The following is a 115343-nucleotide window of genomic DNA, read 5'->3' on the forward strand; positions in this document are numbered from 1 at the left end:
CACATCGACACTTCGGATCAGCCACTTCCCGGACCCGCGAAACCGACGCTACAACCGAGCCCACCCTCCCGGAAGCCCGCAGCCAAGCAATCCCTCAAACGAGCCGGTTGACAACAGAGGGGAGCCGGAGTGACGCACCACAGACCGCTAGCGCTCGCACCGGCAGCGCGCAGGCTCAGGCCGGAGGCAAGCCACTCCCCGATCTGGCAACGATCGGCCCGATGAACCTGATCACTCGATGCCACGCCCGACCGGCCCTTGCGGCCACACCATGAATCGGCCTTGCGCTTTGACCCCCATCGGTCAAGTGTCGACCTACGGACCTGCCATCAAGTCTCGGTTCCCCGAAGTCTCGGCCGCTGACCTGCAAGGTCGTACCCGATCAATCCTGCGAAAGCCGCAGCGACCGCCGCTGAAGTGTTCAGTTTCTGTCGAGTTGGCGGCTGACAGGACATCGAATCCCGCCGCCATAACCCTCTGACTTGCAGAAATAAGTGGAGCTGAGGGGACTCGAACCCCTGACCCCCTCCATGCCATGGAGGTGCGCTACCAGCTGCGCCACAGCCCCGTGCCGAACGGCTTCGTAAGCTTAGCCGACGGCCGGGTGAACCTCATAATCCGACCCACCCGTGGCGATCGGCCCTCCGAAGCGGCCCGATCGACCTCCGAGAGGGTACCAGGTCACCCCTCTTCGATCACCACCGGGCTGGGCAGCGTGCCGGCGTTGTGCTCGACGAGGATCCAGCCGTCGTCGCCCTCGCGGAGCATGGACCACGAGCAGTTGGACAGCCCGCCGACGTTGGTGAAGCGGTGCAGCGGCATGCCGATGAGCGCCGCGATGCCCAGCCGGGCAGCGCCGCCGTGGGAGGTGAGTACGGCGAGGCCGTTCTCGGGCAGCCCGGCGGCGGCGTCGGTGACGGCGGCGAACATCCGCTCGGCGACCTCCTGGCGGGTCTCGCCGCCGCCGACCCGCAGCAGCGGGTCGCCGCCACGCCAGGCCTTGAACTCGTCGGGCCAGCGGGCAGCGATCTCGGCCGTCGTGCAGCCCTGCCACTCGCCGGCGTAGGTCTCGCGCAGCCGCGGGTCGAGCTGGACGTCCAGGCCGACCAGCGTCGCCAGCGCGGCCGTGGTGTCCTGGGCACGCCGCAGGTCCGACGACACCAGGATGTCCGGCGCGAGGGCGGCCAGCCGGGCGGCGGCCTCCCGCGCCTGCTCGCGGCCAAGGTCGTCGAGGTCGACGTCGGTCTGGCCCTGGAACCGCCCAGCGGCGTTCCACTCCGTCCGGCCGTGCCGCCAGAGCACGACGCGGCGGCTCACTCCCCGTCTCCGGAGCGCGGGCCCCGGCCGGCGTTCACCTCGGCGGGCAGCTCGATGGTCGGGCAGTCCTTCCACAGCCGCTCGAGGGCGTAGAACACCCGCTCCTCGGCATGCTGCACGTGGACGACGATCTCGAGGTAGTCGAGCAGCACCCAGCGCCCCTCCCGCTCGCCCTCGCGGCTGGCGGGGCGGGCGCCGAGGTTGCGCAGTTTCTCCTCGACGGAGTCGACGACGGAGCGCACCTGGCGGTCGTTGGAGGCCGAGCACACCAGGAACACGTCGGTGATCGCCATCCGCTCGGACACGTCGAAGGCGACGATGTCGTCGGCCAGCTTGTCGGACGCGGCCTCCGCGGCGGCGACCGCCAGCTGGATCGCGCGATCGGTTGCGGTCAAGCGGCGTTCCTCTCCTCGTGGGACCGGAGCATGACCGGTCCAGCGTCTCATGCCTCGATGTAGAGGCCGCGTTTGTTGATGTACTGGACGATGCCGTCGGGCACCAGGTACCAGATCGGCTCGCCGCCCACGACCCGGTGGCGGCACTCGCTGGACGAGATGGCAAGTGCGGGCACCTCGACCAGCGTCACCTTGCCCTCGGGCAGTCCGACGGCGGAGAGGTCGTGCCCGGGCCGGGTGCAGCCGACGAAGTGGGCCAGCTCGAACAGCTCATCGTGGTCGCGCCAGGACAGGATCTGCTCCAGCGCGTCAGCGCCGGTGATGAAGAACAGCTCGGTGTCCTCGCCGTAGTGTGCGCGGAGGTCGCGGAGCGTGTCGACGGTGTACGTGGGGCCACCGCGGTCGATGTCGACCCGGCTGACGGAGAACACCGGGTTCGACGCGGTGGCGATGACCGTCATCAGGTAACGGTCCTCGGCCGGCGTGACGTCGCGGTCGCTCTTCTGCCAGGGCTCGCCCGTGGGCACGAAGACCACCTCGTCGAGGTGGAACCAGTGCTGCACCTCGCTGGCGGCCACGAGGTGCCCGTGATGGATGGGGTCGAACGTCCCACCCATGACGCCGAGCCGCTTCGGTTTGCTCACCGACGACACCGTAATGCCTGACGCCAGCTCAGGCGTGCGGACGCCCCTTGCCGAAGCTCAGCACGATCAGCAGTAGCACGACGAGAATGCCGAACGCGGAGAGGCCCCAGCCCCAGGCCGGGAACCCATGGGACGAGGAGTGCGCCTCCTCGGCCAACAGCACGACGGTGTCCATGGTGCGCAAGCCTACCGTCAGCCCCTCACGTGACCGTCACCGGTGACGACGTACGTCGTCGTGGTGAGCTCCGGCAGCCCCATCGGGCCCCTGGCGTGCAGCTTCTGCGTCGAGATGCCGATCTCGGCGCCGAACCCGAGCTGCTCGCCGTCGGTGAACCGGGTGGAGGCGTTGACCATGACGGCGGCGGAGTCGGTGGTGGCCGCGAACCGGCGCGACGCCTCCAGCGACCGGGTGACGATGGCCTCGGTGTGCCCGCTCCCCCACCGCCGGATGTGCGCGACGGCGTCGTCGAGGGTGTCGACGACGGCGACGGCGAGGTCGAGCGAGAGGTACTCGGCGGCCCAGTCGTCGTCGGTGGCCGGCACGACGGCGTCGTCGTAGCCCTGGACCCGCTGGTCGCCGTGGACGGTGACCCCGGCGTCGCGCAGCGCGGCCAGCGCCGACGGCAGGAACTCGGCGGCGACGCCGGCGTGCACGAGCAGCGTCTCGGCGGCGTTGCACACGCTGGGCCGCTGCGTCTTCGCGTTGAGCAGGATCTCCAGCGCCATGGCGAGGTCGGCGTCGGCGTCGACGTACACGTGGCAATTGCCGACGCCGGTCTCGATGACGGGGACGGTGGACTCCTCGACCACGCTGCGGATCAGCCCGGCGCCGCCACGCGGGATGAGCACGTCGACCAGGCCGCGTGCCCGCATGAGCTCCTTCGCCTGGTCGTGCCCGCCCTGGACCAGCTGGACGGCGGCACCCGGCAGCCCGGCGGACTCGACGGCCGCTGCCAGCACGCCGACGATCGCCTCGTTGGACGCCGCGGCGCTCGACGACCCCTTGAGCAGGACGGCGTTGCCGCTCTTCAGCGCCAGTCCGGCGGCGTCGGCGGTGACGTTGGGCCGAGCCTCGTAGATGATGCCGACGACGCCCAGCGGCACCCGGCGCTGGGTGACCTGCAGGCCGTTGGGGAGCGTGTAGCCGCGGACGACCTCGCCGACGGGGTCGGGCAGGCCGGCTACCTGCCGGAGCCCGCTCGCCATGCCGGCGATGCGCGACTCGTCCAGCCGCAGGCGATCGATCATGGCGTCGGCGGTGCCGGCTTCGCGGGCCCGCTCGACGTCGGCGGCGTTGCGCTCGATGATCGCAGCGGCGTTCGCCACCAGCGCGTCGGCCATGGTGTGCAGGGCGGCGTCCTTCTCGGCGCGGGTGCGGACGGCCAGCTCGGCGGCGGCCGTGCGGGCCGCGCGGCCCAGGTCGGCGAGGGTTGTGCTCACCCGGTCAGTCTAATTGCCCGCCGGCGCTCGCAGTCCGTCGAGCAGCCGGTCGCGGACGGCGGCGACGGCTCGCCGTCCGGCGACCGGCGGGCGGTAGGCGAGGAAGAGCATGTTCAGCGGCGTGGTCGCGGCCGTCTGCCACGGCCCGCGGCCGCCCTGGCCGACGCGCTGGTCGAGCGCGGCGTCGCCGAGCAGGACGTGAAGATCGCGTCCTGACCCGGCGGGCGCGGTCAGCGCTCACCGAGCCGGTCCGGCCGCACGGTCATGCGATGAGTGAGCGCTTGGTGTCGCCAGGGCAACACCAGACGCTCACCCATCGAGGTGACGGTCCTTGTAGGGCCGGCCGAGCAGCACGAGGTCGTCGCGGTGGACGACCTCGCGCTCGTATTCCGGCCCGAGCTCGCGGGCGAGGTCCTTGGTCGAGCGGCCGAGCAGCGCCGGCAGCTCCGCGGCGTCGTAGTTGACCACGCCGCGGGCCACCATGCGGCCGGTCTCGTCCAGCAGATCGACCGGGTCGCCGGCGGTGAACGTCCCGGCGACGGCGGTGATGCCGGCCGGCAATAGCGACGCGCCGCGTTCGACGACGGCCCGCACGGCGCCGGCGTCGAGGGTCAGGCTGCCGCGGCCGTCGGTGGCGTGCTCCAGCCAGAGCAGCCGGGTGGCGCGGCGCGCGGCCCGGCGGTGGAACCAGGTGCCGACGGGGTCGCCGGCCAGCATCGCGGACACCTCGGGCGCCGACGCCAGCACGACGTCGATGCCGGAGCCGGTCGCGATGGAGGCCGCCTCGACCTTCGTCACCATGCCGCCGCTGCCCAGTCCGGACCGGCCGGCCGAGCCGATGTCGATGCCGTCGAGGTCGGCCAGGCTGTGCACGTCGCTGAGTCGCGTGGCGCCGGGCTTGTGCGGGTTGCCGTCGTAGAGGCCGTCGACGTCGGAGAGCAGCACCAGCAGGTCGGCATGGACCAGCTGGGCGACCAGCGCGGCCAGCCGGTCGTTGTCGCCGAACCGGATCTCGTGGGTGGCGACGGTGTCGTTCTCGTTGACGACCGGCACGACGCCGAGCTGCAGCAGCTGGTGCAGCGTCCGGTAGGCGTTGCGGTAGTGCGAGCGGCGGGTGACGTCGTCGACCGTCAGCAGCACCTGGCCCACCCGCAGGCCGTGACCTGCGAACGCGGCCGTGTAGGTGGCCATCAGCAGGCCCTGGCCGACGCTGGCGGCCGCCTGCTGGCGGGCGAGGTCGCGCGGCCGGGTGGCCAAGCCCAGCGGCGCCAGCCCGGCCGCGATGGCGCCGGACGACACCAGCACCACCTCGCGCCCCGACGCACGCGCCTTCGCCAGCGCGTCGACCACGGAGGCGACCCGGGCGTCGTCGATGCCGCCGTGCGCCGTGGTCAGCGACGACGACCCGACCTTGACGACCACCCGCTGCGCGGTAGCGACGGCGCCGCGGGTGCTGCCCGTGCCGGTCACGGTGTCCTCCTCGTCAGCTCAGGCGGGAGTCGGTGCCTCGGGGCCCGAGGTGCTCGCCGCCGGCACTGACACTGGGCTCCCAGTCGAACACGACGGCGTCCTCGCCGCCGATGACCACCTCGTCGCCGGCCTGGGCGCCGGCCGCGATGAGCGCCTCCTCGACGCCGAGCCGCGCCAGCCGGTCGGCGAGATAGCCGACCGCCTCGTCGTTGGTGAAGTCGGTCTGCCGGATCCACCGCTCCGGCTTCACGCCGCGGATGCGGTAGCGCTCGCCCTCGTCGGTGACGGTGAAGCCGGAGTCGTCGACGGCGGCCGGGCGCAGCACCAGGCGGGTCGGCTCCGGAGGGGGCGCGGCGGCCCGGGCGGCGGCGACCAGCGATCCCATGGCGTACGTCAGCTCGCGCAGGCCCTCGTGGGTGGCCGCGGAGACCGGGAAGACCTCCCAGCCGCGCGCCTCGATCTCGGGGCGGACCAGGTCGGCCAGCTCGCGTCCCTCGGGCACGTCGATCTTGTTCAGCGCGACCATGCGCGGCCGCTTCTCCAGCCCGCCGTGCTTCTCGAGCTCCGCCTCGATGACGTCGATGTCGCTGAGCGGGTCGCGGCCGGGCTCCATGGTGGCGAGGTCGACGACGTGCACCAGCGCCTTGCAGCGCTCGACGTGGCGCAGGAACGCGTGGCCGAGGCCGCGGCCCTCGCTGGCGCCCTCGATCAGCCCGGGGACGTCGGCGACGGTGTAGCGGACGTCGCCGGCCTCGACAACGCCGAGGTTCGGGGTCAGCGTGGTGAACGGGTAGTCGGCGATCTTCGGCCGCGCCGCGGAGATGGCCGCGATGAGGCTGGACTTGCCGGCGCTCGGGAAACCGACCAGCCCGATGTCGGCGACGCTCTTCAGCTCGAGCACGACGTCCTTGGTCTCGCCCGGCTCACCGAGCAGCGCGAAGCCGGGTGCCCGGCGGCGCTTGCTGGCCAGCGCGGCGTTGCCCAGCCCGCCGTGGCCGCCCTGGGCCGCGACGTAGCGGGTGCCGGCGCCGACGAGGTCGACCAGCACCTCGCCGTCGCGGGTGCTGACGACGGTGCCGTCGGGAACCTTCAGCTCGATGTCCTCGCCGTTGGCGCCGTCGCGGTGGCTGCCCTCGCCCTGGGCGCCGTTCTTCGCCCGGCGGTGCGGCGAGCGGTGGTACTCCAGCAGCGTGGTGGTGTTGGGGTCGACGACGAGCACGATGTCGCCGCCGCGCCCGCCGTTGCCGCCGTCGGGACCGCCCAGCGGCTTGAACTTCTCGCGGTGGACCGACACGCAGCCGTGCCCGCCGTCACCCGCCGCCAGGTGCAGGACGACGCGGTCCACGAACGACGGAATGGCCATGGTATGCAAATTCCTCAGAAAAAGGGCGGGCCGGTCGAGTGACCGGCCCGCCCTGATGAGTCAGGTGTGTTGCTCGTGTGGAGCGGGGGTCACTCCCCCGCCGGCACGACGATGTTGACGACCTTGCGGCCACGCTTGACGCCGAACTCGACGGCGCCGGCGGACGTGGCGAACAGGGTGTCGTCCTTGCCGCGGCCGACGTTGTCGCCCGGGTGGAAGTGGGTGCCGCGCTGGCGGACGATGATCTCGCCGGCGCTGACGACCTGGCCGCCGAAGCGCTTCACGCCGAGCCGCTGAGCGTTGGAGTCGCGCCCGTTCTTGCTGGACGAGGCGCCCTTCTTGTGAGCCATCTCGAGGTACCTGCCTACTTCGTCTCGATGCCGGTGACCTTGACCTGGGTGTACTTCTGGCGGTGCCCCTGGCGCCGCCGGTACCCGGTCTTGTTCTTGTACCGGAGGATGTGGATCTTCGGGCCCTTGGTGGCGCCGACGACCTCGGCCGTGACGGACACGCCCGCCAGCTTGCTGGCGTCGGTGGTCACGGTCTCGCCGTCGACGAGCAGGACCGCCGGCAGCGTGACGGTGGCGCCGACCTCGGCGTTGTCGAGCCGATCGACGTCGATGACGTCTCCGACGGAGACCTTTCTCTGGTTGCCGCCGCTGCGGACGATCGCGTACACCGCGGACTCACTCTCTCACTCGGGCTTCGGGCGCGCATGCCGACGCTCGTGGAGCGGGCACGCGGGTATGGGCGCGAAGAGCGCCGACGCCCTAGGGTACGGAATTGGTCAGGGTCGGGTCAAACTCAGGGGACGGGACTGCCGGCCGGACGCTCGGCCCGGCGCCGGGTGCGGCGTGGACGGACCGGCTCGGTCGTCGGCTCGTCGGCCGGCGGCGGCGTCGCCGCCGGCTGGCCGGTAGCGGCGGCTTCGACCTGCGCCGGGCCGGTCATCAGCGTCTCCGCGGGCGGCGGAGGCGGCGGTGGCGGTGGCGTGGCCGACGACGTGGCGCCGGACTCGCTCGTGCTCGCCGCGTCGGTGTCACCGGTGGCGGCGGCCGGCTCGGCCGCCGTCGTGGCACTGCCCGCGGCGCGCACGGCCCGCCGGCGTCGGCCAGTGGGGGCCGGCTGCTCGGCCGCCGTCGCGGCGGCGCCGCTCTCGGTCGTGGAGGCGTCCGCCTCGGTCGTAGCGTCGGCTTCGGACACCGCGGCGGGCTCGTCCGGCTGCTGGCCGCCGATCCCGTTGCCGTTGGCGCCGACCGGCATGAGGTCGGCCGGCGAGGCCTCGCCGGGGCTGGCCAGCGCCTCGAGCTTCGGCGTCAGCCCCTCGACCGGCTGCGGCGACGGCGCCGGCTCGGCCTTGCGGCGCCGGCCGCGCCGCTCCGAGCGGCTGGACCGGCCCTCGTCTGACCCGGACGAGCCGCCGGAGGAGCCGTTGCCGGACTCGACCGGGTGGGTGTGGAGGAGCAGGCCTCGGCCCTTGCAGTGCGGGCACGGCTCGCTGAACGCCTCGAGCAGGCCGGTGCCGATGCGCTTGCGGGTCATCTGCACCAGGCCCAGCGACGTGACCTCGGCGACCTGGTGCTTCGTGCGGTCGCGGCCGAGGCACTCGACCAGCCGCCGCAGCACGAGGTCGCGGTTGGCCTCGAGCACCATGTCGATGAAGTCGATGACGATGATGCCGCCGATGTCGCGCAGCCGCAGCTGGCGCACGATCTCTTCGGCCGCCTCGAGGTTGTTCTTGGTGACGGTCTCCTCGAGGTTGCCGCCGGAACCGGTGAACTTGCCGGTGTTGACGTCGACGACGGTCATCGCCTCGGTGCGGTCGATGACCAGCGAGCCGCCGCTGGGCAGCCAGACCTTGCGGTCCATGGCCTTGGCGATCTGCTCGTCGATGCGGTACGCCGCGAAGACGTCGTCGGTGCCGGTCCACTTCTCGACGCGGTCGCGCAGCGAGCCGGCCACGCTGGAGACGTACTCCTCGATGGTGTCCCAGGCGCTGTTGCCGGAGACCACCAGCTTGGTGAAGTCCTCGTTGAACAGATCGCGGACCACCTTGATGGCGAGGTCGGGCTCGCCGTGCAGCAGCTGCGGGGCGTTGCCGCTGGACGCCTTCTTCTGCAGGGCCTCCCACTCGTCCTTCAGCCGCGCGACGTCGTTGGTCAGCTCCTCCTCCGAGGCGCCCTCGGCGGCGGTGCGGACGATGACGCCGGCGTCCTCGGGGACGACCTGCTTGAGGATCTTCTTCAGCCGGGTGCGCTCGGTATCGGGCAGCTTGCGGCTGATGCCGTTCATCGACCCGCCGGGGACGTAGACGACGTACCGGCCGGGCAGGCTCACCTGGCTGGTCAGCCGGGCGCCCTTGTGGCCGATCGGGTCCTTCGTGACCTGCACGAGCACCGGCTGGCCGGACTTGAGGACGTCCTCGATGCGCTTCGGGCCGTCGGACTTGCCCAGGCCGCTCCAGTCGACCTCGCCGGCGTAGAGGACGGCGTTGCGGCCGCGGCCGATGTCGACGAACGCCGCCTCCATGGCTGGCAGCACGTTCTGCACCCGGCCGAGGTAGACGTTGCCGATCAGCGACTGCTGCGAGGTGCGGCTGACGTAGTGCTCGACCAGCACATCGTCCTCGAGCACGGCGATCTGGGTGAGGTCGCCGGACTGCCGGACCGCCATGACGCGGTCGACGGCCTCGCGGCGGGCCAGGAACTCGGCCTCGGACAGGATCGGCGGACGGCGCCGTCCGGCCTCGCGGCCCTCGCGGCGGCGCTGCTTCTTCGCCTCGAGACGAGTCGAGCCCTTGACCGAGGTGACCTCGTCGTCGAGCTCGCGGCCGTCGCGGACCCGCACGACGGTGTTCGGCGGGTCGTCCGGACGGGGCTCGTCGCCGTCGTCGTTGCGGCGGCGACGGCGCCGGCGACGACGGCGGGTGCCGCCCTCGTCGGTGTCGGCCTGGTCGTCGTCGGACTCGCCCTGGGCGTCGTCGGCGCCGTCGTCGCCGTGGTCGTCGGACTCGGACCGGCCGTGCTCGTCGTCGGAGTCGTCGTCGCCGGAGTCGGCGCTGTCGTCGGAGCGACGGCGGCGGCCACGGCCACCGCGGCGGCGGCGCCGGCGGCGGGTGCCGTCGCCCTCGCCGTCGCCGTCGTCGTCGGAGTCATCGGCGGCGGCGGTGGTCTCGAGCTCCTCCTCGGTCTCTTCGACCTCGACCTCGGGCTCCGGCTCGGGCTCGGGCTTCGCACGCCGGCGGCCGCGGGCCGGCTGCGCGGCCTCGGGGTCGGGCGCGGCGAACAGCGGTGCGGCGGAGAACGTCGGAGGCTGGAACAGGACGGCGGAGGCGCGCGCCTCGGTGGCCTCGCTCTCGGTGCCGGACGGCGCGAACGCCGGGTGCGGGTCGGCGAGAGCGGCGGCGGAGGTCTCGTCCTCGGCGTCCGCGGTCTGGGCGTCGGCCACGGCCGGCAGCGGCTCAGGGGCGGGCTGGGCAGCCTTGCGCGACCGGGAGCGCTTGCGCGGCGCGGGCGCCTCCTCGATCACGGGCGCCTCCTCGGCGGCCGGCGCGTCGGCGACGGATGCGGCCACGGCGACCTCGGCCTCAGCGACCGCGGCCTCGGCGACCGGGTCCTCGACCGCGAGCAGCCCGGCGCCCGCCTCGGTGGCGGCCGCCTTGCGGGCGGCGGCCTTCTTCGCCGGCGCCTTCTTGGCGGTCTTCTTCGCGGCCGTCTTCTTGGCCGAGGCCTTCTTCGCCGTCTTCTTGGCCGGTGCGGCCGGCGCGTCGTCGCCGGTCACCGGCTCGCCGGCGTCGTGCAGCGTGGGTTCGGCGACCGGCGGGCCCGCGGCCCGGCTGGCGGCACGTCGGCGGCGCGGCTGCGCCGGCTCGGTGCCGGTCGCGTCGGCCGGGGCCGGCGCTGGCGAGGTGGTATCTCCGGGCGAACCGGGTGTCTCTTCCTGCATGTGGTGCACTCCTGTCGGCCCAGTGGATGGGGCGCCGCGCCTCGCTCGGCGCGCTGCTGCCCATCTGCCGGGTCACTGCATCGGGCCACCTGGAGCGCCCTGACACGGCCGCTACAGGTGGAAAGCCTGTGATCGGCGACGTCCACCGGACCTGTGCGTCGTCAGGCCTTGCTCAGCGCCCGCCGCGGCGGCGCACCCTGGTCGGGGCGCCTCGCGGCTGGGCCGCTTGGCGGGCCCAGCGTGCCGAGCGTCTCCGCGGCGACCACGGTCGACCACACGGGACGTCGGCGAGGACATCGTCGGACCGAGCGGCGTGTACCGCCCGACCAGTTCCGAGTATCGCACATGTCCGCCCGGAAACCGTGACCGCGACCGCCCGGGACACCTCGGGTCACCGCCGAAGGCAGCGCATCGCCGCAGCTCAGCGCCGACGCCTTACCATGTGCCGTAGATCACGTCGCACCATGTCACGGGTCGTGCCGTCCGGGCGCGTCGGCGAGCGGATCGGCCAGCACGCCGGCGTCGTCGTCCCACACCCCCTGGGCCAGCCGGACGGCGCGCGGCGGCTGCGGCGGGGTGAACCCGGCGACGATGCGCAGCCCGGCCAGCACCTCGTCGGGCCGCACCGTCGGCGACTGGTGCCGGATCACCGCCCGCAACGTGACTGGGTCGGCGGCGGTGTCGGCGGTCAGCCGCAGCACGGCGGCCCGCGGGTCCAGCTGCCGGACGCCGTTCTTCGTCAGCCGCTCGACCGGCACGGAGGCGGCCGTCAGGAACGCCGTCACGGCCGCCGCGGCCTGCTCGGGGACCGCGCCGGGCAGCTGGATCGCCCAGCTCGACGCCTGCAGCCGGTCGGCCAGCGCGCCGGGACCGGCCTCGACCACCTCGACGATGTCCAGGCCCGGCGGCAGCGCGGAGTCGAGCGCGGCCCGCACTTGCTCGGGATCGCACACCCGGGTGACCGCCAGCTCGAGATACTCGGCCTCACTGGCCGCACCCGTGGGCGCGGCGCCGGCGTAGGACACCCGCGGGTGCGGCGTGAACCCCTGCGACCAGGCCATCGGCACGTCGGCGCGGCGCAGCGCCCGCTCGAACGCGCGCTGGAAGTCGCGGTGGCTGGTGAACCGCAGCCGGCCGCGCTTGGCGAACCGGACGCGGAGCCGCTGGACGGCGGGGAGCTGCTGGTGCGGCGCGGTGCTCAGGGTGTGTCCTCTCGGGCGGTGCGGGCCGGCCGAATCGCCGGTCGATCACCCATTGTCACGCGCGGGCGGCAAGCGTACGTTCGGGCCCAGTCAATCGCTGTGGGGGGCAGAACGATGACCGAACTTCGCGACGACGCGACGTACGACCGGCTCCGCTCGCTGCTGGCCGGTGACCTCTTGGCTCCGGAGTCCCCGGGCTACAACGACGCGCGGACCATCTTCAACGCGATGATCGACCGCCGCCCGGGCCTGATCGTCCAATGCGCCGGCCGGGCTGACGTGGCCCTGGCCGTGGCGTTCGCCCGCGAACGCGGCCTGGAGCTGGCGGTCCGCGGCGGCGGGCACAGCGTGTCCGGACAGGCGCTCACCGACGGCGGGCTCGTGATCGACCTGCGCCGGATGAGCGAGGTGAGCGTCGACCCGGCCGCCCGGACCGCCACCGTCGGCGGCGGCGCCACCATGGCCGACCTCGACCGCGCCTGCCGGTCGCACGGCCTGGCCACCACCGGCGGCCGCGTGTCGACCACCGGCGTCGGCGGGTTCGTGCTCGGCGGCGGGACCGGCTGGCTCGACCGGTTGTTCGGGCTGGCCTGCGACAACCTCGTCGACGCCGAAGTGGTGACGGCCGGCGGCGAGATCGTCCGCGCCGCCGAGGACAGCCATCCGGACCTGTTCTGGGCGCTGCACGGCGGCGGTGGCAACTTCGGCGTCGTCACGTCGATGACGCTGCGGCTGCACCCGCTCGAGGAGTCCACCCTCGGGTTCCTGCTCTGGCCGCCCGCACGCGGGCCCGAGATCGTGCGAATCTTCCGCGACGTGATCCAGGCCGGCCCGGACACCCTCGGCGGCGGCGCGATCTACCTGACCGGCCCCGAGGGCGAGGACTTCGTGCCCGCGGACCTGGTCGGCCGGCTGGCGCTGGCGGTCGTGCTGGTACACGCCGGGAGCGAGCGGTCGCTGCGCGAACTGGCGGCGCCGTTGTTCGACGCCGCGCCCGCGGGCGCCATGGTTGCCGAGCTGCCCTACGACGAGCTGCAGGCCGCCCTGGACGATCCGCCCGGTTACCGCAACTACTGGTCAGCCGAGCACCTGGAGTCGCTGCCCGACGAGGCCGTCGACGCGTTCTGCTCCCAGGCCGAGGCCATGATCGTGCCCTCGGCGTCGCAGCACGTGCTCTTCAGCATGGGCGGCGCCATCGCGCGAGGGCCCCGCGACTACCCGATCCCATGGCGGCACGCCGGCTGGGTTGTACACCCGTTCGGGTTGTGGACCGACCCGGCCGACGACGATCGCGGCATCGCGTGGGCACACGAGGTCTGCGCCGCCGTCCGGCCGTGGAGCACCGGCGCCGTCTACCTCAACTTCATCGGCGACGAAGGACACAGCCGGGTCGTGTCCGGATTCGGCGCCGAGGGTTACGCCCGGCTGGCCGCCGTCAAGGCGCGCTACGACCCCACGAACCTGTTCCGGCGCAACCACAACGTCGCCCCCGCCTGACGCTCAGACGCCGCGCAGTTCGCCCTCGAGAACGGTGCGCGCCCGGCCCGCCAGCTCGATGCGGTCGCCGCGCATCGTCACCGCGACGGTACCGCCACGCGCGGACAGTTGCGCACCGGTCAGCGGGGCGCCGTCGGGCCGGTCCAGCTCCTTCGCCCAGTACGGCCCGAGCACGCAGTGGGCCGACCCCGTCACCGGGTCCTCCGGGATCCCCTGCGACGGCGCGAAGAACCGCGACACGAAGTCGTACGGTGCGCCGCCGTCGGCCCTGGCGGTGACGATGACGCCGCGGGCCTCGACCGCCGCCAGCGCCAGGAGGTCGGGCGTGAGGCCACGCACCGCCGCCTCGGAGTCGACGACGGCGACGACGTCGAACCGGCTCCGGCCGGTCCACACCGGCGTGACGCCGAGCGCCGCGGCCAGGCCGTCCGGCGCCGGAGCGGCCTGCGCCGGGAGCGCCGGGAAGTCCATGCCGACCGCGCCGGACCGGTCCCGGGTGACGGTGAGGACGCCGCTGCGGGTGCTGAACCGGATCGGGCCGGCTTCGCCGCGCTCGAACAGCACGTGCGACGTGGCCAGCGTCGCGTGGCCGCACAGGTCGACCTCGACCTCCGGCGTGAACCAGCGCAGCCGGTAGTCGACCGCCGGGGTGGCCCGGGCCGCCTCGTCGCCCTCGACCGGCTCGACGAACGCGGTCTCGGAGTGCTTCAGCTCGGCCGCGACCGACTGCATCCACTCGTCGGTCACCGGACGGTCCAGCAGGCAGACGCCGGCGGGGTTGCCGCCGAAGGGGCGATCGGTGAACGCGTCGACGACGAGGATCCGCACGGTCCCAGCGTACGAGCCCGCCATCACCGGATCACCACCAATCCCACTGGTCCGGTATGACCGGGTTGAATACTGTGATCCTGGTTTCGCTTCGCCGGTCAGGCGACGGTGAGCGGCAGCAGCTTGCGGCCGGTCGGGCCCGTCTGGATCTCGGTGCCCATGGACGGGCACACGCCGCAGTCGAAGCAGGGCGTCCAGCGGCAGTCGTCCAACTCGACCTCGTCGAGGGCGTCCTGCCAGTCGTCCCACAGCCAGTCGCGGTCCAGGCCGCTGTCGAGGTGGTCCCAGGGCAGCACCTCGTCGCGGTCGCGCTCGCGGGTGGTGTACCAGGCGAGGTCGACGGGCTCATCGGCCAGCGCCCGCTCGGTGCCGGCCACCCAGCGGTCGTAGGAGAAGTACTCGCCCCAGCCGTCGAACCGGCCGCCGTCTTCCCAGACCGCGCGGATGACCCGCCCGACCCGGCGGTCGCCGCGGGACAGCAGCCCTTCCACCATGCTCGGCTTGCCCTCGTGGTAGCGCAGCCCGATCGACTTGCCGTAGGTGCGGTCGGACTTCACCTTCTCGCGCAGCTTGCGCAGCCGGGCGTCGACGACCTCGTGGCCGGCCTGCCCGGCCCACTGGAACGGGGTGTGCGGCTTGGGCACGAACCCGCCGATGGACACCGTGCACCGGATGTCGCCGCGCCCGGACGCCTTCCGGCCGGCCTCGATGACCCGCTTCGCGAGGTCGGCGATGGCCAGCACGTCGTCGTCGGTCTCGGTGGGCAGGCCGCACATGAAGTACAGCTTCACCTGCCGCCAGCCGCTGCTGTAGGCGGTGCTGACGGTGCGGATGAGGTCGTCCTCGCTGACCATCTTGTTGATGACGCGGCGCATCCGCTCGGTGCCGCCCTCGGGCGCGAAGGTCAGCCCGGACCGGCGGCCGTTGCGGGACAGCTCGTCGGCCAGGGTGACGTTGAACGCGTCGACCCGGGTGGACGGCAGCGACAGGGACGTGTTGGTGCCCTCGTACTGGTCGGCCAGCCCTTTCGCGATCTCACCGATCTCGGAGTGATCGGCGCTGGACAGCGACAGCAGTCCCACCTCGGTGAAGCCGGAGTTCTTCACACCCTCGGCGACCATGGCGCCGATGGTCTCGATGGAGCGCTCGCGCACCGGCCGGGTGATCATGCCCGCCTGGCAGAACCGGCAGCCGCGGGTGCAGCCGCGGAAGATCTCGACGCTGTACCGCTCGTGGACGGTCTCGGCCAGCGGCACCAGCGGCTTGCGCGGGTACGGCCACTGGTCGAGGTCCATGACGGTGTGCTTGCGGACGGTCGCGGGCACGCCCGGCCGGTTGGGCACGACCGCCGCGATGGCGCCGTCGGGCCGGTAGCTGACGTCGTAGAACTTCGGAACATAGACTCCGCCGCCGGCCGCGAGCCGCAGCAGCAGCTCGTCGCGGCCGCCGGGACACCCCTCGGCCTTCCACTCGCGCACCACCTCGGTGATGGCCAGCACGATCTCCTCACCGTCGCCCAGCACGGCGGCGTCGAGGAAGTCGGCGACCGGCTCCGGGTTGAACGCCGAGTGCCCGCCGGCGATGACGACGGGATGGTCGTCGCCGCGGTCGGCGGCCAGCAGCGGCAGGCCGGCGAGGTCGAGCGCCGTCAGCAGGTTGGTGTAGCCGAGCTCGGTGGCGAACGAGACGCCGAGCAGGTCGAACGCGGCGACCGGCCGGTGCGCGTCGACGGTGAACTGGCCGATGCCGTGCTCGCGCATGAGCCGCTCGAGGTCCGGCCAGACAGCGTAGGTGCGCTCGGCCAGCACGCCGTCCTGCTCGTTGAGCAGCTCGTAGAGGATCTGGACGCCCTGGTTGGGCAGGCCGACCTCGTAGGCGTCGGGGTACATCAGCGCCCACCGCACCTGGGCGGCGTCCCAGTCCTTCACCGTCGCCCCGAGCTCCCCACCGACGTACTGGATGGGCTTGGCCACCCTCGCCAGCAACGGCTCGAGCTGGTCGAACAGGGAATCGACGGGCATGGACGTCCTACTCACGGGTGGTCTATTTGGCGGTCACGGGTATGGTAACCACCACGAAAGAACCGGGTCTCGGGCACGACCGGACATCCAGGCGTCTGCAATGAAAGGCAGCAGGTATGACCGACTCCGCCCACGTCGTCCCGGATGCCTTCCAGACGCCGTCGTTCGAGACCCGGCCGCTGGAGGTCCAGCCCGACATCATCGCCCGGCCGCCGACCATCCCGCCGCCCGACCCCGGCACCAGCAGCCGCGAGGAGCTCGAGATGGCGCTGCAGCGGGCCCAGCTGGTCGCCGAGGACTGCGAGTCGCTGTTCGCCGCCGCGCAGCGGGCCATGGAGGACGGCGCCTGGGTGAGCCGCCTCGCCGACGAGTTCTCCAACGGCCTCACGGTTCACGCGCGGCTGGCCGGCTCTGTCGCCGGGAGCTGCGTCGAGACCATCCAGACCGCGCTCGACGCCCGCGGCGACGAGCTGCTGGAGGTGCGGCCGCAGTGACGAAGACAGGCGACAGCCTCGCCCCCGAGCCCGGCAAGGTCGGCGGCGCCGACACCGACAAGCTGGCCGGCGGGTCGATCGAAAAGGAGTACGTCGACCACACCGCCATCGACTACTCCTCCTACGACGACGGTGGTGGTGGCGGCTACGGCGGCGGCGGTGGTGGCGGTGGCGGCTCCGAGGACGTCGCGGACGAACCCACCCACGACGCGGCCGAGGACCCGTCCGCCGACGACCCGGCGGCCGAGCCGGAGGCCGAGGCCCCCGACGACCCGCTCTACGCCGACAGCGACGACGACGGCGACGACACCCCCGTCACCGACGACTTCGGCGACACCGAGCACCCCACCAAGCCCGGCGACCCAGAGGTCGACGAGCCGGTGCTCGAGCAGCCCGAGCAGCCGCAGCCGCCGAACACCACGGTCTCCATCGACGTCGAGGCGATGACCCGGCTGGTCGCGGCCATGGAGCGGGCCGGCGAGCAGATCGTGTCGCTGCAGGACGAGATGCGCACCATCCTGTCCGGCGTGCACCTCGACACCTCCGACACGGCGCGATTCGACCAGGTCGCGGACTGGATCCAGGAGGTGCTGCCCGGCCTGCGGCGCCGCCTGGCCATGGCGCAGGACCTGCTCGGCGAGGGCGGCGGCGGCACGCAGCCGACCGAGCACCGCCCGCTGCCGCGCCCGTACGTCGGCGACGAGTCGCAGATCAGCACCAAGCCGGTGCAAGAGTCCTACGACGCCGCCCGCACCACCGCCCACCGCTTCGGCGTCCCCGGCGACCACGAGACGACGCGCGAGCTGGTCGCCGACCTCCGGGCCAACCGGCACGACCCGTACTACGCGCGCGAGCTGGTCCACACCACGGATCCCGAGACGCTGGTGCGGGCCGTCGTCCACGCCGGCGACGACGAACTGGCGCAGCTCACCGCCGCGACGGTGGCCACGGCCGCCCGCGGCACCGGCGAGCTGGCGCCGCCAGCCGGTTACGAGGAGCAGTGGGCGGCGCTGCGCGAGAGCGACGACCCCGCCGTGGCGGCCGCCGCCGAGCAGCTGCGCCCGGCCTGAACACACGTCAGCCGGGTTCCGGGGGTGTCGGACCAGGCGTTCTCCCGCTTCACCAGCCAGATGCATCTGGTGAACCGGGACACGCCTACTTCACCTGATCATTTCCGGCGCTTCTGCTGTTTCCGTGGGTCGGCGGGTCAGGGTTCACCGGGTGTGCGGTTCGCCGGTTTTCGTGGCGTTCGTCCTCCCCCTGCTGCCCCATTCTCTTGCCGCGAACGGCCAGCGATCAGGGGACGGGGCGAGTCTGGGCACACCTCGAGGTGCCGTGGCGTGCACCTGCCGCCTGTGGGCAGCCGTGATCATCAAGGATCGCCTACATCACCAGGATGTCTGCAGCCTCACCACGATCGCAGGCGTAGTGAGGCTCCAGAAAACGTCGTGACGTGCCCCAGATCACGGCGAGATCTCACCACGTGGACGCAGTGGAGAACCGGCGACGCCTCGCCCGTCGCCAACACCCGTCCCGTCCCCTTGTTAGCGCCAAGGGCCGCGGAGGCGCGGGTACGCGGCCAAGACCATCGGGCAGCAGGAGATGGGGCGGTGTGGCGACGGGCCGGGCGCCCCGGTCGGCGACGCGGCGCGAGCGGTGGGGCCGCCGGATTCCATGATCAACGCAACGGTGTGAGGTTGCTGTCGTCGGTTGGGGCCATCACCACGATCACCCCAGCGTCGACACGATTGCAGGCGTAGTACGACACGAAATTCCGTGGTGAACGTGATCATCTAGGCGCCGGACGAGGCCAGGCGCGCACGTCAGCGCGAGGGCGGTGTGCCCTGTAGCGTCCACTCCTCGGGGATCTCCAGGGTCTGGCCGACCTGTTGGGCGATGGCCGCGGCGTCCGCCTCGCCGTCGCGGCTCTCGGCCGGGGCCGCGATGCGCACCTCGACGAGGTAGTCGCCGCGCGACAGCCGCGCCTGAGCGGTGTCGCCGTCGGTGAACGTGTAGCCGAGGCCCCGGTCGTCGGGGAGCTGGTGGTATGTCTCGGCGTCGGCCAGGCCGTCCTCGAATCCGGTGCGCGCGCTGCCCATCATGTAGTCGACCAGCACGCTCAGCGCGACGTCGCTGCCGCCGTCGACGGTGACCCGGCACCCGGCGCTGGTCAGCACGCCCTGGGTGTCGCGCGTGACCTGGCCGCCCTCGGCGCTGACCTCGCCGCCCAGCGCCAGCGCGGCGCTCTCGGCGGGCAGGAAGTCGCACAGCAGCTCGCCGCCGGGCGCCGTCGCCGGGATCGTGCTCGTGTCCACGGGGGTGTCTCCTTCGTCGTCGTCTCCGCAGCCCGCGACCGCCAGCACGGCGGCCACCAGCACGGCGGCGGTCTTCAGCAATCTCACTTGGCCAGCTCCGCGCCGGCGTTCAGGTGCTCGTCGAACGGCGGGTACACGTTGGTGTTGAGGAACGAGTCCATCGGGAAGCGGTCGCGCAGCCACGTGTTGTACGCCTCGCTCTCGAAGTCGAACTCGGGCGGGTTGCTGCCCGGCTTGATGGCCTCTGGCGGCGGCGCGCCGTACCGGTCGCCGCCCTGGTTGGCGGCGTCGATGTACTCCTGGTCGAAGTAGCCGCTGGCCAGCATCTGGTTGAGGATCATGCGTTCGAGGTCCTCTTTCTCGCTGGCCGACAGCTCCGAGAAGTCGCCGCTTGCGGTGCCCTCGACGTTGCCCATGGCGTCCTCGATCTGGCTGGTGACCTGCTCGAACGCGAACTTGCCCCACTCGCTGGCCGGTTCCAGCCCGGGCAGCGACGTGAGCGCGCCGAAGACCTGCGAGCGCATCTCGGCCTGCTTCTGCGCCAGTTCCTCCTCGCTCAGCGCGCCGCGGTAGGCGCCGTTGAGGACCCAGCCGAGCGTCGCGGCCATCTCGTTGGTGGCCGTCGTGAGCTCCGGCACGTTCTGCCCGAGCAGCATCGCCACCGGCGCCGGCGGCGGCGTGCCGTCGTCGAGCGCGTCGTCGAGCGCCTGGGACATGCGCCACTGGGAGGCCGCGCCGACGCCGGCGAGCACGGTGTTGAGGTGCTCGTCCTGGCCGTCCTTGCCGAACGTGCCGAGGATCTGCTGGATCAGCGCCGGGTTCATCGCCGCACCGTACGGCGCGCCGTCGCCGAGCAGCTCGGTCTCGGGACCGACCGTCCAGCCGTTGTTCAGCGCGCCGTCTGCCTGCCCGGTGCGGGCGACCCGCATGAGGTCCGGCGCGTAGGAGGCCAGCATGTCGGCCATCGGGCCGCGCAGGCCGTTCCACATCTGCCAGCCCTCGCTGCCGCCGATGCCCAAGAAGCCGCCGGACGCGTCGTCACCGGTGATGTCGCCGACGAGCGTGAAGGTCTGCGAGGCGATCTGGGCGGAGATCTCGCCGGTGTACTCGCCGTTGCGGAACGTGGTGGTGGCGGCCTCGAGGGCGAGGCCGAGGTTGCCGCCGTTGCTCGCGTCGGTGTCGTAGTTCCAGCTGCGCTCGTGCAGGAAGTACTGCAGCCGGGAGTTGATCTGCATCTTGGTGCCCTCGATGTCGACCTCCTCGGTACCGCCCTCGGAGAAGAAGTCCTGGGCGGCCAGCGGGTTGTTCGAAAGAGCGAGCATGTAGGTGGCCATGACGTCGATGACGGGGTCGCCGTTGGCGTCGAGGACGGGGTCCATGTGGTTGCTCTTGGGACCCCAGACGGCGCCGTCCTCGCCCTCGTTCTCGTAGGCGTAGAGGTCGTCGCCGACCTCGTTGAGGAACGGCCGGGAGTACACACCCTGCGACATGAGCAGCGCCAGGTACTGGGACTGGTTCTCCATCGCCTCGCCGCCCTGCTCGTGCACCGGCGCGGTGATGGCGTCGGACCACTGGTCGGCGTACTCCGCGGGCATCGCGAGGTCGCCGGTGTTGCGCGTCGCGGTGCCGAAGACCGTGCCCAGTCCGGTGATGAGGTCGCGCCGGCTCTCGTTGGTGGCGAAGTTCTGGTCCCCCCGCGCCTCACCCAGCGCGTCGTAGGTGTCGAGCAGCGACGCCACCTGTTCCGGGGACAGGTTCTGCGCCAGCCCGGCGGCGAAGTACGGGTCGTTCGCGTTGGCGAGGATCTCGTCGATGACCTCCTGCGGGATGTCGCCGTGCGAGTCGATGAGCGCCTGCGCGGCGTCCTCTCCGTTCTGCTGTGCTTCCTCGGGCGAGACCGTGGAGATGGAGGTCTCCTCGAGCTCCACGCTGCCCGCCGGCCACTCGGGATTGGAGTTCTCGAGCGACTCGGCCAGCGACAGCCGCCGGCGTACGCCGGGCAGCTCGGTGTCGGCCCAGTCGATGGCGGCCTGCACCTGGGTGCCGAGGTCGTGATCGATGTCGAACCGGTTGAGGGCGTTCGTGAGGCCTTGCTTCGCCTCGGTCAGGCGTTCCTTGCCGTACTCGACGCCGGTGACGAGGTTGCGGAACTCCTCGACGATGATCTGAGCCTTGGCCAATGGTCAAACTCCTGACGCGTGCACGGTTGCGAGGTCATCCGGCCCAGTGGGCGCGGGCATCGTCGGCCGGAACCTTGTCCGGCTCGCTGTCGTACCTGTTCTCCAGCGCCGTGCCCGCGCTACCGCCGGCGTCGCCCGCCGTGCGGTGGTGTTCCCCGAGCGCCGTCGAGAACGCGTCGGCGGTGCTGCTCGTCCACGCCTCGGCCTCGAGGGCGTCCTGCACCTGGTAGAAGGCGAAGCCGCAGATGCTCGCGTGTCCCCGGAGAACCGGCAACTCGTCATAGAGCGCCAGCTTGTATTGGTTGTCGACTTCTTCGCTCACCCTCGTTCGCTCACCTTCGTGCTCAGGTGCCCGCTGGTCGTTCGGGACTGACGTCAGACCTCGCGGTCGGCTGCCATCCCATTCATTGCTTCTCCACCGTCGTCTCCGGCACCTGCACCAGCTGCCACTGCCCCGCCGCGGAGAACAGGCCGCGGCCCGGCGGCATGCCCCCGGTCAGCGACCGCGGCAGCTTGATGCCGAAGTGGTCGCCGTCGGCCGGCGCGCCCGGCGACAGGAGCACACCGGAACGCGACTTCTTCAGCACCGCGGCGGGGCCGCGATAGCTGCTGCCGAGGTCGTCGGTCGTGCCGGCGGCGACGATGACGCTGCCGGTGTCGCGCAGCTTCGGCAGGTGCTTCGTCAGCAGGTCGACCATCCAGCCGTCGACCCCCATCAGCTCCATGTCGTCGACGACGACCGCGCTCGGCCGGCCGCCCTTCTCCGGCACCATGGAGTCGTAAAGCTTGGTGGTCGCGTCCTTGTCAGCCTCGAGGTCGATGACGGCCTCGACCCCGGAGCGGCCGGCCAGGGCGTTCAGCGGACTGCGCCGCGGCGTGATGACCAGCAGCTTCCAGTCGCGCTCCAGCATCGATCGGGCCATCGTGAGCAGCGTGGTGCTGCGTCCGGACCGGCGCGGGCCGAGGACGAGGATGCCAGGGCCGTGGTCGATGGCGTCGAGGACGCGCAGCGTGAGGGTGTCGCCACCGACCGCCACGGGCAGCTCCGTCGGCGCCAGCGGCCGCTCGGCGAGCGCCAGCGCGTCGGTGTAGCTGATGCGCGCCGGCAGCTGGTCGACCCGGAACGGCAGGAACCGGCGCGGCACGTCGGCGTGCCGCTCCTTGGCCTCGCGGGCGATCTGCTGCAGCGCGGACACCTGCGCGGTGCCCTCGACGTCGTCGGTGAGCAGCGCGATCTGGGTCTCACGCAGGCCCTCGGCGCGGAAGCCGCGGCCGGGCGGCATGTGCTCGGGCACCTTCTTCGGGTTCATGCCGATGTTGCCGAAGTCGCCGTTGTCGGTCATGCGCAGCATCATCTTGTCCTCGACCAGTGCCGAGACGCGGCCAACGAGCGCCGTCCGGTCGGCCGTCATGACGACCTTGACGCCGACGCCCGGGCCCTCCTGGAGGATCTGCATCCACTGATCGATGAGCCGGCCGCTGTCGAAGTTCTCGAACGACTGGACGAAGCCCTCCCACCGGTCGAACAGCACCAGCAGGTACGGCAGCCGGGCGTCCGGCGCCGCGGCCGCCCGCTGCTCGCTGAGGTCGGAGAAGCCCTGCTCGGCCAGGATCTGCTGTCGCCGGCCGATCTCGGCGCGGATGCGGGCCGACAGCGCCGAGAGCCGCTCGGGCTGGTCGCGGCTGACGACGGCGCCGGTGTGCGGCAGCCCGACCATCGGCAGCAGCGCGTTGTTGCCGCAGTCGACGCCGTAGAGGTGGACGTCGCGGGGCGACAAGGCGCGGCCGACCAGGCCGGCGACAGCGCGCAGGGCAGTGGACCGCCCGCTGCGCGGCGCGCCGATGATGCCCAGGTGCCCGCCGCCGGAGAGGTCGTAGGACGCCACCGAGCGGCGCTGCTCACGGGGGACGTCGACGACGCCGAAGGGGAGCCGGATCGCGCGGCCGGTCTCGATGACGGCCTCGGCGTCGGTCAGCACCTGGTCGAGCGTGACGACGTCCTCGAGCGGCGGCAGCCACGGCGGTGGCGGCGCGGCGATGCCGGACCGCTGCGACGCCTCGTTGATGGCCGTGACCAGGCTCTCGAGGTCAGTGGGGATGGTCACGTCCTCGTCCTTGTCGCCGTCGTCGGCCTTCTTCGGCGCCCGGCCGAGACTGTCCCACTCGAGCTGGCGCAGGTCGACGGTGACCTGGGCGTCGGGCGCGTGCGGCCGGCCACCGACGCGGGAGGACTGGAACGCGACCAGCGACGCCGCGCCGAGCCTGGCGTAGGCGCGGCCCGGGGTGGACTTGGAGATCTCCGCCGCGTCCTTCGCCTCGATGACGTCCTGGCTGTCGTTGCCGTCGGTGACCCGCAGCGCGATCCGCAGGTTGGTGTTGGATTTGATCTCGGAACTGACGACGCCGGCCGGCCGCTGGGTGGCCAGCAGCAGGTGCACACCGAGCGAGCGGCCGCGGCGGGCGATGTCGACGAGGCCCTTGACGAAGTCGGGCAGCTCGGTGACCAGCGCGGCGAACTCGTCGATGATGATCAACAGCCGCGGCATCGGGTCGTCGCCGGGCCCCTTGGCGGCGAGGTAGTCCTCGATGTCCTTCTTCCCCGCCTTCGCCAGCTGGTGCTCGCGGCGGTGCAGCTCGGCGGCGAGGCTGTCCAGGGCCCGGGTGGTGAGGTGGCCGTCGAGGTCGGTGACCATGCCGACGGTGTGGGCGAGGTTGTTGCAGTCCTTGAACGCCGCCCCGCCCTTGTAGTCGACCAGCACGAACGTCATCTCGTCGGGCCGGTTGGCCACCGACAGCGAGGCGATGAGCGTCTGGAGCAGCTCGGACTTGCCGGAACCGGTGGTGCCGGCCACCAGGCCGTGCGGGCCGTCTGCCTTGATGTCGACCGAGAACGGGCCGTCCATGCCCTCGCCGATGACCGCCCTGGTGGTGCGCCCGATGCTGGCCCACCAGCCCTGGATGGCCTCAGCGGTCGGCGGGTCGAGCTTGAGCACGTCGAGCAACCGGCTCGACGACGGGAGCGACGACGAGAGGTCCTCGGAGCTGACGTCCTTGACCGGCGCCAGGGCACGGCCGAGCCGCTCGCACCACTCCGCGGACACGACGTCGAGCCGGATGCCCTCGACCGTCGGCTGGCCGGTCTGGCGCACCGTGGCGGTGCCGAACTCGCCGATCGACACGACGACGCGGCACTCCTCGGGCAGGAGCCGCTCGTCGGCGTCGAGGCAGAGGAAGGTCAGCCCCAGGCGCGGCCCCTCGCGCAGCAGCGTGATGAGACCGGGTAGCAGCCGGATCCGCCGGGCGCCGTCGAGCAGCACGAGGATCGGCGGGAACGTGATCTCGCGCTTCGCCAGCATGCCGCCGCCGCGGTCGTTGAGGACGGCCTTGCGCCGCTCCATGATCGACATCAGCTCGGCCACCCGGCGGCCGGTGGTCTCCTCGTCTGCGCCGATGCCCGCGATGACGTCGGAGTCCTCGCCGCGGCGCACGTGCGGCAGCCAGCGCATCCAGTTCCAGGCCGCGCCGCCGTCGGAGTCGGAGAGCACCACTATGTCGACGTCGGCGGGGCTGTGCAGCGTCGCGACCTGGGCGGCCATCCAGCCGGCCACACGCCGGCGGATGTCGTCGCGCCCGGCCACGCCGGTGACGCCGGCCTGTTCGAGCGGCACGCCGACCGGGACGTCGGGCGCCGTCCAGTGCAGCACGCGCTCGTGCTCTTCGCGCGCGGGGTCGGTCATGGAGACCTCGCTGGGCACGTCCGCGGTGCCGACCCGCACCTGCATGAAGTCGGGATCGGTGCGCCGCCGCTCCCAGAGCCGGGACCTCGGGCCGGTGGCGAACAGCAACAGCGTGGCGGGGTCGGGGAGGTCGCGCCGGCGGGCCGACCGCTCCGTCACCAGCCCGGTGTAGGCCTGGCTCTCGATGTTGCGGATGCGGTCGACGTAGGTCCTCATCTCGTCGTGGTACCGCGTCTGCTGCTGGGTCTTCGTGCTGCGGTAGCGCGAGATCATCATGATCGGCGTGATGATCATGATCATCAGGCTGAACGGCGAGCGGGTGAAGTAGAACATCGCCCCGCCCATGATCGCCGGCGCCAGCGAGATGGCCCACGGCATGGGCTCCTTGTCGGGCTTGCGCGGCTCGGTGGGCAGCCGGAACTCCGTCTGCCGTGGCGGCGGCAGCAGCCGGGGCGGTCGGTTGTAGTCAAGCGTGACGCCGCCCGGACTGGGCGACAGCGAGGCGTCCGGATCGGCCGGCAGCGCCAGCTCGAGCACGACGTCGCCGACCACCAGCGCGCCGCCCGGCGGCCAGGTGACTGGGCCGTCCACCGGCACGCGGTCGAGGTGCAGGAACGGCCGGTCGGCCTCGGGGTCGACGGTGAGGTTGGGGTGCTTGAGCCGGGCCAGCTCCTCCATGCGCTTCTTGAACCGGCGCCGGCGCCGGCGCCGCCTCTTCTCGGGCGGTGGCTCCTCGTCCTTCGGCACCACGATGGGACCCTCCAGCAGCCGTTCCCGGACCGGCGGCGGGACCAGCACGCCGACCAGCGACGGGTCGGGTGTCAGCGTGACGGTGCCGTCGACGGCGACGTCGAGGCGGGCGGCCACGGGCGGGGTGTCCTCGCCGTACAGGTGGACGGCGGACCCGGCCCGGCTGCCGATCTCGTGGCTGCCGGGCGAGAGGTAATCGACGTGACCGGAGCCCGGACCGGACACGGTGCGCACCTGGACCACGCCGGTGCGCTCGCCGAACACGTCGGGCAGCGGCAAGCCGACGCCCACCAGGGCACCGTTGCGCAGCGACGACTCCGCGACCCGCGTGGCAGGGTCGAGCGGGGTGCCGCCGAGATAGAGGGTGGGCGGCGGGTCGGCCGCCGCCGTGGCGTCGTCGAGGACGCTCTCGCCCACGACGCCCAGGTGGCGGCCGGCGGTGCGGACGACGTGCGGCTCGGGCGCCGGGCGCACCCGGGCAGCGAGCTGCCGGGCGATGTCGGCGATGGTGGCCTCGTCCTCACAGTCGATGGCGAGGTCGACGACATCGCCGTCGCCCGATGCGGTGGCGCTCAGCAACAGCCGCACGTAACCGTCCCGTTTCCGCGTTCAGCGTGATGGCATACTCACGAACTATCGTACTCGTGCGCAAGTGTCGCGCTTTACAGCGCTTCGGACTACCCGGCCGAACCGGGCCGTTGAATGGGTGGCCCAAATCCATTCAATGGAAGTGGGCCACCCATTCAGCCAACGTCGGCCGACTGTCAGATACGGTCCGGCTCGCCGGTGGCTTCAGCGATGTTGTTGTGGTTGACCCGCACGTCGTCCGCAGCGCCGGTCAGCGCGTCGCGCAGCGTGTCCAGGTTGGTGCGGTATTCCTCCCACGCACCGCGGAAGTCGTCGGAGTAGCGGCCGGTCCAGACCGCGTTCGCCACACCGTTGTCAACCTCGGTCTTGATCGTCTGAGCGGACTCGGAGTTCCTGGTGAACGTCCCGTGGAGTTCCCGGAGAGTCCCAAGTTCTGCACCTACACCCATGGTTCTTTACTCCCTCGTGAATGACTAGGCCCCACCACGTCGGGTGTGGCACGACACTGGAAATTCTACCGGCCGTCGCGCATTTTGCAACTGCAGGAGCGGCCTTTTTCCAATTTCTCTCGAGATGATTTCGGTAATGGAACGGAGCTATTGGCCCGAGGGCGTCGGGTAGCCCTCGACGGCAATTATCGTTCCCTTTCAAAGAAACTATCCCGAGACGTTTCCGGGTACCTCCTTCGACAATACAAGGTGCCCACGACTAAGCGAGATCGCGATGTCTCCCTCCGCCGCCCGGCACCAGCTCCTCGAGCAGCGCGGCCGTCTCCGGCGCGAGCTCGATGCCGCCGATGCCGAGGAGGGTCTCGCTCATCTCGCCCTCCACCGCCATGACGCCGCCTCGCCCGTCGACGGCGTGCTGGGCGAGGATCAGGTCGCGCCAGAGCAGCTGCTCCGCCGGCCTGACCCGCAGCCCGGCCCGGGCCGCGGCTGCCGCCGTGGCCGGGTCGCCGCCGTCGCGGGTGATGACGGACAACCGGTGCGCGGCGTCGACCAGCAGGTCAGACGCCACGCGTTCGACGCGGGCCCGGGCGATCCAGGCGTAGCGACCCTGCGGCCGCTCGCTGAGCACCGGGCCGCGGGCCACCCGCAGCGCCCGGCGCAGCAGGTCGGCCTCCTCGGACGGGCGCCGCACCTGCCGCGCCTGGCTGAGCAGCGCGCACACGACGTCCCAGTCCAGGACGACGGCGTCGCTCAGCTTCAGCCGGCCGTCCTCGGTCATGAGCAGGTACGGCGAGCCGGCGCGGTCGACGCCGAGCCACTCGCGCACCCGGGCGAAGGTCGACTCGCGCACCGCCGCGGTGACGCCGCGCGGCCACACGGCCGCCGCCAGCACCGTCGGGTGCACCCCCTCGCGGTGCAGCGCCAGGTGCACGACGATCTCGGTGGCCAGCGCGCGGCGCTCCGCCTCGATCTCGGTGCGGGCCTGCACCACCACCGGGCCCAGGATGTACACCCGGACCGGCGCCGTGGCCAGCTCTGCCTCCGTGACCAGCGTGCGCACCTGCGGCACCTCTGGCCGGATCTCCGGCAGCCAGGCCTCGTTGAAGTTCGGGCCGGCGGGGTCGGGGTCGTGGCTGCGGTCGGGGTCGACCAGCCCGACCAGCGCCTCGATGCTGCGCCATGACAGCTGGTTGGCCCGCACGGACAGCCCCAAGGCCGGCAGCTCCAGGGTGCCGGCGGCGTCGACGTGGATGCGCCAGCGCGCGCCCGGCACGTCGCCGGCGCAGACCACGCCGAGCGGCGACCGGCCGGCGGCGTTCGTCAGCGCGACCAGCTGCTCGGCCAGCTCGCCGGTGGGCGGCGTGCCGAGCACGAGGTACTCCGGCATCCAGGTGCCGGCGCCGCCCGGGCGGACCCGGCCGGTGAGCACATCGGCGCCGAGCCGGTCGGCGCGGCGGGCGGCCAGCTCCGGCAGCAGCGGCTCGACGCCGTCGACCAGCCGCAGCCGGCCAGGATCGAAGACGCTCAGCGCATCGGGCAGGCCATCGGCGGTGACCCGCAGGTGGTCGGACCACTGGTTGGTGGCCAGCTCGACCGCCAGCGCGGTGACCACCTCGAAGGTGGCCTCGGGGTCGCCGTCGATGCAGATGGGGCCGCCGGCCGCCTCGAGGTCGACGAGGACGTCGCGGTCGCCGCTGCGGCCCAACGAGACCAGCCCGGGGAACGGCGCCAGCACCCGGCCCCGCAGCTCCGGGTCGACGGCGACGTCGGAGCGGGCCAGGATCCAGCGGCGGCCTTCGTCGAGCACCGACCACGGCTCCGGCGCGTCGGCCCGGGCGGGCGCCAGCAGCAGCTCGACCGAGGTGCTGTCGACCACCGCGGCGTAGACCGGGGGCAGCGGCCGGCCGGCCTCCTGGCACGCCACGGCCAGGTGCCGCAGCGCGTAGTCGAGCCAGCGGGCGCGGTCGGGGTCGGCGCCGATGCGCAGCGCCACCTCGGCCTCGACCTCGTCGCCGCCCGGCTCCGGCGTGCGCCGCCGCCGGCGGACCAGCTCCAGCGCGGCCAGCACGCCCGCCGCCAGCAGCCCGGCGTCGATGAGCCCGGCGTGCGGGTTGGTGTTGACCGTCTCGGCCTCGCCGGTGGCGACGAAGTCGGCGAACAGGCCGGCCCCGGCCTCGCCGATGCCCTCCTGCTGGCCGCCGCCCTCGTCGGGCGCGACCGGCGGGGTGGCCGGCGGCGCGGGCGGGGTCTCCGGCACCGGCGTCTCCGCCGTGACGACGTCCACGCCGACGGCGTCGGCCGGTACGATGAGCAGCCAGTTCGGGTAGATCAGCCGGGCCAGCGACAGCTCGTGCCCGTCGGGCTGGGTGCGGCCGCGGTTGAGCTCGAAGATCTCCTGGTAGCGCCGGCCGTCGCCCAGCGTGCGCTCGGCGATGTCCCAGAGGTTGTCGTGGTAGCGGCCGTCCGGCGGCTGCACGATGTAGACCTTCTGGCCGACCAGCTCGGCGCCCTCCTCGGGGTCGAGCACCATGTCGCCCAGGCGGTACTCCACCTCCTCGGTTACGGGTGCCGCGGCCGGCGGCGTCTCCTGCTGCACGGTGACCTCGGCCTGGCCGTCGTAGGCCTCTGCGGTGACGCTGGTGCCGACCGGCGGGGCCTCCGGCGCCGCGGCCGGCGAGGCGGCCGCGGCCTGGCCGACGGCCGCGGTGGCCACCAGCACCGACGCGACCAGCGCGCGGGCGAACCGCTGGGTCGGCCCGGACAGCGGCACCCGGCTGGGCAGTCCGACGCCACGCACGGCGCTGCGCAGCTCGATCAGCACGCAGACGGTGAACTGCAGCCAGGCCAGCCACACCACCCACAGCAGCACGCCGACCAGCTGCTCGGCGCCGATGGTGGCGGTGAGGTCGTCGCGGGTCGGCAGCGACGTCGGGATAGGCGGCGGGCCGCCCAGGATCAGCAGCAGCACCGGCAGACCGATGACCAGCAGCGCGAGCGCGAACCCGGCCGCGATGGCCTGCGGCAAGCTGCGCTTGGCCTCCGGCACGCCGCGGCGCTGGAACCGCTGCGGCCCGGTCTCGCGCAGCGACGCGGTCGCCGTCACCGACGCCTCGATCGGCGACACCGGCCGGGCTGTGCGCTCGGTGCGGGTCTGCGGCCGCTGCGCCGCACTGTCATTCTGGCGCGTCTGCGCGGCCCTGCGCGTGCGGCGACCTGTGCCCGGTCCCCTCGTTTCGCTCATGGCAATTCCCCCGTGATGCCGACCGCCGGCCGTGAGGTGGCCTGGCCCTCGATGGCGAAGTCGTCGATGAAGATCAGCTGCAGCAGCGACGTGTTCACGGTGTCCTCGGCGTGCACGAACACCTCGTCGCCGTTCACCTGCACGGTCACCCGGCCGGCGTCGTAGCCGCGTGCGGTCATGTAGTCGACCGCGGCCTGCCGCGCCTCGGACTCCAGCAGGACCACCTGGCCCGTCTCGCGCAGCGCCTCGATGTCGATCTGGTTGGCGGCCGAGCGGGCCGCCTGTTCGGCGTCGTCGAAAAGGCGCTGCCGCGCGTTGATGGCGAACCCTCCGTCGATGACCAGTCCGGCCAGCATGAACAACATGACGATCAGCGTGACGACCATCGCGCTGATGGCGCCCCGCTCGGACCGGGCCGCGCGCCTCACAGCGTCCCCCGCAGCTCGTCGATGGGCGCGAAGCTCTCGCCCGCGAGCGTGGCGCTGCCCGGGAAGCCGGCGAACCCGAGCTCGCCGAAGCTGACCTGGCAGCTGACCCGGACGCTGATCATCTCGCCCGGCGCGAACGTGCCGCCGAGCTGGATCGGCGCGCAGGTGACGCCGTCGGGCCGGGTGCTGTCGACGATGGCCTGCGCGGCCTGCCGCGCCGACGCGACGTCACGCTGCAGCGACGCCGACCGCACGGCGTCGCGCGCCATCGCCTCGACGTCGCCGCGGCGGTCGACGTACCGGCCGAGCCCGACGATCAGCATCATGACCGCGATGAGGACAGGGGCGAGGATCACGACCTCGATGGCCATGGATCCCTCCTCTCTCCTCGCCGCGCGCGCGGCCCGCAGTCTCGTGATCACAGGTCCGGGACGAACTGCTCGATGGGGCCCTCGATGGTCTGCGAGACCTCGGGAGCCAGGTTGTTGATGATCTCCGTGGACCGGCCGCGGACGGTGACGCGGACGTTGTCGCCCACCTGGATCGCCTCGATGCTGGTGATGACCAGGTGGCCGTTCCCGACGGCGTCGGCGTACTCGCGGCCACGGGTCTCCGCCGCCGCCAGCGCCGCCGGCGTGCCGCCGCCGATCCGCGCCGTCCGGGCCGCCTCGCGGGCGGCCGCCGCGGCGATCTGGTTGCCGTGCCAGGTCAGCGAGAACTGCACGATGATGAAGATGATCAAGAACATGATCGGGGTGTACATCGCGAGCTCGATCGCGCTCGCGCCCCGCTCTGGTCTCGACCGCAGCCGTGCGATCCGCGCCTGGACGACGTTCATCGGTCCGTCAGAGCCCCCCGCCGGGAGCGTCCGGGATGTCGATGGACTCGGCCTCGTCGGTGACCAGGCGGTAGATCACCACGCCGACCGCCGCGGCGAGCGCCACGAGGATCGCCGTGATGATGACGAACTCGATGGCCGACGCGCCGCGCTCGGGCGCGCGGCGGGCCCGCTCGGTGTGCACCTGCAGGCTCAACAGCAGCCAGCCCAGCGGGCCGGCTGGCGAGAGGTTCAGCTTCATGGGGGTGTCTCCTGGTCGTGTTTGGTTCGGGCCGTGATTCTGGGGGATCAACTCTGCTCCAGCACCCCCATCAGCGCGGGGTAGACGAGGAAGAGCAGGAAGCCGCAGCACAGCACCAGCTGGGCGACCAGCATGGACTGCGAGCGCTGCCCGGCCTTCCCCTCGATCTCGGCAAGTTCGCGACGGCGCAACGAGCTGGCCCGCGCGGCCAGCGACTCGCGCACCTTGGCGCCGTCCTCGGCCACCAGCGCCAGCGCCGCGGCGAGATCGCGCAGTTCGTCGACGCCGACCTCGTCGCCCAGTTCGCCCAGCGCAGCCCATGGCGTGACGCCGTGCAGCCGGGCGGTCAGGAGGGTATCGCGGATGCGCACCATGGCCCAGCCGTCGCTGAGCGAGGACGCCGCCTGCAACGCCTCGGGGACGCCGCGGCCGCCGGCGAGGTTCATGGCGACGAGGTCGAGGAACGAGCCGACTACGTGGCGGAAGTCGCGGCGGCGGTCGGCCGCGCTGGACCGCGCCGACAGCGTGGGGATGAGGCCGAAGACCAGCGCGAGCACGATCCCGATCACCGTGCCCGCCGGGATGCTCAGGCCGATGTTCGCGACCGAGAGGATCGCGGCCAGCACCACGGGCATCAGGAAGCCCAGCAGCGCGGCCAGCACCGAGGTCGCCAGGTGCCCTTCCACGGACCGGCCGAGCAGCGAGAGGTCGCGGCGCAGCGAGCCCAGGTTGATCCCGACGCCTTCGAGCGTGCCACGCAGCCGGCCGCCGAGCTTGCGCATCGCGGCCGACTCGCCGGCGCCGCTGGTGACCGCGGCGGCGGTGAGGCGGTCGCGCCGGGCCCGGCTGCGCTCGGCGTCGAGGCGGGCCAGCGCCGCGGCCGGGTTGACCCGCGGCACCGAGAGCACGTAGCCGAGCAGCAACGCGCCTGCACCGGCGATGGCGCCCGCGACCAGGATCAGCGTCATGCCCGCACCTCCCCGGGCTCGGCGGTGACCAGGAAGCGGCCCGGCGTCTCGAACTTGGCCAGCCGGCGCATCCACAGGAAGCCGATGGCGAAGATGGCGATGACGACGCCCAGCACGAGCTGCCCGGCCGGCGAGTTGTACGGCTCGACGAAGTCGCGGTTGATGATCGACAGGCCGACCATGAAGAACAGGCTGACCCCGACGACGATCTGCACCGAGCGGCGGGTGCTGGCCCGGCCGGCCATGACCCGCTGGCGCATGTCGAGCTCGGCGCGGGCGGAGTCGGCCAGCGACGAGAGCACCTGCCGCAGGCCGGGGCCGCGCAACCGGGCGTTGAGGATGAGCGCGGACACGACGAGGTCGGCGCTGGCGTCGTCGAGGTCGTCGGCGAACCGCTCCAGCGCCTCGGGCATCGGCATGCGGATGCGCAGCCGGTCGGCCAGCAGCCGCAGCTGCGGCTGGATGGACGGCGAGGCGGCGTACACGGTGGCCGGGATGGCCTGCTCGAGGCCGACGGCGCCGGCGATGGTGTCGCGCAGCGACTCCGTCCACGACGCCAGGCCCTCCAGGCGGGCGATGGACGTCCGCTCCTCCTTCGCCCCGCCGAACAGCGCCGGCCAGAACGCGACCAGCAGGCCGGCGCCGATGGCCGCGACCGGCCACTGGGTGAGCGCCAGCGCCGCGACGCCGGCGATGATGCCATACACCGTCTGCCGCCCCAGCCGCTCGACCACCGAGCGGGACGAGCCCGGCGTCGGCGGCTTCGGCTCGCTGCCGCGGATCGCGAGGATCAGCAGCAGCACCGAGGCGCCGATGGCGGCCCCGAGCAGGGTGATGAGCAGGATGGTCGGGCTCACGCGATCACCTGGCTCGCTGTGGCGTCGTAGCCCACCGCGATGAGGTCGTCGATGCAGGCGATGGGCGCGGCTGGCACGGCGACGCCGTCGGGGCCCGCGGCGAAGATCTCGCTGGACAGCACCCGGCCGTCGACGCCGTTGATCTCGCGGATGCTGGAGACGAACCGGCGCAGCCGGCCGCCCTCGGCGAACTCGTTGCGCTTCTCGACGAACACCACGAAGTCGATGGCGCCGGCGATGAGCATCATCGTCGCCTCGACCGGCAGCCGCTCGACCGATTGGATGGCGTACGTCGAGATGCGGTTGAACACCTCGATAGAGCTGTTGGCGTGAATGGTCGACAGCGAGCCGTCGTTCCCCTGGCTCATCGCGTTGAGCATGGTGACGATCTCGTCGCCGAGCACCTCGCCCACGATGACCCGGCTGGGGTTCATGCGCAGGCTGCGGCGGACCAGCTCGGCCATGGTGATGGCGCCCTGGCCCTCGGAGTTGGGCAGCCGCTCCTCGAACGCGACGACGTTCGGGTGCAGGTCGGCGAACTCGCCCAGGCCCAGCTCGAGCGCCCGTTCGACGGTGATGAGCCGCTCGGACGGCGGGATCTCGTTGGCCAGCGCGCGCAGCATGGTGGTCTTGCCGGCGTTGGTGGCCCCGGCGATCATGATGTTCTTGCGCGCCGCGACGGCGGCGGACAGGAACGCGGCCAGCTCCTCCGTCACCGAGCCGTAGCCGACGAGGTCGTCCAGGTGCACCCGCGACAGCCGGGCGCGCCGGATCGAGATGGCCGGCCGAGCACAGACGCCCATGACGGCCGAGAGGCGGCTGCCGTCGGGCAGCCGCAGGTCCAGCTGCGGGTTCGCGGAGTCGAACGGGCGGCTGGTGAGGCCGGAGTAGGCGCCCAGGATCTGCACCAGCTCGACCAGCTCGTCGTCGCTCTCGGCGACCGGTGCGCCGACCACCTCGCGGCCGTCGGCGTACTGGATGAAGACCTGGTCGCAGCCGTTGATGTCGATGTTCTCGACATCGAGGTCGTCGAGCAGCGGCTGCAGCCGGCCGACGCCGAACAACGCGGCGTGGATGCCGGAGGAGATCTCCTCCTCTTCCTCCGCCGACGGCGGCGTGCGCCCGGCCGCGATCTCGGTCCGGGCGTGCGCGTCGAGGACCCGGCTGATGACCGCGCGGGCGAACTGCCGCTCGTCCTCGCCGGACATCGGCGGGATGCCGTTGGCGGCGTCGTCGCGGCGCTGCCGGGCGAGCGTGTCGGCGACCTCCTCGCGGAGGGTGCGGACGAGGTTCTGGTCCACCGTGGTCAGCTCCTGCTCGGGATGCGCGTGTGCGCCTGGGCCAGCGTGCGCACGGAGTCGCTGAGCTCGCGCGCCGAACGCACGAGCAGCGAGCGGTCGATGCGGCGGCTCCACCGCCCGGCCAGGGCACCGGCGGCCTTGGGGTCGTCGGCGATGCGGCCCAGCACGGTGACCTGGTGGCCGTCGTGCTGGAGCAGCCGGTCGAGGTCGCGCGGGCCCGCGGTGTCGCGGCTGTCGGTGACCAGCACGATGCCGACCGGGATGCTGCCGGCCTTGCCGATCTGCAGCGGCTCGGCCAGCCAGCGCAGCCGCTCGCGCAGGTGCGCGTAGTACTCGATGCCCGGCCGGACCACGAAGACGACGGCGTCGGCGGCGTTCATGACCGGCAGCAGTGGGGTGCCGGGGACGATGCGGCCGCAGTCGACCAGCGCGTCGACCGGCAGGGTCTTGAGCATGGTGGCCATCGCCGGCCACACCGAGCCGATACCGGTGAGCTGCTCGGGCCGGACGACGCCGGCCAGCAGGTCGAGCCCCCCGTCGGCGGTCTGCAGGTGCTCGGCCATGTTGGCCTCGGCGACGCCCCGGCGCGCGGCGGCGGCCAGCGACAGCAGTCCGCGCTCGGGATCGAGCGGCTCGCCCTCGGCGTCGCGGTGGCGCAGAGCGAGGTCGCCACCGGCCGGATCGAAGTCGGCGACCACGACGTCGGACGGCCAGATGGCCCCGAGGGCGTTGACCGTGGTGGTCACGCCCGGGGAGCCCTTGGCGGACGCGAACGCGATGAGCACCGGGTCATTCCTCCCCGGACTCGAACGGGACGCCCCGCTCGACCAGCGTGACGACGAGCTGGCTGGTGGCCGCGAGGCCGCCGACGGTGGCGGCGTCGCCGCGGTCGACCAGCAGCGTGACCAGTGAGCCGGTGCCGCCGGCCTGGTCGGCCCCCTCGGCCGCCGTGGCCGAGGCGACCCGCGCGCCCTCGACGACCGTCTCGCCCTCGCCGGTGACGATCGAGACGAGGTCGACGATGTCGCCGGCCTGCAGGCCGCCGGCCGGCAGGAAGCCCTGGCCGAGGAACGCGCCGACGGCCACCTGTCCCTCGCCCAGCGGCGGCTGGTCGGTCAGCATCTGAGTGTCGAGCAACTGGCCCGGCTGGAGGTTCACACGGGCGTTGAACGTGAGGGCCTGCTCCAGGTCGGACTCCGGGATGAGTTCGGTGCCTTCCGCCGCTACCTGTGTGGTGCTCAGTTTGGCCTCGGTGATCCGCTCCCCCGCGGCGATCGGCTCGGTCACGACCAGGACCGGCGTGCGCTCGTCGACCCGCATGGCCAGCAACGCGGCGACCGCGGCGCCGCCCACGATGAGCAGCACCGCGAGCGCGGCCAGAGCTGGACGGCGCTGGCGCGGCGGCGACGGCAGCCGCGCGCTCTCGACACGGACCCGTTGGTTGCTGCGGATGCCGCGCTGTTCCCGCGCGCGCTGGCGCTCGTTGGCCGCGTCAGTCGTCTGAGTTGTCCCCGCCATGAGGTGCCTCTACCGCTCCTGCCTCGTCGCCCCCGTCGCTGCCCTCCCGAACCGGCCGGGACGGCCGGGCGCAGCCGGGGGGACTCGGATCGGAGCACCGGCCCGAGGCGACCGGTTCGGACGCCGCGTCGCCGGACGCTTCGACGTGCAAACAACCCCGCTGCCCCCTGGACGTTCGGGGGAACCTTACCTTGGATGCCTGACCGTGGTCATGCCCCTTGCCGGATGCGCATCCAGCACCGTGGACGCTACCGGCGGCCGCTTTCACGACGCTTTCATCGTGCCGCCGCGCACCTGAGGATGGCGGTGGCGGTGTCATTGGCTACTGTCGGGGACATTGCCGATCCACACGACCGCACAGGAGCACCCGTGTCCGAGCGCACGCTCGTCCTGATCAAGCCCGACGCCGTCCGCCGCGGCCTGGTCGGGGAGATTCTGGCCCGCTACGAACGCAAGGGCCTGACCATCGTCGCCATGGACCAGCGCACCATCGACCCCACGCTGTCGGACGCGCACTACGCCGAGCACGTCGACAAGCCGTTTTACCCCGCGCTGCGCGAGTTCGTCACCGGCGGCCCGCTGGTCGCGCTGGTGCTCGACGGCGACCAGGCCATCGACGTCGTGCGGGCGATGAACGGCGCCACCGACGGCCGCAAGGCCGCACCGGGTACCATCCGCGGCGACTTCGCGCTGTCCAACTCCGAGAACCTCGTGCACGCCTCTGACTCGCCCGAAGCCGCGAAGCGCGAGCTCGACCTCTGGTTCCCCGGCCTCTGAGCCCGAAATGAACTCGTAGACACGATCCGTGGGTCGGTCACGTCGGGTTCGCCGGGGGTGCGGCGTCGGCCGGCGCTGGGTGTCCACGTAGTGAGATTTCACCGTGATTCGCGAGCCACCACCAGGTTTTCTGGTGCTCCACCACGCCTGCAATCGTGTCGAGGCTCAGGTAATCCTGGTGATGTACGCGATCGTTGATGATCAACGCTGTCCACAGGCACCGACGGCACACCGAACCACGCCGGCGCACATCGAGGTGTGCCCAGACTCGCCCCGTCCCCCTGATAGCTGCCCGTTCTTAGGCACGGCAGCCGTGGGTCAAGTCCAAGCCCCCGACCACAGCGAAGCGCGACCACAGAGGCGCGGACTTGAGGCACGGGTGCGCGGCTAAGAGAATGGGCAGCAGGGGGACGGCGACGGTACGAACCCGACCAACGGCACACCCGGCGAACGCCACTCAGCCGCCGTCCTGCTCCGCTTCGCGGGCCGCCTTCTCGCGCTCGACCTGCGGGCCGATGCGCAGCAGCACGAACCACAGCACCGCGAAGATCCCGCCCAGGATCAGCATCTCCGGCACGACGAAGCCGGCGGCCACCGAGCCCACCTGGGCCGCCGTCCCGAGCACGTACCCCGGCCGCCCGCGACGCACCGTCGCCGCGCCGAGCACGCACAGCAGCGCGATCCCGCCGCCGGCCAGCCAGGCCGCGCCGCGGCCGACGTCGGCGATGTTGATGGCGACCGGGACCGCCAGCAGCACGACGATCATCTGGATCGACAGGATGGTGGCGGCGATCCGGTTCACGAGTCCGCCCCGAACGCCACCCGCGCGTCGCCCGCCGTCACGACGGAGCCGGTGACCACGACGCCGTAACCGCCGAGCGACTCCTCGCGCTCGGCCAGCCGCAGACCGGCGTCGATCGCCTCGGGCAGCGGCACCGCCTGGTGGACGCGGTCCTGGCCGAACACGTCGACGGCGATGTTGGCCAGCTGGTCGACCGGCATGGTGCGCGGCGAGGAGTTCTCCGTGACGACGACGGCCTCGACCACGGGCTCCAGCTCGGTGAGGATGCCCTCGACGTCCTTGTCGGCCATGGCGGCGACGACGGCGACCAGCGCGGTGCCGGCGAACTCCTCGGTGAGTGCCGCCGCGAGCGCCGCGGCGCCCGCCGGGTTGTGCGCGGCGTCGGCCAGGACGACCGGGCCGCGGCGCAGCGCCTCCAGCCGGCCGGGCGAGGTGACGCGCGCGAACGCGGCCCGGACGAGGTCGGCGTCGAGCGGCTCGCGTCCGCCGCCGACGAACGCCTCGACCGCTGCCAGCGCGGCCGCCGCGTTGTGCGCCTGGTACTCGCCGTGCAGCGGCAGGAAGATCTCGTCGTACGGGCCGGTGAGCCCCTGCAGGCCGATGAGCTGACCGCCGACGGCCATCTCGCGGCTGCGCAGGCCGAACTCCAGGCCCTGCCGGGCGACCGTCGCGCCGGTCTCGGCGACGCGCGCCAGCAGGATCTGCGCCGCGGCAGCGGTCTGCGGGCCGAGGATCGCGTACCCGCCGGGCTTGATGATGCCGGCCTTCTCGGTGGCGATCTCCTCGATGGTGTCGCCGAGGTACTCGACGTGGTCGATGGCGATCGGGGTGACGACCGCGACCCGGCCGTCGGCGACGTTGGTGGCGTCCCACGCGCCGCCCATGCCGACCTCGACGACGGCGGCCTCGACCGGGGTGTCGGCGAACACGGCGTAGGCCAGCGCCGTCAGCACCTCGAAGTAGCCCAGCGCGACGTCGTGCTTGGAGTCGACGAGGTCGAGGTAGGGCTTGACCTCGGCGTACGTGGCGGCGAACCGCTGCGGCGCGATCGGCTCGCCGTCGACCACGACGCGCTCGGTGACCGACTGCAGGTGCGGGCTGGTGTACCTGCCGGTGCGCAGGTTCAGTTCTCGCAGCAGGGCGTCGGCCATGCGCGCCGTCGACGTCTTGCCGTTGGTGCCGCCGATATGCAGGACGGGATACGCCCGCTGCGGGTTGCCGAGCAGGTCGACGAGGTCACGGATGCGCTCCAGCGACGGCTCGACCCGCGACTCCGGACGCCGGGCCAGCAGCTCGGCCTCGATGCCGCCCAGGACGTCGTCGCTCACGGCGTGCCCTGCGGCAGGCCGGCCAGCTGGGCCTCGAGCCGGGCGATCTCGGCCTCGGCTGCGCTGCGCCGGCCGCGGACCTTCTCGACCTCGGACTCCGGCGCCTTGGCGAGGAACTGCTCGTTGCCCAGCTTGCGGAGCGCCTGCTCCAGCGCCTTCCGCTCGTTCGCGAGGTCCTTGCTCAGGCGCTTGCGCTCGGCCTCGACGTCGACGGCGCCCGAGAGGTCCAGCTCGACGGTGACGGCGCCGACGACGACCTGCGCGGTGGCGGTGAACTCGTCGGACGGCTCGGTCAGCCGGGTCAACGACCGGAACGCGGCCTGGTGCTGGGCCAACACGAACCTGCCGGACGCCGCCGCGCTGACCCGGGCCGGCACTTTCTGGCCGGGTTTGAGTCCCTGGTCACTGCGGAACCGGCGGACCTCGGTGACCAGCCGCTGCAGCTCGGCGACGGTGGCCTCGGCGGCGGCGTCGCGCCGGGACGCGTCAGGCGCCGGCCACTCGGCGACCACCAGCGACTCCGCGCCGGTGAGCGTCGTCCACAGCGCCTCGGTGACGAACGGCGTCACCGGGTGCAGCACGCGCAGCAGGCGGTCGAGGACGTGGCCGAGCACCAGCTGGGTCCGGTCGGCGACGTCGCCACCCGCGGCCAGCTGCGTCTTGGCCAGCTCGACGTACCAGTCGCAGAACTCGTCCCACGCGAAGTGGTAGAGCGAGTCACTGGCCTTCGCGAACTGGTAGTCCTCGAAGAGCGCGTCGACCTCGGCGAGGACGGCGTTCAGCCGCGACAGGATCCATCGGTCGACGGCGGTCAGCTCCTCCGACGGCGGCAGCTCACCCACGCGGGCGCCGCTGATCAGCGCGAACCGCGTGGCGTTCCACAGCTTGTTGCAGAAGTTGCGCGACGCCTGGACCCAGTCTTCACCGATCGGGACGTCGGCGCCGGGGTTCGCGCCGCGGGCCAGGGTGAAGCGCAGCGCGTCGGAGCCGTAGGCGTCCATCCAGTCCAGCGGGTCGACGGCGTTGCCGAACGACTTGGACATCTTCTTGCCGCGCTCGTCGCGGACCATGCCGTGCAGGGCGATGGTGTGAAAGGGAATCGCCTTCTCGGGCTCGGCGTCGGCGTGCGCGTAGAGCCCGAACATCATCATCCGGGCCACCCAGAAGAACAGGATGTCGTAGCCGGTGACCAGCACCTGGTTCGGGTAGAACTTCTCCAGCGCCGGGGTCTCGTCGGGCCAGCCGAGCGTCGAGAACGGCCACAGCGCCGACGAGAACCAGGTGTCGAGCACGTCCTCGTCCTGCACCCAGCCCTCGCCGGTCGGCTCCGGGTCGTCCGGGCCGACGCAGACGACCTCGCCGTCGGGCCCGTACCAGACCGGGATGCGGTGCCCCCACCACAGCTGCCGCGAGATGCACCAGTCGTGCATGTCGTCGACCCAGCCGAACCAGCGCGACTCCATTGACTTCGGGTGGATGGCCACCCGGCCGTCGCGGACGGCGTCGCCGGCGGCCTTGGCGAGCGGGCCGACGCGGACCCACCACTGCAGCGACAGCCGCGGCTCGACGACGGTCTTGCACCGCGAGCAGTGGCCGACGGCGTGCAGGTACGGCCGCTTCTCGGAGACGATGCGGCCCTCCTCTCGCAGCGCCGCGACGACGGCCGGCCGGGCCTCGAAGCGGTCCAGCCCCTGGAACGGGCCGTGCGCGGTGATGACGCCCTGCTCGTCCATGATGGTGAGCATCGGGAGGTCGTGCCGGCGGCCGATCTCGAAGTCGTTGGGGTCGTGCGCCGGGGTCACCTTGACCATGCCGGTGCCGAACGACGGGTCGACGTGCGCGTCGCCGACGATCGGGATGCGCCGGCCGGTCAGCGGCAGCTCGATCTCGGTGCCGATGAGGTGCCTGTACCGGTCGTCGTCGGGGTGCACGGCCACGGCGGTGTCGCCGAGCATGGTCTCGGCCCGGGTGGTGGCCACGACGACGTCGTCGCTGTAGCGGATCGAGATCAGCTCGCCCTCGTCGTCGCTGTGCTCCACCTCGATGTCGGACAGCGCGGTGTGGCAACGGACGCACCAGTTGATGATCCGCTCGGCGCGGTAGATGAGCTCGTCGTCGTAGAGCCGCTTGAAGATGGTCTGGACGGCGCGCGACAAGCCCTCGTCCATGGTGAACCGCTCGCGGCTCCAGGCGACGCCGTCGCCGAGCCGGCGCATCTGCGCGAGGATCTTGCCGCCGGACTCGGCCTTCCACTCCCAGACCTTCTCGACGAACGCCTCGCGCCCTAGATCATGGCGGGAGTGTCCGGTCTTGGCCAGCTCGCGCTCGACGACGTTCTGGGTGGCGATGCCAGCGTGGTCCATGCCGGGCATCCACAGCGCCTCGTAGCCCTGCATGCGCCGCCGCCGGACCAGCGCGTCGATGAGCGTGTGCTCGAACGCGTGGCCCAGGTGCAGCGAGCCGGTGACGTTGGGCGGCGGGATGACGATGCAGTACGGAGGCTTGTCGCTCTTCTCGTCGGCCTCGAAATAGCCGCGGTCGACCCAGCCCTGGTAGAGGGGCGCCTCTACCGCCGCCGGGTCGTAGACGGACGGCAGGGTGGGCTCGGGGCGAGTCGACTGGGTCACGCCGCGGAATTCTACTGCGCACGCGCCCTCGATACCGTACGACCATGGCCTACGTGATCTACGGCGCCGGTGCCATCGGCGGCGTCCTCGGCGCACGCCTGCACACGGCCGGTTGCGACGTCCGGCTCATCGCCCGCGGCACGCACCTGTCCGCCGTCCGGTCCGGCGGGTTGCGGGTCGAGTCGCCGGAGGGCACGACGACGGTGCCGGTGGCGGCGTACGAGTCGCCGGCGGAGGCCGGCGTGGAGCCCGGCGACGTCGTGATCCTCACCATGAAGAGCCAGGACACCTCGGCCGCGCTCGGGGCGCTGCGCGCGGTCGCCGAGCCGTCGACGCCGGTCGTGTGCGCCCAGAACGGCGTGGCGAACGAGCGGCTGGCGCTGCGGCTGTTCTCGCACGTATATGGCGTCCACGTGATGTTCCCGGCGGCACACGTCGAGCCGGGCGTCGTCCAGGCGCGGTCGGCGCCGGTGCCGGGGATCCTCGACCTCGGCCGCTACCCCGCGGGCGTCGACGATGTCGCGCGGTCGGTGGCGGCGGCGTTCACCAAGGCCGGCTTCGTCTCCGAACCGCGCGAGGACATCATGCGGTGGAAGTACCGCAAGCTCGTGATGAACCTCGGCAACGCGGTGACGGCGCTGTGCGGGGTCGACGACGCCGACGCCGAGGAAGTGATGGCGCTGCTGCGGGCCGAGGCCGAGGCGGTGCTGGCGGCGGCCGCCATCGACGTCATCGACGAGGAGACCGACCGAGCCCGGCGCGGGGACATCCTGCGGATGCCGCCGTTCGGGGGCCAGGCACCCGGCGGCGGATCGTCGGTGCAGAGCCTGCTGCGCGGCACCGGGTCGATCGAGGCCGACTACCTCAACGGCGAGATCGTGCTGCTGGCTCGGTTGCACGGCGTGCCGGCGCCGGCGAACGAGCTGGTCCGGCAGCTGGCGGTCGTCGCCGCCCGGGAACGGGTCGCGCCGGGGTCGGTACCCGCGAGCGAGCTGCTGGCGCGGCTGCGGGCCTGATCAGCCGACCGTCAGGACGATCTTGCCGCGTACGTGGCCGGTCTCGCTGAGCGTCTGGGCGGCCGCCACCTGCTCCAGCGGGAACGTCGCGGCGACGGGCAGCTCGACGGCGCCCTTCTCGATCAGCGGCAAGACCGCCTCGAACACCTGCGGTAGCGGCAGGTCCGCGCTCCAGCTGGCCCGCACGCCGTACTGCGACGCGGACCCGTCGGCGATGGTGACGACCCGCTCCGGGCCGCCGGCCAGCTCGATCGAGACGGGCAGCACGCCCCGCCCGGACGCGTCCAGCACGGCGTCGACGCCGCCGGACGCGATCGCGCGTACGCGCGCGGCCAGCCCGTCGCCGTACAGCACCGGCTCGATCCCGAGCGACGCCAGGAACTCGTGGTTCGCCGTGCCCGCGGTGCCGACGACCCTGGCGCCGCGGACCAGCGCCAGCTGGCTCGCCACCAGCCCGACGGCGCCGGCGGCGGCATGCACGAGCAGGGTGTCGCCGGCCCGGACGTCGAGCAACCGGATCGCCCGGTACGCCGCCTCGCAGGCCACAGGCAGGGCGGCGGCCTGCTCGAACGAGAGCGACTCGGGCTTGGCCACCAGCGCGTCGACCGGCACGACGACGTGGGTGGCGGCCGACCCGTGCGCCTGCCCGAACACGGCGTCGCCCGGCGCCCACGCCGCGACGTCCGGGCCGAGCGCATCGACGGTCCCGGCGCACTCCAGGCCGACACGCGCGGGCGCCCGCGGCGCGTCGTCGCTCGAGTGGAGGCCACGCCGCGCCCTGCTGTCGTACGGGTTGACCCCGGCGGCACGCACCGCGACCCGCACCTGACCCCGTCCGGGCTCGGGCACCTCGACGGCGTCGACGGAGAGCACACTCGGGTCGCCGTACCGGGCGTACCGGACGGCGAGGGCGGTGGTCACCAGCTCACGTCCACGGGCATCCCCTCGGTGTACCCCGAGGCGCTCTGCACACCGACGACGGCGCGCTCGCGGAACTCCTCGATCGTCCCCGCGCCGACGTAGGTGAAGGCGCTGCGCACCCCGGCGACGATGGTGTCGACGAGGTCCTCGACGCTGGGCCGCGACGGCTCCAGGTACATGCGCGCCTGCGAGACGCCCTCCTCGAAGATGCCCTTGCGGGCCCGTTCGAACGCGGAGTCCTCGGCGGTGCGCAGCCGGACCGCGCGGGCCGACGCCATGCCGAAGCTCTCCTTGTACATCCGCCCCTCGCCGTCACGGAGCACGTCGCCGGGCGACTCGTAGGTGCCGGCGAACCAGGAGCCGATCATCACGTTGTCCGCGCCCGCCGCCAGCGCCAGCGCGACGTCGCGCGGGTGCCGCACGCCGCCGTCGGCCCAGACGTGGACGCCCAGCTCGCGGGCGCGCCGGGCGCACTCGAGGACGGAGGAGAACTGCGGCCGGCCGACGCCGGTCATCATGCGGGTGGTGCACATGGCGCCCGGCCCGACGCCGACCTTGACGATGTCGGCGCCGGCCGCGACGAGGTCGCTGACCCCCTCGGCGGTCACGACGTTGCCGGCGACGAGCGGCACCTGCGGGTCCAGCGACCGGACCCGCCTGAGGACGTCGAGCATGCGCTCCTGGTGGCCGTGCGCGGTGTCGACCACCAGCACGTCGGTGCCGGCGGCCAGCAGCGCCTTCGCCTTGCCCTCGACGTCGCCGTTGATGCCGACCGCCGTGCCGATGCGCAGCCGGCCGGCGTCGTCGAGCGCCGGCGGGTACAAGGTCGCACGCAGCGCCCGCTCGCGGGTCAGGATGCCGACGATGCGGCCGTCGGGTCCGACCACCGGGGCGAGCCGGTGCCGTCCGTCGTGCAGCTGGTTGAAGGCGTCCTCGGGCGCGACGCCGTCGGGCAGTGTCAGCAGCTCGCGCGACATCACCGAGTGCAGCTGGGTGAAGCGGTCGACGCCCTGGCAGTCGGCCTCGGTGACCACGCCCGCGGCGCGGCCGTCGTCGACGACGATGACGGCGCCGTGGCCGCGCTTGGGCAGCAGGTTGTACGCCTCGCCGACGGTGCCGTCGGGCGGCATGGTGAGAGGGGTGTCGTAGACGGTGTGCCGGCGCTTCACCCATGCGATGACGCCGGCGACGACGTCGGGTGGGATGTCCTGCGGGATGACGGCGAGGCCGCCGCAGCGGGCCAGCGTCTCGGCCATCCGGCGCCCGGACACCGCTGTCATGTTCGCGGCGACCAGCGGGATCGTGGTCCCGGTGCCGTCGGCGGTGGTGAGGTCGACGTCGAGCCTCGAACCGACCTGAGACCGGTTCGGCACGAGGAACACGTCGCTGTAGGTGAGGTCCGGGTCGGGGACCCGGTCGTGCAGGAACCGCATGTCGCCTCCCCCGGCTGGCAGAGCTCCAGCCTACCCAGCGGATGAGTGAGGGATCTGTGCTGCCCGAGCTACCCCATCACCAGGATTACCCGACCCTCAACACGATTGCAGGCATAGTGACGCTCCAGAAAACCCCATGATGGCCCCCGAAACGCCGTTGAAATCTCACCACGTGGACACCGGCGAACGGTGCCCTCACCCATCGCGAGAGCGGCGCCCTACTCAGCGCCGCCCCGCGAGCCGTCGACCAGGACGGGCGGCTCGGCGAGGGTGGCGTGCAGCGGGTCGGCGGGGACGATCCACGGCGAGCCCGGCGCGCCGTCCGGATCGGCCCGCCAGCGGTGCGCCACGCGTTCGACCGCCACCGGGTACATCGTCAGCGACCCGTCGCGGCCGATGTGGAAGCGGAGGAAGCTCTTGTGGTCCTCGATGCCCAGGCCCGCGTACAGCTCGTTGACGTTGACATCGACGTACCGTGCGACCAGCAGGTACACGCACACCATCCAGCTGTCGAGCAGCCCGATGACCGGCCCGTAGACGACGAAGGCCAGTAGCGTCGCCCACGGGTTCGGCAGCTCCGACAGCGGCAGCGCCGACCACACCGCCGCTCCCCCGGCAGCCAGCGCCACGTGTGGCACCGCATGTGCCACCGCCGCGATCATGTGCTTGCGGGTGCGCACCCCGAGGACCAGCGTGAACACGGCCGTCCCTGCGAGCACCGCGGCCACGCCCGTCACCGTCGCGGGAGTGATCCAATCGTCGTGCGAGGTGACGAAGGCCAGCATGAGCAGCGTCTGCACGAGGCCGAGCAGCCCGACGAAGCCGGCGTTGAGCCGGGGCAGCCGGGCGAACACCTGCCAGCCGAGCCGCCGCGACGCACCCTGCGACGGGTACGCCGCGGCCAGCTCGTAGCGCTGCGGAGTGCTGTGCCTCCGGGCGATCGTCTCCTCCGGCGGCACGGCGACGGCGTCGGGCAGATGGTCGGTGCCGACGAGGTAGGCGCCGCCTCCGCCGCAGGTCACCAGCTGGCGGCCGCGTCCGTCCGGGCCCGTACCGGCGTACCGTGCGTAGTGGTGCATGTCGCCGGCCAGCAGCAGCGGGATCCGGGCGCCGGTCGGCTCGATGACGGTCCGGATGAAGTAGTCGACGCTGTCGTAGGCGTCGGGCCGCTCGTGCGTCTTCGCCCACGACGGCTGGGCCGGCACCAGGACGATGCGGTCCTCGGGCGTCAGCCGCTCGGCGACGCGGCGGAAGTAGTCCAGCTGCGGCTCGTCGATGTACGACGACAGCTGGATGTCGACGGCCAGCAGCCACCAGCGGTGCGGCAGCTGCAGCGCGAAGTAGCTGCGCGCCTGGCGCGTGCGCCAGCCGCCGATGGTGTCGCCCTGCGCGAACAGCCGCAGGAACGCCGTCAGCCCGTCGTACCAGTCGTGGTTGCCGGGCAGCGCGTAGAGCGACGGGGTGTCGACGGCGAGGTCGGGCAGCGCGGCGCGGAAAGGGCCCTTCCACCGGTTCTCGTAGGCCGGGCTGGACGCCGTCGGGTACACCTGGTCGCCACCCAGCACCAACAGCGACCCGCGCGGCAGCAGCCGGCCGTCCTCGAGCATCAGCTCCGGCCGGGCCAGCAGCGACGCGACCGAGAAGGTGGCGTCGAAGCCGTCGCCGACGTCGGCGGTGTAGTCGAACCACAGCTCGTCGGCGGCGGAGTGGTCGAAGGCGCGATCCGGCAGCGCCGCCTGCAGCTCGCGCTTGTCGAGGTAGCCGCCGAACAGGTACGCGAGCAGGACGCGGACGGCGGTGCCGGCGAGCAGGCCGGGGTTGAGCCAGGCCACTGGCCGCTGCCGCACGAACCCGGTCTCCGCCGGGCTGAGGTCGCGCGGACGGGGCGCGGGTTCAGGCATGGTTGGTCACCCTACGAGCCCGCCGGGTGCTGATCAACCATCGCGCGCAGCCGCAGTTCGAGCATGGCAGCGAACCGCGCGTCGGGGTCGGCGAGGTCCAGGCCGCCGATCTCGCCGACCCGCCGCAGCCGGTACCGGAACGTGTTGACGTGCACGTGCGTGGCCGCCGCGGCCGCCGTCACGTCGCCGAACGCGTCCAGCCAGGCGCGCAGTGTCGCGACCATCTGCGACCGGTGCCGCCGGTCGTAGGCCGCCAGCCGCGCGACCGGCCCCGACGGCACCCGCCGCTCGGCCGCCATGGCGCTGCCCAGCTCGAGCAGGAACGCGGAGATCTGCACGTCGGTGAGCCGGGCGACCCGCGACCCCGCCCGCCGGGTACGCAGAACCCGGACCGCGCGGTCGGCGTCGGCGCGCGACTGCGGCAGCTCGGCCGGCCCGGCCGCGACGCCGCCGATGCCGACGACGACGTGACTGCGGGCGCCTATTCGGCTCAGGAACTCCTCGGCGACGGCGACCGCCCGCAGGTCCGCGCCGTCGCCGTCGCCGGCCAGCGGGATGACGCCGTAGACGACGCCGCCGACGGGCGCGACCGCGGACCGCGGGTGGACGGCGGCCAGGTGCAGCGCGAACGCGCCGGCGACCCGCTGCAGGTCGGCCTCGGCGCTGGACGGCTCGGTCTCCTCGCCGGGCACGGCCAGCGCGAGCACGCAGGCCGGCCCGCCGGCCAGGCCCAGCCGGCTGGCCGCGTCGCCCGCCGCCGGGCCGCCCTCGAGCACCGTCGCGACCAGCTCCGCACGCAGCCGCCGCCCGACGTCGGCGCCGGCGCGGTGCCGCAGCATGTGCAACGCCACCAGCTTGGCGGCATCGACGAACGCCTGCTCGCGCTCGGCGCTCAGCGGCTCCTTCACCGCCGCCCACATCGAGCCGAGGATCTCGTCGCCGGCGCGGACCCGGATCGCCACCCGCGGCAGCTCCGCGCCGTCGATCTCCGGCAGGAACACCGGACGGTCGGACGAGTACAGCGCGCGGAAGGCCCCCTGTTGCTCCAGCTGGCGCAGGTACCGCTCGGGCACCTGGCGGCCGAGGACGGTCTCCTTGCGCGACTCGTCGGCGCGCTCCTGGTCGGCGGAGAACGCCAGCACCCGCGAGTTGAGGTCCTCGATCGTCAGCGGCGCGTCCAGTAGCGCCGACACCGCCCCGGCCAGCGCGAACAGGTCGCCCGCCCCGGCGCCGGCCAGCGTCTGGTCGTCGACCCCGCCGAGGTCGTCCAGCGCCAGCAAGCTCCGCAGCAGCGCCGCCACCTGGGCCCACGAGGCGCCGCGGGTCAGGCCGAACAGCACCAGCCCCTCCTCGGTGACCGCCTGCCGCACGTCGGCGTCGATGTCGACCGGGACCCGCAGCACCAGCCCGACCGCGCCCTCGGCGGCGACCGCGCGCACGACGTCGGCGATCTCGGCCGACGCCGCCAGCCCGACCCCCAGCACCAGCGCGTCGTCCGGCATGGCCGGCGGGTCGAGCGGGTCGTGGATGACCACCCCGCCGACCGACCGGCCCGGGTCCACGCGCCCGGCCACGACCTCGAGCAGCGTCGACCCGAGGTCGTCGAGGACACGGCCGAGCGTGGCCCTCGGTCGCAGGGTCATGCGCAACACCTCTGAACCCAAGCACCTGGACGACGGGCAGGAGTTCGTCGAACTCTACAATCCGCGCCGACCCGTTGGTGTGCCCAGACGAATGCCCGGGTCGTCAGCCGGCCGGGAGCCAGGTGGTCGACGTCGTGAGGGACACCAGCACGTCCGGCAGCGGCTCGACGCCGAGGCCCGCGCCGGTGGGTACGGCCACGTGGCCGTCCTCCAGGACGAACGGCGACGTCACGTCCTGGGCGAAGTAGCGGTCCGACGCCGACGTGTCGCCAGGCAGGGTGAACCCGGGCAACGCGGCCAGCGCGACGTTGGCCGCCCGGCCCAGCCCGGTCTCGAGCATCCCGCCGCACCAGACGGCGGCGCCGTGGGCCTGCGCGAGGTCGTGGATGCGCCGCGCCTCCAGGTAGCCGCCGACCCGGCCCGGCTTGACGTTGATGATGCGGCAGGCGCCCAGGAGCAGCGCGTCGGCGGCGTCCTTGGCCGACTCGATCGACTCGTCCAGGCAGATCGGCGTCCGGAGCAGCCGCGCCAGTTCGGCGTGCTGGCGCAGGTCGTCCTCGGCCAGCGGCTGCTCGATCAGTAGCAGGTCGAAGTCGTCCAGCGCGGCCAGGACACGCGCGTCGGCCAGCGTGTAGGCCGCGTTGGCGTCCACCTGCAGCAGCACCTCGGACCCGAACCGCTCCCGCACCGCCCGCACCGGCTCGACGTCCCAGCCGGGCTCGATCTTCAGCTTGATCCGCAGGTAGCCCTGGTCGAGGTAGCCGGCGACGGCATCGATCAAAGCCGGAATCGAGTCCATGATCCCGACGGAGACACCGGCGGGAACGCGGTCGCGCACGGCGCCGAGGTACGACCCGAACGACTCGTCGCGCGCCCGCAGCCAGGCGTCCAGCACGGCCGTCTCCAGCGCGGCCTTGGCCATCCGGTGCCCGCGCACCGGCTCCAGCAGCCGCGCGACGTCCAGCGGCCCGACCTCGCCGGCGGCCAGCAGGCGCGGTGCCAGGAACCGGGCGATGACGTCGGCCGCGCCGTCGGCGTACTCCGGCGAGTACAGCGGCTCGCTCATCGCGACGCACTCGCCCCAGCCGTCGCCGTCGGGGGTGGCGGCGCGAACCAGCAGCACGTCGCGCTCGGTCTCGACGCCGAACGACGTGCGGAACGGCGCCACCAGCGGCATCGCGATGCGGCGCAGCTCGAACCCGGTGATCTTCACGCGTCCGTCCTCTCCACCACGTACGTCCCGGACCGAGTGAACCCGGCCACCCGCGCCCCCTCGCCCAGCACGCCGCCGAGCACATCGCGCATCGCCGCGCGCCAGTGCCGGGCCGTCACCGGGTCCGTGCCGCGCAGCGCCTCGATGTCCGGCGGCGTCGCGACCAGCAGCCGCGGCGCCCGCGCCCACGCCGACCGCGGTGCCACCATCGGCCGCCCGGACGCCGACTCCGTCAGCGCCGCGACCGCGTCGGGCGGCACCACGGCACCGGTCCCGCCGCCGGCCGCGCAGGCCGCCACCACCTCCGGCGCGTCCAGCTGCCAGCGCACCAGCAGCCGGTCGCTGCCCTGGCCGCCGTTGATCGCGTCGTCCATGTCGCCGTAGAAGTCGACCAGGTAGTCGCTCGTCCGCGCCTGCAGCTTGGCCAGGTTGAAGTAGGCGTTGCGGCGGACCAGCGGGTCGAACGTCCAGGTGATCTCGCTGAGCCCGCGCTCGAGCGCCCACTCGCGCTGGTGCGCCTTGAGCGCGAACCCGACGTGCCGGCCGCGAGCGGCGGACGAGACGCCGGCGACGTGCGAGTGCAGCGACCGGCCCGGCGGCGCGGCGAAGAACCCGACGCAGGCACCGATCAGATCGTCGCCGTCGTAGGCACCGGCGACGTAGTTGCCGGCGTGCGCCAGCGCCCGCAGGTGCTCGACGGTGACCGGCGGGTTGGACCGGTCCGGCCGCCAGATGCTGTCGAACAGCGCATAGACCTCTTCGAGGTCGCCGAGCGCGGACAGCTCGCGGATGGTCAGTCGGGCGACGGTGGCGGGCTGAGCAGCCATGTCGTCGATGATCCTCCGCTCCGGGGCGCCGGTCATGGTCGTCCGGCCCGATCCACTGCCGCCGGGTTCGTGCGGGCCGACGAGCCCGGCCAGGAGCCGCCGCGGACCGCGTCGACCAGCCCGGCGAGCAGCGCGGCCCGCCGCGGCAGCTCGTCGACGACGACGTACTCGCCCGGCGCGTGCGCCCCGGCCCCGACAGCGCCCAGCCCGTCCAGCGTGGGGGTGCCGTCGCCGGCGACGATGTTCCCGTCCGACGCGCCGCCCACGTGTGCCGAGGCCAGCGGCCCCAGACCCAGCCCATCGGCCACCTCCCTGGCCAGCGCGAACAGCGACGCCGACGACGACGGCTCGAACGGCGGGTGCCGCGGCCCGGGCACCACCTCGACGCGGGCGCCGTCCAGCATCGGACGCAACGCGGCCAAGCCGTCGTCGACGCGCAACGCCTCCTCCGCGGTCGGCATCCGCGCGTCCACGTGGACCGACGCCATCGCCGGGACGGTGTTCGCGGTGGTGCCCGCGGCGCTGAGGGTGGGTGTGACGGTGGCGCCGTGCGGCCCGCGGTCCAGCGCGGCGATCGCCTGGATCTGGTGCGCCAGCTCGACCGCCGCGTTCACGCCGGCCCAGGGCTCCAGCCCGGCGTGCGCCGCCCGGCCGGTCACCCGCACCTCGTACCAGGCGACACCCTTGCGCGCGGTCTTCAGCGCACCGGCGTCGGCGGAGGCCTCCAGCACGAACGCCGCGTCCGCCCGGGCCGCCTCCTCGTGCAGCAGCGGCCGCGACGTCAGCGCGCCCAGCTCCTCGTCGCCGGTGACCAGCACGGTGATCCCGTCCAGCGACGACAGCCCGGCCAGCGCGTGGAACAGCTGCACCAGCCCGCCCTTCATGTCGAAGCAGCCCGGCCCGTACACCCGTCCGTCCTCGACCCGCCACGGGTGGGCCACCAGCGAGCCGACCGGCCAGACGGTGTCGTGGTGGCCGAGCAGCAGCACCCCGGGCGGCCCGAAGCGCCAGCGCAGGTGCGTCCGTCCCTCGACGACGATCCGCTCCGGCGCCAGGCCGGTCAGCCGCTCGCCCAACTCGGCGACGACGTCCGCCGACGCCGCGACCGCCGCGAGATCGGCCGACGGCGACTCGCACTCCACCAGCGTGCGCAGGTCGGCGGTCATCGCCGCGACGGTGCTCACTGTGACATCAGCCGGTCGGCCCACGCGGCGACACCTCCTTCGCACCACTCGGCAATCGGTCTGGACCGACAACTCGGCGGGACCTCCGGCCCCGCGTCGCCGTCGGTGCCGCATGAGCCTCCCTGGGGACATCAGCCGGTCGGCCCACGCGGCGACACCTCCTTCGCACCACTCGGCAATCGGTCTGGACCGACGACTCGGCGGGACCTCCCCGTCGGTGCCGCAGGAGCCTCCCTGGGCGCCGCCCGCAGGTGGTCGACGGCGATCCGCGCGGCCGTGCCGATGACGCGGTCGGCGGCCGGGTTGCGGAACTCGCGCCCCGGCAGCCGCAGGAACACCGCGACCGCGTACGTCCCGCCGTCGGGGTACTCGACGACGCCCACCTCGTTGCGCACGTGCGACAGCGTGCCTGTCTTGCCGCTCACCCTTACATCATCGTCCGGAAAGCCCGACGTGAGCCGGTGTGGCCAGACCTGCAGTCCCATGATCCGGCGGATCTCGGCGCAGGCCTGCTCCGGCAGCCCGTCGGCGGTCCAGATCCGGCGCAGCAGGGTCGTCGTCTCGCGCGGCGTGCTGCGGTTGGTCTTCTCGGGGTTCAGCACCCCATCGAGGCCGTCCTCCTCGATGATGCGGAAGAGCCCGGCGCAGTCCTCCTCGAGCACCGTCCCGGACAGCCCGAGCGCCGCCATCCCGGCGTTGATGCGCTCGCGGCCGAGCAGCGCCATCAAAGCGTCGGTGGCGTGGTTGTCGCTGACGCTCATCATCAGGTACGCGACGTCGCGCAGCGACAGGTCCGCGTCGTCCAACATCACCGAGAGCCCGGTCGGGCCGAGCGTCCGCGACCCGGCCGGCACCCGCAGCCGGTCCGTCGGCGCCCGCTCGCCGGTCGCGAACTGCCGGCACAGCTCGACCAGCACGGGGATCTTGAACACGCTCGCGGTGACGACCGCCGCGTCCGGGTCCACGCCCACCTCGGCGCCGTCCGCGCCCAGGTCGGCCGCGTGCAGGAGCCCGGCCACGCCGGCCGCCGCGAACGCTTCCCGGAGTTCCCCCTCGACGTCCCCCACGTCTCAGGAGACCTTCGGCGTCGCGCGCACCCCGAGGTGCACGTACGGCGTGGCGTCGGCGAGCTGGTAGAACGTCACCGGCATCCACGTCTCGTTGCCGGGCAGCCGGGTCACGTACAGGTCCTGGCGCACCGGCACCAGGTCCAGCTCCTTCGGCTCGTCGTCCAGCCCCGCCAGCTCGCTCGTGCTGGTCAGCCGCAGCTTCGGCCCGGTCTCGGCCTGCCAGACGTCCAGCCGGACGCTGGTGCGCTCGTACGTGCCCACGTGCGGGGCGATGTCGGCCTCGACCGGCTCGGCCGGCGGGCCCAGCGGCGTGGCCATCTCGACGCCGCCGGCCTCACGGACGATCTCCCGGATCAGTGTCTCGTAGAGGTCGCGGGTGTGGCCGCCGTTGGTCAGCAGCGTGACGGCCATGTCCTTCTCGGGCAGCACCCGCAGCAACGCGGACTGGCCGATGGTGTTGCCGTCGTGACCGAACAGCCGGGTGCCGTTCCAGTCCAGCCGGAACCAGCCGAGCCCCCACGAGTCGGCCAGCGTGTAGGGGTCGGGCAGCTTGACCTGCTCCTCCTGCATGGCGGCGGCGGTGCCCTCGGCCAGCACGCGGGTGCCGTCGGCGGCCACCCCGCCGGCGAGGTGCATCCGGGCGAAGGTGAGCACGTCGGCGACGGTGGCGGCGATCAGCCCGGCCGGTCCGGCCGACCGCGGCAGCACCCAGACCGGTGCCCGGCGGAACGGCTCGTCCTCCTCATGCACGTGGCCGACGGCGGTCCGGTACAGCAGCGCGTCGTCGGGCAGCGTCACCGTGTGGGTCAGCCCGAGCGGTGTGTACAGCAGCTCGCGCATGGCGGCGTCCCAGGTCTGGCCGGTGAGCTTCTCGATCACCCGGCCGGCCGTGGTGAACCCGGAGTTGCAGTACGACCAGGTCGCGCCCAGCGGGTGGTTGAGCGGCAGCCCGGCCAGCGCCGCGACGTACTTCTCCAGGCAGTCGTCGCCGCGCCCGGTGTCGAGGAAGAAGTCGCCGTCGATGCCGCTGGTGTGGGTGAGCAGGTGCCGCATGGTGACCCGCGCCGTGGCGTCGTCGTCGGCCAGCCGCAGCTCCGGCAGGTAGGTGACGACGGGCTCGTCGAGGTCCAGCTTGCCGGCGTCGGCCAGCGCCATGACCACCGTCGCCGTCCACACCTTGGTGATCGAGCCGATCTGGAACAGCGTGTCGGTGGTGACCTCGACGCCGGTGTCGACGTTCGTGACGCCGTAGGCCAGCTCCAGGGTCTCGTCGCCGCGGGCGATGCCCAGGGCGGCGCCGGGTACTCGGTAGCGCTCGGCCAGCTCGTCCAGCCGCCGCTGCCAGTGGTCGCGATCCAGGGTGGTGGTTCGGGTCGTCATCGGGCTCTCCTTCGAGGTGTGCTGGGTGGCCCAGTCGACGATGCGGCGGGCGTAGTCGAGCCGGTGCGACGGGCGGCCGGCCAGGATGAACAGGTGCGACGCGCCGGGGTAGAGCACCAGCCGGGCCGGCACGCCGCGGGCGCGCAGCGCGGCGAACCACTGCTCGGCCTGTCCCGGTGGGCAGCGGTCGTCGGCCAGGCCGTGGAGGATCAGCGTCGGCGTCGTCACGTGCGCGACGTTGGTGTACGGCGACTGCGCGGCGGCCCGCTCGGGGTCGGCGAACGGGAGGGCGGTCTCGTACGCGGCCAGGTAGTGCCCGGCGTCGGAGGTGCCGGCGAAGCTGGTGATGTCGGTCAGCACCCCGCCGGGGATCGCGGCGGCGAACCGGTCGGTGCGGCCGGTCAGCCAGCAGGTCATGTAGCCGCCGTAGCTGTATCCGGTGACGGCCAGCCGGTCAGGGTCGGCGACGCCCTCGGCGACCAGCTGGTCCAGCGGCTCCAGGAAGTCGCGCTCGTCGGCCAGCCCCCACTGGCCGACGGCCGCGGAGTAGAACGCCGCGCCGTAGCCGTCGCTGGCCCGCGGGTTGAGCAGCAGCACCGACCAGCCCCGCTGGACCAGCAGCTGGTGGTAGGAGTGCCCGCCGTCAGGTACTGGGCTCCACGCGTTGTGCGGGCCACCATGGATGTCCAGCAGCAGCGGGCCCGGCCGGCCCGCGGCGGCCGCGCCGGGCGGGCGGAGCAGCCAGCCGTGCACCTCGGTGCCATCGGAGACGGTGAAGACCCACTCCTCGGCGACCGGCAGATCCAGGTCCGCCGGCGAGTGCGCGGTCAGCGTCGTCTCGGCGCCGGTCGCGACGTCGACCAGCGCGACCTCGCCGTACGAGCCGGGCCCGGCGACGACGACGGCGGCGCGCTGCCCGGCCACGGCCAGCCCCGACACGACCCGCCCGGACCCGCCGAGCAGCGGCCGCACCGGCCCCCCGTCGACGCGGACGGTGTAGACGTGCGTGCAGCCGCGGTCGCGGGCGCAGAACACAATCGTGCCGCCGTCGCCCGCGAGCTGCGGCAGCCCGCCGGGATAGCCGGGTCCGCCGGGCATGACGTTGCGGTCCAGGTCCGCGGTCAGGTCGGTCGCCGGACCGCCGTCCAGCGGCACGCGGAACAGCCGGTTGTGCGCGACCGCGACCTCCGTCTGGCCGACGACCACCAGCGCGCCGCCGTCACGGGTCCACGTCACCGGGCCGGCGGCGCGCAGCTCTCCGACGGGCTCGCCCAATTCATCGGGACTGGCGTCAGACCTCGCGGTCGGCTGCCATCGCTTGACGGCGCCGCCGCCGGCCGGCACCACGTAGACGGCCGACGCGCCGGTCAGGTCGGCGTCCGCCGCCGTCACCGCCGGGAACGCGAGCCGGGCGCCGTCCGGCGACCACGCGGGCGGGCCGGCGCTCCAGTCGCCGTCCGTCAGCCGCGTCGTCTCGCCGGTCGCGACGTCGACCACGTGCACGTGCTGGCGCAGGCCGCGCAGCAGCCCGGCGCCGTCGGCCTTGTAGCCGAGCCGGTCCAGCACGATCGGGTCGGTGTCGGCCTGGCCGGTGGTGTCGACGGCGGCGGTGAACGCGATCCGGGTGCCGTCGGGGCTCCAGACCGGCGCGCCGGCGCCCTTCGGCAGGTCCGTCAGCGCCACGGGCTCGCCGCCGCCGGACGCCGGAAGCAGCCACAGCTGCGGCGGCCCGTCGGCGGCGCGCAGGAAGGCGAGCCGCGTGCCGTCCGGCGACCACGCGGGCGAGGCGTCCGCTCGACCGTGGGTGAGCCGCCGCGGCTCGCCGCCGTCCGCGGACACCAGCCAGAGCGACGACGCGTTCTCGTCGGCCTCGGCGTCGCTGCCCTTCAGGACGTAGGCGACCCGCGTGCCGTCGGGCGACAGCGCCGGCTCGGCGGGGACGGTCAGGCCGACGACGTCGTCCGGCGTCAGCGGTCGGGTCATCGGCCCGGCACCTCCAGGATCTCGGCGGCGAAGTGGCAGGCGGCCCGGTGCGGCCGGTCGGCCGCGCCGGGCTGCGGGTCGGTCTCGGCGCAGATCGTGCGCTCCGGCCGGGTCAGGGGACCGATCGGACAGCGACGGTGGAACCGGCAGCCCAGCGGCGGGTCGTGCGGCGACGGCGCCTCGGCGTCCAGGCGCGGGTCGTCGGCGGGGACGGGGTCGTCCAGCGCGACGCCGAATGCCGGCGCGGCGTCCAGCAGCGTGCGGGTGTACGGGTGCCGCGGTGCGGACAGGACGGCGTCGGCCGGGCCGGCCTCGACGATGCGGCCCAGGTACATGACCGCGATGACGTCGCTGACGTAGCGCACCACGGACAGGTCGTGCGAGATGAACAGCATCGTCAGGCCGAGCCGGCGCTGCAGGTCGCGGACCAGGTTGAGCACCGAGCCCTGCACGGAGACGTCGAGCGCGGAGGTGATCTCGTCGGCCAGCACCACCTCGGGCTCGGCGGCCAGGGCACGGGCCAGCGCGACCCGCTGCCGCTGCCCGCCGGACAGCCCGGACGGCAGCGATCGAGCCCGCGCCGGGTTCAGGCCGACCAGCTCCAGCAGCCGGGCCACCTCGGCGGTCCGCGCGGCGCGGCGGCGCCGGACGGGCACCGCCTCGGCGATCGACTCGCCGATGGTCATCCGCGGGTCGAGCGAGGCGTGCGGGTCCTGGAAGACCAGCTGCAGTTTGCGCCGGTCGCGGCGGGTCCGCAGCGGGGCGCAGTCCAGCCGGATCTCGCCGCCGGCCGTCGGGACCAGCCCGACAGCGGCCTTGGCCAGCGTCGACTTGCCGGACCCGGACTCGCCGACCAGCCCCACCACCGAGCCCGCCGGGACGGTGAGGTCGACGCCGTCGACCGCGGTCAGCGCGGACCGGCCGGTCCCGAACCGGACCGTCGTGCCCTCGAACGACAGCTCCCTCATGCCTGGCCTCCCGTGACGGCGTCCAGCGCCAGGTTCAGCGGCTGGCTGCGCGGATGCCAGCAGGCGGCCCGCTGGTCCGGCGCGACGGCGGCCAGACCCGGCCGCACCCGGCAGGCGTCGTCGGCGAACTCGCAGCGGGGCGCGAACGCGCAGCCCTCGGGCCGGTCCGCGGGGTCCGGAGGGCGGCCGGCGATGGTGGCCAGCGGCCGGTCGCGGTCGGTGGCGAGGTCCGGAACGGAGGCCAGCAGCGCGCGGGTGTACGGGTGCGCGGCCTGGCCGAGCCGCTCGACCGGCACCTCCTCGACCACGCGACCGGCGTACATGACGACGACCCGCTCGCACAGCTGCGCGACGACGGCGATGTCGTGCGAGATCAGCACAACGGCCGCGCCGGTGTCCGCCTGCACGTCCTTGAGCAGCCGGAGCACCTGCCGCTGCACGGTGACGTCGAGCGCGGTGGTCGGCTCGTCGGCGATGATCAGCTCCGGAGTGCTCATCAGGCCCATCGCGATCATCGCGCGCTGGCGCATGCCGCCGGAGAACTCGTGCGGGTACTGGTGCGCCCGCCGCTCCGGCGCCGGGACGCGGACGGTACGCAGCCGGTCGACGGCGCGGGCCAGGGCGGCGCGCCGGCCCTGTCGCTCGTGCACCCGGGTCACCTCGGCCAGCTGCCGGCCCACCCGCATCGACGGGTTGAACGAGGTCATCGGGTCCTGGAACACCATCGCGACCTTAGTGCCGAGCAGCTCGCGGACCTCGGCGCCGGTGCGGCCGAGCGGCGCGACGCCGGCCACCTCCAGCCGCTGCGCGGTGACGTGTGCGGCGTCCGGGGCCAGCTGGGCGACGGCGAGCGCGGTGAGGCTCTTCCCGGAGCCGGACTCCCCCACGATGCCGACGGTCTCGCCGCGGCGGACGGTGAGGCGGACGCCGTCGACGGGGTGGGTCCAGCCGCCGCCGGGCGCGGGGAAGGCGACGCGCAGGTCGTCGGCGGCGAGCACGGCGTCCGGCTCGGCCTCGGCGACGGCCGCTTCCTGGGGCGCCGGCTCCGGCACCGTCCGCCGTCGCACCGCGCGCACCCCCACTACCTGCGCGATCGACTCGCCGAGCAGGGTGAAGGCGAGCCCGGCGACGATGACGGCGACGCCGGGGGCCAGCGCCGCGGCCGGGTTGATGTAGATGCGGTCCAGCCCTTCGCCGAGCAGCCGGCCCCAGTCGTAGGCCGGCGGCTGGACGCCCAGGCCCAGGAACGACAGTCCGGCGAACGACAGCAGCGCGGTGCCCGCCATGACGGTCGCGTTGACCACGAGCGGCTCGCCGATGTTCGGCAGCAGGTGCCGGGCGATCAGCCGGAACCGGCCCACCCCCGCCACCCGCGCGGCCGCCACGTAGTCCCGTCCGGCCACCGCGGCCACGTTCGTCTGCACCAGCCGGGCGAACGACGGCGCGCCGGCAAGGCCGATCGCCAGCACCGCGCCGCGCGCGCCGACCCCGAAGATCACCGCGAAGAACAGCGCCAGCAGCAGGCCGGGGAACGCGACCGCGAGGTTCACGGCCGCCGTCACCAGCCGGCCGGCCCGCCGTCCGAGCACCGCCGGCAGCACGCCCAGGATCACGCCCGCGACGACGCAGATCGCGGTGGCCAGCAGCGCGAGGCCGAGCGAGTACCGCGTCGCGACGAGGACGCGCAGCAGGATGTCGCGGCCGAGCGTGTCGGTGCCCAGCACGTGCTCGGACGTGGAGCCCTGCGACAGCGCCGCCGGGTCGGTCTCCTCGGCCGCGTCGCCCCACACGATCGGCGCGACCACGGCCAGGATCGCCAGCACCACCAGCAGGCCCGCCGCCACCGCGCCGACCGGGTTGCGCAGTGCGGCCTGCCACTGTTCGCGTCCCATCAGCCCTCCCTGATGGTCGACCGCGGGTCGGCGACCGCCAGCAGCACGTCGACGACGAGGTTCATCAGCAGCACCGCGGCGCCGTAGACCAGCACGATGCCCTGCACGACCGGGTAGTCCTTGGCGAGGATCGACGAGACGATCGTCATCCCCATGCCCGGCCAGGCGAACACGTTCTCGACCAGCACGGTGCCGACGATCATGCCGCTGAGCAGCAGCCCGCCGATGGTCAGCGTCGAGGTCAGCGCGTTCGGGAAGACGTGGCGCAGGTACACCCGCAGCGGCGGGAGCCGTTTCGCCCGGGCGGTGCGGACGAAGTCCTCGTCCATCACCGCGAGCGCCTCGACCCGGACGATGCGGGCCATCAGCAGTGCCGGTCCGAGCGCCAGCGCCACCACCGGCAGCACGTACGACGCCGCGTCGCTCCGCCCGGCCACCGGGAACCAGCCGAGTGTCACGCCGAACACGAACACCAGGCCGACGGCGAGGAGGAACTCCGGGATCGCCGTGACCACCGCGCTGGTGGACGTGAACCCGAGCTCCGTGCTGCGGCGCCGCCCGCCGCGGGTGAGCACTGCCATCGCCAGGCCGAGGGGGATCGCCGCGAGCATCACCACGACGAACGCCGCCACCGCCAGGCTCGCGGTGGCCGGCAGCCGCTGGCCGATCGTCTCCGACACTGGCACGCCGGACGTCATCGAGACGCCGAGGTCGCCGGAGAACAGCGACCGCACGTAGTCCACGAACTGCACGCCGAGCGGGTCGTTCAGACCGAGCGCCTCGCGCCGCGCGTCCACCAGGTCCGGCGGCGCGGTGACGCCGAGCGCCGCCCGCACCGGGTCGCCGGGGATCAGGTGGATCATCCCGAACGCCAGCGTCACCAGGACCGCGAGCGACACCAGCAGCCGGCCCAGCCGGCGCAGCAGGAACCCCGCCCACGGGTTGCCGGCCCACGCGGGCACCCGGGTCCGCGTGGGCGCGGGCGGTGCGGCGACGGGTGCCGTCACGAGGCCGTCAGCCGGATCGTCGCCGGGATCGGGCCGTCGCCGCCGCGTTCGACGGTGACGCCGTCCAGGAAGATCGGGACGGTCTCGTCGGCGAAGATCAGCACGTCGTTCTCGGCGAACAGCGCCTCCTCCGCCTCCTGCCACTTGTCGCAGCCCTCCTGGCCGGGCAGCGTCATCGCCTCGGCGACGGCGGCCGCGTACCCCGGGTTGTCGATCGAGGCGAGGTTCACCCCGCCGTCGGCCGGCGGCGGACCGGAGAGGAACGGCACCATCTGGCTGGGCAGCCGCAGGTTCACCGGCAGGAGCGCCGCACCCCACGACCCGGTGCCGAAGACCACCTCGTTGTATTCCGTCGGCGGCAGTCCACGGGTGGTGGCGGCGACGCCGAGCTCCGTCCACGTCGCCGCGATGAGCTCGGCCGCCGCCGCGGTGGTGTCACCGCGGGTGCTGTTGTAGATCAGCTCGAGCTGCAGCGATGCGCCGTCCTTGCTGCGCACGCCGTCCGAGCCCGCCGTCCAGCCGGCCGCGTCGAGGGCTGCGGCGGCCGCCTCGCTGTCCTGCGCCGGCAGGTGGCCGTCGACGGCGTCGTAGCGACAGGCCACCGGGTCGATGACGGCGAGCGCCTCGGACCGCTGCCCGTAGCCACCGGTGATCACCGACATGAGCTCCTCGAAGTCCAGCGCCTGGGCGAGCGCCGCGCGGACGGCGTCGTCGGCGCCTGGGTTGCCCGCGGCCTGGTTGAAGAACAGCTCGCCGACGACCGCACGCATGGTGACCTGCTCGTACTGCTGCTCCAGCCGCTGGCGGTCCGGCCCGACGACGGAGGCGGCGTTCAGCTCGCCCGACAGCAGCAGGTTCGCCGCCGTCGACTCGTTCGCGATGACGCGGATGTTCACGGTGGCCGGCGTGCCGGGCTCAACGGCCGTCCTGCCGTCGGGACCCCAGGTGTAGTCGTCGCGGCGCTGGAACGTGTAATGGTCGTCGCGGACCACCTCGGTCAGCTCGAACATCCCGGTGCCGATGCCGTCCTCCTCCAACAGCGACGGATCGTCCAGGCCGGCCTTGCAGGCGATGAAGAGGTCGCCGGTGCTCTGCAGCAGGAACGGGTCGGGCGCGGGCGTGGTGATGGTGACGGTGCGGGCGGCGTCGTCGGCGGTCGCGGTCATCTCGGCCGGGACCAGCACGCCGCGCACCGGGGAGACGTTCGCCTCGTCGACCACGAACTGGAAGTTCGCCGCCACATCGGTTGCCGTCAGCGGCGTACCGTCGGTGCAGGTCACGCCGTCGCGCAGTGTGTACGTGACGGTGGTCGGCGTGACCTCCCACGACTCCGCCAGCCAGGGCAGCTCCTCACCGTCAACGGTGAAGTAGACCAGCTTGTCGTACAGGTAGTTGTCGATGGCGCGGGTCGCCGCGAGCACCGTCAGATGCGGATGCAGGTTGCCCGGGTCGGCGGCGACCGCGGTGGTGAACGTCCCGTCGACGACGGGTTCGGCGTTACCGCCCGCCTCGCTGGGACCGTCCCCGCCGTCGGAGCCGCCGCAGGCGGCAAGGACGACTGCCAGGGCCGCGGCGAGCGCTGGGGCGATGCGCATGACCAACTCCTTCGAGAGAGCAGGTGGTCCGCACAGCCTGGCCCCGTGACCCGGGTCACGTCTTTGTCCGATCCGACGACCCCGGGCGGCAGAACTCGTCGGCCCCTACCGACGCGTCGCGGCGGCTGCTCAGGCGCGCAGCACGCGGCCGGCCCGCTCGCCGGTGAAGCCGCCGCCGTCGACGACCACCCGGCCGCCCAGGACGACGGTCTCCACGCCGTCCGGCGTCACGGCCGGGTCGGTGTAGGTGCCCGCGTGGCCGATCCGCTCGGGGTCGAAGACGGTCACGTCGGCGTGCGCGCCGGGCAGCAGCACGCCGCGGCCGGCCAGCCCGAACTGGCGGGCGATCAGCGACGTCGCCTTGCGGATCGCTTCCTCCCAGGTGAGCACCCGCTGGTCGCGGACGTACGTGCCGAGCAGCCGCGGGAAGCAGCCGTAGGTGCGCGGGTGCTGCAGCCCCATGGGCGGGCCGTTGTCCGAGCCGATGCCGACCAGCGGGCTGGCCATGATCGCGCGCACGTCCGGTTCGGCCATCATTTCCACGACGATCATCGCGGCCGGGTCCTCGACGACGAGGTCGCAGAGGGTGTCGAACGGGTGCTCCGCCTGGCCACGAGCGGTGGCGAGGTCGGCGATGGTGCGGCCGACGGCGTCCGGGTCGCGGTGGCCGGTGACGATGACCTGCGCCGGCGTCGTGTTGGCCCACATGCCGTCGCCGGGGTCGCCGCGCTCGGCGTCGGCCCGCAACCCGACCCGGTAGGCGGGGTCGGACAGGCGCGCCGTCATCGCCGCCGCCCCGCCCTCGGCCGCGCGGTTGGGCAGCAGTGCGAGCAGCACCGTCCCGCCGGCGAGGTACGGGTACTGGTCGCCCATGACGTCGACGCCGGCCAGCCGGGCGGACTCGATGCGCTCCAGCAGGGCCGCGCTCTTGCCGTGCGCGGCCCGCCCGGCCGCCTTGCAGTGCGAGATCTGCAGCCGCACGCCGCCGGCCCGGGCGACCGCGACCGCCTCGTCGATGGCGTCCTCGACGTAGCGGCCCTCGTCGCGCATGTGCGTGGCGTAGGTGCGGCCGTAGGCGCCGGCGACCCGGGCGATCGCCTCCAGCTCGGTCTGCTCGGCGAAGCAGCCGGGCGGGTAGATGAGGCCGGTGGAGAAGCCGACGGCGCCGGCCTCGAACGCCTCGGCGGCCAGCCGCTGCATGTGCTCGACGGCGCCGGGGCGCAGGTCGTCGCCGGCGCCGTTGGCGGTGAGCCGCAGCGTGTGGTGACCGACGAGGTAGGCCAGGTGGTTGGTGGGTCCGTGCTTCTCGACGAGGTCGAGGAACGCGGCGAAGGAGCCCGGTCGCGGCGGGAGGTCGCAGCCCAGCTCGCCGTACATCTCCTGGACGACGGCGGCCGACGCCTCGTCGAGCGGGGCGAAGCTGAACCCGCAGTTGCCGGCCACCTCCGTGGTCACGCCCTGGAGCAGCTTGAACGGCTGTGGGTCGTCCATCAGCGGGACCATGTCGCTGTGGGAGTGGGCGTCGACGAAGCCCGGCGCGACATACAGGCCGTCGCAGTCGACGACCTGGGCGCCGGCGGCGGCGTCGTGCTCGCCGGCGGCGCCGACCGCGCGGATCACGCCGTCGGCGATGACGACGTCGGCCACCACGCCGGGTGAGCCGAGGCCGTCGAACACGGTGCCGCCACGCAGGACGAGTGTCTCGCTCATGGGCGGATTCAACCGCAGGTGGGGTCCTGCGTGTTCGTCGGATCGGCCAAACGTCAGGCGGACTTCTCGCGGCGCTCGCGCTTGCGCGGGCCCTCGCGCGGGACGAGGGTGGGCAGCACGTTGGTCTCGACCACGTCGCGGGTGATGACCACCCGGGCGACGTCGTCGCGCGAGGGCACCTCGTACATCACGTGCAGCAGGACCTCTTCCAGGATCGCCCGCAACCCGCGCGCCCCGGTGCCGCGCAGCAACGCCAGGTCCGCGACCGCCTCGGTCGCGTCGTCGGTGAACTCCAGCTCCACGTGATCGAGCTCGAACAACCGCATGTACTGCTTCACCAGCGCGTTGCGCGGCTCGGACAGGATGCGGATCAGCGCCGCCCGGTCCAGCGGCGACACCGTCGTGATGACCGGCAACCGGCCGATGAACTCCGGAATCAACCCGAACTTCAGCAGGTCCTCCGGCATCACCTCGCCGAAGGTGTTCACCGCGTCGCGCTCGGACTTGGACTGGATCTGCGCGCCGAAGCCCAGGCCGCGCTTGCCGATGCGGCCCTGGATGATGTCGTCCAGCCCGGCGAACGCGCCGCCCACAATGAACAGCACGTTCGTGGTGTCGATCTGGATGAACTCCTGGTGCGGGTGCTTGCGCCCGCCCTGCGGGGGGACGCTGGCGGTGGTGCCCTCGAGGATCTTCAGCAGCGCCTGCTGCACGCCCTCGCCGGACACGTCGCGGGTGATCGACGGGTTCTCGCTCTTGCGGGCGATCTTGTCGACCTCGTCGATGTAGATGATGCCGGTCTCGGCCTTCTTCACGTCGTAGTCCGCGGCCTGGATCAGCTTGAGCAGGATGTTCTCGACGTCCTCGCCCACGTACCCGGCCTCGGTCAGCGCGGTGGCGTCGGCGATGGCGAACGGCACGTTCAGCATCTTCGCCAGCGTCTGCGCCAGGTACGTCTTCCCGCACCCCGTCGGGCCGATGAGCAGGATGTTCGACTTCGACAGCTCGACGGTGTCGTCCTTGCCGTGGCCGCGGGCGGCGGCGGACTGGCGCGCCTGGACCCGCTTGTAGTGGTTGTACACGGCGACGGAGAGCGCCTTCTTGGCGACGTCCTGGCCGATGACGTACTGCTCGAGGAACTCGTAGATCTCGCGCGGCTTCGGCAGCTCGGAGAGCCCGCCGGCCTCGGCGGTCTCGCTGAGCTCCTCTTCGATGATCTCGTTGCACAGATCGATGCACTCGTCGCAGATGTAGACCCCGGGGCCTGCGATGAGCTTCTTCACCTGCTTCTGGCTCTTACCGCAGAACGAGCACTTGAGCAGGTGGTCAGCGTCGCCGATGCGTGCCACGCGGTACGTCCTTCCGTCTACAGTTGCGATCTCGGCCGTGCGGCCGAGGATCCACGGGGCGGGCCGTTGGTGTCGGGCCCACGTCGCGGATCGACGTCGTGCGTATCGCCGGCCCTCGCGAGCCCTGCGTTGCCTTCGACGTTACAACGTCTGATGGACAAACGGGCACCCGGAGACCGGATCGAACCCGGCGCGTCGCGGGCGGGCGCCGTCGAGCAGGCCGAACGCGAACGGCCACGGGTGCGGGCCGTCCCGCACCCGTGGCCGTCATGCGCCGTGCCGTTCGTCCCGGCGCCGGGCTCAGCCGACCAGGCTGGCCTTGCGCGAGGCGGTGAAGTTGTCCACCAGGCCGTAGTCGATGGCCTCCTGAGTGGTCAGGATCTTGTCGCGCTCGATGTCGTTGCGCACCTGCTCGAGGCTGCGGCCGGAGTGGTCGGAGAGCATCTTCTCCAGCAGCGCCCGCATCCGCAGGATCTCGTTCGCCTGGATCTCGATGTCGCTGGCCTGGCCGTAGGTGCCCTCGGTGTAGGGCTGGTGGATGAGGATGCGCGCGTTCGGCACCGCCAGCCGCTTGCCGGGGGCACCGGCCGCGAGCAGCACGGCCGCCGCGGACGCCGCCTGGCCCATGCACACCGTCCGGACGTCCGGCTTGATGAACTGCATGGTGTCGTAGATCGTCGTCATCGCGGTGAACGAGCCACCGGGCGAGTTGATGTAGATCTCGATGTCGCGGTCGGGCTCCATCGACTCCAGGCAGATCAGCTGCGCCATGACGGCGTTGGCAACGTCGTCGGTGATGGGGGTGCCGAGGAAGATGATGCGCTCCTCGAACAGCTTGCCGAACGGGTCGATCCGCCGGAAGCCGTAGGACGTGCGCTCCTCCCACTGCGGGATGTAGTAGTTCACTGGGTCTCCTCTGTCGGGGTGGTCGCTCGTGGTGTCGTGGACGGCGTCAGGCCGTGCCGCCGCCCTGGGAGACCTGCGAGGCGCTCTCGACCACGTGGTCGACGAAGCCGTACTCGAGCGCCTCCTGCGGCGTGAAGTAGCGGTCCCGGTCGGAGTCGGCCTCGATGCGCTCGACCGGCTGGCCGGTGTGCTGCGCGATCAGCTCGGCCATCTCGCGCTTGGTGCGCAGCATCGCCTCGGCCTGGATGCGGATGTCGCTGGCCGAGCCGCCCATGCCGCCGGACGGCTGGTGCATGAGGATGCGGGCGTGCGGCAGCGCGTACCGCTTGCCGGGCGCGCCCGCCGTCAGCAGGAACTGGCCCATCGAGGCCGCGAAGCCCATCGCCACCGTGACGACGTCGGGCTTCACGTACTGCATGGTGTCGTAGATGGCCATGCCGGCCGACACGGAGCCGCCGGGCGAGTTGATGTAGAGGTTGATGTCGCGGTCGGGGTCCTCGGCCGCCAGCAGCAGCAGCTGCGCGCAGATGGCGTTGGCGTTCTCGTCGCGGACCTCGGAGCCGAGGAAGATGATGCGCTCGCGCAGCAGCCGGTTGTAGATGTGGTCGTCCAGACCACCGCCGATGCTCGGCGCGGGGGTGTGGGCCTGAATGAGGGACGGGCCCGACGTCTCGGGGCGTGTGCTCACCGTGATCTCCTTGGGGCTACTTCTGGTCGTCGAGACCGTATGAGACTTCCTGCTTCTGTGTGGTGCCATCGACACTAACCACAAAGGCCGCGGCGACCATCCGCCGCATGGCCCGTGTTCGCTGACGGCGTGCGCGGCAGGTCGATATGGTGCGGAAACGCGATCAGGTGACCAGCCGTGGGCATGGTCACCTGATCGGCGTTCTCGTACTGGTCCGGCCGTCAGGCCTTCTTCTCGGCGTCGTCGGCGGCCTCGTCGGTCTCGGCCTCGGCCGCCTGAGCGTCCGCGTCCGCCGTCTCGGCGTCCGCCTCGTCCGTCGCGTTCTCGTCCAGCTCGGCGAACTCGAACGAGCCGTCGACCGCCGGGGCGGCGACGCCCTCGACCTCGCCCGGCTCGGCCAGCGTGCCGTCCTCGCGGAGCCGGTTCAGCTCGACGGCGTTGCCGGAGGCGTCGGTGACCTTGGCCTTCTCGACGGCGAGCGCCAGCGCCTTGCCGCGCGCGACATCGGCGACGATGGACGGCAGGTTGCCCTGGTCGACCAGCTGCTGGGCGAGCTGGTTCGGGTCGACCCGGGAGCGCATCGCCTGCTGGATGATGTAGGAGCTGAGCTCGTCCTGTGAGACCTCGATGCTCTCGGCCTTCACCAGCTCGTCCAGGACGAACTGCTGCCGGAGGTTGTCGCGCATCTGCTTCTCGAACTCGGCGCGGTGGTCGTCGTCGCCGTGGCCGTCGGCCAGGTGGTCCTCGACCTGCTGGGCGATGAGCTCCTCGGGCAGCGGGACGTCGCCGGCGTTCGCGATGACCTGCTCGAGCACCTTGTCGCGGGCAGACATGGCCTGCTCGATGCGCTTGCTGTTCAACGCCTGCTCGCGGATGTCGTCGCGCAGCTCGTCGAGGGTGTCGAACTCGCTGGCGAGCTGGGCGAACTCGTCGTCGAGGTCGGGCAGCTGCTGCTCCTTGACGGCGTTCACCGTCACCTCGACGTCGACCTCTTCGCCCTCGTGCGTGCCGACCAGCGTCGTCCGGAACGTCTTCGACTCGCCCGCCGACAGCCCGACCAGGGCGTCGTCCAGCCCTTCGACCATGCCGCCGCGGCCGATCTGGTACGACACGCCGCTGGCCTGGCCACCCTCGACCGGCTCGCCGTCGTCGGTGGCGTTGAGGTCGATCTGCACGAAGTCGCCGTCGGCGGCCGCCCGCTCCACCGTCGCCAGCGTGCCGAACCGCGCTCGCAGCGCGTCGAGCCGCTCGTTGATGTCGTCATCGCCCACCGCGATGTCGTCGACCTGGACCTCCAGGCCCTCCCACTCCGGCAGCTCGATCTTCGGCTTGACCGTGACCTCGGCGGTGAACTTGAGGTCCTCGCCCTCACCGAACTGCGGCTGGTCGATCTCGGGCTGCGCCAGCGGCGTCAGCTCGTTCTCCCGCATCGCGTCCTGGTAGATCTGCGGGATCGCCTCGTTGACGGCCTCCTCCAGCACCACCGGCCGGCCGATCCGCTGGTCGATGACCATCGGCGGCACCTTGCCCTTGCGGAACCCCGGCACCGTCACCTGGGCGGCGATCCGCTTGTACGCGGACTGGATGTTCGACTCAAGCTCGGCGAAGGGAACCTCGACCGCGAGCCGGACCCTGGTCGGGTTGAGGGTCTCGACGACGCTCTTCACGCTGACGTGTCTCCTGTGTGGGATGGTGTGCGGTCACGATCGCAACGGTTCTTGCTCTTGCTTCTGCTGTTGCGAAAGCGGGCTGGTCGGGGCGACAGGACTCGAACCTGCGATCTCCTGCTCCCAAAGCAGGCGCGCTAGCCACTACGCTACGCCCCGGGTGCCCGGACAAGTCTAGGCCAGATCACAGGGTACTCTGTCCCACGGGCCTCAGGCCCCGCGCGGGTGTAGCTCAATGGCAGAGCCCCAGCCTTCCAAGCTGGTCATGCGGGTTCGATTCCCGTCACCCGCTCCACCACTCCCCCGCAGCTCAGCGGGTATGCGGTCAGCCTTCACCGCTGATCACGAGGCCAATTCGTCGTCATCGTGCCCGTCGCGTGCCCGTTCATCGCTCTGTGGCCGCCCGCGAAGGTAGGCCTGGGCCAGGGCGTCCAACGCCGCGGCGAGGGCATGATCACGCTCCCGGGTGGCGTGCTGGTAGATCATCGCCGCGCGAGGGCTGGCATGGCCGAGACGCTCCATCAGCTCGCGCAGACTGGCCCCCGTCGTCGCGGCGAGCGTCGCACCGGTGTGGCGAAGGTCGTGGAAGTGCAACTCGGGCACACCGGCCGCGGTCGCCGCCTGACGCCAGACGGTGTGGAAGTTCGTCCGCGTCGGTGTCGCGCCCTTCGGCCCGATGAACACGCGGCCGTCCGGACCCGGCTCCGCGAACTCGGCCAGATGCGACCGCAGCTCCGGGACGATGACCTCAGGGATGGCGATGACGCGGCGGCCGGCGGCCGTCTTCGGCGTCGACACGATCTGCTTTCCCTTGACCTGCTGCACCGCTCGCTCGACCCGGACCGTCCGCTCGTCCAGGTCAACGTCGAGTCGCCGCAGGCCCATCAGCTCCCCCCATCGCAGGGTTCCGAACGCAGCCAGCAGCACGAGCACCCGGTAACGAGGCTGGATCGCGTCAGCGATGGCGAACACCTCCGCCAGCGTCGCGGTCCTGCGCTCAGGGCTGGCCTCCGTCCCCGCACCCTTGATCTGGCACGGGTTCCGGCGGATCAGCCCGTCCTCCACCGCCGTCGCCATGACGGTCTTCAGCAGGCGATAGGCCTTCGCGACCGTCACCGGCCCGACCCCGTCGTCGAGCCGTTCCTTCCGCCAGCTCCGCACCCGCGCCGGGGTGACATCGCCGAGGCCGAGCGCACCGAGCTGGGGCGCGATGTGCAGCCGCAGCAGACCTTCGTACAGCTCCACCGTTCGGGGGCGCAGGTTCGGCCGCTCGACGATCCACCCCGCCGCGAACTCCCTCAACGGAACGCTCGCGCCCGCCGGGTCGAGCCAGTCACCGCGCCGGATCTCCAGCTCCTTGTCCGCTAGCCACATATTGGCGTCGGTCTTGGTCGCGAACGTGTACGGCGCCGGCCGGTCGATCCCGTCCGGGCCGTGATAGCGAGCCTGGAACCGGCCCGATGGCAACTTGCGTACCCGCCCGAACCGACGCCTCGACGCCATCAGAGCACCCGCCCATACGGGTCCTTGCGAGTACGCCGAGTCGCCTCCACCGTCCGCTCCTCCACCCACGCCGCAAGCGCGGACGACGGAATCCGGACGAGCCGACCGACCTTCACGAAGTCGATACGGCGCTCAGCAATCAGCCGCCGGGGAAACCGCGGCCCGGTACCGAGCAGCTCAGCAGCCTCTTCCACGGTCAACAGCCGATCCATCATGATCGTTCCTTTCTGTCATGCCGCCGGGGCGGCGGCAGGTTGTGCAATCGCCGAAAGATCCGACGCAACAGGTCCGGCGCGGGTCTTCGCGTCTTCGTATTGCGCTCGCCAGCGCTGTTTCTGGGCAATGGCGTGGCCGATCAGACGGGCGTAGGTGGGACCATCGACGTCGCCGGGGTGAGTGACGGTCCAGACGAACCGCGGCTGCCCGTCGGGCCGTGTGGCGGTTGCCGAAAGCTCGTCGTGGTCGTCCATCTCCACACCTGCCTCGGCGAGGACGGCGCGGACGACGGCGGCGCGGTCGGCCCGGTGCTGATCCAGCGTCTTGCCGGTCCACCGACGCGAGACGAGAACGCGGCGGCCGCCGAGGCCGAGGTGGTCTCTGTCGTGCGCCTTCGACCCGCAGCGGCCGGGTTCCATGCCGCCCTTCGCGTTCTTGGGCTGGACGCCGTAGCGCAGCCAGTTCGCGCACGTGGGCGAGCACGGCAGCCATCGCACCTCTTCGGCGATCCGATCGATGTGCGCCCTGCGCGCGGCCGGGACGGGGGCCTCGCCGTCGTCGTGGAGCGGGTCGGTGATCGACTTCGTGAGGTACTTGGTCAGGTAGCCGATGACCCGGTCCGCCAACGGCGTGCCCGCGATGACGCCCTGGATGTCGACCTGCGACCCGGCGCGGATTACATGCGCCGGCCGGGCGTCCGGGTGGTCGTCGATGGCGTCCAGGGCCTCATCCCACGACGGCAGCACCGCACCGGTGGCCGGGTCGGCGTAGGCCTCGGCCAGCTCGTCCCACACCGGCAGCGTCTCCGGGTCGGTGTAGACGGGTTCGTCGAGCTGCGGCCACCACACCTGGTGGTAGGTCGCCGCTACGACTTGTTTGATGAGCTTGCGCGGGATGGCGCCACGGATGGCGGCGTGCAGGTGCGGTGCGAGGCGGCGTTGGGGTTCGACGGTGGCGAAGTACTGCACCGAGTAGCCGGTGGCGCGTCGGAGGTTCTGCCAGAACCGGTCCACCAGCTTCGGGAAATGCATCGCATCCAACGCGGCCCGCCGATAGTCATAGTTCGCCGGGTCGACCGGCACGCCCTCGCTCGTGACGCGCCCGTAGGACGGCAGGGTGAGGGTGACGAACATCGACGGCCGGTAGGTCTTCCCATCCGGCGAGGTAAACACCCGCCCCGTCGTGCGATCCGACACCGCCAGCCGCGGAAGATCCGGAGCGTCCTGCCGCCGCCTGGTCGACCGCACCCGCCGACCCGAGTCCTCACCTTCGCCGGCCTGGTCGCCGTCATCCTCCCCGCCGTCCTTGTCTGTGGCGTCGGGGTCGGCGGGCTCGGGTTTGGGTGGGTCTTCGGTGAGGTGCCAGCCCTCACGGCACTGCTGAATCCTGAGACGCCGAGCGGTGTCGGCGCAGGACGGGCAGACCTTCGCGCGGGTGGCTCCGCACGGGATCACCGCCGTGCGGGACACACCCGTGAGGGTGTCGGTGACGTGCTGCAGGATCGGCCGCACGCACACGCCCTTCGCGGCGGCGAGCTCGCGCAAGGTGGCGTCGTCCGGGAGGCCTGCCGTGAGTGGCGTGACGGTCACGCCCGCACCCCCGCAGCCTCACCCTCGGATTCGCTCGCCGTGCCGTCGTCGTTGGCGCCCTGGTCGTCGAGAGCGGATGCGCCGAATGCGGTCAGCTCGCGGCGCAGGTCGGCGGTGCGGGTGGCGATGGTTTCGGCGGTGTGCTCGTCGACGAACGGGAACCGGACCCGTTCCAACCGTCCCGCATCGGTGGCGACAACGGCGACACCGCGCATGGCCTCCGGGATGTCGACCGGGGACACCTCGGCCTCGCGGACGACGGGGCCGAGGATGGCTTCGGCGGCGTCCTTGGACATCACGCGCCAGGCCGTGCGCACCGAGGCGTTGTCGCGGATCGCCGTGGGCAGGGCATCGGCGGTGGGCTTCTGCGTGAGCAGGCGGGTGATGATGCCGGCGGAGCGGCCCTTCTTCACCAGCACCGAGAGCCGGGCGGTGATCTGGTAGGCGAGCTGCTTGGTGTCGTTGTCCATGCCTTTGGTGTCGGTAAAGGTCTGCACCTCGTCGACGACCAGGAACACGGCTGGGTGGTTCGGGTCGAGGGGCAGGTTCCAGAAGTTCGCCTCGCCCCGCGTCGCCTTCTGCGTCTTCAAGCGGTGGCGCATCAGCCCGTGCACCTGCTCCACCACCCGGAGGACCGCCTCGAGGTCCTCGTCCTCGGCGCAGTACGCGGCAGCTCGAGGCGCGATCCAGGACCAGTCCTCCCCGCCCTTGCCATCGGCCACCACGTACTGCACGGCCGGGTTCTGGATCAGCCCACACGCCAGCGACGTCTCCCCCGCGGTCTTCCCGGAGCCGGGGACGCCGCCGCCGACCTCGGCCGCGATGTTCGCATAGTTCCGGGTCCGCCACAGCCCGTCCTCACCAATCGCGAACCGCACCCTGCGCAGGTCCGTCACCGGCGGCACGTCGGTCAGGATCACCGGTTCGGCGAGCACGTCGAGCAGCACTAGGACCAGCTCGACCCGGCCGGGACCGGCAGACGTGACGCGGACTTCGGGGACCCCGAACGCGTGCGCCAGCTCGTCGGCCTGCCGGGCGAAGTCGGCCGGCGCCTGCCCATCCAGCAACCGCACGTGCAGCACGTCCCCGACCGGAGCCAACGTCACCTTTCGAAGCGTCGGGGTGAGGTGGTCGCCGCCCGGAACAGGCACGTGGAGGTTGCATGCGACCATGACGGCGTCCCAGCGGGAGCCGTAGGTGTGGCGCAGCCGATGCCGAGCAAGCAGCCGGTTCACGAACCAGGTGTGCGACTGCGGGTGCAGGACCCGCCACGCGAACGACAGCACCGGCGGGAGCACGGCCAGGAGGACGAGGCCGACCCATCCCAACGTCGAGTAGGCGAACAGGACCACAAGCGTCGCGGTGACTAGGATGCGCAGCCGCCAGAGCAGCCGGATCAGCCACCAGCCGGTCAGCAGCGACACCGCCCCGTTCACCCGCTTGCGCGGCAGCGCCAAGACCGTCTTCACGAGCGTGAGCAGGTTGGTCACCGTCACCACCCGCCCTGCTCATCGGCCAGAGTGGCGGCGACGGCGGCGCGGGCCCTCGCTTCGAACCGTTCGGTGCGGGTGGTGACCCAGCAGTTCGGGCACAACGTCCCAGCACCATGCAGCGGCATCCCCGCCCCGTTCAGGCTCGTGGCGCAGCGGTTGCAGTGCCGGGTGTGCAGGCGTGGACGGCTTCTCATCGGAACTCACCTCTCAGCGCGGTCAACCGGGCATGCCGGGACCGGACGGCTTCGTGACAGTCGTTGCAGGTGGCCTCACCGGTGCCGAGGTGGAACCACACCTCCACGGCATCCACCGGACGGCCACAGGACGAGCAGGCGGTCACCGCAGACACGACAGATCACCGCCAGCGCGCCCCTGCTCGGGCAGGCACTCCGGGCAGCGGGCGTTCCCCGGCACGTCGGCGGCGGTGAAGACGAACCAGGCACCCGCAGTGCTGGCATCGGTGGTCGTGGCGGCGCAGCCGTCGCAGGACAAGACCCGTGGCCGGTTCACCGGGAACCACGACCCTTCGCCGTCCGCCGCCGTGCGGGCTTTACGACCGGTGCGCAGTCACGGCACGGCTGGTCCGGGGCGGTGGAGCGGATCTTGTCGCAGACCGGACAGTGAAATGCATACGCCCGCGTCGTGGTGTCGAAGGGCAGCAGCCCGAACAGGACCGGGTCGCCGTTCACGACCGACCACCACACCGAACGAACTGCGCAGAATCGACGGTGTCGGACCGCTCCGTCTCGACATCGGTGACTGCGGCGGCGAGCTGGGCGGCGGTCAGCACCAGGACCGCCAGCACAGTCAGTAGGGCGACGGGGAGTCGCCAGAACATAGGCTTGGGCACACCAATCCCCTCCCTCGTGGGGGTGTGGTTGGGGCCACCGGGGACGGGGACGGTTGTCTAGGCCTTGCACCCGTCCCCGGTGGGAACTCATCGCGAGACGACAACACCGCCAGACGCCGCAACCGTCTTGATCGGCTGTGAGCGACGCGGCACACGGTCCTCGAACGCCGCCCCCAGCCGCGTCAGCGAGCGCCCGAACGAGGACGCCACCGCGGGAGCGACTTCGAGCCGCACCGGTCGACCATCCCGGCCGGTCGTAGTGAGCACCACCACAGCGCCACCTTCGGTCGCTTCGGCGGTCGAGGTCACCACGACACCGCGTGCGGACAGGCTTTCGCCGTAGAACCGGCACGCACCGTCATGGCCAGTCCCCTGGTCCTCACACCACGGCTCATGCGTGGGCATCGGATCAGCCGGCCTTCGGCTCGGCCTGCTTGCCAGCGTCGCCTTGCGCGCGAGAGCCAGCGGCGGGCGGGCGCGGGGCACCGTTCGGGGCCTTAACACCCGTGGCGCGGTACTCGTACCCGAGGTACTTGAACTCACCCTGGCCCATCACCTTCGGCGACGCCGTCACACCCACCAGCTCGATCGGGCGCATCCCCGGCAGCACCTCATCCGGCAGCGGCGCGGGCTGCACCTCGGCGAGGAAGATCACCTCGAAGCTGGCGCGCTTCGCCTTCGCCTCATCCGGGTCCGTCACCGTGGCCTTCCACTGCCGCAGCTTCGTGACGTCGTCCACCCGCTGCCGCTGCTCCTTGCCGCGCGCCCGGTCCTCCTGCGACTGGTACTCCAAATCCGGCTCGATCTCACCCACCATCACCAGACCCCGCGGGAACGCCTCGTGGAACTCCACCGGGAACCGATAGCCCTTCGCCAATGCCATGACGGCCTCCTTCACGGGCCGGGACCATCCCGACGACCGTTCTAGATCAGAAACTAGCACACCTAGAACAGTAGTCAACACCCCATGCAATGCTGATGGTCAGTCCGTCATGGCCCCGCTGTAGGCGATCCTGCCAGCGGACACACTCTCGCCGTACTCCAGGACGCCGCCGCCTTCGTCGTAGACCCAGTTGCGGCCATAGAACACCGGCGTGCCCTCAGCGATGTCGAGCGTCGCGGCGTCATCGGGGGACGCGAGCGCCGGATCGTACTGGTCAAGCCATGAACCGAGCTGGCGGCCGGTCGCTGCGGCCACGTAAGCGAAGGTGCCTTCGATAATTCGCTCCGACTGTAGGAGCAGCGGTGCAGTCGCAGCGAACTCTGCCGGGAACCATGACGTCGACCGCGAGATCGGCTCGTCGCCTCGATACGTGATACGCGACCGCTTGACCAGCTTCGATCCAGCTGGGGCGCCGAACACGGCGGCAACATGCGTCGGCGCGACGGCCATGCCGGCATCGACGATCTTCGCGTGCTGGCCTTCCGGATAGATCTTCCCCGTCCGCCGTGATCGCTCCAGTCTTGCCGCGGCGCTCCAGCCGCGTTCTTCCTCGGTGGTGACGACACTGCGTGCACCTATGGTGGAGCGAATGTAGCCCTCGGACTGCAGCACGCCGATCGCCTTGTATGCCGTGGCGTGCGCAACCCCGTACTCCTTCGCGACACCACGCACCGAGGGCACTTCATCGCCTGGACGCAGATCACCGGTGCGGATCCGTTCGCGGATCTCCTCGGCGATCTGGAGGTACGGAGCCGCGGGCCGGTCCAGCTTGCGTCCCACGCGACTCCCTCCAATCCGTTAAGCGTTCTAGTACGCGCCACCATAGCGGCTGACGCGCGTCGCAGGTCTAACTGCCACCGTTCGTGTCCCAGGTCAGTCCGGTGATCCGTTCGTACATCGCCCGGTAGCGGCGCGAAGTCTCTTCCGCCACCTCTGGCGGAACCTCGGGTCCCGGCGGCGTCTTATCCCACCAACCGAGGTCGCGCGCCCAGTCGCGGACGTACTGCTTGTCGTATGCGACCTGCCGGCCGCCAGGCTTCCAGTCCTCGACCCGCCAGTACCGCGACGAGTCCGACGTCAGCACCTCGTCAGCCAGCAGCACTTCACCGTCCGGGGTCAATCCAAACTCGAACTTGGTGTCCGCCAAGATCACTCCGCGCTGCTCTGCGAGGGCCGCGGCCCGACCGTAGATGTCAAGGGTCAGCGAGCGCAGGCGCTCCGCAAGATCGGCGCCGACCTGGTCGACCACCTCAGCGAACGTCATCGGCTCGTCGTGCCCGTCCTCAGGCGCCGTCTTCGTGGTCGGCGTGAACACCGGCTCGGGCAGCTTGTCGCCCTCCACCAGGCCGGCGGGGATCTTCACCCCGGAGATCACGCCGTCCTTCGAGTAGGACTCCCACCCGAGGCCGGCCAGATAGCCGCGTGCGATGCACTCGACCTGAACGATGTTGACCTTCCGGCATCGCACCGCGCGACCGGCCCATTCCGCTGGAACGTCGGTCGCCGAGATCACGTGATTCGGCACGTCCGCCAACTGCTCGAACCACCACGTCGACAGCGCCGTCAACAGCTTGCCCTTGTCCGGGATCGGCGTCGGCAACACCACGTCATACACCGACACCCGATCGCTCGCGACCAAGATCAGTTCATCGGGGCCATCAGCGTAGACGTCCCGCACCTTGCCTCTGTGTACCAGCTCCACGCCGAACGTTCTAGCACACCACAGGCTGGGTACGTCAATCGGGGGCACGGAATACCGGCACCGTTCCCAACCGGGCAACCCTGCCCGCCCAACGCGAGCGCCAATGTGCCCCGAGGCGCTATGCGAGCGCTCTATTTAGGTCAATGTCGATTCCCGCGCTCTTTATCTCCTTGGCCAAGAGCAGCTGCCAAGACCCAGTATCGAGAGGGATGTAGACGACACCAGAGTAGTCCGACGGAGTCTCCACATCAGGATGTTTCAGCGCAACAACACGGTTCCTGCCGAGAACTCCAATGAAGTAGCCGAGCTCGAACACCACATTCTGCCTGGCGCGTGGTATTGCCTCTGCTGAACCGCCCTTGACGGCGCCAACGTCGTCGGCTGTCAACAGCACAACCGCGAAACTCGCAGCCGATGACTCATTCTCAAACTTTTCAATAATTGTCCGTCCATTACTTGGTCGCTCATGGAGAATGATTACGTCGAGCCCCAACTTCTCCATGAACCTCGCAACTTCGACTTTAGCGCGATCATCGTGTCCGTGTACAAGAAAGACACCCGAACCGCCCGACACAGCCTTGTCTTCGCGCTTAGCCTTATCCGGCTCAACGTCGCTGCCAAATAGCTGCACCTCTTCGGACATGGTGTTCAGGAGGTTCTTAAGCTCCGCTGTCCCCGAAGCCCAGCTAGAGTTGTAGTAGCGGTCGTCCGCCGGGTAAACCATTGGGTGGAAACCGATGTCAGAAAGGTCCGTCAGATACTTGCTGGTCTCACCGAAGACGTTACGGATTATCATCTCCGTTCGCTTCAGTAGCGCATCAAGCGCCGCATCATCCCTGTGATTCAGATTTGCAAGCTGGTCAAGTAACGTTGCTATGTGCTCCTGAGCGTCCTTTGGCATGATGAATTCACTCTATTCGTCCTGGTGCATCAGACGTCGATCCGGCGACCCCGAATTCGCGTGAAGCCCTCCTGTACCAGGCTACTCCAAGGGTGCAGACAACGTTCCGTTGCCGCCCGCCCGTAGCACCTTGGCTGCCGAACACCTCACCTGTGCCACGGCAGGGCGACGCGGCGACGCGGTTAGTTGCCGGATCCACCTCTCGGAGGTCAAGCGCCGCGCTGCGCGCGCCGCTCCCGCGCGGCCTCCGGGCCGGGCGTGCGGCCTAGCGGCCGTTCCGGGCCCCGTCGGCCGGCGGGCGGATCGACGGCCGACACCAACCTCGTCAACGCCTGCACGGTCACCGTCGTCGGCGTCCCCCTCATAGCGGCCATCCTCTTGGCCTCCGCTCCACGCGTCAAGGGCGCCTTCGGCGTCACTGCGTGATCGCTACGCGACCCTTGACCCCCTCCGCTCCAGCCAACGACCGGCAGCTATGAGGACGACGCCTCAGAATGGAAATCGCTTGCCCTCCGCCAGCTACCACGGCGGCGCCAGCGAGGCAGCTGCTCTTTTTAGCGCCTTCGATAAGACTTTATCCGCAGATAAACAGAACTTCGAAACCGACCTCAAGTACCTGGTGATATCAGTGGGGAGTGCTTCGGTCTGCGGATCACCGTGCGCAATGTTGTTGCGTTTTTCCACCAGCTCTTTGAGATCGAGATATAATGCTCCTCGAGTCGAGGCGCCCCGAGTAACTGCGCGGAATATATCCTCAATCCCATATAATCGGTAGAATCGCACTATCGCGGGTGGCTTCGGGGACTTCATCCACGTCAGCAACCGGCCGTGCACTAACGAACCCGTCGCAGCGCTTGGTCCCCACAGTATGCCATCAGTCCGAACGAAATCTTGGAGCGACGCCTCGCGATGCAACCAATCTTGCGCAGCCAGTCGATCCACTGGGGTCCTGCTGTGCTGGAGAAACAAATTTTTAGGAAGACCGTGCACGGCGCACGCCTGGATGTTCAGCCAGTCTATTGATTCCTCATTCACCGCGTGAATGTACCGCTCGAAGTGGCTAGATAGGAGCACCACGGAAGCGCGCCCGTGCGCTTTGACCGCAACCGCACCGACACCGGTCGCAATTCCTCGTCGCGGCACTGGGTAATGAGTCCGGAGTGCTCGAACCTCGGCTACGCCGGACAGGAGGTTCGAAAGGGCCGAAGAGGTCATTCAACGGACTCGAAGGATACTTGCTGCGATAGTGTCACGCCTGCCTCTGTCAAGGCGCTGCAAAACATGCCCAAGCGACGGAGCGTCCGCCTCCTATCTCCGGTTGCACGTTGGATGCTATCAAGGAATACAGAGTTGCCGTACAGGGCGCCAAGCGCTCGCAAGATGTCAGATCGCGTCGAGTCGAGGTCGGTATTGCGAATCCACGAAAAGGACACCAACTGGGTTTCCGCAAGGGCGCGGTTGAGTGCCCTGTCGATCGGCACGCCAGTGTCGTCGGTAAGCCGGAAGGCGGCCTGGCCCAAAACTTCAACCAGGCCCGCCACCGAGCGATCGAACCTCGCTTCCGCCTCACTCAATTGCGATTCTGGCCACCCGTTCGCCTTGTCCATATAGTTATTTAAGTACTTCTTGAGTGGAGGCTTGTAGCTTTGCCAGCTGCTTTCCAAGGCCAGGAACCGGAGTATAAGCTCGTTGTCGACCATCCTTGGGCGCGGCCTCGCGGTGCCCACACACGTCCGAAAATCTGGCGACAGCGCAAACTTCTTGATCAGCTCGTTCATCGGGCCACGATGCGTGCTATTGCGGATCTCCTGGGCATTTAGCGCGATGCTACCCGTATTAAGGCGTTCGAACACCTCGAACTTCATCATCGGATCAGAATCCACGGAGATTATGATTGCTCGGATTACACGCGTACGAATCTGCCGCTGATCCCGCGGTGATAAAGCGCCGAACCGAAGGCCGTTGAGTCCTGACAGCACCTTTAAGCCCGAGAGAGCAAACTGGTTCTCCACGTAGTTCACTATGCTCTGGATTCGTTGATGGCCATCAATGATCAGATAGTTTACGTCTTGCGTCTCGGAGAAATAAACGACAGGGATAGGGATATTCAGCAGTAGGCTCTCTATGAGCCTACTTGCGCGCGCCCTATCCCAGACGTATTGGCGTTGGATTTCGGGCAGCGTAAGTGTCTTATCGTGCCATTGCTCGATGAGCGTATTCACGCTTAAGTCGTACGATTGGGTGATAAGGCGTCGCTCGCGCTCAGACGACTCGATGTTCTCAGTATCGTCTTCTTCGCCAAGTTCTCGGTCCGCGACTGTCAAGACGATCTCCCATCGCTTAGGAACCAGGCCTTCGCTCGAGCAGCCTGGCCGAGCTGCCTAGATGCATCAGATCGTGCCACAACCCGTCGCCCGGCGAGCAGGACCGCTGGTGAACGCTGAGAGCGCCAAGATTTGGCGCGCTCCGCGTCCTGGGAGCAACACCTATGGCGCGATGACGGGGATGGCCATGCCCGGAGCCTTGGCGAGCTTCCGATCGGCGGTGACGAGGGTCGCGCCAAGGTGGCGGGCGAGGGCGACGTAGAGGCCGTCGTGGATGGTGATGTTGTTCCGCATCGTCCAGGCGTCGCGCAGCAGCGGTGCGGACTGGGTAACCGACAGAGGCCAGCGAACCAGGCCATCGACGAGCGTTCCTGCCTGGGCGTCGGTGATGACGCCACGGAGCACGTCACGGCGGATCACCTTGGCGACCTCGACGTAGAAGTGATCCACGGTCCATTCCTCGGCCCCTGGGCGGAACGTGTGCGCGGTCAGGGCCAGGCCAGAAGGCGTGCGATTGAGGATCTCGACACCGGCAGAGGCATCGAGGACGTACCGCTGCGGCACTAGTCTTCGTCGCGGATCTCGGCGAGCACGTCAGCCGCCGGCCGGTCCCGCTCGACCGCGGGCAGGGTGGACCACCACGCCCGCCACTCCGCACGTTCCCGCTCGGGGTCGGCAGGCGTCGCGGTGACCACAATGGCCGGATCGCTGAACGCCGGAACCGTCATGCCCCCATGGTAGCGGACACCCATTCGCACGCCTCCTAGCTGCACTTTCACACTCGACTGCTACTTGCTACGGATGCCGGCATTGTCGATGGAGGCCCGGTGCAGACGCTCCAGGTCGGTGAACGCCTTCTGCGCCTCGACCAGCCGCCCGGACACCTGCCCGAGCTGCGCCAGCTGCTCGACGACCTCACCCAGCGCGCCCGACGCCTGGCCCGCGGCGGCAGCGGCATCTTCGGCCAGGAGCTGACGGCCGGCCTGGCTGGACAGCTGCCCGCGGAAGCCGTGGATGCGCTCCCCCAGCCGCTCGGTCAACGCGTCCAGCCGGTCCCGGATCTCGTCGTCGGTCGCATCGGGCAGGTAGTGCCGGCGTACGTCGGCCAGCATCTTCCGCGTCCAGCCCGCGCGTTGCGCCTGGTCCGCGATCGTCCGCAGACTCTCGGCCAGCTCGCGCGCCTCCAGCGGCGTCAGGGTGAACTCGCAGAACATGTCCGACTCTTCGGGCTTCACCTGCACGTCGATGATCGGACCTTCGGTATCCAGGTACGCCACCATCTCCCCGACCTCGGGATGGACGAACGGCGCACGGGCGATCTCTTCTCGCTTCTCAGGGGTCGGTACGGTAACCACGGGTCTTCCTCCAGGGTGTCTCTGGTGGTGGATCAAGTCCCCGTCCGGGTGTTCCCGCACCCGGCGGGGGCGTCTGAAGAATGAGGCGGATCCGAACCATAGGAGGGCCGCGAGCCGTGCCCGCTACGTGCCCGAGGGCGAACAACATCGCGGATCGTCCCAGGCAGAACAGACCATGAACGAATTCCCGAAAGACGCTGACCTGCGCAAACACCCAACCGTGCCCGTCTTCCAAGCTGGTCATGCGGGTTCGATTCCCGTCACCCGCTCCACATCGGACCGGCGCCCGGCCCGGCCGTCCAGCTCATGCCCGCGGTGGCCTCGTTCGCGCGGCCGCGCTGTTCGGCCGGAAGCTGCCACTCGCCGTCCGCCGGCCGCCGTCCGCCGTCCGCCGTCCGCCGCCGTGAAGTTGATCATGGAGAAGAGCCCCTTTCGAGGCGAGCGAAAGGGGCTCTTCTCCATGATCAACCCGGTTCCGGGTGCGTCGCGCGGCGTTCTCAGGGAGATGTCCAGGGTGCTGACCCGTCGGCCGTCAGGACACGGCGAGGAGGAACGGCTCGACGGCGGCGGCGACCTGGCGCCAGTGCGTCATGGCCAGCGAGTGGTCCGCGCCGGGCACGACCACGTCCCCTGCGGAGGGGAACCACTCGAGCACCTGCGCCCGCACCTCGGCGAACCACGGGCCGCTCTCCGAGCCGGCCACGTGCAGCACCGGGCACCGCACGCGAGCGACCTCCGCCGGCCCGAACGACCAGGACAGCACCGCGGGCAGGTCGGTGTCGAAGAACGTCGAGGCGTCACGCTCCATCTGGACGGCCGCGCCAGGCAGGCGCCGCGTGACGTCCGCACGCCAGGACGAGCCGATCACCAGGATGAGGAACTCGTCCAGGGCCGCACGCGCGCCGTGCAGCCGGCGAGTCCGGATCAGCCGCTCGTTCGCGGCACGGAAGTCCGGCGCGGAGGCCACGTGGACAGGTGGCGGTTCGATCAGCACGATGCTGAGCACGCGGCCCGGCGCATCCGCGGCCAGCTGCAGCGCCACCGCGGCGCTGTACGAGACGCCGACGACATGCGCCCGGGCGATCTCCAACGCGTCCAGCAGCCGGACACAGTCGGCGGCGTCCCGCCGGATCGAGCCAGGACCACTCGTCGGGCTGCTTCGCCCGTAGCCGCGACGGTGATAGAGCACGGTCCGGAACGACGGCCGCAGCGCGTGGGACAACGGCCGCAGCTCGTCGGCCGTCAGCGCCGTCTGGACGAACACGACCGGCTTGCCGGTCCCCTCGTCCCAGACCGCCAGCGTCACCTCGCCCACGCCCACCGGCCGCATCGCCGTCACCCCACCCCGCCGACCAGACCATCGTCCCACCGGAGTTGACATGCAGCCAGGCGGCTGCCTATTCTCGAACTACAGAAAAGGCAGCCAAAAAGCTGCCTATCCACAGGCAAGGACACCGCGTTGGACGACGACGTGTTCAGGGCGCTCGCCGACCCCAGTCGGCGGGCGCTGCTGGACAGCCTCAACCGCGACAACGGCCAGACGCTGCGCCAGCTGTGCGCGGGCCTGGACATGGCCCGTCAGTCGGTCAGCAAGCACCTCGCCCTCCTCGAAGCCGCCGGCCTCGTGACCACCGAGAAGCGCGGCCGGGAGAAGCACCACTTCCTCAACGCCGAGCCGATCAACGCGATCGCCGACCGCTGGATCAGCCGGTACCACCGCGGGCGCGTCCAGGCGCTCGCCGACCTCAAGACGGCATTGGAGGCCGTTCCCGTGAGCGAGACCGAGTTCACCTACACCACCTACATCAAGACCTCGCCGGAGAAGCTCTGGCAGGCGCTGACCGACCCGGCCTTCACCAGCCGCTACTGGGGCGCCACCTTCGACACCGACTGGCAGGCCGGCTCGCCGATGGTCTGGCACGAGGCGGGCGCGACGATCGCCGACGACGAGCAGCGAGTGCTCGAGGCCGACCCCTACCGCCGGCTGTCCTATACCTGGCACACGTTCACGCCGGAGTTCGCCGCCGCGCACGGACTCGACCCCGAGAAGGTCGCGGCGTCAGCGAAGGAGCAGCGGTCCAAGGTCACCTTCAACCTCGAGCAGCGCGGCGAAATGGTCCGGCTGACCGTGATCCACAACGGCTTCCAGCCGGGCAGCCAGGTCCTCCAGGACGTCAGCGGCGGCTGGCCGGAGCTGATCGCCAGTCTCAAGACGCTGCTGGAGACCGGCGAGCCGCTCCCGTCCAACGCCTGAACCAGCGACGACGGCGGCCGCGCCGACCGGCACACGCTGAGTGCTCGCCGCCACGCCGGAACGCGCCGCCTTGTGTTCAAGCGTGGCGGCGAGCACGATGTGCCCCGATGACCGAAGTGATGGTGAAACCAAAGCACATCAGCATCGTGCAGCTGAACGAGGCGGCGCTGACGGCGCTCGCCGCCGGCGATCTCGTCGCTGCCAACCAGGAGTCGCCGGTCGAGCTGACGCCGTATTGCGCCGGCCCGCACTGGAGCAGCGTGTGGCGCATGCGCAGTGAGCAGGTCGCCACCGATCCCGCGAGTGCCGCCTGGATCACCGGCATCGTCTGGGACGACGACCGCCAGGTCGCCGTCGGGCGTGCCGGGTTCCACGGTCCGCCCGACCAGGAGGGCCGGGTCGAGGTCGGTTACGCGATCGACCCCGCCCACCGCCGCCGGGGCTACGCCCGGGCCGCGCTGGAGCTGATGCTCGACCGCGCCGCCCACGACCCGCAGGTGCGCGTCGTCCGCGCCACCGTCAGCCCCACCAACCTGGCGTCGCGCAACCTCGTGCAGCAGTACGGGTTCGTCGAGGTCGGCGAGCAGTGGGACGACGGAGACGGCCTCGAGACCATCTACGAGCTCACGAGTGACGGGGCGCATACATGATGACCGCGACGCCGGCGAGGCAGATCAGCGCGCCGACCACGTCGTAACGGTCCGGCCGGAAGCCGTCGGCGATCATCGCCCAGGCCAGCGAACCGGCGACGAACACGCCACCGTACGCAGCGAGGACGCGGCCGAAGTTCGCGTCCGGCTGCAGCGTGGCCACAAAGCCGTACAGGCCGAGCGCGACCACCCCGAGGCCCGTCCACAGCAGGCCCCGATGCTCGCGCACGCCCTGCCAGACCAGCCAGGCGCCGCCGATCTCGGCGACCGCGGCGAGCGCGAACAGGGCGATGGAACGCACGATGGTCATGGCGGCCACCCTAGGGGCCGGGCGCCGGCGCCGGGACGCAGTCGGTGGCCGTCCGTAGGCTGCCGCCATGCCCATGCAGCTGATCGATCCGCCCGGTCTCCCCAGTCGCCGACCTACTCCCAGGTCGTCGTCGCCATCGGCCCGCTGAGCGGCTTGGTCAGGATCGTGCAGAGCCGGTCGTCGGCGGGATCGGCGGTGAGGCTGGTCCCGAACGCGAACCCGAGCCGCGCCGTCGGCCGGCGTCCGGGCGACGCCAGCCAGACGCTGAGGCCCTCCGGCTCGCGGCGGTGCAACTCGTGTCCGTCGGTGGTGCGCACGCGCTCCATGACGGCGCCGGTCCGCCAGTCGACCCGGGTCAGGTGCGCGTTACCTTTCCCTTCCGGCGGGTTGGTTTCGCTGTAGATCTGCCCGTCGAAAAGGTAAAGATCACATCCGTACGTCGCGTAGCCCTGGAACACCGGGCCGCCGCTGAGCACCGCAGGCTGGGCGATGTCGGCGATCGGCCGGTACGCCGACCGCTCCTGGCGCACGTCGTCGAGGTGGAACAGCGCGAATCGGAACGCGCCGTCGCGGCGGTACCGCATCACCAGCGTGCGGTGGACGGGGTCGACGTTGCAGGTGGTGCGGTCGACGCCGGGCAGCAGCTCGCGCCGCTGCAGGCCCGGCGTCGAGGCGGCGTCGACGACGGCGCCGTCGGCGAACGGGAACCGCAGCAGCCGGGTCCCCCACCCGCTGGTGCCCTCGGTGACGGCGTCGACCTCGGTCCACAGGTGCACGTCGCGGCCCGTCCGCTCGACGCCGATCGCGACGCCGTGCCCGAACCGCTTGAGGTACATGTGCCCGAGCAGGTTCCCGGCGAGATCGAGCTTCGACAGCGTGAGGTCGCCGCGGGCAGCGCGACGTGCGTACTCCGCGTCGCCGGGCGCGTCACCCGGGAGGACGGTGCCGCCCTGGGTGATCTGCACGACGTAGACGTGGTCGCCGGCGCTGTCGACGGCGAACGACTGCATGATGGTCCGCCGGTCGTGCAGGCCGACGTTCACGAGGAACGGCTCGGCCGGCGCGGACAGGTCGAACGACGGCGCGCCCGGCGCCGCGCCCGCCGTCGTTGCCGTCGCCGCCAGGACGCCTGCCCCGGCAGCCGCGCCGCCGAGCCGGACGAACGCCCGCCGCGAGAGCTCCGTCACGATGCCTCCCCGCTGCGGGCGAGCTCGGCCGCGATGACGGCCGTGTGGTCGGTGGTGAACCCGTCGACGCCCAGCGCCTGCGCGTCGCGGAGCTGCTCGGGCGTGTTGACCAGCCAGATGCTGAACTCCAGGCCGCGGTCCTGGGCCTTCTCGACGAGCGCGCGGTCCGTGCCGGACCAGCCGAACAGCACCCGTGACACCCCGAGCTCGACGGCGCGGTCCAGCGCCTCGGCGGATCCGCCCGAGGCGATCAACCCGACCGGCGCGGCCGGGAACAGCCGGACCAGATCGGCGACGACGTCCGGGTCGAAGCAGCACGGCGAGATGCGGGTGAGGTCGTCCGGGCGGTCGCGCAGCAGCGCGGCCAGCGGCCCTGCCGCTTCCGGCGCCTTGATCTCGACCTGCAGCCGCGCCCCGACGCCGTCGAGCACCTCCTCGAATGACGGGATCCGCGCGCCGCCGCCGGCGTCCAGCGTCCGGAGCTGCTCGAACGTCAGCTCCGCGACGGCGCCGGTCCCGTCCGTCGTCCGGTCGACCGTGGCGTCGTGCATGACCACGAGCCGGCCGTCGGCGGACAGCCGCAGGTCCAGCTCGATCTCGTCGGCGCCCTCGTCGACCGCCCGCTGGAACGACCCGATCGTGTTCTCCGGCAGCACAGACGGCGAGCCGCGGTGCGCGCACACGCTCATCGCCATCACCCGAAGTACTTCTCGTAGGCGGGCCGGATGTCCTCGACGCCCTGCCGCAGCTGCTCGGCGACCTCGTCGAAAACGTCCTGCGGGTCCTCGCCGCCGTCGCTGTAGACGCGCTGCAGCCCGCTGATGATGAGGTCGGTGCCGTTGGGCAGGTAGGACCGGATCGCGTCACTCGCCTGCGCCTCGGGAAGCTGCTCGACGGCGACGCTGAAGTTGGGGTCGCTGGCCAGGGTCTGCGCCAGTTCCGGCACGTCCATCGACGCCTTGACGATCGGCAGGTAGCCGGTGGCGAGCGTCCACTCGGCGGCGTTCTCCGGCTGTCCGAGGAACTTCAGCAGCTGGAACGCGGCGTCCTTGCGCTCCTGCGCGGCGCCCCTGAGCAGCGAGAACCCCATCCCGCCGGTCGGGACGCCGCTGGCCACCTCCTTCGGCAGGAAGGCGGTGCCGACCTCGAACCCGGCACTCGCGGCCGCCTCGTAGATGCCGCGCAGCCCGCCGGTCGACGTGATCGTCGTGGCGACGACGCCCGTGCCGAAGTCCGTGCCCGACGCCTGCGCGAGGTAGCCGTAGCCGTCCTCGAAGATGTACTGCTGGTGCCAGCGGGCCGCGTCGACGGCGCCGCCGGTGTCGATGGTGACGTCCAGGCCCTCGGACAGCCGGCCGCCGAACTGCCAGACCGCGGCCATGAACTGCCAGTCGTCGTCGCCGGTGAACGCGTGCGCCTTGAGCGGCTGGCCGTTGACGGTGAGCTGCGAGATGGCCGACGACCACTCGCGCAGCTCCGTCCACGTCTCCGGGCCGCGGTCGGGCAGGCCGACCTGCTGGAACACGTTCTTGTTGTAGTAGAACAGCGGCGTGCTGCGGCCGAAGGAGAGCCAGTACAGCTCGTCGCCGACCAGCCCTTCGTCGTAGAGCGCCTCGACGTAGTCGTCCCGGCCGAAGTCGTCGTCGAAGTAACCGTTCAGCGGCTCGAGGGCGTCGTTGATGAGGAACCGGCCCCAGAACGTGTCGGCGAGCATCATGACGTCAGGGACGGCGCCGGCCCGCAGCGCGGCGGTCAGCTTGGGCGCGGACTCGGCGTACGGGCCCTGGAACTGCACCTCGGCGTAGACGTCCTGCTGCGACTGGTTGATCTTCTCCACCAGCGCGGCCAGCGCCTCGCCGTTGACGCCGCCCATGGCGCTCCACATGGCGACGTTGACGCGCCCGGCGTACTGCGACGGCGGGCTGACGTCGACCTGGTCGAGGTTGCCGCCGGGGTCGCCGGTGCCGTCGTCGCTGCCGCCGTCGTCGGTGACGCCGCCGGCGCAGCCGAGCAGCGGGACGGCGACCCCGGCGGCCGCCGCCATGGCGAGGAAGTCGCGCCGGCTCGGTCGGGAGGGTCGCAGAACGGTGCGGTGTCGCATGTCTGGAGCGTCCTTTCGTGGCTCGCGGGCCGTCAGCCCTTGACGGCCCCGCCGGTCAGCCCACGGGTGATCTGCCGCTGGGCGACGAGGAAGAGGATGAGCATCGGGAGCGCGACCATCACCGTGCCGGCCATGATCGCTCCCCAATTGGAGTAGCCCTCGGTGGAGCGCAGGTAGAGCAGTCCGATGGGCAGCGTCCGCATCTCGACGGTGTTGGTGACGATGAGCGGCCAGATGAAGTCGTTCCACATGTCGACGACAGCGATGATCCCGACTGTGACCAGCATCGGCTTGCACATCGGCAGCACGACCTGCCACATGATGCGCAGGTGGCCGGCGCCGTCGACCCGGGCCGCCTCGACGACGTCGCCGGGCAGCGTGAGCATGTACTGACGCAGCAGGAACATGCCGAACACCGAGCCGGCGCTGGGGACGATGAGGCCCAGGTAGGTGTTCACCCAGCCGAGGTTCGACACGGTGATGTAGTTGACGATCAGCGTGACGTTGTTCGGCACCATCAGGGCGCCGAGCATCGCCAGGAAGATCACGTTCTTGTAGGGGAAGCGCAGGAACACGAACGCGTACGCCGTCAGCGTGGCGTTGACCAGCTTGATGGTGGCGCCGCCCGCCGTGACGATCAGCGAGTTGACGAAGAAGTCGCCGAACGGCGCGGCTCGCCAGGCCTCGGCGAAGTTCTCGATGTGCCAGCCGGGCAGCCAGCGAGGCGGGAACTGGTAGATGTCACCCGATTCCTTGAGAGCCGACGAGAACAGCCAGTACAGCGGGCCGATGAACAACAGCCCGACGGCCACCAGGCCGGCGTACAGCAGCACCCGTCGCAGCCGCGCGGCGCTCATGCGTAGTGCACCTTGCGCTGGACGAACCTGGTCTGCAGGCCCGTGACGACGAGCAGGATGACGAACAGCAGCATGGCGGCCGCGGCGGCGCTGCCGGCGTCGGAGGCGCGGAAGCCCTGCTGGTAGACGTACCACGACAGCGTCGTCGTGGCGTCGCCCGGTCCCCCGTCGGTGAGGACGGCGATCATGTCGTACGCCTGGAAGGTGCCGATGATCGACGTGACCAGCACGAAGAACGTCACCGGCGACAGCAGCGGCAGCGTGATCCGCCGGAATGTCGTCCACGTGCCGGCGCCGTCGAGCCGGGCCGCCTCGTAGAGCTCCTCCGGCAGGTTCTGCAGCCCGGCCAGGTAGACGATCGCGACGAACCCGAGACCCTTCCACAGGTACGCGATGACCAGCGCGATCAGCGCCCAGTCCGCGTCGTTCACCCACCGCGGCGACTCGATCCCGAACGGGTCCAGCACCACCCGGGTCAGCCCGTACGCCGGGTCGAAGATGAACAACCACAGCGTCGCGACGGCGGCGCCGCTCACGATGTGCGGGGCGAACGCCGCCGTCCGGACGATCCCCCGGCCGCGCAGCTTCTGGTCGAAGAGCAGTGCCAGCGCCAGGCCAAGCACCACGCTGCCGACGACGATGGCCGCGCTGAACGTCAGCGTGTTCAGCAGGATCCCGTGGAAGCTCGAGCTGGTGAAAAGGTTCTGGTAGTTCTCCAGTCCCACGTAGCGCGGGACGCCGGAGATCATGTTCCAGCGGGTCAGGCTCAACCACGCGTTGTAGATGACCGGCCAGTAGTCGAAGGTGCCGATGATCACCAGGTTCGGCGAGATCATCAGCAGGAAGAGCAGGTACTCCTTGCGGCGCCGGCGCCAGTGGTGCCGGCGGCGCCGGCGCGGTCGCGGCGTGGGCGCGGTGCCGCCGCTCCCACCGGCCGCCGCGGTGGCCGCGCCGCTGGTGTTGGTGGTGCCTGCGCCGGCGCCTTCGTTGTCCCCGGCTTCGTCGCCCGGGCCCCGCCGGGCGGCGGTGGTGGTGGTCACGAACGCCCTCCCGACATGACGGTCGCAATCGGACTTGGTGCGAGTGACCGTAACAGACTTAACACGAAGAACGATAGACTTAACTTCTACGAAGAGATGAACGGCAAGCGGCCGCCCGACGACCGGCCGGCAACCAGGGCCCCGCCGGCGACGCGACCGATCAGGCCGCAGGCACGACGATCGTGTGTTCGCGCAGGTCAGCCATCATACGATCCCCTGCCGCGGAGTTCACGACCACGACGTTGAAGTCCGACGTCGGTGCCAGTCGATGCAGCGCGGTGCGGTTCAGCTTCGTGGGATCCATCAACAGAACACGTCGTCGACCGGCGGCCATCATCGCGCGCTTCACGGTCACGATGTCAGGTTCCTGGTGATACGTCGTCGAGGTGGTCATCGCGGACGTGCTGAGGAAGACGATGTCGGTGGTGAGGGCGCCGATCGCCTCGATCGCGCTCATCCCCAGAAACGCGTCGTGGGTCGAGTTGTAGTCACCGCCGACGCCGATCAGGTGGATATCAGGCATCGTCTTCAGTACCTGCATGATCGGCAGGTAGTTCGTCACCACGGTCAGCGGTCCGAGCCGCAGGTCGCCCAGCCGCCGGGCCAGGAAGAGGTTCGTCGTCGACGTGTCGAGCATGATCGACATGCCCGGCTCGATCATCCCCAGCGCGGCCGCCGCCAGCGCCTCCTTCTCCTTGACCTGCACCCGGACGCGGTACTCCGAGCTGCTCTCGAACACCGTCGACGGCTGCGCGGAGACGCCGCCGTGGAACTTCCGCACGACGCCGCGGCGGGCCAGCTCGTCGAGGTCACGGTGGACCGTCATGACGCTCGCGCCGGTCAGCTCCGTCAGCTCGGCGACCGAGGCGACCCCGTGGGCGACCACATGCGACACGATGGCCTGCTGCCGCGCCTCGCGAGCGAGCGTGCGTCGCGACGGCGGGTCGGCGGGACGGGTGGGCGGCGTCATGCGAACAGTCTGGCTCAGCGGCAAGCCGACCGCGAGGTCCCAGGCGGCGGCGAGGCCCACAAGGGAAGTGGCCCAGAGCGGCCGGAGGTTGGTGCGCACAGCCGCGTTCCACCGCTGGATGGGTTATGTTTAACAACTAGCTGTGTTATCTATGCGATAACGTGCGGGCGGCAGCGCGCAGACATCGATGCGACGGGGTGCATATGGATCCGAGGCCGGCGGACGTCATCTGGGTGGGCATCGACCTCGGCACCCAGAGCGTGCGCGTCCTCCTCGCCGACGACACCGGCCGGGTGCTGGCGCTCGGGTCCGCACGGCTCACCAGTCATCGGAACAGCGCGGGCGGCCGCCGGCACGAGCAGGACCCGCACCAGTGGTGGGACGCCGTCGGCGAGGCGTCGCGGCAGGCGTTCGCCGCCCTCGCGCCGGAGCAGCGGCGGATCGCCGTCGGCGCGGTCGCCGTGTGCAGCACCTCCGGCACCGTCCTCCTCGGCGACGACCGGGGCACGCCGCTGACCCCCGCCCTCATGTACGACGACGCCCGTGCGGTCGACGAGCTGGCGCGCCTGCACGAACGACTGGACGCCGCGTACGGCGCCGCCGCCCCCGAGACCGCCGGCCCAGGCGCCGCCGGCTCGAGCAACGTGAGTGCCGGCGGCAGCGGTCGGGGCACCGCGGTGCAGCTGTCCTGGGCGCTGCCGAAGATCGACTGGCTGTTCCGGCACCACACGACCACCGGGCTCTCCGGCCGCCACGTCGTCCACAGCGCCGACGTCATCGCCGCCGCGCTGGTCGGGCACCGGGTCGACACCGACAGCAGCCACGCGCTGAAGTCCGGCTACGACGTGGTCGCCGGCCGATGGGATCAGCGGCTCCTCGCCGCCGCCGGCGTGGATCCCGGCACCCTCCCCGCGGTCGTTCCGCCGGGCACCACGCTGGGGGCCGTCACGCCGGCCGCCGCCCAGCACACCGGCATCGCAGCCGGCACCCCGGTCGTCGCCGGGATGACCGACGGGTGCGCGGCGCAGATCGCGGCCGGCGCGCTGACCCCCGGCTCCTGGAACTCCGTCCTCGGGACGACGCTGGTGCTGAAGGGGGTCTCGCTCACGCTGATCGACGATCCCGCCGGCGCGGTCTACAGCCACCGCCACCCCGACGGCGGCTGGCTGCCCGGCGGCGCCTCAAACGTCGGAGCGGGCGCAGTGGCCGGCGAGTTCGCCGACGACGACCTCGAGGCGCTCGCCGCCGAGGCCGGCCGGCGGTACGAGCCCGCCGGCGCCGTCATCTATCCCCTGACGGCGCGAGGCGAGCGGTTCCCGTTCGTCCGGCCCGACGCCGCCAGGTTCGAGCTCGGCACCACGTCGTCGCGGGCGGAACGCTACGCCGCCGTCGTCCAGGGCGTGGCCTACGTCGAGCGGCTGTGCTTCGAGCGGCTCGCCGCGCTCGGCGCTCCCGTCGACGGTGATATCCGTATCACCGGTGGTGGTACTCGCAGCGACTACTGGAACCAGCTGCGCGCCGACGTGCTCGGCCGGCCGCTGGTCATCCCGCGCACTCCGGAGCCGGCGTTCGGCATGGCCATCCTCGCCTCGGCCGCCGGTCACTCCGCCGACGCGACGGTCACGGTCACCCAGCGCGCCGCCGCCATGGTCACCCGCCGCGGGGTCGTCGAACCGCGGTTCGACGCCCACGAACGGCTCTCCACGGGCTACGACCGGCTGGTCGCGGAGCTGATCCGGTACGGCTACCTCGATCCGGCCGGCCACCGCGCCGCCGCCACGCCGGCGGCCCCGGCACCGCACGGCACCACACCGGCCACCCCATCCACGACCGCCGCGCACCGGCTGGGCAGGTAGACCCATGACCACCACCATCACGCTGCTCCGGCACGGCCGCACACCCTGGCACGAGGGCAACCGCTACACCGGCTCCAGCGACATCGGCATCGACGAGGTCGGCCGGGCGCAGGCCGAGACCCTCGCGGCGTGGGCGAAGGACGAGCCGCCGGACGCCCTCTACGCCTCCGACCTGCTCCGCTCCCAGCAGACCGCGGCCGCCGTCGCCGCCGTCACAGGGCTCGCCGTCCACACCGACCCGCGGCTGCGCGAGCTGGACTTCGGCCACGCCGAGGGCCGCACCCTCGCCGAGCTGCGCGCCACCGACCCCGACGCCGCCGCCGCGTTCGTGCGCGACCCCGTCACGCACCACCTGCCCGGCGGCGAGCATCCCGAGGCCGCCGCCGACCGCGCCGAGCAGGCGCTGCGCGAGATCGCCGCCCGCCATCCGGACCAGCAGGTGCTCGTGGTCTGCCACAACACGCTGATGCGGCTGGTCGTCTGCCGCCTCACCGGCATCCCGCTGCGCTCCTACCGCACCGTGCTGCGCGGCCTCGACCCGACCGCGACGACGCAGCTGAGCTTCGACGCCGCATCGGGCGTCGTCACGCTCGACCACTACAACCAGGCGCCACGCCGATGACCGGCCGGACCACGCGCGGTGCCCGCCAGGACCTCATCGCCGACCATGTGCTGCGCGAGGGCTCGGTCACGGCGAGCCAGCTGGCCGAGGCGTTCGGCGTCAGCCTCATGACCGTCCACCGCGACCTCGACGAACTCGAGCGCCAGGGCGTCGTCCGCAAGTTCCACGGCGGCGTCAGCGCGCAGCCCTCCAGCGTCTTCGAGAGCAACGTCGCCTACCGGCTGCGCACCGCCCGGGCCGAGAAGGCCGCCATCGCGCGGTTCGCGCGCACCCTCGTCGAGCCCGGCATGGCGGTCATGCTGGACGACTCGACGACGACGCTCGGGGTCGCCGAGCTGCTCGCCGACGCCGCGCCGCTCACCGTCATCACCAACTTCCTGCAGGTCATCAACGCCATGAGCCGGGCCGACCGGGTCCGGTTGATCGCACTCGGCGGCGAGTACTACCCGACGCACGACTCCTTCCTGGGCGTGCCGTGCATCGAGGCGATCGAGTCGCTGCGCGCCGACGTGCTGCTGACGTCGACGTCGGCGGCGTCGGGAGGGCTGACCTACCACCAGGAGCAGGAGATCGTGCTGGTCAAGCGGGCGATGATGCGCTCAGCGAACCGCAAGGTGCTGCTCATGGACCACACGAAGCTTGGCGGCACCGCGCTACACCAGCTGGCGCTGCTCACCGACTTCGACGACGTCGTGGTCGACGGCGGCACGCCGGCGGACGTCGTCCGGGCGCTGCGCGATCGCCGGGTGAACATCCACGTCGCACCGCTCGACACCCCCTGACCGCGAGGAGGCGGCATGTACATCGGCGTCGACATCGGCACCACGCTGACCAAGGCCGTCGGGTACGGCGACGACGGCGCCGAGCTGTGCGTGCACAGCGTCCCGACGGAGCTGGTGCACGGCGACGACGGCCGGGTCGAGCAGGACACCGACGCCGTCGTCGCCTCCGTGACCAGCGTGGTCCGGGCCGTCGCCACCGAGCTGTCCGGCCCGCCCGACCTGGTCGCACTCACCGGGCAGGGCGACGGCTGCTGGCTGGCCGACGCCGACGGGGTCCCGGTGCGGCCGGCGGCCTCCTGGCTGGACGGCCGCGCCGCCGACATCGTCCGCCGGTGGGATCGCGACGGCACCGCCGACGCCGTCCTCGCGCGCAACGGCGGCATGCTGTTCCCTGGCGCGTCGGCGGCGATCCTGGCCGCGCTCGACCGCGACGAGCCGGACGTCCTCGACCGCGCCGCCACCGCCACGCACTGCGTCGGCACGGTGTTCCAGCAGCTCACCGGCGTCCGCGCCATCGACCTGTCCGACGCGTCGTACCCGTTCCTCGACCCGCGGACGCGCGACTGGTCCGACGACGTCCTGCGGCTCACCGGCCTGGAGCACCGGCGCGGCCTGCTGCCGCCGATCGTCGGCCCTGGTGGTCCGGCGGCCGTGCTGACGCAGGCCGCGGCCGGTGCGCTTGGACTGCCGGCCGGGACGACGGTGAGCGCAGGGCCGTACGACCTGCTCGCGTCGGCCCGCGGCAGCGGCACCGTCGATCCCGGCGACGGCCTGCTGATCATCGGGACCACGCTGGCCTGCCAGGTCGTCACGTCCGACCCGGGCCCGATCCCGCACCGCGCCGGCCTGCTGCTGGCGACCTGGCAGCCGGAGCGGTGGATCCGGGCGATGCCGGCGATGGTCGGCACGGCGTCGCTGGACTGGCTACTTCGGCTGGTCGGGGCGCCGGTGTCGGCGCTGGCGGAGCTGCTGGCGGAGTCACCGCCGGGCGCCCGCGGCGTGACGGTGCTGCCGTACTGGTCCGCGTCAGGTGAGCGGGCGCCGTTCGTCGAGGCGTCGGCGCGCGGCCGGTTCGACGGGCTGCATCTGGCGACGTCGCGAGCCGATATGGTGCGCGCGCTGTGCGAAGGGCTGGCGTACGCGGCCCGGCACTGCTTCGACGCGGCCGGGCTGACCGGGCGGCTCGCCGTCTGCGGCGGCGGTGCGCAGAGCGCGGCGTGGACGCAGCTCTTCGCCGACGTGCTCGGCCGGCCGCTGGATGTCGTCGACGTGCCACAGGCCGGTGCTTACGGTGCGGTGTTGTCGGCGCTGGAGGCGCGCGGCGAGACGCCCGGCTGGCCGGTCCCCGCGCACACCGTCGAGCCGGCGGCCGCGCAGCGGGCGCACTACGACGACGGGTTCGCCGCCTACCTCGCCCGCGTCGCCGCCGCACGGGAGACCTGGGCGCACGCATCGGCGGGGAACCCATGAGCCGGATCCTGCTGGCCGGGGACCATTTCGTCCGGAACGACCTGCTGGCCGACCGGCTGCGTGCGGCGGTGGCCGCGTCGGCACCGGCGGCCGCGCCGGAGTTCCGGACGCTCGAGCTGCCCTGGCCGCTCGTCCCGTTCGGCCCAGTCGCCGAGGTCGACGAGGCCTCCGACGTCGAGGACGAGCTGGTCGCGCTGGCCGGCGACACTGAGGTGATCGTCACCCAGATGGCGCCGGTCACCGCGCGCGTGCTCGCAGCGGCGCCGTCGTTGCGGCTGGTCGTCTGCACCCGCGGCGGCCCCGTGAACGTCAACGTCGACGCCTGCAGCGAGCGCGGAGTGCTGGTGTGCAATACGCCCGGCCGCAACGCCGTCGCCGCGGCCGAGCACGCACTGACGCTGATCCTGAGCACGGTCCGGGCGATCCCGCGCATCCACGGCACCGTCGCGGCCGGCGAGTGGCGCAGCGACCTCTACGCCTACGACGAGTGCGGGCTGGAGCTGGGCGGGTCGACGGTGGGCCTGGTCGGCTACGGCGCGATCGGCCGGCGGGTGGCGCGGATGCTGCTCGCGTTCGACGCGAACGTGCTGGTGAGCGACCCTTTCGTGGCGGCCTCGGAGTTGCCGGACGGTGTGACGCCGGTCGGCCTGGACGAGCTGCTGTCCCGCAGCGACGTCGTCAGCCTGCACGCGCGGCTCACGCCGGAGACCGCGGGGATGATCGACGCGGCCGCGCTGGCGGCGATGCGGCCGGGCAGCTACCTGGTCAACTCTGCCCGCGGCGGCCTCGTGGACTACGACGCGCTGGCGGCGGCGCTGGCCGGCGGCCACCTGGCCGGCGCCGGCTTCGACGTCTTCCCGGCCGAGCCGCCGTCCGCGGACTGGCCGCTGCTGCGCTCGGACCGGGTGGTGATGACGCCGCACCTCGCCGGCGCGACCCGGCAGACCGCCCACCGCGCCGCCGAGCTGGGCGCGGCCGCCGTGGCCGCCTTCCTGGCCGGCGACCGGCCGCCCGGTCTGGTCAACCCCGCCGTCCTGGGCTGACCGAGCGGGGCGGCGGCGAGGCGGTCGGCCGGCCGGCCAGCTACGCGGACTCGATGCCGGACACCAGCCGCTGAGCTCCTCGGGATGACCGTGATCGGCCCGCCCTCTCGTTGATCTTGGAGTTGTACGGCCATCTGTCGGACATATCACCCCGGAATGGCCGAACAACTCCAAGATCAACGGGGGAGAGAATCCGACCCCACCCGCGCGCGTTCTCAGCCCGAGTGGCCTGCGAAGCTACTGCGGCGGTGGCCCGGTCGGGAATGGTTACGATGCGACATGGCCGACATCGACGCGGGGGAGTTCGAGCGGCGGCTCCGGGAGCATCAGGACGACGAGGAGCGGCGCAAGTTCCAGCGCTACTTCAAGGACGGCGGCGACGAGTTCATCGGCGTGCGCATGGGGACGGTGTTCGCGCTCGCCAAGGAGTTCATCGAGCTGCCGCCGCCCGAGCTCGAGCGGCTGCTGGAGTCCGACGTCCACGAGCTGCGGGCCGGCGCGCTGAGCGTCATGGACAAGCAGGCCCGCCGCAAGCGCACCCCGGCAGACCGGCGCCGCGAGCTGTACGAGCTCTACCTGCGCCGCCACGACCGCATCGACAACTGGGACCTGGTCGACCTCGCGGCGCCGTATGTCGTCGGCGGGTACCTGGCGGACAAGCCGCGCGACGTGCTGTACGACCTGGCGCGGTCGGAGAACCGGTGGAAGCGGCGGACGGCGATCGCCGCGACGGCGTACTTCATCAGGACCGGCGACGTCGGCGACACATTCGCCATCGCCGAGCTGTTGCTGGACGACCCCGAGGACCTCGTCCACAAGGCGACCGGCGGCTGGCTACGCGCGGCCGGCGACAAGGATCCCGACCGGCTGCGGGCGTTCCTGGAGCAGCACGCTGCGGCGATGCCGCGCGTCATGCTCCGCTACGCGATCGAGCACCTCGACCCCTCACAGCGAGAGCACTATCGCGCGCTCCGCTAGCGGCGGCGACGCCCATGGTCCGGACCTGGACCGACCCCGCGGTCCGACGCCTCGCCGGCGACCCGGACGCCGACCCGATGGACAGCCCGCGGGCCGGGGCGCTGCTGGACTTCCCCGCCGGCACGCACCCGTACGCGAAGTGGTACGGCACGCACTGGCGGCTGGTCGAGCTGGCCGACCCGCGGGCCGCCGCGGACGCCGCTAGGGCCGCTCCGACCAGGACCGACCGGTGATGCGCTCGTACATCTCGACGTAGACGGCGCGGGTCTTCTCGACGACGTCGTCGGGGATGGCGGGCCCGGGCGGGGTCTTGTCCCAGGTGCCGAGGTCCTGGGCCCAGTCGCGCACCACCTGCTTGTCGTAAGAGACCTGGCGACGGCCTGGCTCCCACTGCGACGCCTGCCAGAAGCGGGACGAGTCGGGCGTGATGACCTCGTCGGCCAGGACCAGGGTGCCGTCGGGGGCAAGGCCGAACTCGACCTTCGTGTCGACGAGCAGGATGCCGCGCTGCTCCATGAGCTCCGCCGCCCGCCGGTACAGCGTCAGCGTCGTGTCGCGCAGCTGCGCCGCCACCGCGTCGCCGGTCACCGCCACGACCTCGTCGTACGTCATGGGTTCGTCGTGGCCGAGCTCAGGCGGCGTCTTCGTCGTCGGCGTGAAGATCGGTTCCGGCAGCCGGCTGCCCTCGACCAGGCCGGGCGGCAGCTCCACCCCGGACACCGTCCCGGACTCCTGGTACGACGTCCAGCCGGAGCCCGCGAGGTAGCCGCGCGCGACGCACTCCACCGGGAGGATCTCGACCTGACGGCAGCGGATGGCCCGGCCGCGCCACTCGTCGGGCACGTCGTCGGCGGAGATGACGTGGTTCGGGACGACGTCGGCCAGCTGGTCGAACCACCAGAGCGAGAGCGCCGTCAGCACCTTCCCCTTGTCCGGGATCGGCGTCGGCAGCACGACGTCGTAGACCGAGACGCGGTCGGACGCCACGAGGATCACCTCGCCCGGCCGGTCGGAGTAGACGTCGCGGACCTTGCCCTTGTGGAGTGGTTGCACGGCGCCGTTCTAGCACAGACGGGAACCAGGGCGGCCCGCGCGGTGTAGGAACAGCAGAACGACGACAGCGAGGACCGAACCCATCGCCGACGAGACCGAGCAGGCCGCCATCGCCCGCGTGCGCGCCGGAGACGCCGACGCGTACGCCGTCCTCGTGCGCCGGCACGCCGCCGACGCACGCCGGCTCGCGGTCGTGGCGGGCGCGGGGCCGGACGCCGACGACGTCGTCCAGCTGGCGTTCGTCAAGGCGTACCGGAGCATCGGCACGTTCCGCGACGGCGCGCCGTTCCGGCCGTGGCTGCTGCGGATCGTGCTCAACGAGGCCCGCAACGCCACCCGGGCGGATCGCCGGTACCGGGCGGCGGCGGACCGGTCGTTCGTCCTCGGCGCCGCGACGGCGGCGGTTGCCGTCGACGACCCGGCGGCGTCGGCGCTGACGGCCGAGCGGCGGGCGGAGCTGCTGGCCGCGCTCCGGACGCTGCCCGAGCCACAGCGGCGGGTCGTCGCCTGCCGGTACCTGCTCGACCTGGACGAGGAGGAGACGGCGACGGTGCTCGGCTGGCCGCGGGGCACGGTGAAGTCGCGGCTGCACCGGGCGCTGCGCCGGCTGCGGAGCCAGCTGGCGCCCACGCAGGCCCAGGAGGTGGACCATGCATGACGCCCTCGACCGCGAGCTGCGCGCCCTCGGCCGTTCGCTCGGCACGGCGATCGACGACGACGCGCCCGCGCCGGCCGCGGTCGCGACCGCGGTGCTGGACCGGCTCCGGACGGCGCCCGTGCCGGCGCCCGCGCGCTGGACACCGATCCGTCGCCGGCTGGCCGTCGTCGCGCTCGCGGTGCTGGTGGCACTCGGGTTGACGCCGCCGGTACGGGCCGCCGTCGGTGAGTTGCTCGGCATCGGCGCGGTCGCCGTCCGGCCCGGCCCGTCGCAGCCGTCGGCGTCCGCGCCACCGGAGGCGGCCGCGGGACTCTCGGTCGACAGGGCCGCGGAGCTGACCGGGCTCGCTCCGGTCGTGCCGCCCGTGCTCGGCCCGCCGGACGGCGTCGAGGTGTCGGCCGACCGCCGCGTGCTGTCGCTGACCTGGGGTTACGGTCCCGAGACGATCCGGCTGGACCAGGTGGCCGACCCGCTGTCGCCGCTGTATGTGAAGACGGCGCTGCTCGGCTCGACGGCGACCATGCTCACCGTCGACGGCCGCGACGCCTGGTGGTTCGGCACGCCACACGACCTGGTGCTGCTGGCCCCTGACGGCACCGAGCGGACGGAGTCGGCGCGCGTCGCGGGCCCGACGCTGGTGTGGGTCGACGACGGCGTCACCTTCCGGCTCGAGGGCGCCGGCCGCGACCACGCCGTCGAGATCGCCGCGTCGGCGCTGGGAACCGGCTGAGCCCGGCCGGTGTAGTCGACGCAACGACCACCGACCAGCTGGAGCCGTCATGCGCCTCGCCCGCCCGGCCGCCGTCACCCTCGTCCTCGGCGCCCTCGTGGTCGCCGCCGCACCCGCGTCGGCCGGCGGACCCACCAGCGTGCTGCTGGTGTCGCCGTCCACCGGCCTGTCCGCGTCCCTGTACACGACGGACGAGGCGTACACGACGCTGATGACCCAGCTGGACGCCGAGCCGGTCGCCGCGCCGGATCGCGGCGTAGCACCACCCCATGTCGGCGGCGACCAGATCGTCGTCACGTGGATGGTCCACGACGTGCAGCCGTGGCGAGTCGACCGCATCACATTCGACGGCGACGGGCTGCCGGAGTGGGTGCACACCACCCAGGCGATGGGCGCCGGCCCGATCGAGTTCGACGACGCCGGTCTCTGGCATCGGCCGGACGACCCGGAGGCGCTCGCGGACCTCATGGCGGACCTGGGGCTGATCGGACGGACCGGGCTGCGGCCGGCCGTGGCCGACCCGGACGAAGTGGCGGCGGCCGGCGATCCCGAGGCGGCGGCCGCGGCCGGGGAGGCGGCCCCGCCGCCGGGTGACAGTGCGATCGACGCCGCGACGTGGGCACTACCGGCGGTGGCCGGCGGGATCGTGGTGGGCGTGCTCGGCGACCGTTGGCTGCGCCGCCGGCGCGAGGGCGGCGAGGGCGGACGGTGGCAACTGGTCGACGTCCCCGGCCCGTCGGCCTGACCGACCAGACCGGGCGATCGCCGGCATCAGCCGTCGCCCGCCGAGGGCGCGCGCTGCTCGGCAGCGGCGAGGCAGCGAAGCAGGAACGCCCGCTCCGCGTCGTTCCCGCACAGCTCGACCGCACGCCGGTAGGCCGCGACCGCCTCCGCCGGCCGATCCAGCCGGTCCAGCAGCCGGCCGCGCGCGGCGTGCAGCGGATGGAACCGGTCCAATGCGCCGCCCGCCGCCAGGTCGTCCAGCAGCGCCAGCCCGGCCGCCGGGCCGTGGGCCATCGCGATGGCGACGGCGCGGTTGAGGTCGACGATCGGGGACGGGGCGGTCGCGCGCAGAACGTCGTACAGGCCGACGATCTGTGGCCAGTCTGTCGCCCCGGCCGACGGCGCCTCGTCGTGCACCGCCGCGATGGCGGCCTGCAGCGCGTACGGCCCGGGCGGCCGGTGCCGCAACGCGTCGAGGACCAGCGACCGGCCCTCGGCGATCTTGCCCTGGTCCCAGCGGGACCGGTCCTGGTCGTCGAGCAGGACGAGGTCGCCGGCGCCGTCGACGCGCGCCTCGCGCCGGGCGTCGACCAGGAGCAGCAGCGCTAGCAGACCGGTGACCTCGGCCTCGGCCGGGAGCAGCCGGTGCAGGATGCGGGCCAGCCGGATCGCCTCGTCGGCCAGCTCGGGCCGGATCAACGCGGCGCCGTTGCTGGCCGCGTAGGCCTCGGTGAACACGACGTAGACCACGCTGAGCACGGCGGGCAGCCGGCCGGGCAGCTCCGTCGCCGACGGAACGCGGTACGGGATGCCCGCCACGCCGATCTTCTGCTTGGCCCGCACCAGCCGCTGCGCCATCGTCCCCTCGGGCACGAGGAACGCCCGCGCCACCTGCGCCGTCGACAGCCCGGCCAGGTACCGCAGCGTCAGCGCGACCCGCGCCTCGGCGCTCAGCGCGGGATGGCAGCAGGTGAAGAACAGCCGCAGCCGGTCGTCGCCGATGACGTCGGGGCCGGCATCGTCGGCCGGCGCGGACAGCCGGACCAGTTCGTCGCGCTCGGCCTCGACCTTGAGCACGGCCAGCTTGGCGGCGTAGTTCTGCCGCCGGCGCAGGATGTCGACCGCCCGGCGGCGCGCCGTCGTCAGCAACCACGCGCCCGGCCGGTCGGGCACGCCGTCGACCGGCCAGCGCTCGACCGCGGCCGCGATGGCGTCGGCCGCCACCTCTTCGGCCAGGTCGAAGTCGCCGACCCAGCGGACGAGCGTGGCGAGCAGCCGGCCCCACTCCTCGCGGAAAACCGCCTCGGCGGGATCCGTCCCGGGGCCGGCCGCCCACCCGCTCACCGCGTCAGCCCTGGTCGAACACCGTGATCGGCCGGATCTCCATGGATCCGTACTTGGCGCCGGGGCACTTGGCGGCCCAGTCGAGCGCGGTGTCGAGGTCGGGCACGTCGACCAGGTAGTAGCCACCGAGCACCTCGCGGGTCTCCGCGAACGGCCCGTCGGTGACCACCCGCTCGCCGTCCCTCAACCGCAACGTGGTGGCGGTGCTCGTCGGCTCGAGTGCGTTGCCGTCGACGTAGACGCCGGACTTGCGAATGGCCTCGTCGTAGGCGAACCACTCGGCCATCACGGCGTCGATCTGCTCCTGAGCCGGAGCCTCCGTGGCCGGCTCGCTGTAGATGAGCAACAGGTACTGCATCTCGGTCCCCCTTCGCGGGTCGTCACGGGGCGGCGCGGTGCCGCCCTCACCATGACGACGAACGACGGCTGCCCTCATATACAACACCCGGGGTACGACAACGGGAACGTCCCGACGACCGTCAACCCGCCACCGGCTGGAACTCGGCTAGGCGGTCCTTGTACGGGGACTGCTCGGTGGCCGCCATCCAGTGCGGATACGACACGTAGACCACCTCGCACTCCTCCTCGGCGCGGTAGACGAGCTCGGTGCCGGCGCGCAGGTAGATCACCTCGCCGACCCCGGCGGTCACCACGACACCGTCGCTCTCGACGCTGTACCGGCCCTTCGTCACGATCAGCGCCTCGTCGTACGACACCGTCCACGGGTTCGACTCCCCCGCCCCGTACCGGACGAACCCGACGGTCATCGCGGCGTCGTGCCGCTGGTCGATCGCGTCGGCCAGCAGCAGATCCTGGTCGTAGCGGCGGTACCACTCGAGGTCGTCGTCGCTGGTCACCTTCAGCACACCGGACATGCCGTGCTCCTTTTTCTGTAGTGGTCGTTACATATTGAGCGGTGGCGGCGGCCGGCGTCAAGGGGTTAATGTAGCGATCGACACAGAAAGGAGACGGCGCCATGGGACGCGGCCGGCCGCGGCAGTTCGACCGCGACGAGGCGCTCGACCGCGCGATGCGGCTGTTCTGGACCCGCGGCTACCAGGACACCTCGATCGCCGATCTCACCGACGTCCTCGGCATCGGCTCCCCCAGCCTGTACGCCGCATTCGGCTCCAAGGCGTCGCTGTTCCGCGCGGCAGCCGACCGCTACGAGGCCGGCGAGGGCGGGCGGCCGTTCGCCGCCCTCGCCGCCGCACCCACCGCCCGTGACGGCGTCGAGGCGCTGCTGCGCGGAAACGTCGCGCTGTTCACCAAGCGCGGCGGGCCGCGCGGCTGTCTGCTCACCCGCGCGACGCTGAGCTGCCCGCCGTCCGACACCACCGTCGTCGCCTACCTGCAACGCAGCCGCCGCGACCGGCTGGCCGCGCTGCGCACGCGGCTGCAGACCGCCGCAGCGGCCGGCGAGCCGCTGCCGTCGGACGACGTCGACGCCCTGGCGCAGTACTACGACGCCCAGGTGCAGGGGCTCGCCGTCCGAGCGCTCGAGGGCGCCACGCGGCCGGCCCTCCTGCGCACCGTCGACCTCACGATGGCGGCATGGGACGCACTGAGCACGCGGTGATCTTGCGCTAACTCCCCCGAAATCGTGACATAACCACCGGTCCCGAGACTGCCTCTGCGCCGTCCGGCATCCCGCCCGGGCGGACCGACAAGGAGGCCAGTCGTGACCATCCCCGCCGGTACACCGCACGCTCACACCAGGCGCAGCTTCCTCACCCGCGTCGGCGCCGTCGGCGGCGCCTCGGCGCTCTACGGCAGCATGGAAGCGCTCGGCCTGTTCGCCTCGCCCGCCGAAGCCGCCACGGACTTCGCCCCGCCCCGCGCTGCCGACCTGCCCGACGCCGTCCGCGCCCGCGGCACGAAGGTCGTCATCCTGGGCGCCGGCACCGCCGGGCTGGCCGCGGCGTACGAGCTGGCCAAGGCCGGCTACGACTGCACCGTGCTGGAGGCGCGCGACCGGCCCGGCGGCCGGGCGAAGTCCATCCGGCGCGGCGACCAGCTCACCGACACCGACGGCGTGACCCAGACGTGCCGGTTCGACGAGGGCCTCTACTTCAACGCCGGCCCGGCCCGCATCCCGAACCACCACGTGACGCTCGACTACTGCCGCGAGCTGGGCGTCGCGATCGAGGCGCTGGTCAACGCGAACGCCGAGAGCCTCTACTACCACGAGAACGCCGGCGCCACCGACTACGGCGAGCTGGCCAGCACGCCGGTCAGCCACCGGCAGGCCAAGGCCGACGTCTACGGCTACATCTCCGAACTGCTCGCCCAGGCCGCCGACCAGGGCGCCCTCGACACCGTCCTCAGCACCGACGACGCCGAGCGGCTGATCGAGCTGGCGAACAGCCTCGGCGGGCTGACCGGCGGCAAGTACACCGGCAGCAGCCGCCGCGGCTACGTCGACGCTCCCGGCGCCGGCCACGACGCGGGCGTCGTCGGCACGCCGCCGTCGATGTCGGCGATCCTGCAGAGCCGCTTCGGCACCCGATTCTCCTTCGAGTTCGGCTTCGACCAGGCGATGATGATGTGGCAGCCGGTAGGCGGCATGGACCGCATCTCCTCCGCGCTCGCCGCGGCAGTCGGCGGCAAGCGGCGCATCACCTACAACGCGCCGGTCACCCAGATCACCAACCTGACCGACGGTGTCCGCGTCAGCTACCGCCTCAACGGCCGGACCCGGACCATCGACGCCGACTACTGCATCGCGACCATCCCGCCGATGGTGCTCAAGAGCATCCCGACCAACTTCGCCCAGGCGACGAAGGACGCGCTCGCCGTCCCGACAGGCGCGAACACCGGGAAGATCGGCCTGCAGTACGGCCGGCGCTGGTGGGAGGAGGACGACAAGATCTTCGGCGGCATCACCGCGACGAACATGGACATCTCGGGGATCTGGTACCCGTCGTCGGGGTTCCTCGGCCGCAAGGGCGTCGTCGTCGGCTACTACTCCGGCTCGTACACCGACCTCCCGGTCGCCGACCGCGAGAAGCGCGCCGTCGACCAGGGCGTGAAGATCCACGGCGCGAAGTACCGCGACGAGCTGGAGACCTCGTTCTCCGTCGCCTGGCCGAAGGAGCCCTACAGCCTCGGTGGCTGGGTGAACTGGCCCGGCGGGCGCGGCGTCGCCTACGACCACCTGCTGCGCCCGGACGGCCGCACCTACTTCGCCGGCGACCACCTCAGCTACCTCATCGCCTGGCAGGCCGGCGCGTTCGAGTCCGCCCGCCAGGTCGTCACCGTCCTGCACGAGCGCGTCGCCGCCACGGCGGCCTGACCACCCGAAAGGACCCGCCACCATGCGCAAGCCCACCCGCCGTCTGGCCGTCGTCGCCCTCGTGTCCAGCCTCAGCACACTCGCCATCACCGGCAGCGTCGTCGCCGTCACCGGCCTCGGCGCGCCCCGTCCCCAGGAGGTGCGGTTCAACATCGCGGCTCCGGAGCAGGCACCGGACCCGTTCATCGCCAGCGGCGTCGCCGTCGGCAACCAGGTACCGATGTACTTCTCCAGCGGCGTCGGCCCGTCGGCACTGAACACCGCCGCTCCGGCCGGGACGCCGGAGCGCTACGTCGACCCGGCCCAGTTTTCCGACGGCGTGCTGCCCGCCGGCGTCACCGTCACCGAGGCGCAGGGCATGAACGCGATGGCCCGCATCAAGGAGAACCTGGAGTCACAGGGCCTCTCGCTGGCGGACGTCATCAGCATGCGGATCTATCTGGAGGCCCCGCCCGGCGCCGAGCGGGCCGACTACAACGGCTGGAACCGCGCCTACCGCAAGTGGATGGCCAACGTGAACCGGGTGACCGGCGAGGTGATCCCGGCCTACGCGCCGGTCTCGTTCGCCAACGCCACCCGGCCGTCGCGCACCAACCTCGAGGTCGACACGCTGCCGGTCGGCGGCTGGCTGGTCGAGATCGAGGTGGTGGCCGCCTACTCGCGGGGCCGCTGAGCCGCACGACCCGTCACCGGCGTCGGGGTCGCCACGTCGTCGTCCCCCTGCTGCCCATTCTCTTGGCCGCGAAACCGCGCCTCAAGCGGACTATTGGGCGCTTCGCGCGGCGATGACCGCTTGACCCGCGGCCCCGCGGCCTAAGAACGGGCACCAATCAGGGGGACGGGGCGAGTCTGGGCACACCTCAAGGTGCACCGGCGTGGTGCAGTGTGCCGTTGCTGCCTGTGGATAGTGATGATCATCAACGATCGCGTACATCACCAGGAGAACTAGAGCGTCAACACGCTTGCAGGCGTGGTGATGCTCTAGAAGACCTCATGATGGCCCCGGAATCGCCGGCAAATCTCACCACGTGGACACCACGCCGGCCAAACGTCCCGCCCGGACGGGCCTGACGCCCGTACGTCCCCAGATCACCGGTGCGCCTGGGCGGGCTGGGCCCGCTCTTCCCCCGTCCCCTGATAGCTGCCCGTTCTTCGGCCGCGTGCGCGCGGGTCAAGCGGTCATCGCCGGCGCGAAGCGCCCCCAAAGTCCGCTTGAGGCGCGCGTGCGCGGCCAAGAGAATGGGCAGCAGGGGGACGGCCAACGTTCACACCCCAGCCAACGCGGAAACCCCCGCGAACGCGTCAAGTCCCGCGAGCCGAACAACCCACCACGCCGCCGACGCCCGCCGACGCCCTGACCGTCGTCCTCCACCGCAGCGGCTCAACAGGTGAGAAGGACGCACGGATCAGGTCGGAGAGCCGAGCATGATCACAGAAGCACGCACTCAGAGCGTGCGCCAAAGCAGCAGCAGGGCGCGGTCGTCGGCGTCGGAGGAGGCGACGGCGTTGATGAGCTTCTGCGCTCCGCCGGCGAAGCCGTGCGCCACCAGCCGTTCGGCCTCGCCCTGCAGCTTGTCGATGCCGTCGGACAGATCCCGCCGCGGCGCCTCGACCAGCCCGTCGGTGTAGAGCATGAGCGCGTCGCCGGGGCGCAGGCGGCCGGTGACCGGCTCGTAGTGCTTCTGCTCGTAGACGCCGAGCAGGCCACCCTCGGTGTCGAGGGTGGCCCAGCGGCCGGAGCCGGCGTGGAAGTGGATCGCCGGCGGATGGCCGGCCGAGCGGACCTCGTACTCGCCGGTGGTGAGGTCGACGACGAGGTGGACGGCGGTCGCGAACCCCTCGGGCCAGCGCTGCCGCAGCAGGTAGGCGTTGGCGGCGGGCAGGAACTGGTCCGGCGGCAGTGAGCCGAGCAGGCCGCCGAACGCGCCGGACAGCAGCAGCGCGCGGGTGCCGGCGTTGTGGCCCTTGCCGGACACGTCGACCAGCGCGAGCTCGAGCATGCGGCCGTCGGTGGACCGCGAGGCGACGGCGAAGTCGCCGGAGAAGCTGGACCGCTCGGCGGCGTGGTGCTTGAGGTCGATCTGCCAGCCGCGCCCCAGCGGCGGCATCCGGCCCTGGGCGGCCAGCCGGTCGCGGAGGTCGACGAGCATCGACTCGCCCATGGTGCCCTGCAGCCCCAGCCGGGCCCGCGACCGGGCCAGGCCCAGCGAGACCACCCCGGTGATGCCGACGACGGCGGTGACGGCCACGAAGGTCTGCCCGCCGCCGATGACGACGCCGCCGGCGATGAGGCAGAACGCGACGGTTCCCACCAGCCAGGCCAGCGCCCGCGGCGGCACGAACAGCCCGCCGAACAGCAGCGGCAGCACCAGGGCGATGGCCGGGACGATCGACTCCCACTGCACCATCGACAGCCCGAGCAGCAGGGTGGCGGCGAGCAGGACGGCCATGACGACGGGCTCGCGGAGGAGCCGTCGCGTCAGGGCGCTGGCCGGACGCCCGCCGAAGAACGCCCCCGCAAGCCCGAGCACGCCAGCCGATCGGGTCGTCACACCTGGACCCTAGCGGCAAAGCCAGCGTGGGAGGAACATCACACAGAATTGCCGGCGATGGCGCGTCAATGCTGGCAGTTCGGGCACCAGAACAGGTTCCTGGCCGCCGCTCTTCCGGCCGCGACGGGGGTGCCGCAGACGAGGCACGGCTGCCCCGCGCGCCGGTAGACGTACACCTCACCGCCGTGGTCGTCGACGCGGGGTGGCCGGCCCATCGCCTCGGGCTCGTGCTCGGGCCGGACGGTGTCGATGCGGCCGGTCTTGACGCCGAGCTCCATCAGCCGGGCGAGGTCATCCCAGATCGCCCGCAGTGTGGCCGGCGGCACGGACAGGCCCGGCCGCGCCGGGCCGACACCGGCGCGGAACAGCGACTCCGCGCGGTACACGTTGCCGACGCCCGCCACGACCGACTGGTCCATGAGCAGCACGCCGATCGGCGCCCGGCTGCGGCCGATCCGGGCCAGCGCCGCCGCCGGGTCGTCGCCGCGCAGCGGGTCCGGGCCGAGCCGCGCCTCGACGGTGGCCTTCTCGTCGTCGCCGACGACCTCGCAGCGGGTCGGGCCGCGCAGGTCGGCGTGGGCGTCCGTGGTCGTCAGACGCATCCGCACCTCACCACGGACCGCGCCATCCGGCGCCGGCGCGGCGACCACGTCGAACTTCCCGTACAGCCCCAGGTGGACGTGCACCCACCGCCGCCCGGCGAACCCGACGAACAGGTGCTTGCCGTGCGCCTCGGCCCGTTCCAGCCGGGACCCGGAGACGACGGCGGCGCCGGCGGCGAACCGCCCCTGCGGACTGGACACCTCGACCACCCGGCCGCCGAACACCTCACTCAGTTCGCCGGCCAGCCGGTGGATCGTGTGGCCCTCGGGCACGTACCGTCCTTCCTATGAACGATCGCGAGAAGGGCGTCCGCAAGCTCGACCAGGTCGACCGGCGTTCCCAGGTCGGCGTCTCGCGGGCGCTGCGGGCTCGCGACGTGTCGCGGCCTGCCGCGGCCGACGTCGAGGCCGCGCTGGAGCGGATCGAGAAGACCCCGCTGCCGCCCCGGACCAGCCCCAAGGGGAACTAGCCCCACGGCCGACCGCGGGGTCCCAGGGCTGCGGCGGGTCCCACATGGGAAAAGAACTAGTCGGCCGGCGCCGGCAGCGGAGGAAGCTCGCCGTCAGTCTCGTACCGACTGAGCATCGCGATGCGGCGGCCGTGCCGCTCGCTGCCGGAGAACGGCGTCTCCAGGAACGTCCGCACGAACGCCGCGACGTCCTCGAACGGGTGCATGCGAGCGCCGACGGCCAGCACCTGGGCGTCGTTGTGCTCGCGGGCCAGCCGCGCGGTCTCCTCCGACCACGCCAGCGCGGCCCGGACGCCCTTCACCTTGTTCGCGGCGATCTGCTCGCCGTTGCCGGAGCCGCCGATGACGATGCCGAGGCTGCCGTCGTCCGCCGCCACCGCTTCGCCCGCCCGCAGGCAGAACGTCGGGTAGTCGTCCAGTTCGTCGTAGACGAACGGGCCGTGGTCGACGACCTCGTGGCCGCTGTCGCGGAGCATCTCGACGAGGCGGTTCTTGACTTCGTACCCGGCATGGTCGGAGCCGACGTGGACGCGCATGGGCGCCAGTCTGCCGTACGTCAGTCGAACATCGGCTCCCGGGTGCGCGTGCGCTTGAGCTCGAAGAAGCCGTCGTACGAGGCCAGCGCGCGCACGCCGTCCCAAACCCGGCCGGCCTCGTCGCCCTTGGGCGCCGGCGACATGACCGGGCCGAAGAACGCGTATCCCTCGACCGCGATGACCGGGGTGCCGACCTCGGTTCCGACCTGGTCCATCCCGGCGTGGTGGCTCTGCTTCAGCGCGGCGTCGAACTCGTCGGTGTCGGCGTACGCGGCCAGCGACGCCGGGAGCCCCACCTCGTCGAGGGCGGCGGCGATGACCTTGCCGCGGTCTCGCTCGTGCCCCGGGTGGAACCGGGTCCCCAGGGCGTCGTAGAGCGGCTTGACCCACTCCTGGCCGTGCAGCTCCTTGGCCGCGGTGACGACGCGCACCGGTCCCCAGCTGCCGGCCATCAGCCGGTTGTACTCCTCGCCGAGGTCGCGCTCGGCGTTGAGGTACGACAGCGACATCACGTGCCATGTCGCCTCGATCGGCCGGACCCGCTCGACCTCCATGATCCACCGAGACGTCATCCACGCCCACGGACAGATCGGGTCGAACCAGAAGTCGACGGGGGTCGTCTCGCTCATGTGCTGTCCTTGTCACGATTGACGCGTCAATGAGGTCTCGATCTGGCCAACCCCGCGACGGCACGGTCGATTCCCGGGGCCCACGGCCAGCACGACGACGGATGTTCTGCCAGGATCGACGCCATGTCTGGCACGAACCTGACCCGCGACGAGGCTCGCGAGCGCGCGTCCGTCGTCGACCCCTCGTCGGTGCGGTACACCGTCGAACTGGATCTCACCCGCGGCGAGACCATCTTCGGGTCGACGACGACGGCGACGTTCGCCGCCGCTGAAGGCGCCGAGACCTGGCTCGACCTCATCGCGCCTGCCGTGCACGAGGTCGTCCTCAACGGCACCGCGCTCGACCCGGCCGAAGTGTTCGACGGCAGCCGCGTCCGGCTCACCGGCCTGGCCGGCGAGAACGAGGTCAAGGTGGTCGCCGACGCCGCCTACATGCACACCGGCGAGGGCCTGCACCGGTTCGTCGACCCGGTCGACGACGAGGTGTACCTCTACTCGCAGTTCGAGGTGCCCGACGCCCGCCGCGTCTACGCGTGCTTCGAGCAGCCTGACCTCAAGGCCGAGGTCACGTTCCTCGTCGACGCGCCGTCGGGCTGGGAGGTCGTGTCGAACTCGCCGGGCAAGGCCGGCCGGGTCAGCCACGGCAAGAAGCGGTGGACGTTCGAGCCGACGCCGCGGCTGTCGACGTACGTGACGGCGATCGTCGCCGGCCCGTACCACGTCGAGCGCTCTGAGTACGTCGGCAAGGAGAAGACGATCCCGCTCGGGCTGTACTGCCGCAAGTCGCTGGCCGAGCACCTCGACGCCGACGAGCTGTTCGACGTCACCAGCCGCGGCTTCGGGTTCTTCGAGGACGTGTTCGGGCTCGCCTATCCATTCGCGAAGTACGACCAGCTGTTCGTGCCGGAGTTCAACGCCGGCGCCATGGAGAACGCCGGCGCCGTCACCCACCACGAGGACTACGTCTTCCGCAGCCGCGTCACCGACGCCGCCTACGAGCGGCGAGCCGAGACGATCCTGCACGAGATGGCGCACATGTGGTTCGGCGACCTCGTCACCATGCGCTGGTGGGACGACCTCTGGCTGAACGAGTCGTTCGCCACCTGGGCGTCGGTGCTGTCGCTGGCCGAGGCGACCCGGTGGAGCGACGGCTGGACGACGTTCGCCGTCACGGAGAAGCTGTGGGCGCTGCGCCAGGACCAGCTGCCGTCGACGCACCCGATCTCCGCCGACATCCGCGACCTCGAGGACGTCGAGGTCAACTTCGACGGCATCACCTACGCCAAGGGCGCCAGCGTGCTCAAGCAGCTGGTCGCCTGGGTCGGCCGCGACGCGTTCCTCGAGGGCGTGCGGGCCTACTTCGCCGAGCACGCATGGGGCAACACCTCGCTCGCCGACCTGTTCGCGCACCTCGAGCGGACCAGCGGCCGCGACCTCTCGGCGTGGAACGAGCAGTGGCTGCGTACCGCCGGCGTGAACACGCTGCGGCCCGTGGTCACCGTCGACAACTCCGGCGCGTACACGTCGGTGGCAGTCGAGCAGACCGCCGCGCCCGAACACCCGGTCATCCGGTCGCACCGGGCCGCCATCGGGCTCTACGACTACACCGACGACGGCACCCTGGCGCGGCGGCGCCGGATCGAGCTGGATATCGACGGCCCGCGCACCGAGGTCGCCGAGCTGCGCGGCGAGACCCAGCCCGACCTGCTCCTCGTCAACGACGACGACCTCACGTTCGCGAAGGTGCGCCTCGACGACCGCTCGCTGGCAACGGTGGTGCGCTCCATCGGGTCGCTCGACCCGCTGCCGCGGGCGCTGTGCTGGACCGCCGCCACCGACATGCTGCGCGACGCCGAGATGTCGGCCAGCTCGTTCGTCGAGCTGGTGCTCGGCGGCATCGAGCGCGAGACGTCGATGGGCGTGGTGCAGCACGTGCTCGCCTCGGCCCGGGCCGCGATCGACCTCTACGCCTGGCCGGCCAACCGGACGGTGCTGTCGTCGCGCTGGGCGGCGGCGCTGCGGCAGCTGGCCGGGAAGGCCGAGGCCAGCAGCGACCGCCAGCTGGCCTTCACCCGGGCCTGGGTGGCGGCCGCGGCCAGCGACGAGCACGTCGCGGAGATCGCGGCGCTGCTCGACGGCGACGAGTCGCTGCTGCCGGGCCTGGTCGTCGACACCGACCTGCGGTGGACGCTGCTGCAGCGGCTGGTCGTTCTTGGTGTCAACAGTGCGGCCGACATCGAAGCCGAGCTCGAACGCGACAACACCGCCACCGGGCAGCGGCAGGCCGCCTACGCCCGGGCGGCGGTGCCGACGTACGCCGCGAAGGCGGCCGCCTGGCAGGCCGTCGTCGAGTCCGACGAGCTGCCGAACGCGCTGCTCACGGCGACGGTGCGCGGCTTCGCCCACCCCGAGCAGCGCGAGCTGGTACGTCCGTACGTCCAGCCGTACCTCGACGCCGTCCCGCGGGTGTGGGCGGAACGGACCAGCGAGAGCGCTCAGGCGATCATCACCGGGCTGTTCCCGCGGCTGCTCGCCGACGCCGCCACGGCGACGACCGTGCGCGCCTGGCTGGAGACCGCGGAGCTGCCCGACGCCGCCCGCCGGCTCGTCGTCGAGGGCCTGGCCGACCTCGACCGGGCGCTGCGTGCGCAGGACCGCGACCGGCAGGCGGGCTGACGGGTTTTGTGCGGGCTTTCATCTACGATGTAGATGACGGTTCCGAGCAAGGTGGGGGATCAAAGACGTGCCACGAGTAGCAGCCCGCGAGTCCGCCGGCGGCACCCAGAGCGTCGAGCGGGCGCTCTCGCTGCTGTCCGCATTCACCGAGGAACACCCGGAGCGGCGCATCTCCGAGCTGGTGGCCGCCACCGGGCTGGGCCAGTCGACGGTGTCGCGGCTGGTCGGTGCGCTGGTCAACCTCGGGTACCTGACCCACCACGGGCGTAGCGGCCTGTACGGCATCGGGCCGCGGGTCATCACGCTGGCCGGCATCGGGCTGAACCAGTCGCCGGTGCACCAGCAGTCCCGCCAGCTCGCACAGAACCTCGCGGCGTCACTCGGCCTCGGCGTCAACGTCGCCGAACGCCAGGAGGCCAACCTCTTCTATCTGTGCCACTTCGAGGGCGCCAACTCCCCGCGGCCGTCCACGCTCATCGGCCGCGGCGGCCCGCTGCACGCCACCGCCATGGGCAAGGCGCTGATCAGCGAGCTGCCGCCGGACGAGCTGCGCGGGCTGATCGGCACCGACTACGCGCGCTACACCCCGCACACCATCACGTCGTACGACAAGCTGTCCGCGGCGCTGCAGGAGGTGCGCTCGCGCGGCTACGCGACCGAGCTGGAGGAGCTGGCGTTCGGCCGGGCCTGCGTGGCCGCGCCGATCCGGGACCGGTCCGGCCAGATCATCGCCGCACTGTCGGTGTCCGGCCCGCTGTCGGCGATGAACCTGCCGGCCCGGCAGGACGAGCTGGCGATGATCGCCATCGAGCGCGCCGACCAGATTTCGTCCAACCTCGGCTACCACGCCACGGTGACCGCGCTCCCCTCCCCATGATCATCAAGGATCGACCACGTCATCGTGTGGTCGATCCTTGATGATCACGGGGCGGCGGCGCGGACGGCGGGGAGGACGTCCTCGGCGAAGGTGCGCAACTGGGACGGCGGGCCGCCGAAGACCAGGACGTCGGCGCGGTGCTCCGCCGCCAGGACGCTCAGCTCGTCGATCCACTGCGACACCGGGCCGGCCAGGTAGCCCTCGGACACGCCGTCGGTGATGGTGCCGCCGACGTTGAACACGCGCCGCACGCCGGACGGGTCGCGGCCGGCGGCGAGGGCGGCGCCGTCGACCCGCTCGTTGAGCTCCGGCAGCCGTCGCAGCACGTCGGCGTTGATCGACGGGACCCAGCCGTCGGCGAGCCGGCCGGTCAGGGCGAGCGCTCGCGGACCGTACGCACCGACCCAGATGCCGAGGTCGTGCACCGGCAGCGGGCCGGAGTGCACGCCGCGCAGGTGGTAGTGCTCACCCTCGAACCGCAGGCCGCGGTCGCCGCTCCAGAGCCGGCGGATCACCTCGATCGCCTCGCCGAGCGACGCCAGCGCCTCGCCCGGCGTGCGGCGCTCCCCGCCGTAGCCCTCGATCGCGTTCCAGAACGAGCCCGCGCCGAGGCCCAGCTCGAACCGTCCGCCGGACAGCACGTCCAGCGACGCCGCGGTCTTGGCCAGGACGCCGGGCGGACGCAGCGGCAGGCACGCGACGTCCGGGAAGACCCGCAGCGTCGACGTCGCGGTCAGAATCGCGCTGGACAGCGCGATGGTGTCGACGAACCGGCGCTGGTACGGGTGGTCCTGGATGCCGACATACTCGAGACCGAGCGCCTCCGCCGTCCGGGCGATCTCCACCAGCGGGTCGGCAGCGTTCGGGACCAGGAAGTAGCCGAAGCTCACCACGTCGACGGCCTCCGATCGCGCCACGGCCGGGCCGCCTCCAGCTGCGCGGCCAGCGCGAGCAGCGTCTCCTCGGCGCCGTGCCGCCCACCCAGCATGACGCCCACCGGCAGCCTCACGCCGTCGGCGTCGGCCGTCTCGAGCGGCAGGCTGACGGCCGGCCAGCCGGTGAGGTTCCAGACGCTGGTCCACGGCGTGAACGCCATCTGCCGGGCGAAGTCGCCGGCCGGGTCGGCGTCGTCGCGTTGCGAGCCGAGCGGCGCGGGGAGCTGGGCCAGCGTCGGGCTGAGGATGACGTCGTAGGCGGCCCAGGTGGCCGCCGTCTCGCGCGTCGTCGTCTGGATCAGCCCGAGCGCCGACGCGTACTCGAGGCCGCTGACCGACCGGCCCTTCTCGCGTAGCCAGCGCGTCAGCGGCAGCAGCAGGTGCTCATGCTCCGGCGGCACGGGCGCGCTCAGCGCCAGCACCGACCAGATCGACTCGAAGGAGTCCCAGCGCTCGGCCGCGAACGGGACCGGCGCCGGCTCGACCTGGTGGCCGAGGTCCTCCAGCAGCCGCGCGGTGCGAACGGCCGCGGTGAGACACGCCTGGTCGACGGGCGCGCCGTCGACGATGACCGGCTCGGTGAGCAGGCCTATACGCAGCCGGCCGGGGTCGCGCTCGCAGGCGTCGAGGAAGCTGCTCTCCGGCGACGCCAGCACGTACTGGTCGCCCGGCCAGTTCTGCGACAACACGTCCAGCAGCGCCGCGGTGTCGCGCACGTCGCGGGTGAGCACGCCGTTGATCGCCAGGCCGGCGCCCTCCGGGCGGTACGGGCCGGGGCTGACGCGGCCACGGGTGGGTTTGAGGCCGACCAGCCCGCAGGCGCTGGCCGGGATGCGGATCGAGCCGCCGCCGTCGCTGCCGTGCGCGACCGGCACGATGCCGGCCGCGACCGCCGCGGCGGACCCGCCGCTGGACCCGCCGGCCGACCGCGAGGTGTCCCACGGCGTGCGGGCCGGCGGCGCGATGTCGGGCTCGGTGTACGGCGGCAGGCCGAACTCCGGCGTATTCGTCTTGCCGATCATCAGCGTGCCGGCCTGGCGTAGCAGGGCGACGACGCCGTCGTCGGCGGGCGCGACGAAGTCGCCGAGAGCTTCACTGCCCGACCGGAACGGCACGCCGGCCACCATCGCGAGGTCTTTGACCGGGCACGGGACGCCCAGGAACGGCGGCAGCTCGTCGTCGGACCTCGCCTGCTGGAGCAGGACCTCCGCCTCGGCGGCCTGCTCGCGGGCGAGGTCGGGGGTCATGGTGACGAAGGCTCCGACGGACGGGTCCAGCCGCTCGGCCCGCTCCAGCGTGTACTCGACCACCTCGGACGGCGACACCTCACGCTTGCGGACCGCCGTCGCCAGC

104 protein-coding genes and 3 tRNA genes (1 of these 107 running past the window's edge) are annotated in these 115343 nt (G+C 71.9%); 24 read left to right on the plus strand and 83 right to left on the minus strand.

Going from position 1 to position 115343, the window contains the following annotated elements:
* Positions 1-495 precede the first annotated feature (495 nt).
* The 12 genes from E1262_RS12950 to E1262_RS13000 form a co-directional block, all read right to left on the minus strand.
* Positions 496-568, minus strand: a tRNA-Ala gene (locus tag E1262_RS12950).
* A 113-nt stretch (positions 569-681) separates the two neighbouring features.
* The gene (locus E1262_RS12955; RefSeq protein WP_203453821.1) at positions 682-1317 is read right to left on the minus strand and encodes a histidine phosphatase family protein; all 636 of its coding nucleotides are present in this window, start codon (positions 1315-1317) and stop codon (positions 682-684) included.
* On the minus strand, positions 1314-1712 hold the full coding sequence (rsfS, locus tag E1262_RS12960) for a ribosome silencing factor (RefSeq protein WP_132103558.1): 399 nt from the start codon (positions 1710-1712) through the stop codon (positions 1314-1316). Before rsfS ends, E1262_RS12955 begins: the two co-directional genes overlap by 4 nt.
* Positions 1713-1759: 47 nt before the next feature.
* Positions 1760-2356 (minus strand): nicotinate-nucleotide adenylyltransferase, encoded by a 597-nt coding sequence (nadD, locus tag E1262_RS12965; RefSeq protein WP_238992918.1) that lies wholly within the window; start codon positions 2354-2356, stop codon positions 1760-1762.
* Between the two features lie 28 nt (positions 2357-2384).
* Positions 2385-2531, minus strand: coding sequence for a hypothetical protein (locus tag E1262_RS30890; RefSeq protein WP_203453822.1), 147 nt, complete (start codon positions 2529-2531; stop codon positions 2385-2387).
* 17 nt (positions 2532-2548) lie between these two features.
* Positions 2549-3796, minus strand: coding sequence for a glutamate-5-semialdehyde dehydrogenase (locus E1262_RS12970; protein ID WP_132103559.1), 1248 nt, complete (start codon positions 3794-3796; stop codon positions 2549-2551).
* Between the two features lie 309 nt (positions 3797-4105).
* Positions 4106-5266 (minus strand): glutamate 5-kinase, encoded by a 1161-nt coding sequence (gene proB / locus E1262_RS12975; RefSeq protein ID WP_132103560.1) that lies wholly within the window; start codon positions 5264-5266, stop codon positions 4106-4108.
* A gap of 13 nt (positions 5267-5279) precedes the next feature.
* A complete protein-coding gene (gene obgE, locus E1262_RS12980) occupies positions 5280-6623 on the minus strand; it encodes a GTPase ObgE (RefSeq protein WP_132103659.1) in 1344 nt (447 codons plus the stop codon).
* 95 nt (positions 6624-6718) lie between these two features.
* Positions 6719-6979, minus strand: coding sequence for a 50S ribosomal protein L27 (gene rpmA, locus E1262_RS12985; RefSeq protein WP_132103561.1), 261 nt, complete (start codon positions 6977-6979; stop codon positions 6719-6721).
* A gap of 14 nt (positions 6980-6993) precedes the next feature.
* A complete protein-coding gene (gene rplU, locus E1262_RS12990; RefSeq protein WP_132103562.1) occupies positions 6994-7308 on the minus strand; it encodes a 50S ribosomal protein L21 in 315 nt (104 codons plus the stop codon).
* A 125-nt stretch (positions 7309-7433) separates the two neighbouring features.
* Positions 7434-10574 (minus strand): Rne/Rng family ribonuclease, encoded by a 3141-nt coding sequence (locus tag E1262_RS12995; RefSeq protein WP_132103563.1) that lies wholly within the window; start codon positions 10572-10574, stop codon positions 7434-7436.
* Positions 10575-11041: 467 nt separating this feature from the next.
* A complete protein-coding gene (locus E1262_RS13000) occupies positions 11042-11776 on the minus strand; it encodes a TIGR03936 family radical SAM-associated protein (RefSeq protein ID WP_132103564.1) in 735 nt (244 codons plus the stop codon).
* Between the two features lie 114 nt (positions 11777-11890).
* Here E1262_RS13000 and E1262_RS13005 point away from each other — a divergent pair, with 114 nt between their 5' ends.
* A complete protein-coding gene (locus tag E1262_RS13005; protein WP_132103565.1) occupies positions 11891-13273 on the plus strand; it encodes an FAD-binding oxidoreductase in 1383 nt (460 codons plus the stop codon).
* Between the two features lie 3 nt (positions 13274-13276).
* On the opposite strand, the gene E1262_RS13010 is transcribed toward E1262_RS13005, so the two are convergent.
* Positions 13277-14101 carry a PhzF family phenazine biosynthesis protein gene (locus E1262_RS13010; protein WP_203453823.1) on the minus strand — a complete coding sequence of 275 codons (825 nt, stop codon included), beginning with the start codon at positions 14099-14101 and terminating at the stop codon, positions 13277-13279.
* A 98-nt stretch (positions 14102-14199) separates the two neighbouring features.
* Positions 14200-16122, minus strand: coding sequence for a TIGR03960 family B12-binding radical SAM protein (locus E1262_RS13015; protein ID WP_132103567.1), 1923 nt, complete (start codon positions 16120-16122; stop codon positions 14200-14202).
* Positions 16123-16238: 116 nt separating this feature from the next.
* Between E1262_RS13015 and E1262_RS13020 the strand changes: the two genes are divergently transcribed.
* Both E1262_RS13020 and E1262_RS13025 read left to right on the plus strand, forming a co-directional pair.
* A complete protein-coding gene (locus E1262_RS13020) occupies positions 16239-16616 on the plus strand; it encodes a hypothetical protein (RefSeq protein WP_132103568.1) in 378 nt (125 codons plus the stop codon).
* A complete protein-coding gene (locus E1262_RS13025) occupies positions 16613-17686 on the plus strand; it encodes a hypothetical protein (RefSeq protein WP_132103569.1) in 1074 nt (357 codons plus the stop codon). Before E1262_RS13020 ends, E1262_RS13025 begins: the two co-directional genes overlap by 4 nt.
* Positions 17687-18439: 753 nt before the next feature.
* Here the strand turns inward: E1262_RS13025 and E1262_RS13030 are convergent.
* From E1262_RS13030 to E1262_RS13100, 15 genes are all read right to left on the minus strand, one after another.
* Positions 18440-19018: a hypothetical protein gene (locus E1262_RS13030; protein ID WP_132103570.1), complete on the minus strand. Its 579-nt coding sequence runs from the start codon at positions 19016-19018 to the stop codon at positions 18440-18442.
* The gene (locus E1262_RS13035) at positions 19015-21111 is read right to left on the minus strand and encodes a DUF6571 family protein (RefSeq protein WP_132103571.1); all 2097 of its coding nucleotides are present in this window, start codon (positions 21109-21111) and stop codon (positions 19015-19017) included. The genes E1262_RS13030 and E1262_RS13035 overlap by 4 nt, the downstream gene beginning before the upstream one ends.
* A gap of 34 nt (positions 21112-21145) precedes the next feature.
* Positions 21146-21433 (minus strand): hypothetical protein, encoded by a 288-nt coding sequence (locus E1262_RS13040; RefSeq protein WP_132103572.1) that lies wholly within the window; start codon positions 21431-21433, stop codon positions 21146-21148.
* Positions 21434-21515: 82 nt separating this feature from the next.
* Positions 21516-26186, minus strand: coding sequence for an FtsK/SpoIIIE domain-containing protein (locus tag E1262_RS13045; protein ID WP_132103573.1), 4671 nt, complete (start codon positions 26184-26186; stop codon positions 21516-21518).
* A 176-nt stretch (positions 26187-26362) separates the two neighbouring features.
* The gene (locus tag E1262_RS32070; protein ID WP_420810522.1) at positions 26363-26533 is read right to left on the minus strand and encodes a WXG100 family type VII secretion target; all 171 of its coding nucleotides are present in this window, start codon (positions 26531-26533) and stop codon (positions 26363-26365) included.
* Between the two features lie 361 nt (positions 26534-26894).
* The gene (locus tag E1262_RS13055; protein WP_132103575.1) at positions 26895-29876 is read right to left on the minus strand and encodes an AfsR/SARP family transcriptional regulator; all 2982 of its coding nucleotides are present in this window, start codon (positions 29874-29876) and stop codon (positions 26895-26897) included.
* Complete coding sequence (locus E1262_RS13060) at positions 29873-30304, minus strand: TadE/TadG family type IV pilus assembly protein (protein ID WP_203453825.1); 432 nt, start codon at positions 30302-30304, stop codon at positions 29873-29875. The genes E1262_RS13055 and E1262_RS13060 overlap by 4 nt, the downstream gene beginning before the upstream one ends.
* A complete protein-coding gene (locus E1262_RS13065) occupies positions 30301-30675 on the minus strand; it encodes a TadE family protein (protein WP_132103576.1) in 375 nt (124 codons plus the stop codon). The genes E1262_RS13060 and E1262_RS13065 overlap by 4 nt, the downstream gene beginning before the upstream one ends.
* 47 nt (positions 30676-30722) lie before the next feature.
* Positions 30723-31142, minus strand: a complete 420-nt coding sequence (locus E1262_RS13070; protein WP_132103577.1) for a TadE/TadG family type IV pilus assembly protein — start codon at positions 31140-31142, stop codon at positions 30723-30725.
* Positions 31143-31149: 7 nt separating this feature from the next.
* Complete coding sequence (locus E1262_RS13075; protein WP_203453826.1) at positions 31150-31383, minus strand: hypothetical protein; 234 nt, start codon at positions 31381-31383, stop codon at positions 31150-31152.
* A gap of 47 nt (positions 31384-31430) precedes the next feature.
* Positions 31431-32351 carry a type II secretion system F family protein gene (locus E1262_RS13080; protein WP_132103578.1) on the minus strand — a complete coding sequence of 307 codons (921 nt, stop codon included), beginning with the start codon at positions 32349-32351 and terminating at the stop codon, positions 31431-31433.
* On the minus strand, positions 32348-33208 hold the full coding sequence (locus tag E1262_RS13085) for a type II secretion system F family protein (RefSeq protein ID WP_132103579.1): 861 nt from the start codon (positions 33206-33208) through the stop codon (positions 32348-32350). The genes E1262_RS13080 and E1262_RS13085 overlap by 4 nt, the downstream gene beginning before the upstream one ends.
* Positions 33205-34509: a TadA family conjugal transfer-associated ATPase gene (locus E1262_RS13090; protein ID WP_132103580.1), complete on the minus strand. Its 1305-nt coding sequence runs from the start codon at positions 34507-34509 to the stop codon at positions 33205-33207. The genes E1262_RS13085 and E1262_RS13090 overlap by 4 nt, the downstream gene beginning before the upstream one ends.
* Before the next feature lie 5 nt (positions 34510-34514).
* On the minus strand, positions 34515-35294 hold the full coding sequence (locus tag E1262_RS13095; protein WP_132103581.1) for a CpaE/TadZ family protein: 780 nt from the start codon (positions 35292-35294) through the stop codon (positions 34515-34517).
* Positions 35295-35298: 4 nt separating this feature from the next.
* The gene (locus E1262_RS13100) at positions 35299-36027 is read right to left on the minus strand and encodes an SAF domain-containing protein (protein ID WP_132103582.1); all 729 of its coding nucleotides are present in this window, start codon (positions 36025-36027) and stop codon (positions 35299-35301) included.
* Positions 36028-36396: 369 nt separating this feature from the next.
* Here E1262_RS13100 and ndk point away from each other — a divergent pair, with 369 nt between their 5' ends.
* Positions 36397-36804: a nucleoside-diphosphate kinase gene (ndk, locus tag E1262_RS13105; protein ID WP_119662497.1), complete on the plus strand. Its 408-nt coding sequence runs from the start codon at positions 36397-36399 to the stop codon at positions 36802-36804.
* 457 nt (positions 36805-37261) lie between these two features.
* Here the strand turns inward: ndk and E1262_RS13110 are convergent, their stop codons facing one another.
* From E1262_RS13110 to E1262_RS13120, 3 genes are read right to left on the minus strand one after another with little or no spacing between them, the layout of a single operon-like run.
* A complete protein-coding gene (locus tag E1262_RS13110) occupies positions 37262-37606 on the minus strand; it encodes a DUF4233 domain-containing protein (protein WP_132103584.1) in 345 nt (114 codons plus the stop codon).
* Entirely contained in the window at positions 37603-38934 is a 1332-nt protein-coding gene (locus E1262_RS13115) for a bifunctional folylpolyglutamate synthase/dihydrofolate synthase (protein ID WP_132103585.1), read from the minus strand. The genes E1262_RS13110 and E1262_RS13115 overlap by 4 nt, the downstream gene beginning before the upstream one ends.
* Positions 38931-41561: a valine--tRNA ligase gene (locus tag E1262_RS13120; RefSeq protein ID WP_132103586.1), complete on the minus strand. Its 2631-nt coding sequence runs from the start codon at positions 41559-41561 to the stop codon at positions 38931-38933. The genes E1262_RS13115 and E1262_RS13120 overlap by 4 nt, the downstream gene beginning before the upstream one ends.
* A 44-nt stretch (positions 41562-41605) precedes the next feature.
* Between E1262_RS13120 and E1262_RS13125 the strand changes: the two genes are divergently transcribed.
* Positions 41606-42577: a ketopantoate reductase family protein gene (locus tag E1262_RS13125; RefSeq protein ID WP_132103587.1), complete on the plus strand. Its 972-nt coding sequence runs from the start codon at positions 41606-41608 to the stop codon at positions 42575-42577.
* Here E1262_RS13125 and E1262_RS13130 read toward each other — a convergent pair whose 3' ends face one another.
* The 19 genes from E1262_RS13130 to E1262_RS13220 form a co-directional block, all read right to left on the minus strand.
* Positions 42578-43501, minus strand: a complete 924-nt coding sequence (locus tag E1262_RS13130) for an NADP-dependent oxidoreductase (protein WP_420810524.1) — start codon at positions 43499-43501, stop codon at positions 42578-42580.
* Positions 43495-44931 carry a GuaB1 family IMP dehydrogenase-related protein gene (locus E1262_RS13135; protein ID WP_132103589.1) on the minus strand — a complete coding sequence of 479 codons (1437 nt, stop codon included), beginning with the start codon at positions 44929-44931 and terminating at the stop codon, positions 43495-43497. Before E1262_RS13135 ends, E1262_RS13130 begins: the two co-directional genes overlap by 7 nt.
* 218 nt (positions 44932-45149) lie before the next feature.
* The gene (locus E1262_RS13140) at positions 45150-46832 is read right to left on the minus strand and encodes a metallophosphoesterase (protein WP_132103590.1); all 1683 of its coding nucleotides are present in this window, start codon (positions 46830-46832) and stop codon (positions 45150-45152) included.
* Between the two features lie 11 nt (positions 46833-46843).
* A complete protein-coding gene (locus E1262_RS13145) occupies positions 46844-48475 on the minus strand; it encodes a PucR family transcriptional regulator (RefSeq protein WP_132103591.1) in 1632 nt (543 codons plus the stop codon).
* A 103-nt stretch (positions 48476-48578) separates the two neighbouring features.
* On the minus strand, positions 48579-49688 hold the full coding sequence (menC, locus tag E1262_RS13150; RefSeq protein ID WP_203453827.1) for an o-succinylbenzoate synthase: 1110 nt from the start codon (positions 49686-49688) through the stop codon (positions 48579-48581).
* On the minus strand, positions 49685-50515 hold the full coding sequence (locus E1262_RS13155) for a GNAT family N-acetyltransferase (protein ID WP_203453828.1): 831 nt from the start codon (positions 50513-50515) through the stop codon (positions 49685-49687). The genes menC and E1262_RS13155 overlap by 4 nt, the downstream gene beginning before the upstream one ends.
* 32 nt (positions 50516-50547) lie before the next feature.
* Positions 50548-51681: a M20 family metallopeptidase gene (locus E1262_RS13160; protein WP_132103593.1), complete on the minus strand. Its 1134-nt coding sequence runs from the start codon at positions 51679-51681 to the stop codon at positions 50548-50550.
* Between the two features lie 149 nt (positions 51682-51830).
* Positions 51831-52766, minus strand: a complete 936-nt coding sequence (locus E1262_RS13165) for a serine hydrolase (RefSeq protein WP_132103594.1) — start codon at positions 52764-52766, stop codon at positions 51831-51833.
* Positions 52767-52769: 3 nt separating this feature from the next.
* Positions 52770-56132, minus strand: coding sequence for a serine hydrolase (locus tag E1262_RS13170; RefSeq protein WP_132103595.1), 3363 nt, complete (start codon positions 56130-56132; stop codon positions 52770-52772).
* Positions 56129-57100, minus strand: coding sequence for an oligopeptide/dipeptide ABC transporter ATP-binding protein (locus E1262_RS13175; protein WP_132103596.1), 972 nt, complete (start codon positions 57098-57100; stop codon positions 56129-56131). Before E1262_RS13175 ends, E1262_RS13170 begins: the two co-directional genes overlap by 4 nt.
* Complete coding sequence (locus tag E1262_RS13180; protein ID WP_132103597.1) at positions 57097-58992, minus strand: dipeptide/oligopeptide/nickel ABC transporter permease/ATP-binding protein; 1896 nt, start codon at positions 58990-58992, stop codon at positions 57097-57099. Before E1262_RS13180 ends, E1262_RS13175 begins: the two co-directional genes overlap by 4 nt.
* The gene (locus E1262_RS13185; RefSeq protein WP_203453829.1) at positions 58992-59999 is read right to left on the minus strand and encodes an ABC transporter permease; all 1008 of its coding nucleotides are present in this window, start codon (positions 59997-59999) and stop codon (positions 58992-58994) included. Before E1262_RS13185 ends, E1262_RS13180 begins: the two co-directional genes overlap by 1 nt.
* On the minus strand, positions 59996-61594 hold the full coding sequence (locus tag E1262_RS13190) for an ABC transporter substrate-binding protein (protein WP_132103598.1): 1599 nt from the start codon (positions 61592-61594) through the stop codon (positions 59996-59998). Before E1262_RS13190 ends, E1262_RS13185 begins: the two co-directional genes overlap by 4 nt.
* Positions 61595-61723: 129 nt before the next feature.
* Positions 61724-63304, minus strand: a complete 1581-nt coding sequence (locus tag E1262_RS13195) for an N-acyl-D-amino-acid deacylase family protein (RefSeq protein ID WP_132103599.1) — start codon at positions 63302-63304, stop codon at positions 61724-61726.
* A 53-nt stretch (positions 63305-63357) separates the two neighbouring features.
* Entirely contained in the window at positions 63358-64653 is a 1296-nt protein-coding gene (gene clpX, locus E1262_RS13200; protein WP_132103600.1) for an ATP-dependent Clp protease ATP-binding subunit ClpX, read from the minus strand.
* A 300-nt stretch (positions 64654-64953) separates the two neighbouring features.
* Positions 64954-65559 carry an ATP-dependent Clp protease proteolytic subunit gene (locus tag E1262_RS13205; RefSeq protein WP_111253303.1) on the minus strand — a complete coding sequence of 202 codons (606 nt, stop codon included), beginning with the start codon at positions 65557-65559 and terminating at the stop codon, positions 64954-64956.
* Positions 65560-65605: 46 nt separating this feature from the next.
* The gene (locus E1262_RS13210; protein ID WP_420810523.1) at positions 65606-66247 is read right to left on the minus strand and encodes an ATP-dependent Clp protease proteolytic subunit; all 642 of its coding nucleotides are present in this window, start codon (positions 66245-66247) and stop codon (positions 65606-65608) included.
* A 221-nt stretch (positions 66248-66468) separates the two neighbouring features.
* Complete coding sequence (tig, locus tag E1262_RS13215; protein ID WP_132103602.1) at positions 66469-67914, minus strand: trigger factor; 1446 nt, start codon at positions 67912-67914, stop codon at positions 66469-66471.
* An 83-nt stretch (positions 67915-67997) separates the two neighbouring features.
* Positions 67998-68073: transfer RNA gene (locus E1262_RS13220), tRNA-Pro, on the minus strand.
* Between the two features lie 62 nt (positions 68074-68135).
* Between E1262_RS13220 and E1262_RS13225 the strand changes: the two genes are divergently transcribed.
* Positions 68136-68209 (plus strand) — tRNA-Gly (locus tag E1262_RS13225).
* Positions 68210-68256: 47 nt separating this feature from the next.
* On the opposite strand, the gene E1262_RS13230 is transcribed toward E1262_RS13225, so the two are convergent.
* The 15 genes from E1262_RS13230 to E1262_RS13295 form a co-directional block, all read right to left on the minus strand.
* Positions 68257-69417 (minus strand): tyrosine-type recombinase/integrase, encoded by a 1161-nt coding sequence (locus E1262_RS13230; protein ID WP_132103603.1) that lies wholly within the window; start codon positions 69415-69417, stop codon positions 68257-68259.
* Positions 69417-69632 (minus strand): excisionase family DNA-binding protein, encoded by a 216-nt coding sequence (locus E1262_RS13235; RefSeq protein ID WP_132103604.1) that lies wholly within the window; start codon positions 69630-69632, stop codon positions 69417-69419. The genes E1262_RS13230 and E1262_RS13235 overlap by 1 nt, the downstream gene beginning before the upstream one ends.
* Positions 69633-69647: 15 nt before the next feature.
* A complete protein-coding gene (locus tag E1262_RS13240; RefSeq protein ID WP_132103605.1) occupies positions 69648-71177 on the minus strand; it encodes a replication initiator in 1530 nt (509 codons plus the stop codon).
* A 41-nt stretch (positions 71178-71218) separates the two neighbouring features.
* Entirely contained in the window at positions 71219-72721 is a 1503-nt protein-coding gene (locus E1262_RS13245; protein WP_162605886.1) for a hypothetical protein, read from the minus strand.
* The gene (locus E1262_RS13250) at positions 72715-72909 is read right to left on the minus strand and encodes a hypothetical protein (RefSeq protein WP_132103607.1); all 195 of its coding nucleotides are present in this window, start codon (positions 72907-72909) and stop codon (positions 72715-72717) included. Before E1262_RS13250 ends, E1262_RS13245 begins: the two co-directional genes overlap by 7 nt.
* Before the next feature lie 743 nt (positions 72910-73652).
* On the minus strand, positions 73653-73970 hold the full coding sequence (locus E1262_RS13255; protein WP_132103608.1) for a hypothetical protein: 318 nt from the start codon (positions 73968-73970) through the stop codon (positions 73653-73655).
* A gap of 4 nt (positions 73971-73974) precedes the next feature.
* Positions 73975-74448, minus strand: a complete 474-nt coding sequence (locus E1262_RS13260) for a hypothetical protein (protein ID WP_203453838.1) — start codon at positions 74446-74448, stop codon at positions 73975-73977.
* Between the two features lie 99 nt (positions 74449-74547).
* Positions 74548-75288, minus strand: coding sequence for a GntR family transcriptional regulator (locus E1262_RS13265; protein ID WP_132103609.1), 741 nt, complete (start codon positions 75286-75288; stop codon positions 74548-74550).
* A 67-nt stretch (positions 75289-75355) separates the two neighbouring features.
* Positions 75356-76210: a phosphoribosylaminoimidazolesuccinocarboxamide synthase gene (locus E1262_RS13270; RefSeq protein WP_132103610.1), complete on the minus strand. Its 855-nt coding sequence runs from the start codon at positions 76208-76210 to the stop codon at positions 75356-75358.
* A 118-nt stretch (positions 76211-76328) separates the two neighbouring features.
* On the minus strand, positions 76329-77111 hold the full coding sequence (locus E1262_RS13275; RefSeq protein ID WP_132103611.1) for a TIR domain-containing protein: 783 nt from the start codon (positions 77109-77111) through the stop codon (positions 76329-76331).
* A 1211-nt stretch (positions 77112-78322) separates the two neighbouring features.
* Complete coding sequence (locus tag E1262_RS13280; protein WP_162605888.1) at positions 78323-79333, minus strand: DUF262 domain-containing protein; 1011 nt, start codon at positions 79331-79333, stop codon at positions 78323-78325.
* Between the two features lie 264 nt (positions 79334-79597).
* Positions 79598-79999 (minus strand): type II toxin-antitoxin system VapC family toxin, encoded by a 402-nt coding sequence (locus tag E1262_RS13285; protein ID WP_132103613.1) that lies wholly within the window; start codon positions 79997-79999, stop codon positions 79598-79600.
* Complete coding sequence (locus E1262_RS30315; protein WP_162605267.1) at positions 79999-80163, minus strand: hypothetical protein; 165 nt, start codon at positions 80161-80163, stop codon at positions 79999-80001. The genes E1262_RS13285 and E1262_RS30315 overlap by 1 nt, the downstream gene beginning before the upstream one ends.
* Before the next feature lie 60 nt (positions 80164-80223).
* The gene (locus E1262_RS13290) at positions 80224-80790 is read right to left on the minus strand and encodes a hypothetical protein (RefSeq protein WP_132103614.1); all 567 of its coding nucleotides are present in this window, start codon (positions 80788-80790) and stop codon (positions 80224-80226) included.
* A 532-nt stretch (positions 80791-81322) separates the two neighbouring features.
* Positions 81323-82120, minus strand: a complete 798-nt coding sequence (locus tag E1262_RS13295; RefSeq protein ID WP_132103615.1) for an alpha/beta fold hydrolase — start codon at positions 82118-82120, stop codon at positions 81323-81325.
* A gap of 129 nt (positions 82121-82249) precedes the next feature.
* On the opposite strand from E1262_RS13295, the gene E1262_RS13300 reads away from it, so the two are divergent.
* Positions 82250-83044, plus strand: a complete 795-nt coding sequence (locus E1262_RS13300) for an ArsR/SmtB family transcription factor (RefSeq protein WP_132103616.1) — start codon at positions 82250-82252, stop codon at positions 83042-83044.
* Between the two features lie 107 nt (positions 83045-83151).
* Complete coding sequence (locus E1262_RS13305; protein ID WP_203453830.1) at positions 83152-83694, plus strand: GNAT family N-acetyltransferase; 543 nt, start codon at positions 83152-83154, stop codon at positions 83692-83694.
* Here the strand turns inward: E1262_RS13305 and E1262_RS13310 are convergent.
* The 7 genes from E1262_RS13310 to E1262_RS13340 all read right to left on the minus strand — a co-directional run bounded on the left by E1262_RS13310 (position 83669) and on the right by E1262_RS13340 (position 90159).
* The gene (locus E1262_RS13310) at positions 83669-84004 is read right to left on the minus strand and encodes a YnfA family protein (RefSeq protein ID WP_132103617.1); all 336 of its coding nucleotides are present in this window, start codon (positions 84002-84004) and stop codon (positions 83669-83671) included. The genes E1262_RS13305 and E1262_RS13310 overlap by 26 nt on opposite strands.
* Before the next feature lie 113 nt (positions 84005-84117).
* Complete coding sequence (locus E1262_RS13315) at positions 84118-85191, minus strand: phage baseplate protein (protein ID WP_132103618.1); 1074 nt, start codon at positions 85189-85191, stop codon at positions 84118-84120.
* Complete coding sequence (locus E1262_RS13320) at positions 85188-85880, minus strand: glycerophosphodiester phosphodiesterase (RefSeq protein WP_203453831.1); 693 nt, start codon at positions 85878-85880, stop codon at positions 85188-85190. The genes E1262_RS13315 and E1262_RS13320 overlap by 4 nt, the downstream gene beginning before the upstream one ends.
* 5 nt (positions 85881-85885) lie before the next feature.
* The gene (locus tag E1262_RS13325) at positions 85886-87292 is read right to left on the minus strand and encodes an ABC transporter substrate-binding protein (protein ID WP_132103620.1); all 1407 of its coding nucleotides are present in this window, start codon (positions 87290-87292) and stop codon (positions 85886-85888) included.
* Positions 87293-87324: 32 nt separating this feature from the next.
* Positions 87325-88149 carry a carbohydrate ABC transporter permease gene (locus E1262_RS13330; RefSeq protein ID WP_132103621.1) on the minus strand — a complete coding sequence of 275 codons (825 nt, stop codon included), beginning with the start codon at positions 88147-88149 and terminating at the stop codon, positions 87325-87327.
* Positions 88146-89189 (minus strand): carbohydrate ABC transporter permease, encoded by a 1044-nt coding sequence (locus E1262_RS13335; protein WP_203453833.1) that lies wholly within the window; start codon positions 89187-89189, stop codon positions 88146-88148. Before E1262_RS13335 ends, E1262_RS13330 begins: the two co-directional genes overlap by 4 nt.
* Before the next feature lie 160 nt (positions 89190-89349).
* Positions 89350-90159, minus strand: a complete 810-nt coding sequence (locus E1262_RS13340; protein ID WP_132103622.1) for a DeoR/GlpR family DNA-binding transcription regulator — start codon at positions 90157-90159, stop codon at positions 89350-89352.
* Between the two features lie 203 nt (positions 90160-90362).
* On the opposite strand from E1262_RS13340, the gene E1262_RS13345 reads away from it, so the two are divergent.
* The 7 genes from E1262_RS13345 to E1262_RS13375 all read left to right on the plus strand — a co-directional run bounded on the left by E1262_RS13345 (position 90363) and on the right by E1262_RS13375 (position 97143).
* Entirely contained in the window at positions 90363-92015 is a 1653-nt protein-coding gene (locus E1262_RS13345; RefSeq protein ID WP_132103623.1) for an FGGY-family carbohydrate kinase, read from the plus strand.
* A gap of 4 nt (positions 92016-92019) precedes the next feature.
* Entirely contained in the window at positions 92020-92637 is a 618-nt protein-coding gene (locus E1262_RS13350) for a histidine phosphatase family protein (RefSeq protein ID WP_132103624.1), read from the plus strand.
* Positions 92634-93419, plus strand: coding sequence for a DeoR/GlpR family DNA-binding transcription regulator (locus tag E1262_RS13355; protein ID WP_132103625.1), 786 nt, complete (start codon positions 92634-92636; stop codon positions 93417-93419). Before E1262_RS13350 ends, E1262_RS13355 begins: the two co-directional genes overlap by 4 nt.
* A 15-nt stretch (positions 93420-93434) precedes the next feature.
* Entirely contained in the window at positions 93435-94889 is a 1455-nt protein-coding gene (locus E1262_RS13360; RefSeq protein ID WP_132103626.1) for an FGGY family carbohydrate kinase, read from the plus strand.
* Positions 94886-95932: a 2-hydroxyacid dehydrogenase gene (locus tag E1262_RS13365; protein ID WP_132103627.1), complete on the plus strand. Its 1047-nt coding sequence runs from the start codon at positions 94886-94888 to the stop codon at positions 95930-95932. The genes E1262_RS13360 and E1262_RS13365 overlap by 4 nt, the downstream gene beginning before the upstream one ends.
* Before the next feature lie 279 nt (positions 95933-96211).
* A complete protein-coding gene (locus E1262_RS13370) occupies positions 96212-96910 on the plus strand; it encodes a DNA alkylation repair protein (protein ID WP_132103628.1) in 699 nt (232 codons plus the stop codon).
* Positions 96911-96924: 14 nt separating this feature from the next.
* A complete protein-coding gene (locus E1262_RS13375) occupies positions 96925-97143 on the plus strand; it encodes a hypothetical protein (RefSeq protein ID WP_132103629.1) in 219 nt (72 codons plus the stop codon).
* On the opposite strand, the gene E1262_RS13380 is transcribed toward E1262_RS13375, so the two are convergent.
* Positions 97112-97963 carry a phosphoribosylaminoimidazolesuccinocarboxamide synthase gene (locus tag E1262_RS13380; protein ID WP_132103630.1) on the minus strand — a complete coding sequence of 284 codons (852 nt, stop codon included), beginning with the start codon at positions 97961-97963 and terminating at the stop codon, positions 97112-97114. The genes E1262_RS13375 and E1262_RS13380 overlap by 32 nt on opposite strands.
* 118 nt (positions 97964-98081) lie before the next feature.
* Here E1262_RS13380 and E1262_RS13385 point away from each other — a divergent pair, with 118 nt between their 5' ends.
* The 3 genes from E1262_RS13385 to E1262_RS13395 are packed head-to-tail and all read left to right on the plus strand — an operon-like array spanning position 98082 to position 100096.
* The gene (locus E1262_RS13385; RefSeq protein ID WP_203453834.1) at positions 98082-98621 is read left to right on the plus strand and encodes an RNA polymerase sigma factor; all 540 of its coding nucleotides are present in this window, start codon (positions 98082-98084) and stop codon (positions 98619-98621) included.
* Complete coding sequence (locus E1262_RS13390; RefSeq protein ID WP_132103632.1) at positions 98614-99351, plus strand: hypothetical protein; 738 nt, start codon at positions 98614-98616, stop codon at positions 99349-99351. The genes E1262_RS13385 and E1262_RS13390 overlap by 8 nt, the downstream gene beginning before the upstream one ends.
* Positions 99352-99400: 49 nt before the next feature.
* On the plus strand, positions 99401-100096 hold the full coding sequence (locus E1262_RS13395; RefSeq protein ID WP_132103633.1) for a hypothetical protein: 696 nt from the start codon (positions 99401-99403) through the stop codon (positions 100094-100096).
* Between the two features lie 26 nt (positions 100097-100122).
* On the opposite strand, the gene E1262_RS13400 is transcribed toward E1262_RS13395, so the two are convergent.
* From E1262_RS13400 to E1262_RS13410, 3 genes are all read right to left on the minus strand, one after another.
* Positions 100123-101418, minus strand: coding sequence for an RNA polymerase sigma factor (locus tag E1262_RS13400; protein WP_132103634.1), 1296 nt, complete (start codon positions 101416-101418; stop codon positions 100123-100125).
* Between the two features lie 4 nt (positions 101419-101422).
* Positions 101423-101776: a YciI family protein gene (locus E1262_RS13405; protein WP_132103635.1), complete on the minus strand. Its 354-nt coding sequence runs from the start codon at positions 101774-101776 to the stop codon at positions 101423-101425.
* 121 nt (positions 101777-101897) lie between these two features.
* Entirely contained in the window at positions 101898-102293 is a 396-nt protein-coding gene (locus tag E1262_RS13410; protein WP_132103636.1) for a cupin, read from the minus strand.
* A gap of 101 nt (positions 102294-102394) precedes the next feature.
* Here E1262_RS13410 and E1262_RS13415 point away from each other — a divergent pair, with 101 nt between their 5' ends.
* The 3 genes from E1262_RS13415 to E1262_RS13425 all read left to right on the plus strand — a co-directional run bounded on the left by E1262_RS13415 (position 102395) and on the right by E1262_RS13425 (position 105386).
* The gene (locus tag E1262_RS13415) at positions 102395-102997 is read left to right on the plus strand and encodes a TetR/AcrR family transcriptional regulator (RefSeq protein ID WP_132103637.1); all 603 of its coding nucleotides are present in this window, start codon (positions 102395-102397) and stop codon (positions 102995-102997) included.
* Positions 102998-103099: 102 nt separating this feature from the next.
* Positions 103100-104713, plus strand: coding sequence for a flavin monoamine oxidase family protein (locus E1262_RS13420; RefSeq protein ID WP_203453835.1), 1614 nt, complete (start codon positions 103100-103102; stop codon positions 104711-104713).
* 22 nt (positions 104714-104735) lie between these two features.
* The gene (locus E1262_RS13425) at positions 104736-105386 is read left to right on the plus strand and encodes a Rid family hydrolase (protein WP_132103638.1); all 651 of its coding nucleotides are present in this window, start codon (positions 104736-104738) and stop codon (positions 105384-105386) included.
* Between the two features lie 772 nt (positions 105387-106158).
* Here the strand turns inward: E1262_RS13425 and E1262_RS13430 are convergent.
* The gene (locus E1262_RS13430; protein ID WP_132103639.1) at positions 106159-107265 is read right to left on the minus strand and encodes a PP2C family protein-serine/threonine phosphatase; all 1107 of its coding nucleotides are present in this window, start codon (positions 107263-107265) and stop codon (positions 106159-106161) included.
* 65 nt (positions 107266-107330) lie between these two features.
* On the minus strand, positions 107331-108140 hold the full coding sequence (locus E1262_RS13435; RefSeq protein ID WP_132103640.1) for an Fpg/Nei family DNA glycosylase: 810 nt from the start codon (positions 108138-108140) through the stop codon (positions 107331-107333).
* 14 nt (positions 108141-108154) lie between these two features.
* On the opposite strand from E1262_RS13435, the gene E1262_RS13440 reads away from it, so the two are divergent.
* Entirely contained in the window at positions 108155-108337 is a 183-nt protein-coding gene (locus tag E1262_RS13440; protein ID WP_132103641.1) for a hypothetical protein, read from the plus strand.
* Positions 108338-108393: 56 nt separating this feature from the next.
* On the opposite strand, the gene E1262_RS13445 is transcribed toward E1262_RS13440, so the two are convergent.
* Together E1262_RS13445 and E1262_RS13450 are read right to left on the minus strand one after the other, a co-directional pair.
* A complete protein-coding gene (locus E1262_RS13445; RefSeq protein ID WP_132103642.1) occupies positions 108394-108873 on the minus strand; it encodes a ribose-5-phosphate isomerase in 480 nt (159 codons plus the stop codon).
* Between the two features lie 20 nt (positions 108874-108893).
* A complete protein-coding gene (locus tag E1262_RS13450) occupies positions 108894-109502 on the minus strand; it encodes a mycothiol-dependent nitroreductase Rv2466c family protein (RefSeq protein WP_132103643.1) in 609 nt (202 codons plus the stop codon).
* 123 nt (positions 109503-109625) lie between these two features.
* Between E1262_RS13450 and pepN the strand changes: the two genes are divergently transcribed.
* A complete protein-coding gene (gene pepN, locus E1262_RS13455; protein WP_132103644.1) occupies positions 109626-112178 on the plus strand; it encodes an aminopeptidase N in 2553 nt (850 codons plus the stop codon).
* A 67-nt stretch (positions 112179-112245) separates the two neighbouring features.
* Positions 112246-113055, plus strand: coding sequence for an IclR family transcriptional regulator (locus tag E1262_RS13460; protein ID WP_132103645.1), 810 nt, complete (start codon positions 112246-112248; stop codon positions 113053-113055).
* A 44-nt stretch (positions 113056-113099) separates the two neighbouring features.
* Here E1262_RS13460 and E1262_RS13465 read toward each other — a convergent pair whose 3' ends face one another.
* Together E1262_RS13465 and E1262_RS13470 are read right to left on the minus strand one after the other, a co-directional pair.
* Positions 113100-113972, minus strand: coding sequence for an LLM class flavin-dependent oxidoreductase (locus E1262_RS13465; protein WP_203453836.1), 873 nt, complete (start codon positions 113970-113972; stop codon positions 113100-113102).
* Positions 113942-115343: the 3' portion of an amidase gene (locus E1262_RS13470; protein WP_203453837.1), read on the minus strand. 32 nt of this gene lie beyond the right edge of the window; the window shows 1402 of its 1434 coding nt (coding positions 33-1434); the start codon falls outside the window, past its right edge; the stop codon is at positions 113942-113944. The genes E1262_RS13465 and E1262_RS13470 overlap by 31 nt, the downstream gene beginning before the upstream one ends.

Origin of the sequence: Jiangella aurantiaca, assembly GCF_004349105.1 — a bacterium.
In the GTDB taxonomy this organism is placed as follows: Bacteria; Actinomycetota; Actinomycetes; order Jiangellales; family Jiangellaceae; genus Jiangella; species Jiangella aurantiaca.

Excerpts from the sequence above, each read along its gene's own strand:
- E1262_RS30890 (WP_203453822.1), bottom strand. The coding sequence starts at position 2,531 with ATGGACACCGTCGTGCTGTTGGCCGAGGAGGCGCACTCCTCGTCCCAT.
- rpmA (WP_132103561.1), bottom strand. The coding sequence starts at position 6,979 with ATGGCTCACAAGAAGGGCGCCTCGTCCAGCAAGAACGGGCGCGACTCC.
- E1262_RS12995 (WP_132103563.1), bottom strand. The coding sequence starts at position 10,574 with ATGCAGGAAGAGACACCCGGTTCGCCCGGAGATACCACCTCGCCAGCG.
- E1262_RS13005 (WP_132103565.1), top strand. The coding sequence starts at position 11,891 with ATGACCGAACTTCGCGACGACGCGACGTACGACCGGCTCCGCTCGCTG.
- E1262_RS13015 (WP_132103567.1), bottom strand. The coding sequence starts at position 16,122 with ATGCCCGTCGATTCCCTGTTCGACCAGCTCGAGCCGTTGCTGGCGAGG.
- E1262_RS13020 (WP_132103568.1), top strand. The coding sequence starts at position 16,239 with ATGACCGACTCCGCCCACGTCGTCCCGGATGCCTTCCAGACGCCGTCG.
- E1262_RS13055 (WP_132103575.1), bottom strand. The coding sequence starts at position 29,876 with ATGAGCGAAACGAGGGGACCGGGCACAGGTCGCCGCACGCGCAGGGCC.
- E1262_RS13065 (WP_132103576.1), bottom strand. The coding sequence starts at position 30,675 with ATGGCCATCGAGGTCGTGATCCTCGCCCCTGTCCTCATCGCGGTCATG.
- E1262_RS13070 (WP_132103577.1), bottom strand. The coding sequence starts at position 31,142 with ATGAACGTCGTCCAGGCGCGGATCGCACGGCTGCGGTCGAGACCAGAG.
- E1262_RS13075 (WP_203453826.1), bottom strand. The coding sequence starts at position 31,383 with ATGAAGCTGAACCTCTCGCCAGCCGGCCCGCTGGGCTGGCTGCTGTTG.
- E1262_RS13080 (WP_132103578.1), bottom strand. The coding sequence starts at position 32,351 with ATGACGCTGATCCTGGTCGCGGGCGCCATCGCCGGTGCAGGCGCGTTG.
- E1262_RS13100 (WP_132103582.1), bottom strand. The coding sequence starts at position 36,027 with ATGGCGGGGACAACTCAGACGACTGACGCGGCCAACGAGCGCCAGCGC.
- E1262_RS13125 (WP_132103587.1), top strand. The coding sequence starts at position 41,606 with ATGGCCTACGTGATCTACGGCGCCGGTGCCATCGGCGGCGTCCTCGGC.
- E1262_RS13135 (WP_132103589.1), bottom strand. The coding sequence starts at position 44,931 with ATGCGGTTCCTGCACGACCGGGTCCCCGACCCGGACCTCACCTACAGC.
- E1262_RS13140 (WP_132103590.1), bottom strand. The coding sequence starts at position 46,832 with ATGCCTGAACCCGCGCCCCGTCCGCGCGACCTCAGCCCGGCGGAGACC.
- E1262_RS13145 (WP_132103591.1), bottom strand. The coding sequence starts at position 48,475 with ATGACCCTGCGACCGAGGGCCACGCTCGGCCGTGTCCTCGACGACCTC.
- E1262_RS13155 (WP_203453828.1), bottom strand. The coding sequence starts at position 50,515 with ATGGCTGCTCAGCCCGCCACCGTCGCCCGACTGACCATCCGCGAGCTG.
- E1262_RS13160 (WP_132103593.1), bottom strand. The coding sequence starts at position 51,681 with ATGACCGCCGACCTGCGCACGCTGGTGGAGTGCGAGTCGCCGTCGGCC.
- E1262_RS13170 (WP_132103595.1), bottom strand. The coding sequence starts at position 56,132 with ATGACCCGACCGCTGACGCCGGACGACGTCGTCGGCCTGACCGTCCCC.
- E1262_RS13175 (WP_132103596.1), bottom strand. The coding sequence starts at position 57,100 with ATGAGGGAGCTGTCGTTCGAGGGCACGACGGTCCGGTTCGGGACCGGC.
- E1262_RS13180 (WP_132103597.1), bottom strand. The coding sequence starts at position 58,992 with ATGGGACGCGAACAGTGGCAGGCCGCACTGCGCAACCCGGTCGGCGCG.
- E1262_RS13190 (WP_132103598.1), bottom strand. The coding sequence starts at position 61,594 with ATGCGCATCGCCCCAGCGCTCGCCGCGGCCCTGGCAGTCGTCCTTGCC.
- E1262_RS13195 (WP_132103599.1), bottom strand. The coding sequence starts at position 63,304 with ATGAGCGAGACACTCGTCCTGCGTGGCGGCACCGTGTTCGACGGCCTC.
- E1262_RS13230 (WP_132103603.1), bottom strand. The coding sequence starts at position 69,417 with ATGGCGTCGAGGCGTCGGTTCGGGCGGGTACGCAAGTTGCCATCGGGC.
- E1262_RS13235 (WP_132103604.1), bottom strand. The coding sequence starts at position 69,632 with ATGATGGATCGGCTGTTGACCGTGGAAGAGGCTGCTGAGCTGCTCGGT.
- E1262_RS13250 (WP_132103607.1), bottom strand. The coding sequence starts at position 72,909 with ATGAGAAGCCGTCCACGCCTGCACACCCGGCACTGCAACCGCTGCGCC.
- E1262_RS13255 (WP_132103608.1), bottom strand. The coding sequence starts at position 73,970 with ATGCCCACGCATGAGCCGTGGTGTGAGGACCAGGGGACTGGCCATGAC.
- E1262_RS13260 (WP_203453838.1), bottom strand. The coding sequence starts at position 74,448 with ATGGCATTGGCGAAGGGCTATCGGTTCCCGGTGGAGTTCCACGAGGCG.
- E1262_RS13275 (WP_132103611.1), bottom strand. The coding sequence starts at position 77,111 with ATGCCAAAGGACGCTCAGGAGCACATAGCAACGTTACTTGACCAGCTT.
- E1262_RS30315 (WP_162605267.1), bottom strand. The coding sequence starts at position 80,163 with ATGACGGTTCCGGCGTTCAGCGATCCGGCCATTGTGGTCACCGCGACG.
- E1262_RS13295 (WP_132103615.1), bottom strand. The coding sequence starts at position 82,120 with ATGCGGCCGGTGGGCGTGGGCGAGGTGACGCTGGCGGTCTGGGACGAG.
- E1262_RS13305 (WP_203453830.1), top strand. The coding sequence starts at position 83,152 with ATGACCGAAGTGATGGTGAAACCAAAGCACATCAGCATCGTGCAGCTG.
- E1262_RS13310 (WP_132103617.1), bottom strand. The coding sequence starts at position 84,004 with ATGACCATCGTGCGTTCCATCGCCCTGTTCGCGCTCGCCGCGGTCGCC.
- E1262_RS13320 (WP_203453831.1), bottom strand. The coding sequence starts at position 85,880 with ATGAGCGTGTGCGCGCACCGCGGCTCGCCGTCTGTGCTGCCGGAGAAC.
- E1262_RS13325 (WP_132103620.1), bottom strand. The coding sequence starts at position 87,292 with ATGCGACACCGCACCGTTCTGCGACCCTCCCGACCGAGCCGGCGCGAC.
- E1262_RS13330 (WP_132103621.1), bottom strand. The coding sequence starts at position 88,149 with ATGAGCGCCGCGCGGCTGCGACGGGTGCTGCTGTACGCCGGCCTGGTG.
- E1262_RS13340 (WP_132103622.1), bottom strand. The coding sequence starts at position 90,159 with ATGACGCCGCCCACCCGTCCCGCCGACCCGCCGTCGCGACGCACGCTC.
- E1262_RS13345 (WP_132103623.1), top strand. The coding sequence starts at position 90,363 with ATGGATCCGAGGCCGGCGGACGTCATCTGGGTGGGCATCGACCTCGGC.
- E1262_RS13350 (WP_132103624.1), top strand. The coding sequence starts at position 92,020 with ATGACCACCACCATCACGCTGCTCCGGCACGGCCGCACACCCTGGCAC.
- E1262_RS13355 (WP_132103625.1), top strand. The coding sequence starts at position 92,634 with ATGACCGGCCGGACCACGCGCGGTGCCCGCCAGGACCTCATCGCCGAC.
- E1262_RS13360 (WP_132103626.1), top strand. The coding sequence starts at position 93,435 with ATGTACATCGGCGTCGACATCGGCACCACGCTGACCAAGGCCGTCGGG.
- E1262_RS13365 (WP_132103627.1), top strand. The coding sequence starts at position 94,886 with ATGAGCCGGATCCTGCTGGCCGGGGACCATTTCGTCCGGAACGACCTG.
- E1262_RS13370 (WP_132103628.1), top strand. The coding sequence starts at position 96,212 with ATGGCCGACATCGACGCGGGGGAGTTCGAGCGGCGGCTCCGGGAGCAT.
- E1262_RS13375 (WP_132103629.1), top strand. The coding sequence starts at position 96,925 with ATGGTCCGGACCTGGACCGACCCCGCGGTCCGACGCCTCGCCGGCGAC.
- E1262_RS13390 (WP_132103632.1), top strand. The coding sequence starts at position 98,614 with ATGCATGACGCCCTCGACCGCGAGCTGCGCGCCCTCGGCCGTTCGCTC.
- E1262_RS13395 (WP_132103633.1), top strand. The coding sequence starts at position 99,401 with ATGCGCCTCGCCCGCCCGGCCGCCGTCACCCTCGTCCTCGGCGCCCTC.
- E1262_RS13405 (WP_132103635.1), bottom strand. The coding sequence starts at position 101,776 with ATGCAGTACCTGTTGCTCATCTACAGCGAGCCGGCCACGGAGGCTCCG.
- E1262_RS13410 (WP_132103636.1), bottom strand. The coding sequence starts at position 102,293 with ATGTCCGGTGTGCTGAAGGTGACCAGCGACGACGACCTCGAGTGGTAC.
- E1262_RS13415 (WP_132103637.1), top strand. The coding sequence starts at position 102,395 with ATGGGACGCGGCCGGCCGCGGCAGTTCGACCGCGACGAGGCGCTCGAC.
- E1262_RS13425 (WP_132103638.1), top strand. The coding sequence starts at position 104,736 with ATGCGCAAGCCCACCCGCCGTCTGGCCGTCGTCGCCCTCGTGTCCAGC.
- E1262_RS13440 (WP_132103641.1), top strand. The coding sequence starts at position 108,155 with ATGAACGATCGCGAGAAGGGCGTCCGCAAGCTCGACCAGGTCGACCGG.
- E1262_RS13445 (WP_132103642.1), bottom strand. The coding sequence starts at position 108,873 with ATGCGCGTCCACGTCGGCTCCGACCATGCCGGGTACGAAGTCAAGAAC.
- E1262_RS13450 (WP_132103643.1), bottom strand. The coding sequence starts at position 109,502 with ATGAGCGAGACGACCCCCGTCGACTTCTGGTTCGACCCGATCTGTCCG.
- pepN (WP_132103644.1), top strand. The coding sequence starts at position 109,626 with ATGTCTGGCACGAACCTGACCCGCGACGAGGCTCGCGAGCGCGCGTCC.